The following is a 97,199-nucleotide window of genomic DNA, read 5'->3' on the forward strand; positions in this document are numbered from 1 at the left end:
GCTGTCGAAACTCGTGAACATTCCGTCCCGGCCTCGGGAGCCTCATGCCTCCCATACCAGTGTCGAAGTGCTGTCCGTTCTCATGAACGAAGCCACCAACCAGTGCCGCATCAGAGATATGCGCTTGCGCACCATCGTCACGCGGGTCAATGTCGCCTGACACCTGATGAAGGCAGAGAAGATGACCACGCAGCCCGACCACGTCGATCACGAACTCATCCAGGCCGCGGCCCACGTCGCTCGCACCCGCTGCCGGGGCGACAACCACACCATGGCAGCGGCAGCCCGTGCCCAGGACGGCCGGATCATCACCGCGGTGAACGCCTACCACTTCACGGGAGGCCCCTGCGCAGAGCTGGTCCTCATCGGCGCGGCGGCCGCCCAGGGCGCCTACGAGCTGGACACAATCGTGGCCGTTGGCGACCGGGATCGGGGAGTTGTTCCCCCGTGCGGCCGGTGCCGCCAGGTCCTTCTTGATTACTTCCCCGCCCTCAAGGTCATCGTCGGCGAGGGCGACCGCATCCGCACCGTCCCCATCACCGACTTGCTGCCCGAAAGCTACGTCTGGGCCGACCACCAGCTCGACGCCGAGTAAGCCGCGCCACTCAACTGGGCTGACACCGCCAGCCGTCACGCTGAGATCGCCGGCGAAGGGGCGGTCGAGGACGAAGACCAGGAGCAGGCTGCAAGGCAACAGACCTTCACCTCGTCGCCCACGTCCGCGCAGGAGCCCGCTTCGAACGTGGCCAGTCCGTCGAACGCCCCGAGGCGGTCGCGGCATGAGCATCCTCGAGGCCCAGGCCATCAGCACCAGGCGGCTGGACCTACCTGCTGCCGCTGCATGTAGAGCACGCCGTGGAGATGGCCGTGGTGCTGTCCGGTCCGGCCCTGCGCACCTGCAGCGGCGGCACCCCGGACACCCCGCAAGCCCTGCGCGCGCTTCCAGCGCATGACCGCGGGCTCTCCCGATCCGGCCGTCTCCTGGCTGAACTGGGTGATCCGGCCACGGCCCCGTCGCCGAGGTGGTGGGGGCCCTGTGGCAGGGCGCCGGCAGGCTGTTCCCTCAGCCGTGTTCGACGGTGATCGTCACTTCGCTGCCTGGGGAGGCCAGGATCCATGCCTTGCCAGTGGTCCTGCGCAGCACCTCCGCATCGCCGTCCGTGGTGACGCGCCACGGGCCCGGAGGCAGGGACAGTTCTGTCAGCCGGGAGCCGTGGCGTGTCGCGGTGTAGGCCAGCCGGTATACGGCATCGGCGGGGCTGTAGGAGGCGGAGCGGATCGTGCCTGCCACTGTCTCCGCGTACGGTTCGGCGGTCAGCTCCTTGTTGGTGCGGAAGGCGCCGGATTCGTCGACGGCGCAGTACCCGCCGCCGTAGCACCAGACATAGCCCGCCCAGCCGGAGCCGTAGCGGCCGAGCGAGTCCATCGCGTCGTGGTAGAAGCGCTTCATGTTCGGCAGGGAACTGTTGAGTGGACCCCATTCCCCGACCACGATCGGGACCTTGTACAGCTTGGGGTACTCGGTGACTGCCCGCTCGTAGGCCTCGATCCAGCCGGCGCCGGGATCGTAGTCGGCGCCCGCTTCCATGGCCGCGTTGTAGAAGTGCGGCGCGTACGCCACCTTGGGATCGTCGATGCGTCCGAGGCCGGTCGGTACGCCCTCGCCCACGATCGGGGTGGGTTCGACGAAGATCCAGGAGTCCTTGTCGACCGAACGGACCGATTCGGCCAGGCGGTTGTACATGGGGGTGAGCTGATCGTGCTCGATCCGGCGGGCGGCCGTCGGTAGGTCTTCCCCCTGGTGCCGCTCGCCCATGGGTTCGTTGACGAGGTCGTAGCCGAGGAGGGCCGGGTGGTGGGCGAAGCGTTCCGCGAGGACCCGCCACGCCCGGGCCTGGGCGCGTTGGAGGTCCTGGTCCTGGTAGAGGTGGGTGAAGGCGCGCTGGACGGCGGGCTCGAAGTACTCGGCGAACCAGTCGTCCGGGTGGGCGGTGAAGGGAAGGCCGTCGGTTCTGGTCGCCCACTCGGGGATGCCACGGTGGCCGAAAGCGGGTCCGAAGACGTCCTGGTGTGCGTCGATCACGACCTTCATGTCATGGCGGGCGGCCCAGTCCAGGATGCGTTCGATCTTCCGCAGGTAACTCAGGCTGTAGTGGCCGCGCCGCGGTTCCAGGTCGTCCCAGAAGACCAGCAGCCGGGCGAAGTTGAAGCCCTTGGCCCGCATGTCACGGAAGTGGTTCTCGGTGATGGCCGACAGGGCTCTTTCACCCCGGTTCGTCTTGTCCTCGACGTTCCAGCCGCGCAGGGTGAGGACACGGCCGTGCCGGTCGGTGAGTGCGGGTGTGCCGTCCGTGGCCTGCCGGGGGTGGGCGCTCGTGGGGGCGAGCAGTGCGGCGACAACTGCGCCCGCTGTCAGGGTCGTTCGCAGCACCACGGGAGACCTCCGGGCCGTCGGGTTCGAGGTGCCGCGCATCCCATCAGGAGCCGTGGCCTGTCTTCAAGGGTCGTACAAGCCGTTTCCTGCCTCCGTATTCCCTGCGGGAGGGAGACTTCGTAACGCGGACGGTGGGACAGGCGTGACGGGTGGACGGCAGCGCCTGGTCGGCCGAGCCCCGTGACGGCCGGGGGTGCGGTCGCCACTGGACCGCAGATGCTTTCCGTTCCCGCGTCAGCCGGGCGCCGGCACTGCGGACAGCCGCTGGAGGCTGCCTGCGACGCCTCCTTTGCCAGGATCGGGCAGCTGTGCCCACGGCGTGGGCAATGGGGTGTGCGCCGGCTGGTGTCTGAACGATCACTGCATGCCAGAGACGCCTTCAAGTACGGGTGCCGGAGCAGGGTCGTTGGCATTGAAGGTGCGGCGGTAGGTGGCGGGTGAGACCCCGAACGCCGTTCTCATGTGCGCACGCAGGGAGTTGGCGGTGCCGAAGCCGGCCCGGTGTGCGACCAGGTCGATCGGCAGGTCGGTGGTTTCCAGCAGTTGTTTGGCGAGTTCGAGGCGTTGTGCGGTGAGCCATTGCACCGGGGTCATGCCGACCTCGTCGCGGAATCGGCGGGTGAAGGTGCGCAGGCTCATCCGGGCGTGTTCGGCGAGCTGGGTGAGGGTCAGCGGTTCGTCGAGGTGTTCGAGGGCCCAGGCGCGGGTGGCGGTGGTGCTGGCGGTGGTGGGTTCGGGGACGGGGCGGTCGATGTACTGGGCTTGCCCCCCGTCTCGCCACGGAGGTACGACGCACATGCGGGCGGCCCGGTTGGCGGCGGCTGCGCCGTGGTCGCGGCGGATCATGTGCAGGCACAGGTCGACGCCGGCGGCGACGCCGGCGGAGGTGAGCACGTCGCCGTCGTCGACGAAGAGGACGTCCTCGTCGACCTTGACGTTGGGGTAGGCGCGGCGGAACTCGGGAGCCAGGTTCCAGTGGGTGGTGGCCGGCCGGCCGTCCAGCAGTCCGGCTGCGGCGAGTACGTAGGACCCGGTGCAGATGGACACGAGTCGGGTGCCGGGGCGGATGCGGGCGATGGCGGCGGTGACGTCGGGGGGCAGAGGGCCGCCATGGCCCAGTTCGGGCATGGCGTGGGTGGGCGGGAGGATCACGGTGTCCGCGGCGGCCAGGGCCTCGGGTCCGGCGGCGGGCTGCACGGTGAAGCCGGCGTCGCTGAGCACGGGGGTGCCGTCGGCGGTGCAGACGGTGACGTCGTAGAGCGGGTGGCCCTCGGCGTCCTCCACGCTGCCGAAGACACGGGAGGGGATGCCGAGCTCGAAGGGCGGGACGCCGGGCAGGGCGAGAACGGCGATCCGGTGCCGCCGGGGCGCCTCCTTCGTCCGGCTCCGCTCGCCCTCCATGATCGGCCCCTGCATCTCACTCATGGCCAGATCCTGTCACATAGTGGCCAAACGGCCAACACTGTGGTGGGTCGACGTGCCGGATCGTGGACTGCGTCGCGCCGGGGACCTCCCGGCGACGAGCCGATCGAGACGAAAGAGCGAGGCGGGCAGCATGCGTGCGGTGGTCGTGGAGCAGTGGGGCGGACCCGAGAACCTGGTCGAGCGCGAGGTCGAGCGCCCCGAGCCGGGACTGGGTGAGGTCCTGGTGCGGGTGCACGCGGCAGGGGTGAACCCGGTGGACTGGAAGACCCGTGCCAGCGGGGCACTGATCGAGTGGGGTGCCGTGCCGGTGGTGGGCTGGGATGTGTCCGGCACGGTCGAGGCCGTCGGGCCCGGCGTGGGGGTGTTCCAGGTCGGTGACGAGGTCTTCGGGATGCCGCTGTTCCCGCGCCAGGCGGGCGGCTACGCCGAGTACGTGGTGGCGCCGGCCCGGCATCTCGCCCCGAAGCCGGCGGGCCTGTCGCACGTGGAGGCGGCGGCGCTGCCGCTTGCCGCGCTGACTGCCTGGCAGGCCCTGGTGGACGTGGCCCACGTGCGTCCCGGTGAGCGGGTGCTGGTGCACGCGGCGGCCGGCGGGGTGGGCCACTTCGCGGTGCAGATCGCCAAGGCCCGCGGCGCGTACGTGATCGGCACGGCCAGCGCCGGCAAGCACGACCTGGTGCGAGAACTGGGCGCGGATGAGGTGGTCGACTACCGGTCGGTGCGGTTCGAGGACGTCGTGAGCGACGTCGACGTGGTGCTGGACGGGCTCGGCGGCGAGACGGCCGAGCGCTCCCTGAAGGTGCTCAGGGCCGGCGGCCGGCTGATCACCCTGCCCGGCCCGGACGACCTGCCCGCCGTCCAGGACGGGGTGCGGGCGGTGTGGGTCCTGGTCGAACCGGACCACCTGGGCCTGCGCGAGATCGCCGCTCTGGTGGAGCGGGGTGCGCTGAGGCCGGTGGTCGAGACGGTCCTGCCGCTGGGGGAGGCCGCGAAGGCGCACGAGATCGGCGAGCAGGGCCGCACTACCGGCAAGATCGTCCTGACGGTCGCCTGATCCGATCCGATCCGATCCCGCAGCCGACGGGCGGCCGCGTGGAGGACGCACCGGCGTGAGCAGATCCGGGGCGCGTGATGCCTTCCACGCCGTCGTCGGCTGACCCCGACCCGTCCCACGGGGTGTCGTGGGGGCGCGGCACACACGCGGCTGCGCTCCCACGACACCCCGCCTCCACATCCGCGACGCCGCCTCTCACGGTCGTTTGTGACAACGGATGACTGGGCATCGCATCGGCCGCGCTCTACCCTCGGTGCCCGACCTCGGCCTCTTCCCCCAAGGAGGGCGTACGAAGATGAGACGTGGAACGGACGGCACCGGATTACGGCATTCGGCGGCCGGCCTGGTTGTGCTGATCCTCGCTGTCGCAGCCATGGTGACCGGCAGCGGCCCTGCGCAGGCGGCCCCGGCCGGCCGGGCCTCGGCCGCGACGGCGGACCTGTCGCGATGGATGGGCGACATGCACGGATATCTCGACAACCAGCCGCTGAACCGGATCGCGATGCCCGGCAGCCACGACTCCGGCAGCTGGAGCATCCCGGCCGACCCCGCCCTGTGCACCAGCGGCTGGTCCTACAACGTCGCCAAGCTCGATTCGCGGCTGGCCGCCAGCATCTCGCGGGCCCAGAGCGGCAGCCTCACCGACCAGCTCAACCAGGGCGCCCGCTATCTCGACCTGCGGCTGTGCTTCGAGGGCGGGCAGTGGAGGACCTTCCACGGTGCTCCGATGGGAGGACTGTTCTTCGACGATGCCTCGGGTGAGGCGGCCTCCCTCAAGCGCTGGATCGACGAGCACCCCTCGGAGGTCGTCGTCATCAGTGTGTCGGCTGCTGTTCCGGCGGGCGCCGACGCCTCGGAGCCGGTGACCAGATTGCGGGACCTGTTCGGCTCCCGCGTCGCCCTGCGGACCGAGCTGTCCCCGGCCTCCACCTACGGTGACTTCGTGAAGGCCAGGAAGAACGTCGTGCTCGTCGACTCCTCGGCGGCGGTCGACCAGCCCTGGGCCTGGCACGCGGACAGCGTCTCCGACCGTGGCAGCTACCCGGCAGGAGACCCGTCCTGGTGGGAGATCCTCAAGGCCTTCTTCAACGGAAGTCCGCCGCAGCAGATCTACGACCAGACGCTGTCCCTCAACCAGGCGGCCCTCGCCCGCGACCCCGGGACGGACGCCGGCCGGTTCTTCGTGCTGTCGAGCATCGTCCAGCCGGATCTGCAGATACCCCAGCTGTTCCTGATCCGGTTGCTCTCGCCCTTCTTTCCGGCGTCCGTCCGGGACAACTACCTCATGTACCTCGCCAATGGTCTGAACCTCCAGCTGGTCACCAAGCTGAGGACGGACTGGCGGGCGCCTGAACTGGCCCGCAACATGAACATCGTGGCGATCGACGACCTGGGCCACCGGCCGCAGGGCGACCTCCAGCGCGCCGTCATCGACATCAACACGCTTCCTGACCGGACTGCATGAAACCGCGCCCTCGCCCGCAATCCGCCGGGACGGACTCGGATCTGCGGGGGACCCGTCCCCGAGTGCCACGAAGACCCGAAGATGCCCTCGTACGGCCCTGACCTCGTCAGTGGCTGCCTGGCCGGAACCGGCGCCGGGGTCGCTTTGACGGCATCACGCGGAAGGCCGAAGACGGGAGCCCGAGTGGCGAGACTGCGGCCGCTTTCGGACAGTAAGAACCATGAACCGTCACCGACGCCCGCGCCGTCGGGCCCCGTGGATCGCGGGCGGTGCCGCCGTGCTCATCCTCGGTGGCGTCGGCGTGTGGGCGTTGGTGACGACGGAGCATGGCCCGCCACGCCCGCCGCCGTCGGGCACGACACAGCCCACGCCGACACGTACGCCCACGCCGACACGCACGCCGACACCGACACGTACGCCGACGCCGACATCGACGCCGCCTTCGACGCCCCGGCAGTCGGCACCGTCCAGCAGCCGGCCCAAGCCGACGCCGGGCGCAACGACGGCTGCCCCGTCGCTGCCACCGAAGCCGGAGGCGACACCGAGGCAGCCCTCGGCACCCAGGCCCTCGGTGACGACGGCACCGAAGTACACGCCTGCGTCACCACCGCCGTCGCCGCAGTCTCCCTCACCACCGTCGTCACCTCCGTCACCACCTCCCTCATCATCCTCATCACCTCCGTCACGGCAGACACTGTCGTCGACACGGTGGTACACGAGTCCCGCGGCAACGGCTGCTGCTCAGCGCATGGCCGCCGCCAAAGTGGTCGGCGACCCTGCCTGCTCGCTGTCGGCCGTCGGCCAGCCAGATCCTGCGCTGCTCCCAAGGGGCCTCACCGCGGTGGGCACCGGGCAGGCCGGCAACTACTGGTGCCTGATCTGGTAGCGCCTTGGGCCAATGGCGCGGCTGTGTGGCGGTGAGGTGCTGTGCTCGGGTACGCCATGGATGATCTCCCGCGCCTTGCGGCGCTGACCGTGGCACGCCGTACAAGGGCACGACTTTGTCCGCGAGGCATCTGGTTCTCTGACGGCCGCTCAGCTACTTGCGCAGCCGTCTGCTGCCGAATGGGTGACGATAAATCAGATAATCATTATGTGGATCGGTATCGGTGTAACTCCCTTTTTTTTCAAGGAATTTGATCTGCATTCAACTGGGTGGACGGTGCGTCCGGGTCCCTCGTTCGGCCCCTCGGGGGCACGCTTCCGATATGTGCGACAGGGCGGCCATGGAGATAGTGATTGCGTTCAGTCCCGTGCCGACTGCCCCGGCCGACCCCTCTCAGACGGGAGAAGTTGCATGCGCAAGACCCGGTCCACCGCTGTCACGGCGGCCGCCGTGGCCCTGGCCGCGGGCGGCATCACCTATGCCTCGGCCTCCTCCGGGCCGACAGCCCACGCGCCGACAGCCCACCCGCCGGCCGCTGAGGCGCCGGCCGCCCAGCAATCGGATGCCCCCAGCGAGTCTTTCCGCGGCACTGGCATCGGCACCGGCACTGATGCCGGAGCCGGTGGCAGCACTGGTGCCGGTGCCGGCGGCAGCACTGGTGCCGGAGCCGGTGGCAGCACGGATACCGGCGCCGGTGGCAGCACCGATGCCGGCGCAGACGACAGCACGGATACCGGCGCCGGCGGCAGCACCGATGCCGGCGCAGACGACAGTACTGATACCGGCGCCGGCGGCAGCACTGGTACTGGCAATATTCCTGGTCCCGGCGGTGGCCCCGGTGGCGGCACAGGCACTGGTGCCGGCACCGGCACCGGCACCGTTCCTCGCACCACCATCGTTCCTGGCACCGGCACCCTTTCCGGTACCGGCACCCTTTCCGGCACCGGTGCCGGAAAGGGCAACGAAGGTGTCGTCGGCGTCGGGGGGATTTCCGGCAATGTGGGTAACGCGGGCCACAACAACGGGGGCCAGAGGGACCACGAGGAGAAGGAGGGCCGGATCCAGATCAACGAACGGACGTACAGCAGCCACCCGGGCGACTGCATCACCGTGTATCTCATGAACGATACGTCGACCATGAACATCCGCAACGACAGCCACCGAACCGTCGACGTGTTCAACGGACCCGTCTGCGACGACGGTCGTCCCGTCGAAGTGGTAGGGCCCCATCACGACGCCTTCGACGTGCCGTCCAACTTCTCCTGCATCTCCCCCACCACCATGCCCGACGTCCACGACTGCAGGTTGGCCAGCTTCTGGGTGGTCGACGAGGATCGTCATGATCGGGACAAGTGGTGAGCTGACGGAGGAGACCGAACAGGCCCGGTGCGCCCCGTCCGCTGCGGAGGGGATCCCGTTCGCCGGTGACCGGCCACCAGTGAGCCGGATCGCGACGCCTTCACGCCGCCACTGCCAGGTCATGTGGCCAGCCCGCCCTGGCTGCCGGAGCTCGTCCGCGCACCGGCGCAGCTACAGCCGTACGACTCTGCGGTCCGTGTCCGCCACGGGCACCTGCTGCGCCGGCCAGGCGTCAGCGGAAGACCGGCTCGAGACCGATGGCCAGCTTGGCCAGGCTGTCGTTGGAGTAGGTGGCAGGTGCCCCGGGCGCGGTCAGCCGGCAGCAGGCCACGTACGCCCAGCAGTGCCCGCTGGGGCCTTTGGTCGAAGATGGGCACGTGCATCTGGGCCAGACGGTGCGTGACTCCAGGCAGGGAGGCGTTCTTGAGTAGCCCCACGACGGCCGTGGACTCCTCGACCAGTCGCTGGGGCCCTCCAGCTGCCCAGCTGCCCAGCTGTTCGGCAGGGGCGGCACAGGCCTGCAGGAGAACGGTCAGGGCAGGGCCGACACGCTCTCCGATCAGGGCGAGGGCGCGGGCTCGGATTCTCCGGCGCACCTGCCCGTCCCGATCGGCGGTTCCGTCACTCCGAGCCGTAGTACAGCCGCAGGAACTCCTCCATCGCCGCGTCGACACCGGCGCGGTCACCGGTGGCGAGCAGGTCGAGCAACAGACCGCGGACGGTGGCAAGCCCCAGCCTGGCGCGGTTGCGGGCCGTGGCAGGATCCGCCCCTGCGGTCACCTCGGCGGCCGCCAGCGGCTCCAGCCAGTCCGTCACGAGCCCTTCGAGGACCGGGACGGCCTCGGGGCGGCCCCGCAGCGCTTGGCCGCAGATCTCGAAGAAGAGTCGCTCCTGACCGGCCAGTCCGGGGTCTGTCAGCTGCTGCCACAGTCGCCGTGCGACATCGGCGGGTGAGAGGCCGGGTTCCACTCGGAGTCGGGACAGCAGATCGCGCTGGCGCCGCTCCGACGTTCTGACGATCTCGACGAACAGCTGTTCCTTGGATCCGAAGTAATGGATCAGCATGCGGTGACTGACGCCGATAGCGGCGCCCAGGCGGCGCAGGCTCAGGTCCGCGATGCCGTGTGCTGCGACGTGGTCGACGGCCGCGTCCACCAGCCGAGAGCGCCGGTCCCCGTCCGTACCGTGCGCGGTCTCGTCCTCGGGACGCGAGTCATCCGGGTTCGCCATGTCGCGAGTGTACCAATCGGTACATGGGGCATGTACCGTGTGGTACATGCAGTCTGTCACCGTGTCCGTCGACGTACCGCAGACGCCCGAACAGGTCTACGACTTCCTCGATGTCATGGCTCACCACGAGCGATTCACCAGCCACTACCTGACCCACTGGCGCTACAGCGGCCCCAGCAGCGGCGTCGGATCGTGCGCCACGGTCACCGCCGCGCTGGCCGGCACGAAGACCGACGTCATCATCGAGGTCGTCGAGGCGGAGGTACCGCTGCGTATCGTCGAACGCAACGTCAGCGCGGCCGGTCGGCGCCTGGCGCACGGCACCTACACCATCGAACCGCTGCGAGCAGGTGGGAGCCGCGTCTCGTTCACGTACGCCTGGGTGCGCGCCCCTCTCGCCGACCGCCTCCTGGCACCCCTCGTCCGGGCCACGATGCGGCGCGCCAACCGCACGGTCATGCGACGGCTGGCCGTCGAGCTGGCCTGCCACGTCTCCAATATGGGCTCCTGACAGCGGTGCAGCCCGAAGGATTCCACCCGACTCAGGACCCGAGCGCCGCGGCGGAGCAGCCCATGCACCCCGACGCGGACTCCCCGAGCCGGAGCGTCGCTCACAACCGGGTTCACGCGCCTGGTCCTTGGCGCGGCAGGGTAGGTGTCCAGAGAGACCCCGGCGGACGCTGCGCGCGATCACGCGGGCCAGTGCGGTGAGGTCATCGAGCATTGTGCCGGTGTCGGGTGGGATCGCAGGTGGCTGTGAGCCAGGACTTCCTGGATCCGCGTGCTGTCACCCCGTGCCGTGCGCGGTCGTTCTCACCGTCTTCCCATCACGCAGTGGACCACTTGAGATGGACGGCGGTCTCGTGGAACCCCAGGCCGCGATAGAAGTCGGCCGCCCTGCGGGTCGGCACGGTCACCTCGACGTCCCTTGCCTCCCGGGCCCTTGCCTGCGCGGCCCGGATCAGCGCGGAACCCGTACCGCGGCCACGCGTGGGCGCATCCACGGTGAGTTCCAGCAGTTCGAGGATCGTTCCGCCGGCGAAAAGGGTGGGCATGCGCAGCGCGAGCAGGTACCCGACCACGCTCGAGTCCTGCTCGGCTACGAGGAACTCGGCTCTGCCGTCGGCGGCGGCCTCGATGATCCGGGGGAACGTGACGTCGTCGAAGACCGCTCGGTCGGGCGCGTAGCTTGTCACGAAGCCGCTGAGCAGACGGTAGATGTCATCGGAGTCCGAGTGTGTGGCGTCGCGGATGGTCATGTCATGCCGGTTCGTCCGCCGGGAGGTCGGCGATCGGTGCCGTCCTGGCTGCCGGAACGGCGGCCAGGAGCTCCGCCGCTTCGATCTCGATGCTGCTGTCGGGCCGGCCGCTGCCGCAATGCACACGTCCCAGGCCGCTGACGGACTCGTCGAACACCACCACCGCAGCCCGGTCTGCGGACACCGGGCACACCCCGCCCGGCTGCATTCCTGCCCGCGCCAGCCGCCCGGCGTCGGCGGGGGACAGGTCACCTCGGCGGATCCCGGCTGCGCGGGCGAGCGCGCTGTACCGCAGCCGTGCATGGCCGGGCAGCGCGGCCAGCAGCAGGCGGTCCTCGGAGGTGACGAACGCCAACGTCTTGACGGTCCGCTCCAGTGGAACGCCCAACGCCGTGCACACCTCCACGGGGCTGACCACGTCAGGGTGCTCCCGCAGCCGGAAGGACACGCCCAGCGCCGAGAGGACCTCCGGCGGACCAATGGGGGTGGGAGCGTTCACCGCGCCGAGATTACCGTGCACGGACGAGAGTTGGTCCCCCTTTGTGGAGCAGAATTCGGCACCACGTGCTCCGCGCTCGCTACCGAGCAGTCCGCCCTCAAGGACATCCCGGCCGCCTTCAAGAACAAGCGCGCGGGCAAGGGCGGTCGTCCACCGTGAGAAGATCCGCGCCCGCGGCATCGTGCCGGCCATTGCGCGCCGTAGTACGCCGGGCAGGCGTGGCATCGTGCCTGCTTCGCATACTGAGTGACATGGTCACCTATGACTTGATCGGCGCAACGTACACCCGGACACGAAGGCCTGATGCGCGGATCGTCACGCAGGTCCACGCGGCACTCGGTGACGTCACCGACCTGATCAACGGCGGGGCGGGCACCGGCTCTTACGAACCGCCGCAGACGGCCCTCGCGGTCGAACCCAGCCAGGTCATGATTGCCCATCGCCCGTCGGGATCCGCGCCTGCGGTGCAGGCGGTCGCAGAGCACCTCCCACTGCGTGACAACGCAGCCGACGCCGCCCCGGCGTCTCATGCTGTGAGCGGCGGCAGGCGCGTTTTGTGTCGGTCGTCGGTCGTGTTCCTAACTGGCTTCCAACGCATTGTCGGAGAGGGCGTACCCGGTGAAGTAGGCGACCGGGACGTATCCGATGCGCTGGTAGAGGGCGTTGCTGGTGGGGTTGGCCGGATTCGTGAACAGGACGACGTCCGTCGCGCCTGCGGCCAGCGCGGCCCGGGTCACCTCGACCGTCACGGCGCCTGCGTAGCCGCGGCCCCGGAGGTGGGTCGGGGTGTAGACGGGGTCCACCCGGATCATGCCGCCGACCATCGAAGTCGAGCCTGCCATGGAGACGGGAATGCCGTCCGGGGTCTCCCAGAACGTGAAGTGTTTGTCGGCGAAGCGTGAGTCGGCCCAGGAGTCGGTGTCCAGGGTGGGGACTTCTCCGACGTCGGCGGCGAACTCGTTGCACCAGCGGATGAGTTGCTCCTGGTCCTGTACGTCCAGGACGCGACCCCTGCCGTCAGGGCGCGGCTCGGGTGGGGTGAGCGTGCCGAGCCGGTAGAGACGGCCCCGCCAGTCGCGTACCGGGGATGTGCCTGTGCGCCGTCGCCATGCCTCGGCGAAAGCGGTGGCGGTGTCATGGTCCGCGGTCACGCCGGAGAAGGAGTGGCCGAGGCCGGCCAGGTGGGCGGCGAGGGTGTCGGCCTGCTCGGGGGTGAGGGGAGTGAGGGTCAGGCGGCGGGTGGGAAGGCGGTAGAAGACGGCGCGGACCTCGCCCCCTGACTCCAGTCGGCCGAAGACGGTGGCTTCGGCGCCGTATGCGTCCGCCCCGCGCCTTCGCAGTCTCTCGATCACCGTCAGCGGCGTGTTGTGCAGGGCGGGGCGCGAACGCAGGAAGTCTCCGGCCCGGGCGAGAAAGTCTTCGATGTCTTCGGTGAGGTGCCAGTCATCCGGGAGCATGCTTCATGATTTCTGATGTGCTCGACTCGGGGAAGCGCTTTCCGAGAGGCGGGCCTTCGCCACGACTGCTCCAGCGTCTGTCAGTCACGGTGAGTGCCCAGTTCAAGTGGGCTGCGGAGCGCTGGGGCAGCCGCTCGTAGCGGCGTGCGTTGCGGCCGGGCGTTCACGCCCGTGACACCGACAGCACGTCCGCATGCTGTTCAGAAGGAGTTTGGAAGGCATCGGCGGATTTCCGGCCGCGCGCCCGGCGAGCTTCAACAATCGAGGTCTCTTGAAGCCTGGCAGCTCAGCGAACAAATAATCGGTTGCCTGGTGGCGATGGCGGTGGATGCAATGTCCGGCATGGTCACCCAGGTGCGCCCGCCACAGCGAGATGAGATGCACGACCACCGCAAGGCCTTGCCACTCTGCGATCCGGGCAACCTGCAACCGAATCGCTCGGGAGACGCCCACGCATGAGCGCGCCACCGTCGCCACCTGGAGCGGAGCGGACTGACGGATCATCCGTCCAGATCGGCGCTCTCGTTCCCCTGACTCGGCCTGGCTGGGTCGAGGCAGGCCAACGCTTGCTCGCTGGACTCGAGCTGGCCGTTCGCGAAGTCAATGACGCCGGCGGGATCGTCGGAAGACCACTCGAACTGGTGGTCCGAGACACCGCGGCTGATCCACAGAGGGCCGCGGCGGCCGTAGATGAATTGGCTCGTCTGGGCGTGGCCGCCTTGGCGGGGGAGTATCACAGCGTCGTCGCTCGCGCCGCTGCCGCCAGGGCCGACGCCCTTGGCCTGCCGTTCCTCTGCTCGTCAGCGGTTCTCGACGCCCTCACCGAACAGCCGACGGAATGGGTCGCGCGCCTCGCCCCGGCCCAGTCCCACGGCTGGCGATCTACGCCGACTTCCTCCTCGGCGCGGGCCACAGTCGAATCGCCGTGGCAGCCGAGTCGAGTGTCTACTGGGCATCTGGGGCCCGCATTCTGCGGGACTACCTCGCTCCACGCGGCGGCACCGTCATCGAACTCGACATGAGCGCGCTCGCCCCCACGGCCGTGTGCGACGAACTCGTCGACAATCGCGCGACAGCCCTCCTTCTTCTGGTCGCCCACCCGGAGCCGGCAGTGTCGATCGTCAAGGCTGTCCGCCGCGACAAGCGCCTCGCCGAGATGATGATCGGCGCTCCGGCCGGGCAACCGGAGTTCGCCGAATGGGCGACGTTGCTGGGCGACGACAGCGCCGCGATCCCGTTCTTGCGCTACCGGCCCGAAAGCCTCAGCCCACTCGGTGCACGAGTCGAGACGGCCCTCCGCGAACGGCTGGCCGAAGCACCCTCCTTCGTCGCCTTCGAGGGGTACGACACGGTCGCAGTCCTCGCCGATGTGCTGCGTTCTCACGGCGCGGACCGGGCGAGCACCGCCGAATCCTGGCCGCGCGTTGCGATCTAAGGCACCCGCGGGCAGATCCGGTTCTCCCGCACGCCGGGCATCAGCGTGTGGCAATGGGCTTGGACGCCAGTCCAAGTCGTTGACCGAGACCTGGCAGAACCCGATCGCTTTCGGATCCTTCACACCAGCTGAGACCTCCCTACTGGAGATGGACCGACCCAAGAGCCGCCTGATCTGGTTCCGCAACCCCAACGTCGTCCGTCTCCTCCGGGGCCTGGCGACCGCAGGACACAGCAGCGGCTCGGAAGGGTCATCCCCTCCTCAACATCCCGATTGCGAACGGGAATTGGGCAACAGGGTCCCCCTGTTATGGTGGGCCGATGGCATCGATCAAGCAGTTCCAGGTCACCTTCGACTGCGCAGAACCTGAGCGCGTCGCTCGTTTTTGGTGCGAGGTGTTGGGGTACGTCGTACCGTCGCCACCGGAGGGGTTTGCCACTTGGGACGATTTCGATCGCTCGCTGCCGCCTGAGGATCAGGGTTCATGGTTCGCCTGCAGCGATCCCTCAGGTGTGGGCCCGCGACTGTTTTTCCAGCGCGTTCCCGAAGGCAAGGTCGTCAAGAATCGGGTGCATCTTTGCGTGCGGGCCGGCACCGGGCTCGTGGGTGAAGAGCGCCTGGCCACGCTTGAGGCCGAATGCGCACGACTGGTCGCGCTCGGCGCGGTACGCGTGCGACTACTGCCTGCCGACGACGGCAACGAGTCGTGCATCGTGATGCAGGACATCGAGGGCAACGAGTTCTGTCTCGACTGAGCATCCTCCGAGCCGGCGTGGTGGGGAGCCGTCTCCCTTGGGCCTCTCTTCGAGGTGGTCCCGTATGGGGCGGGAGCTCCCCCGTGAGAGCGAGCTCGTGAAGTCGGGCGATGCCGAGCGTGGCCTGGTGGACGCCGTCGTCGGAGCTGCGCTCCCAACGGTGTTGCGGTCTCACAGCGCGAGCTCAGGGGTGTTCGTAGAGTTGGAGGAGGCCGGCGAACGAGAAGCACAGGGCGCCGAAGAGAGTGCCCCAGTTGGCGATGCCGGCGTTGACCAGGCTTCCGGTGGTGGGACGGGTGAAAGCGACGACCGCTGAGACCATGAACAGGACGGAGCCGAGCTGGTTCACGGCGACGATCCACCAGCCGAGGTTCTGTGGGCGGACGCAGGGCCGGCCGTGGCAGATCTCGACGAAGCCCAGGTGCCCGGAGACCAGGAAGAGCAGACAGCCGACCACGTCGGGCGCCCAGATCAGCCGGTTGACCTCTTGGACGCTCAGCCCCCGCAGGAACGAGTCCAGCAGGGAGACGGCGAAGACGAGCGTGCCCGCGAAGAGGACGAATGTGCTCAGCCAGTCCACCCGCATCGGCTCGTAACTCCACCACCGCCAGCGGTGGGTGACCAGTCGGCCTTCGCCGCCGGCGACGTGGCGGGGTGAGTTGATCACCTGAAGCAGCGAGACGTAGCCGCCGGTGTTGAAGAACAAGCCGCCCACGAAGTAGATCGAGGCGCACTCGGTGGCGTCGCCGGAGCCGAACTGGGCAACGGCCGCGCCGGCGGCGAAGAGGGCCCCGCCGACGACGAAGGCGAACGCCGCGATGACATTGAGTCTGCGCAGTCGGCCGATGGCAACGGCATCCGCACGGGTGGGCCGACCGCCCGCCGCACCGGGCGGACGGACGGCGAGCGTCCCACGCCGACGAGCGACCCGTGAGTCCCACACCGCGGTGCCGCCACCGGGAGGGTGCCAAGTGAGCCTGGTGGTGAACGGTCCCGCGCCCTCGACGCGCTGCTCCGGCTGCCCCACGGGCCGAGCTTAGACCTCGGACGGGGCTGGAAGGCGTGGGAAACGCCGTCCCGCTGAGCCGCCGTGAAGCCCTGGTTGACCGCCGCGCGGACGGCGGCGCGGGCGGTCGGGTCGGGCTCGAGGTTGGCCGCCGCGGTCAGGGCGCGTTCCCGTGGGTGTTCGTAGAAGTAGCACACCCAGAACTCGGTCATCGAGTCCAGCGCCCCGAAGTAGTCCCCGTCAGAGTCCAGCTTCTCGATCTCGGGTTCGACCGGCGGACCGGATGCATATCCTCGCCAGCTCGGCGAGACAGACGTACATGTCTGCTCTGTCCACGAAGTACTGGAACAGACTTCCCTTCGAGACGCCGGCCTAGCGGCAGATGGTGTTCAGGCTGCCGCCGCTGAAGCCGCGCTCGGCGAATGCGGCCTCGACGGCGGCCAGCACGGGGCGTCGCGGCGTGCGGCCGGTAGCCGGTCCCATGTCCCCGTCGGCACCACCGACCTCCTCGTGATCTTCCGTTTTCCGATGTTGACGGCAAGCGGATCCCATCCTGCCGTGCGACCACTGGTCATATGACCACTGGTCGCACGGAAGGGCGAATCATGTGCGGCCGCAGGACGACACGACGTTCGAGGTGTCGCTGTCGTCCGGCGAGACGCTCTTCTACGACGCGGTGCTCGTCGCGAACGGGCATCACTGGGATCCGCGCATGCCCGAGCCGATGTTCCCGGGCGCAGACGGATTTGTCGCCCTCTCCAGGGACGCGACGGACGAGTACGGCCACTCGGGGATGAACCGCGAGGCTGTCTTCGCACGGCCGTAGACGTGGCAGAACGACCTCTCCGGCGAGCACGTGCGTCCGACCGCAGCCAGGGCGAGACGTCCACTGCCAGAGCACGCGATCAGACGAAGGCCGGCCGTCCGTCTCGGTGCATTCCCAGCCCCAGGCGAGAGAATCCGTTCGAGACCTGTTCGAGGCCGTGGCACCATGTGCGACATGACAACGTACCGAAGGGGCCATGCCGCGTAGACGGCCGCGACACATCCGGGCTGGTTTCCCGCGCCGCCGGACGCAAGAGGCAAGGCGGGTCATCGACGGCCTGTCTCCGCGCGCACTGTCCGAGATCGACCGTCTCGAGCGCAGCCGCAACTACCTGCAGCCAGGAGACGTCGGCGCGGCCGTGCGCTTGTGGAAGGACTACGTCCACCGTCCCGAGAAGGAGCTGTGGCGCGACTACGAGTGGAGCAACGTGCACTGGTATTGCTGTGGTGACCCTCTCGAAGCCCGCGCTCTCCTCGACACCGTGGTTCAGGCCCTGTCGCCTCGAAGCGCCCGCCAACTCAGACAGGTCATCAGCCGGTCCGACGCCGTATGGAGCCGACCGTCACCTCCGTACTTCGTGGACGAAGGTTGAAGGACAAGCGCACTGCTTGCTCCCGACTCTGCCTGTGAGTACGTCAGAACGGAGGAGTGCCGTCGCCGGAGATGTCGATGTGCGGGTGCACCCCCCCGGACCAGATCACCCGAACCTGAGCCGAACCTGCCCGTCCAGCCAAAGCCGCGCCTCCTCCGACTTCATGAGTCATCGCCCCCGGAAAACGTGCGTGCGTACGGGATCTCGGCCGTGCCAGGATGGCGTCGGGAAGCGAGGTCTCGTGGACGAGTTGAGGCGATTCCGCCTGGCGCTGGCCGCGTGGGCGGCCGGGGGAGCCGAGGCGGGTGCGGCTGCCACGGCGGCGCGCGAAATGGCCGGCGGCGGTGTGCGGACGATCGTGCTCGTCGAGGGGAACAGCGATCAGGTCGCGCTCGAAGCGCTGGCCACGCGCAACGGCCGCGACCTCGATGCAGAGGGCGTCGCGATAGTTTCTCTCGGCGGTGCGACGAACATCGGGCGTTTCCTGGACGTGTGCGGTCCTTCGGGGCTCGGCCTCCCGCTGGCCGGTCTCTACGACATCGGTGAGGAGCGGCATTTCCGGCGCCATCTTGAGCGGGTCGGGCTCGGGTCCGGTCTCACGGGTGCCGAACTGGAGATACTCGGGTTCCATGTGTGCGTCACCGACCTTGAGGACGAGCTCATCCGCGCTGTCGGGGCCGAGGGCGTGCAGCAGGTGATCGAGGCCCAGGGCGAGATGCGCCCCTTCCGTACTTTCCAGAGCCAACCGGCACAGCGGGAACGGCCAGTGGAACACCAACTGCGGCGCTTCATGGGCACGCACAGCGGCCGCAAGGCGCTCTACGCGCGGGCGCTGGTCGAGCACCTGCGCCTCGACCGCGTTCCCCGACCGCTGGAGCGCCTCCTCACGCACATCTGAAAGAGCGTTTCGATCCGGTGTGGGTGCTTCAGAGGTCGACAGTGGAGTGCCGTGTGTTGCTGCTTCGAACTGGGGCGGGGGCAGCTCTGACAAGATGATGCGATGTTCGATTTCGGCATCGCGGGTTACCAACCTCTTTGGCTGTCCGGCCGTGGTGACATAGTGCGTGAGCACGGGGACCGGCTGCGTGGTCTTGTCGGCCGGACCCTTACGAGGGTCTGGATGGTCTGGGACCTGCAGGATGACGAGTGGTTCACCGACTGCCCGGTGCTGTTCGACTTCGAGGGCGAGCAGGTCGAGATCAACCATTGCAAGCTTGACGAGCTCTCCCTCACGTGGAACACGATTGACCCCACCTGTCCCGTCCGCTGGCCCGACTTCGACCTGCAGTGGCGTCCCGAGCCTCTCTCGGAACTGCGGGCGCTGCGGGGGCTGGCTCTCAAGGGTGCCGAACTGCTCGAGTGGACCGGTAAGGATGTCGCACAAGGGAACGTCGACGTCGGCTTCGCCTTCGAGACGGGCCGGGTGGCCGTCTTCAACGCCCTCGATGAGAACGGGATGAGCTTCGACGCTGCCCGTCCGAGCGAGTGCTCCCATGTGTTCCTCTGACTCACTCGGCGCTCAAGTGTCGCGGCAGTTCCGTGTGGATGCGCGGGTAAGTCTGCGGCTCACGGGGTCGATCCACGCGATGTGGATGACGGCTTCGGAGCGACGGGGGTGGGTCCTGCCGGGAAAGTCGCTCCTCGAGGGCGGGTTTGGAATGTGGATATTCCTGTGGATTGGCGTGCGGCGGAGCAGGGCTTAGCCCCTCCGGCGCGCTGCGCCGCACTTCGGGTGGAAGGATCAAGGGGTGTCCGTTATCAGCAAGCTGCAGATCAAGCCCGGTAAGAGTGTTGTGGTACTGGGCAAGCCCGACGATGTCCACCTGGAGATCGATGCCGCGGGTGACGCGGCTTCGGCCGATGCGGTGCTCGCCTTCGTGACCAACTCCGGTGATCTTCTCGGAGCTGATGCACGGGCGGTGCTTGCCGCCGCGCAGCGCGATGCCCTCGCCTGGGTGGCCTACCCGAAGGGCGGAAGACTCGGAACAGATCTGAACCGCGACACCCTGGCCGCCGCACTTTCCGAGCGGGGCGTGCGGCCCGTACGGCAGATTGCCATCGACGACACCTGGTCGGCGCTCCGGTTCCGACCCGGCGACTGACCTTGGCAGCGCTTCACAACACGGTGGCTGCGATGCGGGCACAGCGACTGCCGAATCAAGGTGATCTGCCGCCGGCACAGGTACTCGCGGATCTCTCAGGAGGAGTGAGCACGGTAAGCACGCGATCGAGCGACATGCGCGGAGGGCCGGCAGCAGCATCGAGCCCCGTCTCCTCTGCTGACACGCGCTCTCACCCTGGAGTCCCGGCGAGCCCGGCAGCTTCTTGCCGCAGGTGAGTGGCGCCTGTCCTGAGGGCAATCCGGTCGAGCTGTGCCAGCCCGCCTGACCGCGTCTTCAGGCAGGCGGTCACGTGCTGACGGAGCGCCTTCGGCGGCCTTGACATCCGCCGCGCTCCAGCCCGGTGGATCAGCGGCGGTCTCGTGCAGCCGGCTTCAAAGGTTTCAGCGCTCGAAGGCACAACACCGCTCCGTTCCTCGGGGACGCAGGCGCGAGTACCGGTGTGCCGGAGGTCGCCGCGGCGCCAAGGTTCCACCCTCGACACCAGTACCGGCTCCGGCCCGGCCGCCGAGGCGACGACGTTCCCGACCGCCGGTGTCTGCGACGCCACGGGCTGAGCCGACTGCATTACAGCGCGCTGCCCGGACGGCTGACCTGGCGTCCTGGCTGCGCCGCGTTGTCAGTGCCCCCTGCGACTGTGGGGGACATGACGCCCACCACCGTGGAAGCCGCCCCCGACGTGCTGGTCGCGGCGCTGCGCCTGCCCGTGTGGAACACCCTTGCCGAGCGGGCCGACGGTATCCGCCGCTCCCTGCCCGCGCGCCCCGAGACGGCTGCGGAACGCCTTGCCTGGCTGCAATCGCTGAGCCCTGAGCAGGCGCGCCGCGCCGCCCTCCTTGACCGCCTGGAAGCTCTGTGCGGGCACCTGGCCGGCCGCCCGGCTCTCGGCTACGCCGCCGACGATCCGATGCCGGACGCGGCCCTCCAAGAGGCCGAGGGCTTCAACCGTCAGCTCACGGCCCTCATCGCCGCGTACCGGGCCGCTCGTCGGGTTCCGGTCAGCGCAGCCGGATAGTCTGACCACCGCCTCACGGCGTTCACGAACGCTGCCCACAGCGTGGAGGCCGAGCCAGGACGGCTGGACCGCGCGTCCAGGACGTGCCGCATCTGGGACCGCACTGCGTCTGTGTCGAGCTGTTCGAAAACCGTCCGCAGCAGCGTGGCCACCCACGGCTGGGCCGATTTCGGGATCTGGCTCGCCGATCGCATCGACCAGGCCGGCGTGGGCGTTCGGAGACGACAGGCTGGACGCCGGACAGGCCGCGGGCGATCAGCGAGCGCAGGAAGGCCAGCCGGTCGGCGCCGTCCTCGGCCGTGGGGACGTCCAGACCAAGGATCTGGCGATGGCCGTCGGCGTTGACACCGACCGTGATCATGGCATGAACGTTGCAGGCGGTCGCGACCACCGAGACGAGGGCCTGCTCGGCCCGACGGCGCCGTTCGAGGAGCCAGTGCGAGAAGTAGCTGCCGGTCCGGAGCTTGGGGACGGCGAGTTCGACGGTTCCGGCCCGGGTGTCCCACTCGCGTGGGCGGTAGCCGTTGCAGGGGTTGACTCGCTCGTCGCTGACCTGGCCGTATGCGGCGTGCTGACTTCGGATGACACCTCGGCGGACCGCCGTCGTCAGCGCGGGAAGGGTTGCTGCTGCGGCATGGCATCGGTCAGCTGGCGAGGCGCCGCATAGAGAGCCGTGTCCAGCTGCCGGGAGCCTGTGAGCACGCACCGTGTGTACGTCACGTTCTCAAGCTGCCGGACCGTCTACGCGCTGCTGCGGGAGTGATGTCCACTGGTTCCGGACCCGGCGGCGCTCCGGCCCGGTCAGGTCCGTCAAGTGTCCCTCACCAGTGGGGCAGGCTTGCCCGGCGCCGCCCAGCAGTCCGGCCCACCGCCCTGGCGCGGCCAAACCTCCGGACCACCGCCGTGCCACTCGATGAGGTCCGATTCGGCCACGTCCAACTCATCCCCGCGCACCAGCCCGGCGTGTCGCAGGAACAGTGTCAACTCGTGCAACGAATACGCGGTACCCAGGAACTGGTCATCGACGCACACGCGGCGGCCCCCGGACTCACAGGGCGCCTCCACGATCGCGGATCGCTCGACCATGAGCTCAGCTTCTCCCAGTCAAAGTCCGACCGCACTCCGGGGCGTGATCTCAGGCAGGCGGGTTTGATCAAGGGTCGCCCAGCCAAAGGGATGATCACCTGAGCGGCGTTCACGCTGATGCTCCGCCGTATCACCAAACCCATCCCCGCTCTGACCTGCGACCATGCAGATGAGCGCGGCCATCCATCCCTCCGGCCGTCACCGGTGGCGAGCAGGCGATACGCAGGCCCGCGCCCGTCGAAACGCCGTCGGCGACGCGGGGCGGAGGATCACGAGCGCGGGCATGAGCGTTCTCGGCGCGGTGTGGGGAACCCACCAGGATCAGTGCCGACCGCCCCGGACGGGTCGGTGGTGTGCTTCGCTGCGGCGTTCAGACGCGCGGCCGTCCGGGGAGGTCATGGTCGGCAAGCCAGTCGGACACCGCATCGCGCTCGCGTCGCTCCGCGCGGGCTGCGGAGGCGGCCTGTTCGGCATTGCGTCGCGCATGGTCAGCGCCTACGTTCGAGGCGATGGCGCGCAAGCCGCGGGCGGCCTGCTCGCCGATGACGCTCAGCAGGTTCCCGAGGGGTGCGATGGGCAGCATGGGCGTTCCTTCCGGCCCGTCGTTCCGGTGGCCCGGCAGGGTGCCGGCCAGCAGGACGACGCGGGCTACTGCAGGGGCACCGTGTGAGCACAAAGCACTGTGCCCAGCGGCTTGGGACAGCCTCGCTCGTCCGCGGCTACCGCTGGGTGTCGGCGAGTTCGCGGCCGCGGTAGATGCCTTCCCGCTCCTTAACAACGTACGGGTCCGCTCCTCAACAACGCGCCGGGCCATGCTGGCACACCGCTGCGCCTCAGGCTCGGAGGCCCGCCCAGTCACACGCCTACCTGGAGTCCCAGAACGTCACCCCGGTGATCTTCTGTCCGTCCTCGGACCAGTAGAAGCAACTACGTCGTCGAGAACGCACGCCGCCTGTACACGGTCCCCGGCGAAGCTGTTTCCGTCGAGCCGCTCGTCCGTATCGGCCTGTGCTTCGATGCCCGGATCCCGTAGGCAGGATGCCTTCGCGCCGGGTCTACAGTCCGGTCTTCCGCGGTGGGCCGCCGAGCCGAAGAACGTCTTGGTCAGCCGGTGGGCGCCCAATGGCAGGGAGGCCGCGAACTCTGGTTTCCGGCCACGGCGGCCGAGGGCCACTTCGAGAGAGCCGCCCTCGATGTCGGGCCGGACCGTGTTCGGGCCCGCGACTACCACGCTCGCTCTCACGTGTCCCGCGCATCCGGAACGGCCGTCGTGATGCGGCCCGTGCGCAGTGCCGTCTTTCCCTCCCGCCAAGCTGCCAGCAGCCGGGCGGCCAGCCGGGCCTCCAGGTGGCCGGTCGCGCGAATACCGAACAGCACGTCGGCGTCCAGCCGAGGTTCGCTCGCCAGCAGGCCCGCGACGACCTCGTGCCGTACGACCTGCTCATGCACCGCGTCCGCCTCGACGTGCTCGGTGTAGAACCGCACCGCCGCCGGGCCGGCGTCCATCCGGCGCAACGCCTCGGCCAGGCGGCGGGAGGCCGGGGACGAGGTCATCTCGACGGCCGCGAAATGCCCGACGAGCGCCCCGCGCAGGGCCCGGTGCAGACCGAACAGGGACATCATGTTGACGGTGGCCAGCGCCTCGGCCGGCGCGGCCTCGATGTAGTGGCCGTACGAGGGGTCCAGACCCAGGTCCGCCATGAGGTCGGCGAACAGCTCCGCGTGGATCTCGTCTGCACGGCCCGCGCCGAACTCGTCGAATTCCACGGCTACCATGGCCGCCTTGGCCCGCCCGCGCAGCCTGGGGATGACCCAGGCGTGCGGATCCGCCTCCTTGAGGTGGTACAGCGAACGCAGCGCCGCGTACTCACGGAAGTGATCGAGGGTGCCGTGGTTGCGGAGGAAGTGCGAGACACTGCCGCTGTCGTCGCCGACCGGTTCCAGCTGGAGCTCGTCCAGCGCCCGCTCGGCGGTGTCGGACGCGTCGATCGGCACGTCCGTCCGCAGCACGCCGAGGAAGCGATCCTCCAACGCGGCGCGCAGGGAGAGGAGTTCGGGGTCCCATTCGCGCTCGTCCGGTACACCCGCGAAGCCCTGGTAGTGGAGTTCGTAGAGGACGTACAGGGCGAGTTGCAGATCGTCGCCGTAGGCATCTGTGGCGAGCGGTGGCAGGCCCCGTTCCGATCCGCGCAGCATGTCGGCGACCGCGGCAGAGATCGGGCCGCGCGGATCGGGCAGCGGCGCCGGCCGCATCTCGCGGCGCGAGAGGACGTCGGTCATGATGTGTCGTCCTCCTCGTCCTTCTTGTCCGCCTCGTCCAGCTTGGTGCGGCAACGATGGCTGGTGTCGCACCAGGGCGGCATCCGGGTACGGCGACAGGTGCAGACGGCCACCGTGAAGCGTCGCGACACCGTCACCTCACCGTCCTCGCCCACCACTTCGACCGGTCCCTCCACCAGGAGAGGGCCCTTGCGCTGGACGCGGATCCGTCGGGGGCGTTCAGGCGTGTGCGGCACGGATCACCACCAGCTCCTCGGTCGTACGATCCGCCACCAGTCCGCGCTCGCGCAGCCAGGCGAGGCGGGAGCGCAGCACGCGGCCGAAGGGCAGCCGGACCCGGTCGACGACCTCCGCGCGCAGGCCGGCCGCCCGCAGACGGGCCAGCGTCTCCTCGACGCCGCTCAGGTGCGAGTGCACCATCAGCAGCGTCCCGGCCGGGCGCAGTACTGTCGGGGCCGCCGAGCAGACGCGGTCGATCAGGAGACGGCCGTCGGTGCCGGCGTCCCAGGCCCTGGCACGGCCCCGGGGCGGAGTGTCGCCCGGCGCGGGCACGTACGGCGGATTGGTGACCACGAGGTCGAAACGACGGCCCTGGACGGCGGACGCCAGGTCACCGTGGCGTACGCGCACCGTCTGCCCGTTCAGCAGGGCGTTGCACCAGGCAGTGGCGAGCGCCCGCCAGGAGATGTCGACCGCGGTGACCTGAGCGCCCATCCGGGCCGCCTCCACCGCGAGCACACCGCTGCCGGTACCGAGATCCAGGACCTCGGTACGGCTGGTGATCCGCTCCCGGCACATGGCCCGGCGGAGCAGTCCAGTGTCGGTCTGCGGGCGGTAGACGCCCGGCGGGATCCAGCAGCGGAACCGGAAAGCGCTGGTCAGGGACTCGACTGTCATCGTGGAGCCTCTCGCCGGCCGGACACCGTGCAGGTAGTCGGGGCCCGGGCCCACGCCGGGGGCGACGTCGGGGTCGACGGCGTGAGGTTCGGGGGACTTCTTGAGCGTGCAGTTGATGACGAGGGCTTTCACGGTTCTGCTCCGAACGCCGTATGCGGGATGTGTCCTGTGCACCGGAGGCGAACCGGCCGTGCCGCACGGGAACCCCTGGACGTCACACGGGTACCCCTGGACAGCGGACGTAACGATGGTGCAGCCGGGGCACGAGGTTCCCGTCAGGCCAGAGGACTCCGCGGCAGAGAGGCGAGCAGATCGGCCGGGTCTCCGTGGACGGCCTCCGCGCCGGCCAGCTCCAAAGGTCTTCGCGCCGCTTTCCCGGGTACTCGGTGTACCGGCACACACGCCGGAGGCCGGCGCTCCTGGTCCCGGCGATGAACTGACAAGGAGGGAGCCATGAGTACGGTCAAGGAAGCCGTCGACGTCGAGGTCCCGCTCCGCGTGGCGTACGGCCAGTGGACGCAGTTCGAGGAGTTCCCCAGCTTCATGGAAGGCGTTGAGGAGGTCAGGCAGCTCGACGACCGGCACAATCACTGGATCACCAGCATCGGCGGGGTGCGGCGTGAGTTCGATACGGAGATCGTCGACCAGCTGGCGGACGACCGGATCACCTGGCGGTCCGTCGCTGGAGACACCCAGCAGCGCGGATCGGTGCGGTTCGAGCGGATCGACGACATGCACACGCGCGTGGAACTCACGATGGACATCGAGCCCACTGGCCTCGCCGAGAAGGGCGCTGACGCGCTGGGCATGATCGACCGGCGGGTGAAGGGCGACCTGCGCCGTTTCAAGGACTACGTCGAGGGCGGTGGCGGCGGCAGCGTTGGCTGGCGCGGCCGCATCCGGCCCGGAGACCCCGGCTCGACCCTGTGACGAGACGCGTGGGCATGTCGCGCATGCCCACGCGCCCAACCTGCGGCTGATCCGTGGCATGCTCGGCCGTCGGCCGGGCTGCGGGGTCCTGCAGATGAACGGTCAGCCCAGCGCCCAGAACACCCGCGAGTGCGGGGCCGACGGCGACCAGCCGGGCTTTCGCAACTGGGAGAACGACGCCCACGTCGCCGATCTCGCGCGTCTGGAACGTCGAACCGTCCCGTGTCCCGCACCATGCGCCGCTCACCCCGGCGATGCAGATCTTCCGTTACGCCGAGCAGGGCTCGATCCGGATGCTGTGGATCTCCGGCACCAACCCGCTGGTCTCCCTGCCCGAACTCCACCGGGCCCGTGGCGCCCTCGGCCAGGAGCGGTTGTTCACCGTGGTCCGGGACCTGTACGTCACCGAGACCGCCCAGCAGGCGGACATCGTCCTGCCCGCGGCGACCTGGGCGGAGGAGACCGGCCCGCCCGCCGATCCGCCGTCCCTCGGCTGTCAGGTGAGCAGCACCCAGCCCGAAGTGGGCCGGGTCGGCCCCACCGCGGGAGCGCCGGTCACCGTGAGCGCCCTGCCGCGCGGTCGGCGGCCACCGGCACGGGGTAGTGCGGCACCGGTTGGTCGGTGTGCTGCGCGGTCACCGTCACAGAGCATGCACCGCTCGGGCGCTGCGCACTGCGCACCGCGGTGACGGACTGGGACGTCGGCTGAGAATCCGAGTCCGGCTGGGGCAGGTCGACGTCCGGCGCTGTAGAGGGCGCGGCCGCGCCAGGGTGGCTCCTCGACGGTGTTGGGGTGGCGGTGAGGGCGGATGCCCACGGCGACGGGGGCGCGGCCGCGATGACGGTCCAGACCGCCACGAGAGACGGACCGGCGCCGCATCGCCGCCAGCCGTGCGCCTGCCGCCATCGGAGAAGCAGCCTTGCTCTTTGCCGGTCACTTCCCTGAAATGGCTGAACCGCACGATCCCGGCGGGCCGGCGGCCCAGGTTCGGCAACGGTCGCTCACCTGAGTCGGGCTGTCATCCGGTCCCTTGGGATCATTCGGTGTGCCTGGCGTCGTGCTGGACCAGGAGGGAGAGCAGATCCCCCACGGTCAGGGCCGCCTCGGCCGGGTGACGCAGGATGGTCCCGGGCTGGATCTGGTAGACGTTGGACCGGCCTTCACGGTTGTGGGTGAGGTAACCGTCCGCCTCCAGGTCGGAAATGATCTTCTGGACCGCGCGTTCGGTGAGCCGGCAGTGTGCAGCGATGTCGCGGACGCGGGGCCGGTGATTGCTCGCGATCGCGGCGAGGACCCGGGCGTGGTTGGTGAGGAACGTCCACCCGGTGTGTGGCTCAGGCACTTCTCCCATGCATCCATGGTAGGCGTGCCTTTCACGTATCCAAAAGGCTGAAATAAAGTTCCGGTATTCCTTGACAGGCTATGGTCGGCGAGCGGAACCTGAATTCGGAGTCAGTGGGCGCCGGCGGAGGAGGCGGCCATGCGGGAGCTGAATCTTCCCCGGCAGCGGGCCAGGGGAGTGGAGACGGTGAGCAGGTCACCAGTAAGGAGCTGCTCCGCCGTGGTTGGTGCAGCGCCGCAGGATCTTCTGATCGATGTGTCGCCCCGCGGGGGGCGCGTCCGTGTGACGATTCGCGGCGAGATCGACATCAGCGTGGAAGCGGCACTCGAAGCCGCGCTGCAGGACGCCGTCAGGCGGAGCACCTACGGTGTGGATCTCGACTTGAGTGGGACAGCGTTCTGCGACTGCACCGGATTGAACTGTTTCCTGGCCGCACGCCATTGCGCCCTGGCCGCGGGTAAGACGGTGACCATCCAGGCTGCCAGCCCTCTGGTACAGCGCCTGCTGGGCGTCACGGGCACCTGGCCGCTGTTCACGCTTCAGCACCGCGCCTCGAGCGATCCGGCCTGCGCCCCCGGCCTGCCGGCCGCAGCATCTGCGGAGGATGCCCCGTTCGGTGAGCGTGACCTGCGCGCCGAGGTCGATCAGCTTCGTCGGGCCATGCAGACGCGCCCTGTCATCGATCAGGCCATCGGGATACTGATGGCCAGGTACAGCCTCAGCGCCGACGACGCGCGGCAGGTACTGGTCGCGGTCTCCCACAACACGGACACCGAACTCGCCGTGGTCGCTGAGGAACTGGTGACTGCGGTTCGGGACCGGCCGATGTCCGACGCGGTCCAGCAGGAGGTGGGCGCGGCTGTGGCCTCTCTTCGCACCGGCCATGCAGGCTCCGATGGGCAGCCAGGGCAGCAGCCCGTCCAGGAGGCCGGTGAAGGCGGCCAAGCAGATTCGCCACCAGACGAGGCATAAGCAGGGAGAGAGGCGTTCAGCTTGCGCAGCCCGTCGGGGCCCGGGTCTGTCGAACTGCCGGGGCCGAAATCGAAGAGGTTACCGGCCGACGCTCTTGCGGGTCAGACCGTGTGTGAGTGTCGGCAGGTTGTCCACGAACCCGCCGGAGGAGTCAGTGATGGACGACGGCCTCGGAGGTGAGGAGCCCGCGCTCCCTGCGTTCTGCGACCTTTGCCGGGCGTCCATCGCCCCTGGTCAGGCCGTGAGCGGGCAGGTGAAGGACTCATCGTTCGCTCATCCGGTCGACCCCCGGCAGGACGGCATCCGCATCGTGACCGCCTGCTGCGCGGATCACCTGGCCGAGCTCCAGCGGCAGTACGACGAGCGGCCTTTCGTCACAGAGGAGCTGTGGGTGGCGCAGATCGATCGGGCGATGCAGCAGCACCGCACGGGACTGAGCAATGATCAGCTGGTCAGGGAGACCGGGCTGAACCTGCTGCAACTCGAGGCCGCGGCGCGCTGGTGCCTGGGCGTCGGAGCCGGTGCTGACGGTCGGGGCGGGGGAGAAGCATGAGCAGCAGCAGGGTGCCGACCTGCTGTGTCTGTCGTGCAGGCGGTGCGCACCGAGCTGCGGCGGCCGGCCCGCGCCCGGTGAGCTGTCCGCGCCGCCGGGTGCCCTCGATCGACCAGTGCGGCGACGTTGTGACATGTGTGGCGCCTGCTGTTGCGTGATCCGGTGACCGCCTCCGTGTCCGCCCAGGAGGACCCTGAGGCGGAGTAGTGGGACGTGCGGCCGCACTGGTTTGGGGCGAGGCTGGTCACGTGCTCGCACCCGTGATCGTTCGCCCATCGACGCCGACAGACGGTCTCCGGGTGCGGGCGTGGGAGGAACCGGAGATGGATGAGGGTTGGGCCATGGCGGAGCACCGCGTGATCGTGTTCCCGCCGTCCGAACGCGGTGGCCGGCGTGTTCAGGTCGACAACGAGACTCTCGGCACGGCGTTCAGCCTGCACGATCTGGCGGCGTTCTTGCAGCGGGCTGGTCTCAAGGGCGTGGACGAGCTGGATGTTGCTGAGTCGCCGGTGATCGAGTGGCGCGGGGGCGGGCCGGAGGAGTGGCGGGGGACATCGTGGACACCATGAGGTGCGAGTGCCCGCCGTCGTGCGGGACGTCGAGGAGGTCTCCGATATCCAGCGCAGGCGTCCCGGAGGTCATGACGACGATGACGCGGGTGGAGACGTCCTCGGCGTTACTGGCGACCGCATCGTTCAGGTCGCCCGCCGCCTCATGGGCCTCAAGGTTGAGGACACGGCACTTGCGACGGCGTCAAGTCGCCACCAGGACGTGCGAAAGCAGCGGCAGCACACCGGGGTCGGCCTCGACCTCGTCCGGCAGGCGGGTGGTCAGAGCGCGCTCGACGATCAAACCGGCCCTCTGATCGGGCTTGACGACAGCCCGCGCAACTCGTCGCGGCTCACCGGTTCGGCCGGCACCGTTGCATCCGGCATCAGGTCCCCGTCCCGGGCCGGGCGCGGCCGGACAGGTTTGTGTCGCGCGCGTGAACCGACCCACTCGGACGCCCCGCTGGAACCGCCTGCCTTCTGTGGTCGTCTTGTGCGCCGACTGTCTACGAAGCAGGGATGTGGGGGGACGTTGTGACGCGGAACGTGACGAAGGCCGGACTCGTGGTGGTGGCCATGGCGACGGTGCTCGGGGCCTCGGCCTGCGGCGGGGGAGCCGGTGCGGCGGCCGGGGGGAGCGGCGGGAAGCTCCCCGCGCACGGGAAGGGAAAGCCCGTGGTGTCCTCCGGGGGCGGGGCTTCGTCCCGCTCGGCGCCGACGTCTCCCGGCACCGTGGGGAAGCTGTCCGGGATCGCGCAGACCGCGGCGTCGCCCATCACCCGGCACGTGCCGTGGAACCTGGACATTCTGGACCAGCGGTCGCGGCCGCTGAACGGGAAGTTCACCACCACCGCCACGGGCAAGGGCGTTCACGTCTACGTGATCGACACCGGGATGGACATCGCCCACAAGGAGTTCGGCGGACGCGCCCACCTCGGCGCCGACTTCGTGGGCCCGAAGGACTCCGGTGACTGCTTCAGCGAGGCGGGGACCGGCCACGGCACGTTCGTCGCGGGCATCATCGGCGGGGCGAAGTACGGGGTGGCTCCCAAGGCGGACCTCGTACGGGTCCAGGGCATCCTGTGCGAGAGCGAGGGCGGCGGCTCCCCGTCGGCGGCCGAGGCGGCCTTGGTGAAGTCGGTCAAGTGGGTCACCGCGCACGCGCAGAAGCCCGCGGTGGTGAACATGTCGCTCAACCTCGACCACCGGTCGGCGGCCCTGGAGTCCGCCGTGAAGAAGATGGTCGACGCGGGGATCCCGACGGTGGTGTCGGCCGGCAACTTCCATGACGACGCCTGCAAGCACTCCCCGGCCGGCGTCCCCGGCACGATCGTCGTGGCGGCCTCCACCTCGAACGACCGCGCGTGGAGCGACACCGACTCCTACGGATCGGGCTACGGACGGTGCGTGGACCTCTACGCCCCCGGCCAGAAGGTGACCGCCGCCCTCGCCGGCGGCGGTACGGCCACGGAGAACGACGGCGCGACGTCCTGGGCCGCGCCGCATGCGACCGGCGTGATAGCCCTGTACCTGTCGGCACACCCCCACGCCACGGCCAAAGAGGTCCACGTCTGGCTCGACCACACGGCCACTCGCGGTGTCCTGCGCGGAGTCCGCGCCGACACCCCCAACCGGCTGCTCAACACCGGCGGTCTCTGACCTGCCTCGGCCGCCCCGGTCGCACGGTCACCCGAGCGCCGCGCCTCACCGGGATGGCGGGCGCACGTCGCGCGGCCGTCGCGCCCACAGCGTATGAGGCCGCGAACGAGGAGCAGGAGATGGATGCTGATCTGCATGTTGGTCGGGTCATCGGCGCGGGTGGGCGTGCGAGCAGACTGGTGACCTGGGACAGCAGGTCGCTTCCTGCGTTGCCGCATTCGGCTTCCTTCCGTGCCGCTCGTGCCGCTGCCGCGAGTGCCGGCTGAACGGTTCGCTCAGGGCTTACAGGGCCGCGGTGCCGATACGAGTGAGCGTCACGCGTGCCGCTGTGAGCCGGATGCGGTCGCGGTACGCGTAGATGCCGACGGCGGCCGCCGTCGCGCTCGCGGCCAGCGGCAGGGGGGCGTGTCAGGCGTGGCGTCCCGATCAGCTCGCGGCAGGAGAGCTCGATCGCGGTGGTGCTGCCCTGGATGCCCTGCTCCTCTGTGCCGATCCGCCTCAGCGCAGCCCCCCCGCGGGGCCCGGTCCCGTACGGCGACGCCGTGGTGCATCGGGTCAGTGGCCTGGGCGGCGTTGAACGGCTCCACCAGACGACTCCAACTGGTCTCATTTCGCGTGTGATTGGTGAAGACCAGGGGATGTGAGATGGCACCCGCAGGGCGGCGTCGATGGGGACCACGAGCGCCGCCGTCGGCTGCGCGTGTGCCTGCGGTGTAGCGTCTGGGGCTGGTTGATCGGCCGTTCGGGGAGGGGACGTGGCGTTGGCGGGGCGGGTGCGGTCAGTCTGGGAGGAGACCCCGCGTGGAATGCGTGCCGCGTGTGCGGTGCTGTGGACGACCGGTGTGGTGCTGCTGGCCCTGGGCTGGTGGGGGGACCACGAAGGATTCTGGACGGACAGGGCGTTCGTCACCAACGTCTTCTCGTCCGTGACGGCGGCGGCCTTCGGTGTCCCGCTGGCCCTGGTGGTGCTCAACCGTGTTGGGATGGCGCAGGCCGAGGCGGTGGAAGCCCGTGCGGGGCGGCGTCTCGCCGTGCGAGTGGCAGGCGACTTCGCCGCCTCCGTTCCCCGTCTGGTCCCTGGCCCCGGGGCCGGTCTGGAAGAGGCGGCGACGGGACTGCTCGCATTGGAACGCGCCGCTCAGGAGGCGATCAGGGAGTGGGAGTCGGGACAGAACAGCGCCGGCCTCACCAGCCTTCGGCAACTGCTGGAGGAGGGCACGCTCGAGCGGGCCCTGGAAGGTTTCAGGAGCGCGGTGCAGCCGGGGAAGCAGGCCGTTTCGGCGGTGGCCGAGGTCTCGGCGCACTGGTCGTTCTTGAACACGACCGTGCGCAGTCGGCTGCTGGAGACCGGCGGGCCCTGGCTCGCTCCGCATCTGGCCGCCCAGATCAACGAGTACGTGGCCCGGCTGACGGCCGACCCCTATATGGACGGCTGGCTGCGGGACCTCGACATCGAGGTGCGGCGGTTCAAGAACGGCTCGGACGTCTCCACCGCCCTCCACGAGCTGTGGCGGCAGTTGGAGACCGGATCGGAGGTGGCCGAGGCGCTGAGCGAACTCGGCGCACTGAGCCGGGAGGCGTCCGACGCCGTTCAGAGCCCGCCGCCCTCGCCGCGGTAGGTGCCCGTCTTCCGGCATGAGACCGGTCACTTCGTCCCGTTGGTCTTGTGTGTCGCGGAGAGCCTTCGTGAGCCACGAGTTCGACCGTCTGCGTTGGAGCGACCCGAACGGCGATCTGCAAGCTCCGCAGCCGCCGAAGAGCCTCGCTGCGCGTATGGCCAGTAGCACGCCCGGCAGTTGTCCTGCGGGGTGACCATGGGGTGGCTCGGGGATGCATGTGGCATGACGCCTGAGGGCTGGGGTTTTCTGGTTTTGTTGGGCGTGCTCTTCGGAGGGCCGCTGACTGGGCTGCTCGTGGCTTGGGCAGTCATTCGCGAAGGGGCGAGGTGGTGGGTGTGGGGTCTGCGTATGGTCGGCTCCGGGGTGGGCTTGACGGTTCTCTGGTTCGGGATCGTCTGGATCGCCACCAAGCAAGGTGCCTGTGTGCACGACGGCCGGTGCGCAGGGGACGTCGAGGCGCCGTGAGGTGAGCCCCGCCGATGCTGCGCCGCTCAAGGTGTCCAGCGCGTGACGGAATGCATGAAGGCCTCGCCCGGGGGTCGGGCGAGGCTTTGTGGGACGGGGATATTTGACTCTGGCTCCGGCCGCGATTTCGTGAATCCGCAGGTCGTCCACAACCAGGATCGCTGTCGGCCCCCCACCAGGGAGGAGTCAGGTCACCCCGGTCCTCACCGGGTGTCGATGCCGAACTAATCTTCGGATCATGGCCTTGCGACCTGACGAGTTCTACGACCACGCGCTTGCCGCCGCGGATGGTGAGCGTCGGCTCCCGCTCGCGCGCATGACAGGGTGGGACATCAGCCCGTTCGAACCGGACGGATTGCGCGTCGCGCCGCTGCGCCCTCCGGTCCTGCCCGAGCCTCCGCGACACGGCGAGGACCCGTCGAACTGCGAGGCGTGCCGTGACCGAGGCGATGGGATCTGGTTCAACGACAGTTGGCGGCTCACCCGGATCACGGGAGTCGGTGTGCCGCTGGTGCTCATGCTGCATCCGCGTGAGCACTATGACATGGCTGACCTGCCTGATGAGCTGGCAGCCGAGCTGGGGGTCCTGTCCACTCACATCGTCCGCCACGTGCAGGCCCTGCCACACATCTCGCGAGCCCACGTCTACCGCATCGGAGATGGAGGCGCACACCTGCACATCTGGTTCTTCGCCCGGCCCGAGGGACAGACCCAGCTGTACGGATCGTGGATGCCCGTCTGGGACGATCTGCTGCCGGAATACCCAGCAGATGTTGCAGAGGCAGATGCGGCGATCGTGGCAGACGCATTGGTCGCCTCCATCGGGGGTCGTCGCTCGGCTGTCGGCGAAGCGCCGCACGACTGATCTGCCGACGGACGCCACGCTCAGCCTCGGCACTCACCTGCTGACGCACGGTCATGTTCGCCGTCCCTGGCCGTAGTTCCGTGAAGGTCATGGCTGAGGCCTGGGGGATCCACTCCAGCAGGAGGTATCCGCGCTGGTGACGGATCAGATCCGCGAAGGCCCGGGCGAGATCGCAGGCCCGGCTGATGTCCGGGCAGGCGAGCCGGACCTCCAGGAGCCGTCTGTCCTGCGACTGTCGGTGAGCGTCTTGCGGGGCCGCATGATCCAGAAGGTTCCGCAAGCGGCGGCCGTCCCTGCGTGCGTCGCGGCAGCTCGGCCCGTTCTTCTTCCGTAGTGCCTGATGTGCGTGGCCTGCTGCAGGGATCAACTCTCCGGCAGCACGAGCTTGCACGTCTCCCCGGGAGCGATGGTCACGGCGCGGTCGGCCAGCACCACACGGATCGGTGACTCCTCCGATTCGGGCACACAGATCTCCAGGTGCTCGCTCCTGCGTCGTACACCGACACCCCAGTGACCGCGGTAGCGAAGCGAGAACCCGTACTCGGAGAGAGCGGGGAGAGGAACCGGGTCCAGCCACAGGGCGTCCTCGCGTGTCTCCAGACCCGTCAGGCCGCGCTGGACCAGGTCGAGGGTGCCGGCCATGGCCCCGAGGTGGATGCCCTCACCCGTCGTACCGCCCTGGATGTCGGCGATGTCCGCTTCCAGGGCCTCCTGGACGTACTGCCATGCCTCGGCTCGTCTGGCCCTGGCCAGGACCAGGCCGTGGACGAGTCCGCTGAGTGTGGAGCCGTGGCTGGTGCGCTGCAGGTAGTAGTCGACGGTTCTGCGCCACACCTCGTCGTCAAGGTCGTATCCGAGGCGCAGGAACAGCTGCCGCAGCTCGGCGGGCGAGAACAGGTAGCCGAGCATGAGGACGTCGGCTTGCTTGGACGCTTTGTAGCGGTTGACCGTGTCGCCCTCGGCCTCGAGGATCCGGTCCAGTCGGCGGATAACGCCGTAGCGCGTCCGGTAGGCGTCCCAGTCGAGTTCGGCGAGGCCGTCGTAGCCCTCGAACTGGCTGATCACGCCTTGGTGGAACGGCACTCGCAACCGTCGGGAGATCTCGTCCCACACGGGCAGCTCGCCGCTGTCCAGCCGGACGCGCGCGAACAGTTCCTCGCGGCGCCACACGGGCAGGCGGCGCAGGAGGTCCAGCGTACGGGTCAGGACCCAGGCCGCGGTGACGTTGGTGTACGCGTTGTCGTCCAGCCCCGGCACGGCGGCACCCGGGTAGCTGTCGTGGTACTCGTCGGGGCCGACGACACCGCGGATCCGGTAACGCCCCAGGACGGGGTCGAAGACGGCCAGGTCCGCCCAGAAACGGGCGATCTGCAGCAGCATCTCCGCGCCCTTGGTGTGCAGGTACTCGGTGTCACCGGTGGCCTCGCAGTACTGCCACACGTTGTAGGCGATCGCGGAGCCCACGTGGTGCTGGAGCCGGGAGTGGTCGGGCAGCCAGTGACCCGAGTGGGGATTGAGGTGCCACTCCTGGGCCTCCTCGCGGCCGTTGCTGCCGCTCTGCCAGGGATACATCGCCCCGGCCCGGCCGATCGCGGCTGCCGCCCGGCAGGCCCGCCGGAGGCGCCGGTGGCGGTAGTTCAGCAGCCCCCGGGAGACCTCCGGGAAGTGCAGGTTGAGATACGGCAGGACGAAGAGCTCGTCCCAGAAGACATGACCGCGATACGCCTCGCCGTGGAGTCCTCGCGCGGGAACGCCCACGTCCAGGTCCGCGGTGTGCGGTGACAGTGTCTGCAGGACGTGGAAGAGGTGGAAACGCAGGATGCGACCGGCTTCGCCGGGCACCTGGATGTCCGCGCGTCGCCACAACCGCTCCCACAAGGCGACGTGGGAGTCCAGCAGGCCTGGGAAGTCTGGTGCCGTCGACACCCGGTCGACGGCTTCGCCCAGTGGGTCGCTGATCGCCGTGTCGCGCGAGGTGTGCAGCGCCACGGTCTTGTCCACGGTGACGGGCCGACGGGGAGAGATCGGGACCACCAGGCGGTGGACGGCCCGGTGGGGGGCCGGGAGAAGCATTGACGAGACCGGAGCCCGGTCGGCTGTGACCGTCGTTCGGGCGGCCAGAGCCACAGCAATGTCCGATGCGCTGGTCCGGCAGGTCAGCCAGACCGTGTGAGGCTCCTGCGCCCCCGTCCGCACATGGGTCACATGACGGCGGTCGAGAGCTCGGTAACGGTGCACATTGCCGTTGATCACCTCTCCGTCGAGACAGGACTCGATCTCGACCTCTCCCGACCAGTCCTCGGTGGTGAAGACCGTCCGCAGCGCGGCCAGGTGAGGGTCTCCCATGTGCACCAGGCGGGTCTGCTCGACGCCGAGCACGCCCGCCCCGCCGCCGCGGTGACGGAAGGTACGGGTGAGCGTGGCGCGGCGCAGGTCCAGGGTGTGCCGGTGGTCCAGGAGGGCGTGCGCGTCCGGGGAGAGCCACGGGCCCCACACTCCCTCGGCGCGGCGCAGACGGAACCGGAGAAGCAGCCAGTTCGGGAGGTTGACCAGATCCTCGTTGATCACCTGGCGTCCCGCCACGGCCGACTCCAGGCGGTTGTAGCAGCCGGCCGCGTAGGTTCCCGGGTAATGCGTCAGGCCCGCCCGGCACTCGGGCACCGCGCCCCGCGTGGCGAAGTAACCGTTCCCGAGCGTGCACAGCGATTCACGCAACCGCTCGGCAGCGCGGTCGTAGCCCGTCCACTCCCACGTCCAGTCCGACATCCGCCGCCCTCACCTCTCCTCCGGGGCCGCAGCGGGACCGAGCCCGCCGGCCGGGCCTCAGACCGGTTGGGGGACGACGGCGACCGGGCACTTCGAGTGGTGCAGCAGGGCGTGGGCGGTCCTGCCCAGCTGCAGACCGAAGCGGTCGTGCCCTCGCACAGCGCCTACGACGATCAGGTCGGCCTCGGCCGATGCCTCCAGCAGTACGCGGTGGGCGGGGCCTTCGACCGGCTGACGGTGGACATCGACCCGAGGGTGGTCCCGGATGGCCTCGCGCAGTGCCTCGTCGAGACCGGTCAAGGCCCGCTCCTCGCGCAGCCGGGCGGCGTCGTCCGCGATCAGCATGTGGTCCACGGGCTCGTTGGCCGGGTTGCGCCAAGCCCGTACGGCTGTCAGAGCGCAGCCGCGCACCTCGGCCTCGCGGACGGCGAACCGTACGGCGCCCGCACCGGTGCTCGGCTCCCCGACCCCCACCACGACCCGGCCGACGGCCCCACGACGGTTCCGTTCCTCGCCGCGGACGACGACGACCGGGCACGCGGCGCGCGCCGCCACCGAGAGGCTGACCGACCCCAACAGCAGCCCCGCGATCGCGCCACGCCCACGAGAACCGGTGACCACGGCGAACGCCTCGGGCGCCGCCCGCAGCAAGACGGACACGGCATCGTCGGGCAGTACCTCCCCCGACGCCTTGACCTCGGGATTGTGCAGCTGGGCCCGTTCCACGCAGGAAGCGATGATGTGCTGGGCAAGGACCTCCTCGGCAGGACGGCCGGTACGGAAGGACGGTTGGGCCACTTCGTAACGTTCCCAGAGGGAGGCGTGCACCAGACGCAGCGGCAGCCCGTGCCGGGCAGCTTCGTCCACCGACCAGTCAACGGCCAGCAGACTGGAGTCCGATCCGTCGACGCCCACGACCAGCGGGAGTTCCGTCGTCCCCATCGCCTTCTCCGTCCGGCTGCCGAAAAGACCCCCCTGTGAATACCGTCGCACTGACCGAGAGCCGCCGCGACCCACCGTCCGGTCCCGGATCGGGCGGCCTTCGGCCGGATTGCGGCATGCTGGGGCGCGGTGATGCTGGAGGCATGCGGCCGAACCAGTTCCTCCGGTACGCCCCTGAAGGACCAGGGCATGCCTGACGCTCCGCACATCGTGAGCGATGTGATGACCAGTCCCGCGGTGGCCGTCGGGCGCGATGCGCGGTTCAAGGAGATCGTGCGGGTCATGGAGCAGCGGCAGGTCAGTGCTGTGCCGGTCGTGGCAGGCCAGGGGCGTGTGGTCGGTGTCGTCTCGGAGGCCGACCTGCTGCCCAAGGAGGAGTTCCGGGACGACCGACCCACCCGGAGTGACCGGATCCGTCACCGGTCGGCCCTGGCCAAGGCCGAGGCGCTGACCGCAGAGGAGCTCATGAGCACGCCCGCTGTCACGGTCCGCCCCGACGTCACCTTGGCCCAGGCGGCTCGAATCATGGCGAAGGAGCACGTCAAGCGGCTTCCCGTGGTCGATGACGAGGGCAGGCTTTCGGGCATCGTCAGCCGGGGCGACCTGTTGAAGGTCTTCCTGCGGTCGGACGAGGACATCGAGGAGGAAGTCCGCCGCACCGTGGTGTCGTACCTGTTCCCCGCGGTGGGTCACGCCATCCACGTGTCCGTGCGGGACGGTGTCGTCACGCTACGCGGGCGCGTCCCCGACACCTCGCTGATCTGGGTCGCCGAACGCCTCGTCCGCGCTCTGGAGGGCGTGGTGGGCGTCGAGGCACGGCTCGTCGGTGAGGGAGCCGCCCAGGACAGATCAGAGACGACCGGTAGGTAGCGGCACGTACGCCGCTCGACGGCGCCGCGTGTCTACTGGTCGGCCGGAGTGATGCGACGGCCCGTGAGGCTCGTGGGGCGGATCGACACCCACATCTCGCGTTCACCGCCGGGCCATGGCGTGGTGTGAGCGCGTTGGACGAGCCTGTGCACGGCCTCCGGCTCGGTCACGACGCTCGCACGGCCGACGGCGAGCACGCTCCAGCCCTGGCTCAGAGCCTCGTCCACGTGGTCGACCTCGAAGGCGACCTCCGTTTCCACGGCCGCTGCGGCCACGGAGTCGGGCGCCGTCCGGAAGACGATGGCGTCATCGACGACGTCGTAGTTGACCGGTACGACAGCCGGGCGGCCGTCGGACGCCGACACCGCGACGCGCCCGAGGCCGTGCGCGGAGAGCAGAGTGCGGCATTCATCTGGGCTGAGGTCCCGCAGTTGAGGGTGCATGAGTGCGTAGCCCTGGCCTGGCGGGAGATCCATGCCGCCGCCGAGCAGCGCGGTGGCCGAAGTGCCCAGCGCGTCGGCCAGCCTGATGAGAGCCGACATCGTGGGGTCTGCGGGCTGTTCCTCCAGGTATGACAGATAACGGGGCGACATTCGCGCGCGGCGGGCGGCTTCCTCCAGGCTGAGTCCCCGTCTGCGGCGTTCGGTGCCCACGCGCCGGCCGATGTCGCCGGGGTTGGGTGTCCCGGTCGGAGAGGCGACCGCGGACGCGTGCTCCGCCTCGACCGTGCCCGGCCGTGCCTCATGGGTGGTCCCGGGCTGTCCGTGCTGGAGATGTCGGATGTGCGCGTCGGGCCCGGGGAAGACGAGTGTCACCTCGTCCGTGTCCGACCAGCGCACGTCGTACGGAGGGGTTCCGTCCGCGTGGTGGAGCCCCACGATCTCGCCGTCGCGTCTGGCGCCGCCAGTCCTCGGACTTTCGATGACGAGTTGGTCGCCGAGGTGAGCTCGCATGATCGTCGCCCTCCGCTCGGAATGGTGCTGTCTTCCAACCTGCCACGCGGTACACACCGCCGCATGGCCGGCGCGGTCCCTGGAGGCTTCACATGCGCCGTCCAGTCGGCTGACGAGCGCTTGTCCGGCGCGCATCCATCCCCTGGATGTCGCCTTCCGCGGTCTCCAGCAGCTGGTGAGCCAGGTCGACCATGGCCCTGCCCGCCGCCAGCTCGTCGCCGATCTCCGGCACGTTCGTGTCCGCCGGATGACGGTGCGCGGTTCCGTGGCCGGTGAGCGCCGTGGTACCGGTGTCCAGCACCACGTGCGCCTTGGTCGTTCCGTCGTCGTCTTCGAAGAGATGGAGGCGAACCTTCCACTCAGTCGTGTGCGACATTGCCTTCCTCCTCACTCCGGTCTGTCGGTCAGCGGCGGAAGCGCCCGGACCACAGCGGTTCCACCAGGTCCCATTCGGCCTCCCACTGCGCGTACCTTCTCCGATCCAGCGCCAGGCGCACGGCTGCCCGTGCCGCGTGCACCCCGAGGGCCACACCGAGTGCCGCCATACCGGCCACGAACCAGCCGTTCGCCTGCGCGCTGGCCGCGTTCATGGGCGGAGTGGTGATGGTCCCGTCCCGGTCCACCCACACCGGCACCACGGTGCCCTTGGGCGTGCCCGGTTCCACGAGGGCGGTTCCCGCGCGCACGATGCCGTTCTTCTCGGTCCAGCGGATCGGCGCCGGCCGTTTCGCCACACGGCCGTCGCCCAGCACGTCGGACGTCAGTCGGGCGGTGACCTCGTGCCGTTCCACGGCCTGGGCATGCACGGTACGCATGGACGACTCGTACGCCGTCAGCCCCGCGCTGAGCGCGGCCACCGGCAGTCCGAGGAGGAGGACGAGCATCAGCACCCGGCGGAACCAGGATTCGCACCTGTCTGACGTACGCCTCAGCGGGTTCACCTCGTGTGGCGCGTCCCCCTTGTGCGGCCGGGGCGGACCGGATGCGGACGGCGAACCGTGTGCAGTCATGATGCGGCCTCCAGCACGTCGCTGGTCCGATTCCCCCGCCTCGTCCACCATCGGACAGCGGCCGGCTTCGGCCACAGGGCCGAAAGTCCCTGCCGACCGGCGTCCGGCCCCCAAGAGCGCGGCGGCCGGCACGGGGCGTCTCAGCCGGTGGCCGTCATCTGTGAGGTACGACCGCGGTGGGACACGGCGCGTGATGCAGGAGCGCATGGTTGATCAGGCCCAGTTGCAGGCCCCGATGCACAAGTCGCGGACGGGCGCCGATGACCAGGAGATCGGCCTCCGACGCCGCTTCCAGCAGTGCCTGCCGTGCCGGTGCCTCGACCAGCCGCCGCTCGACCAGGGTGTCGCGGTACCGCGCCGCCGGCCCGCGCAGGGTGTCGTCGAGCACCTGTGCCGGCGGGCGCAGGTGCGCCTCCAGGGGCCACGACGGGGCCTGAGGTGTGCTGAAGGTACCGGCCGGTGCCCTCCAGGCGTGCACCGCCACCAGCCGACAGCGACGCACCTGGGCCTCCCGGAACGCGAACTCCAGTGCTGTGCCGCTGCTCTCCTCGTCCTCGACGCCGACGACGACGTTTCCGAACCGGGCATCCCGGTCAGCCACTTCGCCACGGACCACGACGACCGGGCAGTCGGCCCGAGCGGCCACGGCGAGGCTGACCGAGCCCAGAAGCATTTCAGCGAAATCTCCGAGCCCCCTGGACCCGAGCACCAACGCGAAGGCGTTGCGCCCCCTGTCGATCAGGGCGGAGGCCGCGTCCTCGTGCGACACCTCGCTCGACAGCCGCACCGTGGGGGCGCCCCGCCTCGCCCGTTCCGAGGCTGCGGTGATCAGATCCGACGCCTCGTGGCCCCCGGGGGCCGCGTGCAGGATGAGGAGTGGCACCCCGTGCCGAACCGCCTCGTCGGCCGCCCAGTCGACCGCCTCCAGGCTCGCCTCGGATCCGTCGACGCCGACCACCACGGGAATCGTCACCGTCGCTGTCTCCTCTCGTGCGGGATTCCCCCCTCCACAGGTCCACATGCGTCTCGGAGGGGATCGGGGTGATCCTCGAATGAGAGAACGCACCGCGATGGGCATACAGGCGATGCCTGGGCCGGCCACTGGACCGGACGTCCACCTGTCATTTCCAGCTTCTTACGAGACGGAGGCCGCCGCCATGCAACCAGCCGTCACCGTGGGCCTCGACGGTTCACCCGAGAGCCTCGCCGCTGCCCGCTGGGCCGCCGACGAGGCCGATAAGCGCAGGCTCACCCTGCGCCTGCTGCACGCGTGGCCGCTGCTCGCACCGGAACCGGCCCGCGTCCCCGCGGAAGTCGACCAGAACTACTGGGCGAAGCGTCTCGTCCACACCGCGCGAGCGGAACTCCAGGCGCGCCACCCGGGCCTGTCCATCGTCGGGAACCTGGTTGCCGACGACGCCCAGAACGCCCTGCTCCAAGCCGCGGCGGAGTCGGAGATGACGGTGCTGGGCTCGCGTGGTCTGGATCCCGTCGAGAGCTACTTCCTGGGCGACATCAGCATGCCCGTCGTGGCACGGGCGGAGCGGCCGGTGGTGCTGGTCCGCGCCGAACCCCGGGAGCAAGGACTGCCCCCGGCACCCGCGAGCCGTGTGGTCGTCGCGCTGAAACTGTACGGATCCTCCGACGCCCTGCTCGACTTCGCCTTCCACACCGCTGCGGCCAGGGGCGTTCCTCTCCTGGCTGTCCACGGCCGCAGCGTGCCGCTCCATGCACGGGTGCCCTGGGGCGTGGACCACGAGGTCACCGAGGAGATCAGCCGGGATGCGTACAGGCAGCTGCGCGAGGTGCTCCACCTTTGGCGGGAGAAGTACCCGGGGGTGGACGTGGCCGACAGCGTCCGTCTCGCAAGCCCCGCCAAGGCCGTCCTACAGGCCGCCGAGGGCGCCGCGCTGCTGGTCGTGGGCCGTCGCCGGCTTCGCCACGGTCTGGCGCCCCACCTGGGTCCCGTGGCGCAGGCCGCCGTTCATCACGGGCGCTGCCCCGTCGCCGTCGTCCCTCATGACTGAGTCCGGCCTCGGCGGGGCGTCGGCACGGCCGGCGCCTCGGGCCACCGATGCGTCCGCGCTCCGGTCCGGTGCCCGGCACGCCGGTGGGCCGCTACCGCGCGCAGAGGTTTTCGAGACCCACACCGCGATCGTGTTCTTCGCCTGCGACCGCGCCTACAAGGTGAAGAAACCGGTCGATCTGGAGTTCTTGGACTACACCACGGTGGCGGCTCGACGGGCCGCGTGCGAGCGCGAAGTCGCTCTCAACCGCCGCTTCGCCCCCGACGTGTACCTGGGCCTGGGCGAGTTCCGCAGCCCGGACGCGAAGGCGCCCGAACCCCTCGTGGTGATGCGCCGCATGCCGGCGGACCGCCGCCTCTCCCACCTGGTACGTGAAGGAGCCGCAGTCGACGACGTCCTCCGGGCGGTCGCCCGGCATCTTGCCGCCTGGCACGCGGACGCGCCCCGTGGCGGCGAAGTGAACGAGCAGGGCACGCGGGATGCCCTCTCGTCGCGTTGGGAGGCCGGCTTCGCGCAGGTCCGCGCACTGGCCGCGGAGGGTTTCGTCCTGGATCAGGTGACCGAGGTCGAGCGGCTGGTCCGCCGCTACCTCGCCGGCCGCAAGCGGCTCTTCGACTCCCGTATCGAGCAGGGGCGAGTGGTCGACGGCCACGGCGACCTCCTCGCCGAGGACATCTTCTGCCTCGACGACGGCCCTCGCGTCCTGGACTGCCTGGAGTTCGACGACCGTCTCCGCTACGTCGACGGCCTGGACGACGCCGCCTTCCTCGCCATGGACCTGGAACAGCTCGGCGCCCCGGAGGCAGCCGCGTACTTCCTCGCCCAGTACGGCGAGTACTCCGGCGATCCCGCGCCCTCTTCCCTGAGGCACCACTACGTCGCCTACCGGGCGTTCGTCCGCGCCAAGGTCTCCCTGATCCAGGCCCGGCAGGGCGCGCCCGGCGCGGAGGCGACGTCGCGGCGGCTGGCCTCGACGGCGCTGCGCCACCTGCGCACCTCTGCCGTCTCGCTCACCCTCGTCGGCGGACTGCCCGGCAGCGGGAAGTCCACCCTCTCCGGAGCGCTGGCCGACCGACTGGGGGTCACCCTGCTCAGCAGCGACCGCCTCCGCAAGGAACTGGCCGGCATCCCCGCGGAGCAGTCCGCTGCGGCCGACTACGGCGAGGGCCTGTACACGCCGGAGTGGACGGCCAAGACCTACGCCGCCCTCCTCGATCGCGCGGCCACCCTGGTGGCCTCCGGCGAGTCCGTCGTCCTGGACGCCACCTGGTCCGATGCGGGACAGCGCGAGGCGGCCCTGCGCGTGGCCGAACGCACCAGTGCCGACCTCGTGGCCCTGCACTGCCACGCGCCGGGCGACGTGTCGACCGCCCGCCTGGCCACGCGCGCCGTCGGCCCGTCCGATGCCGGCCCCGACATCGCCGCCGCCATGGCGGCCAGGGAACCACCATGGCCCGAGGCGGTCGCGGTCGACACCAGCGGCCCCTTGGAGTCCGCGGTCGCTCAGGCACTCGCGGCCGTACGCCCATGGGCCGCCGGCCAGGCCCCGGTCTTCCGTCGCCCCTACCTGGAGCCGGACTGAGGTGCACAGGCGGCCGTTCCTGCGGTCGAGGAGGCGACCGATGCGATCGTGCGCGTCGACGCCACCACGTCTGCGGCAGCGATCTGCACGTCCTGCGAGGAGATCTCCCCGAGGCGAAGCAACGGGACCCGGGCCGAGTTGGTCCGGGTGCCCTTTTCTCCGCCGGCCCCTCACTCCTTCGGGCCGGTCCTGTCCTGCGACCTGTCGACCAGGAGCCGTGCAGCGTCGGACAGCGTGGTCAGCTCGGGGTAGTCCTCCTCGTCGATACGGATTCCCGTGCGTTCGCAGAGCAGTTCCACCAGGCTGAGGAAGTCGAGCGAATCGAGTTCGAGCACGTCACGGAACTTGTCGTCCGGTTCGACCAGCGTGAAGTCCGCGTCGGGGACGATCCGGGTGATGGACTCCTTGACCACCGACATGGCTTCCGCCTCGTCCAGGGGCTTCATCTGACTCACAACTCCTCGGGTTTCTGCAGCAGTCGGTCGACCGTCGTCAGGTAGCGCGCCCCCACGGCACCGTCCGTGGCCCGGTGGTCGCCTGCCAGGGTCGCGGTCACCACCGGGCGCACACCGAGCATGCCGTCCGCGGCCCAGGGCCGCCCGACGACCGCGCCGAAGCCGACCAGGCCCACCTGGGGCGGATGGATGACACCGAACACGGCCTCCACGCCCTGTTCGCCCAGGTTGGTGACGGTCAGGGTGGCGCCGGACATCTCACTGCTGCGCAGCCGGCCCCGGCGGGCGCGCTGGACGAGGTCCTTGAGCCTGGTCATGAGCGCGTCGGGTGACAGCGTGTCGGCCCCGTGGACCACCGGCGCGAGCAGTCCGCCCTGCCGGAGTGACACAGCCACACCCAGGTTGACCGCGGCCCCGGGGACGAACTGGTCGTCCTGCCAGTAGCCGTTGAGGCTCGGCACCTCACGTGCTGCTACGGCGGCGGCCTTCAAGAGGAGCGCCGCGGGAACGAGGCGGTCTGCGGGCGGACGGCCGCGATTGAACCGGCGCAGCCAGTCCTCGGCCGCCGTGAGGTCGATCGTGGTGGACAGGTAGTAGTGCGGGATCTCCCGCTTGGAGCGGCTCATGAGGTCGGCGATGGCACGGCGCATGGCGTCCGTACGGTGCTCCGCTCCGCTGTCGGTCGGCACAGCCACGGGCCCACGCTGCTCGTCGTCCCGTCCGCGCGTAGTCGCCCGCTGCGGCTCGTGCCGTCGTGCACGCATGGCCGTGTGTACGTCAGCCGCGCGCACGGCTCCGCCGTCCCCGGTGCCCAGGACTGTTGTCAGGTCGATGCCGAGATCCCGGGCGAGCCCGCGGGCGTACGGGGTGGCCCGCACTCTTGGCCCCCGGGTGGGTGACGCGCGCTCGACGTCGGCACGGGTGACCCGTCCGCCGCGTCCGGTGCCGTGCACGGCGGCCAGGTCGATGCCCCGCTGCAGCGCGAGCTGCCGTACCAGAGGTCCCGCCCCGGTGGCTGACGTGGTCTCGGCAGACAGCTTCGCCGGCAGGTGCTCGGGGCCGGCCGATGTGTCCACGGGCTGCCTGGCAGGCTTGTTCCTGGATCGCGTGCCCGCGGGCCTCGGCTCGCGGGCCACCGTCCGCCGAGGTTTCGCGTGTTCGGGCCGCGCGGCTGGTTCCTGCTCCCCCTCCGCACGCTCAGGCGCGCCTTCTCGCATGCGGGGCGCGCCCTCGCTCTCGATCACCGCGAGCGGTGCCCCCACCGGCACCCGAGTCCCCGGCTTGACGAGCAGTCGCCCCACGGTACCGGACTCGAAGCACTCGACCTCGATGGCCGCTTTGTCGGTTTCGACGACGGCGACGACGTCGCCCTTGTGCACCCGGTCCCCGGGACCCACGAGCCACTCCTGCAAGAGGCCCTCGTCCATGTCCGCGCCGAGCGAGGGCATGGTGAACTCGCCCATGTCAGCTCAGCCTCCCGGAGTCCGCACCCGGTTCGTCCGTACCGGTCGGCACGGGCTCGCCGACCGTACGGCGTGCGGCCGCGACGATTCCGGCGGGCTGCGGCAGTGCGGCCTCCTCCAGCCGGCGGGCGTAGGGCATGGGGACCTCGGCGCTGCACACCCGTTCGACGGGTGCGTCGAGGTCGTAGAAGTGCTGTTCGGTGAGGCGCGCGGAGATCTCCGCGGCGAGACTGCCGGTGCGCCACCCCTCGTCGACGATGACGGCCCGGTGCGTGCGGGCGACCGAGTCGCCGATGGTGACGTCGTCCAGGGGGCGCAGGGTGCGCAGGTCCACCACCTCCGCGCTGATGCCGATGCCTGCCAGGTCGTCGGCGGCGGCCAGCGCCTTGGGCAGCGAGCCGCCGTAGGTGATCACCGAGACGTCCGTCCCGGGCCGGCGAACGGCGGCACGGTCGATGTCGATTGGGCCCGTCCCGGTGGACAGCTTGCCTGAGGCGTTGTACAGGCTGCCGTGCTCGAAGATGAGCACGGGGTCGGGGTCCGCAAGTGCCGGGGCGAGCATGTGGCGGGCGTCCGTGATGGTCGCCGGGGCGAGCACGCGCAGGCCCGGGATGTGCGCGTACCAGCCCTCCAGGCTGTGCGAGTGCTGGGCCGCCAGCTGCCGTCCTGCGCCCGTGGTCATCCGGATGACGATCGGGACCGGTAGCTGACCGCCCGACATGTGCAGCAAGGTCGCCGCGTTGTTGAGGATCTGGTCCAGGGCCAGCAGGCTGAAGTTGACCGTCATGATCTCGACGATCGGCCGCATGCCCGCCAGGGCCGCGCCGATGCCGGCGCCGACGAAGGCGGACTCCGACAGCGGGGCGTCGCGGATCCGCTCGGGCCCGAACTCCTCCAGCAGGCCGAGGCTGACGCCGAAACAACCGCCGTAGCGGCCCACGTCCTCACCCATCAGGAAGACCCGCTCGTCGGCGTGCAGGGCCTCGCGCAGGGCCTCGCGCATCGCCTCCCGGTAGGTCGTCTTCTGGTCGGAGGGTGGGGCGGGTCCGGCGGTACGGGAGTGGGTCGTGGTCATGGCCGGCTCACCTCCACCGGACTGCTGACGTACTTCAGCAGATCCTCGACAGCCTCTTCGGGAGCCCGCTCGGCGGCCTCGACGGCCTGATCGATCTCGGCGGTCAGACGGTCCTCCAGAGCGGCGCGGGCCTTGTCGGACAGCTCCTTCGCTTCCCGCATCATCCGGGCGAGGCCTTCCACCGGGTCGCGCTCCTTCCAGTGTTCGATCTCTGCCTTGTCCCGGTAGCGGTCGGAGTCGTACATGGAATGGGCGCGGAAGCGGTAGGTGCGCATCTCCAGGAAGTGCGGCCCGGTACCGGCACGGACCCCTTCGGCCGCCCGCAGGGCAGCGTCCTCGACGGCGAAGACGTCCATGCCGTCGACGGCCCAGGAGACCATGCCGTAGCCGGCGGCACGCAGCGCGAGGTCGGTCTGGGCCTGATGGCGGGCCAGGGCCGTGCCCATCGCGTACAGGTTGTTCTCGCAGATCAGCAGCACGGGCAGTTGCCAGAGCGCGGCGAGGTTGGCCGTCTCGTGGAACTCGCCCTCGGCGAAGGCGCCGTCGCCGAAGAAGCAGCAGGTGACCCGGTTGCGGCCGGTCATACGGTCGGCGAGGGCGAGGCCGGCCGCGAGCGGCAGCCCCCCGCCGACGATCGCGTTGCCGCCGTAGAAGCGGCGGCCGACGTCGAAGAGGTGCATGGAGCCACCCCGGCCGCGGCTGCACCCGGTGGCCTTGCCGAACATCTCCGCCATGATCGCCTCGGCCGGGACCCCACGCGCGAGCGCGTGGCCGTGTTCGCGGTACGTCGACACGACCGCGTCCTCGTCCGTGAGGGCCTCGTTGACACCGACGGCCACGGCCTCCTCGCCGATGTAGAGGTGCATGAACCCACGGATGCGGGCCGCGCTGTACAGCTCCACGCAGCGTTCCTCGAACCGGCGGACGCGCAGCATCGACTCCAGCAGGGCCAGGCGGTGCGCCGCCTGTTGGTCCGGCCGGGCCCCGGGCCGGGGCCTGCGTGGGGCGCGGGTGGTGCTCATGTGGACGCCTCCGATGTCTCCTGGACGGAGCCGACCTGTTCCAGGGTGGAGATGTCGCCCTCGGGCAGGCCGAGTTCACGCGCTCGCAGCAGGCGGCGCATGACCTTCCCACTGCGGGTGTGGGGCAGGTGCTGGTCGAAGGCGATCTCACGTGGTGCCACGGCCGGGCCGAGCCGGCGCCTGGCGAAGGCCAGCAGCTCCTGCCGGGTCTGCGTGGTCGCCTCGAAACCCGGCTGCAGCGTGACGAACGCCTTCACGAGGCTCCCGGCGACGGGATCGGGCCGACCGATCACCCCGGCCTCGGCGACCGCCGGGTGCTCCATCAGGGCGCTCTCGACCTCGAACGGCCCGATGAGGTGTCCCGCCGACTTGATCACGTCGTCGGCGCGCCCGACGAACCAGTACCAGCCGTCCGCGTCGCGCCGTACCAGGTCACCGGTGAGGTACCAGTCACCCACGAAAGCCGCCGCGGTGCGTGGCTCGTCGTGCAGATAGCCGCGGAACATGGACGGCCAGCCGATCCGGAGCGCCAGTTCGCCCTCCACACCGGGCTCCTCCAGGACGGTGACGCGGCCCCCGACCCGCTCGGCCCGGCCGTCCTCCCCGCGTCGCAGCACCGCTGCCTCCACGCCGGGGAGCGGACGCCCCATCGACCCTGGGCGGATTTCACAGGCGGCGAAGTTCGCGATCATGATGGCGCCGGTCTCGGTCTGCCACCAGTTGTCGTGTACGGGCAGCCCGAGGACGTCCCTGCCCCAGAGCACGGCCTCCGGATTGAGCGGCTCACCGACGGAGGCGATGAACCGCAGTGCGCTCAGGTCGAACGAGCCGGGCAGATCGTACGGCCCTGAGCGCGGCGTCGTCTGCATCAGCATCCGCAGGGCCGTCGGCGCCGTGTACCAGACACTGACCCGCTGGTCGGCGAGGATCCGGTACCACCGGCGGGCGTCGAACTCGCCCTCGTCGACCACGACCGTGACCCCGTGCATGAGGGGCGCGACGATCCCGTAGGACATGCCGGTGACCCAGCCCGGATCGGCGGTGCACCAGAACACGTCGTCTGCGTGGAGATCGAGCGCGTACAGCGCGGTCGTGTAATGGGCCACGGCAGCCTCGTGCACGTGCACGGCGCCTTTGGGGGTGCCCGTGGTGCCGCTGGTGAAGTGCAGCAGGGCCATGTCGTGGGGCGAGGTCGGCGGAATGGTGAAGGTGTCGGCAGCCTCGTTCATCAGCGCGCCGAGGGAGACGGTGCCGGGCAGCTCGTCCGCGCCCTCGCCGACGATCAGCACGTGCCGCAGGGCGGCAAGTTTCTCGCGTTGGCCGGCGACCTTTCTGCGGTACAGATCCGCCGTGGTGACCAGTACCTGCGTGTCGCCCAGCGTCAGGCGCATGGCGACCGGTTCCGGTCCGAAGGCGGAGAACAGCGGGCACAGGACGCTGGTGTTCTTGAGCGTGCCGAGAACCACGGTGTACAGCTCGGGGCAGCGGCCGAGCAGCGTCGCCACCCGGTCGCCGTGTCCGATGCCGAGGGCCCGGAGCACGTTGGCGAACCTTGCGGTGGACCGGGCCAGCTCCCCGTACGTCACACAGGTCAGGGAGTCGTCCCGCCCGACACACCGCAGGGCGACGGCCGCGGCGTGGTCCGAAGCCGCGTGCCGGTCCACGGCCTCGTGCGCGATGTTCAGTCCCCGTCCGCCGGGCAGCCCCTGCAGGTGGGCGCGCGCCTGAGGCCAGGCGAAACCCGCACACACCTTCTCGTAGTCGCCCAGATTCGGCTCGACGCGAGGCGCAGCGCCCTTCTGGATCGTTTCCCACCGCATGGCGGCCACCTTCCTGCCGGCCCTCTTCGACCATCTGCCGGGGCTGCTTCGCACGCACTGGGCCGAACGGCCCCCGCGTGTGGCCGTCGAGCCCTATGAGGCCCCGGAGAGCCGGAGGGTGTCGGCCCGACCGAGCGAGCGGAGACGAAAACCCGAGGCTGTGGGCCGCATGGCCCTACCTGTGTGGTGCCGGACAGGAAATCCTGCGTTCGTGGACTGCATGAGGCACCGCGGATGTCCCATCTGCCCGAGGCGGTGCTGAAGGAGAAGGGCCATGACTGCGGACCCCGACGTGAAGGCCGCGTCGCCTCCCGCGTCCAGCGGGCTGGTGATGGGCAAGGACGGCATGCTCGCGCTGGTGGACGTGTTGTCCCGGCGAGGCTTCACCGTGGTCGGCCCCACCGTGCGGGACGGTGCGATCGTGCTGACGGAGCTGGAGTCGGCCGAGCAACTGCCGTACGGGTGGGGCGTGGAACTCGAAGCAGGGACGTATCGGCTGCGGGAGCGGGCCGACGGTGCCGCCTTCGCGAACGCGGCGGGCCCCCAGTCGTGGAAGCAGTTCCTGCATCCGGCGAAGGTGCGGCAGTGGCGTGCCGACCGGGTGGGCGAGGAAACGGTGTTCACGCCCGAGGAGACCTCGCCGCCGCGGTACGCCTTCCTCGGGGTGCGTCCCTGTGACGCGCGGGCCATCGCCGTCCAGGACCGGGTGCTCACCGGTGGTGCCCACCGCGACCCCGAATACCAGGGGCGGCGTGCTGGGGCGCTGCTCATCGCGGTCGAGTGCACGGAGCCCGGCGGCACCTGCTTCTGTGTCTCGATGGGCACCGGACCTGCTGCCCCTCCCGGCTGCGACCTGGTGATCACCGAGGTGGTCGACGACGACGGGCACCGCTTCTGGGTCCGCCGCGGCAGCCAGGAGGGCGACGAGATCCTGGCCGAACTGCCCGTCCGGCCGGCCGACCCCGCCACCTGTGCGGCGGCTCGGGCAGGCGTCGCCGCCGCCGCGGACCGGATGGGACGGACCATGCCCGAGGCCGACCTGCGGGAGCTGATGGCCGGCACGCTCGACGCCCCCCGTTGGGACGACGTCGCCGGGCGCTGTCTGACGTGCGGCAACTGCACCATGGTGTGTCCCACCTGTTTCTGCACCACGACCGAGGACGTCACCGATCTCACCGGTGACCACGCGGAGCGGTGGCGGCTGTGGGACTCCTGCTTCGACCTGGACTTCTCCCACCTGCACGGAGGCCCCGTCCGTACCTCCCCGCGCAGTCGCTACCGGCAGTGGATGACCCACAAGCTCGGCACCTGGTACGACCAGTTCGGCTCTTCCGGCTGTGTGGGCTGTGGCCGCTGCATCGTGTGGTGCCCGGTCGGCATCGACATCACCGAGGAGGCCGCCGCCCTGCACGACTGGACGCGGTCCGGACCATCGGGACAAGCCCCATGACCGGGCTGCCACCGCCTCTGGACCTCCTCCCGCCCGCGCAGCGCGAGCGGTTGCTGGCCGCCGGGTTCGACGTGACGTTCCCGGCCGGCACGCGTCTGTTCGACGAGGGCGGGCATGCCGACCGTTTCTGGCTGCTGCGCAGTGGTGAGGTCGCCCTCGACATCTGCGTTCCCGGCGGACAGCCGGAAGCCCTCGTGGAGACGCTCGGGGCGGGTCAGCTGCTGGGCTGGTCGTGGATCTGCCCGCCGTACCGCTGGCACCTCGGTGCGCGGACGGTGACCGCCGTGGAGGCCACGGAGTTCCCCGCCGTCGACGTCTTCGCCCTGTGCGCTGCCGACCCGGAACTCGGATACGCCCTGATGCGCCGCTTCACCGAGGTGGTCGCCGAGCGACTGCAAGCCACCCGCATCAGACTGCTGGACCTCTACGCACCCCACGGGAGTGGTCCGCCGTGAGCACCGTGCCGCCGCCGCTGCCGTACCGGGTGGCCGAGATCCTGGTGGAGACCCACGACACCCGTTCGCTGGAACTGGTTCCCGTCGGCAGGGAACTCCCGCCCTTCTCACCCGGCCAGTTCGCGATGATCTACGCGTTCGGCGTCGGTGAGGTGCCGATCTCGGTCAGTGCCCTGCGCGGCCCCCACAGGGGACTCGTGCACACCGTCCGTGCGGTGGGCGCGGTCTCCGCAGCCCTGTACGAGCTGCGCCCGGGAGACACCGTCGGGCTGCGCGGGCCGTTCGGCACCGGCTGGGATCTGGCCGCGGCAGCCGGCCAGGACGTGCTGGTGATCGCCGGGGGCATCGGGCTCGCGCCGCTGCGACCGGTGGTCCACGCGGTCCTGGACCAGCCGACCGCCTATGGCCGGATCGGGGTCCTGGTGGGCACCCGCACCCCTGGCGACCTGATCTACCAAGAGGACATCGAGCGCTGGCGCGGCGGGGCCGAGGTGGGGGTGACCGTCGACCGCCCCGGCCCGGGCTGGCACGGCTCGGTCGGGGTCGTCACCGCCCTCCTCGACGCGTTCGCCCTCCGGCCGGACCGGACCCACGCGCTGGTGTGCGGACCCGAGGTGATGATGCGCCACACCGCACGCGCCCTGAGGGGCCGAGGCCTCGCCGCGCACCGCGTTCAGGTGTCGCTGGAACGCAACATGCGCTGCGCCACCGGCCATTGCGGTCACTGCCAGCTCGGCCCGCTGCTGCTGTGCCGGGACGGACCGGTCGTCCGCTACGACCGCGTGGAACGCCTGCTGGCCGTACGGGAGCTGTGAGATGGAAACCGACCGAGGACCCGCTGATGACTCAGGACGGACCACCGACCGAGTACCGGCCGACACCCACCCCCTGCCCACGCTCGCCGTATGGAAGTTCGCCTCCTGCGACGGCTGCCAGCTGACCCTTCTCGACTGCGAGGACGAGCTGCTCGGCCTCACCGAGCAGGTACGGATCGAGCACTTCCTGGAGATGTCCGGCGCCGAGGGCCCCGGCGGGGGGCGCGCGGAGCTGGCCGGCCGGGGCCCGTACGACCTCTCCCTGGTCGAGGGCTCGATCACCACGGCCGAGGACGCCGAACGGATCCAGCACATCCGGCGCGTCTCCCGGCGCCTGGTGACGATCGGTGCCTGCGCCACCGCGGGCGGCATCCAGGCACTGCGCAACTTCGGGGACGTCGACGAGTTCCGTGCCGCGGTCTACGCCCGCCCGGACTACATCGCCACCCTGGAGACCTCGACTCCGATCTCGGCACACGTACCGGTCGACTTCGAGCTGCGGGGCTGCCCCATCGACCGCCGTCAGCTCCTCGAGGTCATCACCGCCCACCTGGCCGGACGCAGGCCACAGATCCCGGGCCACAGCGTCTGCTTCGAGTGCAAGAGGCGTGGCACCACCTGCGTCACGGTGGCCCACGGCACCCCCTGCCTGGGCCCCGTCACCCACGCCGGGTGCGGTGCCATCTGCCCCGCCTACGGCCGAGGCTGCTACGGCTGCTTCGGGCCGACCGACCGGCCCAACCTGCGGTCCATGGTCGCGCAGCTGCGCCGCGACGGAATGAGCGAGACGGACATCCTGCGTGTCTTCCGCACCTTCAACGCCGCCTCGCCGGAGTATGCCCCCGTGGCCGATCTCGCGGCAGAGAAGCAGGACACCCCTCGGACAGGAACAGAAGACAATCCGGAAAGGCCCGCATGAGCCATCGCGGAACCCGCGTCCTGCGGCTGGACGCCCTGGCCCGGGTGGAGGGCGAAGCCGCCCTGCACCTGCGCGTGCAGCAGGAGACGGTCACCGAGGCACGGCTGCGCATCTACGAGCCACCGAGGTTCTTCGAAGCCTTCCTGATCGGGCGCGCCCACACCGAGCCGCCGGACATCACCGCCCGCATCTGCGGCATCTGCCCGGTCGCCTACCAGATGAGCGCGTGCCAGGCGATCGAGGACGCCTGCGGTGTCACCGTGGACGGGCCTCTCGCGGAGCTGCGCCGCCTGTTGTACTGCGGTGAGTGGATCGAGAGCCATGCCCTGCACATCTACCTGCTGCACGCCCCCGACTTTCTCGGCCGGGCCGATGCCGTCGAACTCGCCCGCGACCAACGAGCCGCCGTCGAGCGCGGTCTGCGGATCAAACAGACCGGCAACGCCATCCTCGAACAGCTCGGTGGGCGCCCCATCCACCCGGTCAACGTCCGCGTCGGCGGCTTCTACCGCACACCGGCGCCCGAAGAGCTGCGGCCATTGGCCGAACGGCTGCGGCAGGCCCGGGACGACGCACTGGAGACCGTCCGATGGGTGGCGGCGTTCGACTTCCCCGACGCGGTGAGCGACCACGACCTGCTCGCGCTGCGGGACCCGGGCCGCTACGCCATCGACTCCGGCACACCAACGGTCGTCGCCACCGCCGGCGGGACGCCGGCGCCCCGTGAGTTCCCCGTGTCCGACCTCGAACAGCACGTCCACGAAGAGCAGGTGCCGCACAGCACCGCTCTGACCGCCGAGCTCGACGGCCGCCGCTACCTGACCGGCCCGCTGGCCCGCTACGCGGTCAACGGCCGGTGGCTCCACCCGGTGGCGGCCGAGGCCGCCAGGGACGCCGGGCTGGGCGATCCCGCGGCCGGGGACATCTGCGACAACCCCTTCCGAAGCATCGTCGTGCGCGCCGTGGAAGTGGTGCAGGCCGTCGAGGAAGCGCTGAGCATCATCCAGGACTACGAACGACCGCCACGGCCGGCACTCGACGTCGCCCCGCGCAAGGCAGTGGGCACCGGAGCGACCGAGGCACCTCGCGGGCTGCTGTACCACCGCTACGCCCTCGCCGAGAACGGCACGCTCACCGCGGCCCGCATCATTCCGCCCACGGCCCAGAACCAGACGGCCATCGAGGAGGACGTCCGCCGGGCCGTCCAGGCACGCCTGGACCGGCACGGACCCGCCGCCGACGACGAGGAACTCACCCGCTTGTGCGAGCGGGCCATCCGCAATCACGACCCCTGCATCTCCTGCGCCGCCCACTTCCTCGACCTGACCGTGGAACGCGCATGACCGGCCGGATCGTGGTGATCGGCGTGGGCAACCCCCTCCGCGGTGACGACGGAGCGGGGCCGGCGGTGGTGGAGGCCCTGCGGGGCCGTGTTCCCGACGACACCGTGCTGGCGGTCAGCGACGGCGAACCCGGCCGGATGCTCGAACTGTGGCGCGGTGCGGACGCCGCGGTCGTGGTGGAAGCCCTGCGCCTGGATCCGGCCACGCCGGGCGAGCTGCACACCATGACAGCGACGGAGGCGGCCGGCCGGGCGAGGAGTACGGCGAGCACGCACGCCCTGGGGCTGGGGGAGTGCCTCGCCCTGGCGGAAGCCCTCGACGTGCTTCCGCGGAAGGTCGTCGTGCATGGCGTGGAGGTGGCCGACGTCGAACTCGGCACGGGGCTGAGCGAACCGGTGCGGGCGGCCCTCCCCGAACTGATCGAGCGCACCTGCGTCTCCGTACGACAGGCCCGCGAAGGCAACCGCCGGCGTCGCACGTCCGGCGGTGCGCCTCCACCGTGAGCGGCTGCGGCGGGGATGGACGAGCGATGGGCCCATGGCCCCCGGAAGGGGCCGAAGGGCCCCTCGTGCCCCGGTGAGAGAGGGTGCGACGGTGGGTGCGCTGCAAGCCCCGTGAAAGGCGGTGGGGACGATGACACTTCCTCTGGTCGCAGGCATCGACGGTTCGGACCCGAGTCTGCTTGCCCTCGACTGGGCCGTGGACGAAGCAGTCCGCCACGGTGTTCCGCTCAGGCTGGTCTACGCCTCCCTCTGGGCGCGATACGAGGGTGCGCTGCCTGCCACCGGCCTGGGGCGCCCCTCCGAACAGGTGCTGGCGGAGCACATCGTGGCTTCCGGAGCGGAGCGCGCCGAGCAGCGCAACCCCGATGTGAAGGTCACCACCGACGTCGTCCCGGACGACGCCGTAGACGCCCTCGTGCGCGAGAGCGACGGTGCGTCCGCGCTGGTGACGGGGTCGCGCGGTCGCGGTGAGCTCAAGGGGCTGCTGCTTGGTTCGGTCGGCCTGGGCGTGGCGGGTCGGGCCCGTTGCCCGGTGATCGTCGTGCGAGGCGACCAGGCGGGAATCGCCGGCACGCACGAGCGGATTCTGTTCGGGCTGGGGGACGACGCCGACACCGCCGCCGAGTCTGTGCGGTTCGCCTTCCGTGAGGCCGAGGTGCGTGGTTGCGTCCTGGACGTGGTCCGGGCCTGGCGCAGCCCCGCCCACCTGAGCCGTCACGCGGGGGAAGTGGCGAACGCTCCCGAGGAGGAGGCCTCCGCGCTGCTCGACGGGCTGCTCGCAGAAGCGGTCGCCGAGCATCCGCAGGTACGGGTGCACCGTACGACGCTCGAGGGGTCGGCCGGCAGGATCCTCGTGAACCGGTCGGCAGCTGCCGACCTTGTGGTCGTCGGGTCCCGGCCCAGGACGGGCCATGTCGGGCTCCAGCTCAGCCGCGTCAGCCACGCACTTCTGCACCAGGCCCAGTGCCCGGTCGCGATCGTGCCGCAGAGGCCGTGACGGCGAGGGCTGGCCGGCCGGTGATCAGTTGTCCGGGGTCACGGGCACGGCGTCGCCCCGATTCCCGGGCAGTGACTGCTCGGTCCAGATGGTCTTGCCGCGGCGGGTGTGGCGGGTGCCCCAGCGGTCGGTGAGCTGGATGATGAGCAGGAGTCCGCGGCCGCCCTCGTCGGTCGTCCGCGGATGGCGCAGGTGGGGGGCGGCGCTGCTGCCGTCGGTGACTTCGCAGATCAGTGTGCGGTCCCGGATGAGACGTACCTGGATCGTGCCCGGGGCGTACCGGATGGCGTTGGTGACCAGTTCGCTGACGATCAGCTCCGTCGTGAACGCCAGCTCGGACAGCCCCCAGCTGGTGAGCTGGCGGTCGGCCAGGGTGCGGGCGGTGGCCACGATCGCGGGATCGCTGGGGAAGGTCCAGGAGGCGACCTGGTCGTCGCGCAGGACGTGGGTCCTCGCGAGCAGGAGCACGACGTCCTCCGCGGCTCGTCCGGAGAACTGTGCGTAGATCACCGCGTCGCACGCCTCGCGCATGCACGCATGCTGCTGGGACAGGACACGCTGCACTCGCGCGACGCCTGCGTCCTCGTCCGGAGATCGGCGGACGAGTCCCTCGGTGTAGAGGGCGATCAGGGTCCCTTCCGACAGGCGTGTCTCCCACGTCTCGAAGGGCAGCCCGCCGCCGCCCAGCGGCGGTCCGGCGGGCGCGTCGGCCGGCACCACGTGCCCGTCGGGGTCGGCGAGGAGCGGTGCGGGATGCCCGGCGCGGGCAAGGACGAGACGCCGGCTCACCGGGTCGTAAACCGCGTAGGCACAGGTGGCGGTGGTGGGCTGACCGTCCAGCGGGTCGTTGGCGGCGGCCGGACGGCCCTCCTCGGCGAGCCGGACCATCAGGTCGTCCAGGTGCGCCAGCACTTCGTCGGGAGCCAGGTCCAGGGCGGCCAGGCTGTGGGTGGAGGCGCGCAGTCGGCCCATGGTGGACACGGCACGCATGCCATGTCCCGCCACGTCCCCGACCACCAGTGCGATCCGCGCGCCGGACAGTGGGATGACGTCGTACCACGGGACGTCGTGCCACGGGCCGCCGGCGTGCCCCGGCAGGTAGCTGAACGCCGCCTCGACGGCGTTCTGGTCGGGGAGCCTGCCCGGCAGCAGGCTGTTCTGCAGGACGAGGGCGGCGGTGCGCTCGCGTGTGTAGCGGCGGGCGTTGTCCAGGCCCAGGGCGGTGTGCGCGGCGAGTTCGCCGACGATGGTCAGGTCGTCCTCGTCGAAGGCCTCGGACGACACGGAGCGGTAGAAGCTGGCCACGCCGTGCACGACGCCACGGGCGGCCAGCGGCACGACCATCATCGAGTGCACCCGCGCTGCGCGCATGCGGTCCGCTCGGAGTGGATCGTGCGCCAGCCACGTGGCGTCGTCGACCTTCCGGATCAGACGGGGCCGCAGGTCCGCCAGGCATTGGGTGAGCGGTGTCGGGAAGCCGTAGGAGGCCTTGTCGCCGGTGGCGTAGGCGGGCTGAAGGCCGGAGGTCTCGGTCGCGCGGAACGCGGTGCGCCGGAACGTGACCTCGGCGGGCACCGGGCCGGGCTCGGGCGCCTCGCCCCGGTAGACGGAGTCGAGCAGGTCCACGCTGACGGCGTCGGCCACGCGGCCCACCGTGGTCTCGGCCAGTTCCTCCGCGGTGCGGGCTAGGTCCAGGGTCGTGCCGATGCGCATGCTGGCGTCGTTGAGGAGCTCCAGGCGCGCCCGGTACCGGTAGCGCTCCGTGACGTCGATGGCCAGGCTCGCCACACCCATGGGTTCTCCGGCGCGATTGCGCAGTCGGAAGGCCGACAGGGAGAGGACGTGTTCTCTGTGCGGATCGGCGGGTGGATACCCCGGCTGGACGAAGTCGATGGCCGGCTCCCCGGTACTCAGGATGTGCCGCAGCAGGTGCTCGACGGTGTCGGTCACCACGGTGGGCGCGACCTCGCGCACCGGTCTGCCGATGACGTCCTCGGCGCGCACGCCGTGCATGCCGGGCGAGGCGGTGTTGAACCGCACCAGACGCAGGTCGGTGTCGAGGACGTGCAGTCCGATCGGTGACTCGGTCAGCAACGCGTCCAGCACCGCCCGGTCGAAGTCGCCCGGATCCGCACCGCGCGTGGCGGTGAGGAACACCGCCCAGCTCACCGGACCCTCGGGGCCGACGTGCGGGCACATCCACCACTCGATGTCGACCGGCAGGCCGGACCGGTCCCGCAGTCGCACCCGGCAGCCGCCGTTGACGGGCGGGGCCTCGGGAGCGCCTCCCTCGCCGCCCGGCTCCGGCCGGACGAGGAGCGACGACAGCAGTTGGCCCAGCATCTCCTCGGGCCGGTGGCCGAGCAGTGCCTCTGCCGCCCCGCTCCACTCGGTGATCGCACCGTCGGCGTCCAGGAGGACCCTGGCCTGCGATGTCCCCGGTACCCCACCGCCCGGCCCCTTGCTTGAAGTGGTCATGGTGACCCTCCCGCCCTCGGAGGTCTGCGGCGTCCGCCCGGTGGGCACCGCCCCACCGCGGACCGGGCCGGGCCGGTGTCACCCCTTCAGGGTGGCAGGCGACCGGGCCGCCCGGCATCTCGAGCTTCAGGACTGGTGGGCGGCACCGTGGACGCGGTCGCCGTATGGGAGCCGGCGGGCCTGTACGGCTGGTCGGCGCCCGCTGTGGACCTGGATGCCGACGCGGACGATGCCTGGCAGCGAAAGCGCGAGAACTGACCGATGTGCTGGGCGCGGAAGCGGCCGGGGCGGTCAGGACACACGTGGTGCACGGCAACGCCACCGACGTCCTGCTGCGGGCTGCCGAGGGAGCAGAGGTCCTGGTGATGGGCAGCCCCGGGAGGGGCGGGTTCGCCCGTGCCCTGCTCGGTTCCGTCGGCTGGCACGTGTCGCAGCACGCGAACTGCCCTGTCGTGATCGTGTGCCCCGATCAGCCGTGACCTGGGCCGGGGCCAGGAACGGCCCGGGCGGGTCACTGGAAGGCCGCACGGATCTCCTGCTCCGTGGCCTCGTGGGAGACGAGCAGGAGTTCGTCCCCCGGCAGGAGCCGCACCTCGGGGCTGGGCACCGTGGGATGTCCGTCGCGGACGACGGTGGCGACCACGGTGCCGGCCGGTAGCGCGATCTCACCCAGCGTGTGCCCCGCGGCCCGGGACTCCTCGGTGATCGCTGTCTCGATGACTTCGACGCCCGCCTTGCTCAGCCGCAGCAGCGCCACCGTGTCCGTGGCACCGGTGGCCTCCTCGATGAGTGAGATCAGCGGGGTGGCCGCGGGCACGGCCACGTCCACGCCCCACCGCGCGTCGAAGAGCCAGGCGTTCTCCGCGTCGTTGACGCGTGCCGCCACCCGTCCCACGCCGAACTGCCGCTTGGCGAGCAGGCTGATGACGAGGTTGTCCTCGTCCCGGCCCGTGGCGGCCACGACGAGGTCGCAGGTCGGCGTACCCGCACGCGCCAGGAGTGCGGGCTCGCAGGCGTCGCCTGCCACCAGGTGCACGGACGGCATGCCTTCGAGTTCCGTGAAGCGGTCCTCGTCGTGCTCGATGAGGGTGACGTCGTTGCGTGCGGCGGAGAGCACCTGGGCGATCTGAGTGCCGAGGCGGCCCGCGCCCGCGATCAGGACCTTCACGTTCCCAGCTCCTTGTCGAGGAAGCCGCGCAGCCGGCCCAGCGCGGTAGCCGCCACGGCGAAGGTGACCAGGTCGCCGGGTTCGGCGAGGACACCGTTGGCCGGCAGCAGCGAGCGTCCGGCGCGGGTGATCTCCACGACGCGGATCTCCCCGTCGACGTCGAACGCGGTCAGCTGCCGTCCGGTGAGATAGGCCGGCAGTTGTGAGCGGACCAGGAGGGTCTCGCCGTTGCCGAAGGAGAGTTCCGGGGTGAGGTGGCGGTGCAGCAGCATCTGGTGGATGCGGCCGACGGCCCACCGGACGCTGGAGATCGTCGGGATGCCCAGGTCCCGGTAGATGTCGGCGCGGCTCGGGTCGAGGACACGGGCGAGGACGACGGGGACCCGGTAGGTCTCCTTGGCGGTACGGGCGCTCACGATGTTGCTGTTGTCCCCCGAGGTGACCGCGACGCACGCGTCCGCGTGTCCGATCCCGGCCGCTTCCAGGACCGAGCGGCTGAAGCCGTTGCCCACGTGGAAGGTTCCGGGGAAACCCGGTGGCAGCAGCCTGCGCGCCTTGGGCTGCCGGTCGACGAGACGTACGTCGTGGCCTTCGGTCACAAGCTGCGCCGCGAGGGTGGAACCGACCCGGCCGCAGCCCACGATCACCACTCTCATGACGTCCCTCCCTTCGGGGACCTCCGCCCATGCCGCAGCACCCACTTACGGGCTTCCTCGGCGGCCAGCAACAATGCTCCGAACCCGGCGAGAACCGCCCAGTCGGCGGGTGCCAGCGGCGCGGTGTCGAAGACCTTCTGCAGCGGCGGCGCGTAACTGATGGCGGCCATCAGGGCGATGCCGACGCAACCGGCGCCGATCAGCCAGGGGTTGGACAGCAGACCTGCCCGGAACACACTCTGCCGGTCGGTGCGTACCGCGAGGGCGTTGAAGAACTGACTGACGACGATGCCGGCCTGGACCAGGGTGATCGCCTCCCGGTAGACGGGATCGTCCCTGGTGAAGCCCGCGTACGGGATGCCGGAGGCGTGGATGTGCCAGAAGAAGACGGCACACACACCGAGGGCCTGGATGCCACCGAGGAAGAGGATCCGGCCCATGACCGCGGTCGAGAAGAGCCGCTCCCGGCGCGGTCGCGGCGGGCTGTCCATGACGTCGGCTTCCATCGGCTCGGCGCCCAGCGCGAGCGCGGGCAGTACGTCGGAGCCCAGGTCGATGGCGAGAATCTGCACGGCCGTGATCGGCACCAGCGGGAACCCGGTGAAGGTGGCCACCAGGATCGGCACCAGTTCGGCGATGTTGTGGCTGAACAGATAGATCAGGAACTTGCGGATGTTGCGGTAGACGGAACGGCCCAGCCCCACCGCGGTGGTGATGGAGGCGAAGGAGTCGTCGAGCAGCACCATCACCGCTGCCTCACGGGCGACGTCCGTGCCGGAGGCCCCCATGGCGACACCGATGTCCGCGTGTTTCAGGGCGGGCGCGTCGTTGGCGCCGTCCCCGGTGACGGCGACGACCTCACCGCGCCGCTGCAGGGCGGTGACCACGCGCATCTTGTGCTCGGGACTGACCCGGCACAACAGCAGTTCGGCGGAGCCCGCCAGCAGCGCGTCCAGGCCACTGTCGTCCAGTGCGTCCAGTTGCGCACCCGTCGCCACCGGCGGGGCCGGTCCCCGCACGATGCCGACGCGGCGGGCCACGGCCTCCGCGGTCAGGGGATGGTCGCCGGTGACCATGACGATGCGGATCCCCGCCCGTCGGCACGCGTCCACCGCGTCCCGCACCTCCGGGCGCGGCGGGTCGTACATCCCGGCGAGTCCCAGCAGGGTCAGTCCCGATTCCACGTCGCCGAGCGCCGGGCGAGCACCCGGTACCCGCCGCCGGGCGACCGCCAGCACGCGCAGGCCCTGCCCGGCCATGTCATCCGCGACCGCGACCACCTCGGCGCGGGAGGCTTGCGTGAGCGGCGTCCGTGTGCCCTCCCGGTCGATGGCGTCGCAGCGGGCGAGCAGCTCCAGCGGCGCGCCCTTGACGCACGCGAGATACGTGCCGTCTCCACAGCGGTGCACGGTGCTCATCAGCTTGCGGACGGAGTCGAAGGGATACTCAGCCACCCGTGGCGTACGGACCTCCTCGGCCGCCGGTTCCAGGCCTGCCTTCTCGGCGGCCACCAGGAGCGCGCCCTCGGTGGTGTCGCCGAGCACCCGCCACCCGTCCCGGTCCGTCGGCGGCACCAGCCGGGCGTTGCTGCACAAAGCCGCCGTCCGCAGCAGCTCCCGCACGGATCCCGCCTCGGCGACCTCACCGGCAGGCGCGTATCCCACCCCCGTCACGGCGTGCGACACGCCGTTCGCCCACAGCCGTACGACGGTCATCTCGGCCTGCGTGAGTGTCCCCGTCTTGTCGGTGCACACCACGCTGGTCGAGCCCAGCGCCTCCACCGCCAGCAGCTGCTTGACCAGGGCGTGCCGGCGGGCCATGCGGCGTACACCGATCGCCAGCGACACCGACAGCGTCGCCGGCAGACCCTCCGGAACGAGGGCGACCATCACCCCGAGCGAGAAGACGAACGTGTCGACGAACGGCTGCCCGCTGGGCACGCGCACCGCGAACAGGACGGCCCCGGTCGCCAGCGCGAGGCCCGCCACCCGGCGGGCCATCGCCGCGACCTGGCGCTGCAGTGGGGTCTGCTGCCGGGGTGCCGCCGCGGTGAGCCGGAAGATTCTCCCGAACTCGGTGGCCGTCCCGGTGGCGGACACAACCGCCTTCCCCGTGCCCGCGACCACGTCGGTGCCCATGAACACGCAGTTGCGCACCTCCAGCGGCGGCCCCGCCGGCACCGGCCCGGCGACCCGCGTGACGGCGTCACTCTCCCCGGTGAGCGCCGCGTTGTTGACGGACACGTCGTGCGCCTCGACCAGCCGGCAGTCGGCCGACACGGCGTCCCCGGCCTCCAGCAGCACGACATCGCCGGGAACCAGATCCCGAGCGGGCAGTTCCCGCGGTTCTCCGTCCCGCAGCACCCGGCAGGTGTGCGGCACCATCGCCTGCAAAGACTCCGCCGTGCGCTCCGCGGAGTACTCCTGCGCGAATCCGATGCCCGCGTTCAGGAGGACCACGCCGAGGATCGCGAGGGCCAGCTGAAGCGTGGCCGGATCCCGGGGCTGCTCCAGTGCGTAGGCGAGGAAGGTGATCGCCGAGGAGACGAGCAGCACCACCGCGAAGAGATCGGTGAACTGCGCGAGCAGTCGCCTCCACACATGCCTGCGGCCCACACCAGGCAGCTCGTTGGGGCCGTAGCGGGCCCTGCGTGCGGCGGCCTCGGCCCGCGTGAGACCGCGCGGGGATGCGTCCAGGGCGGCGAAGACGTCCGAGGCGGGAAGGGACGGGAGGGACGGGCAGAGGAGGCCCTGCTCGTCCCGGGACTGCGGGCCGGTGGCCGAGGCCACGACGTCCGTCGGTGGGCCGCCGTCGCACAGCGCCGTCCCCGCGGGCACGCGATGCGAGTTCGCTCCCCGCTTGGCCGGTTCAGGGGTCACACCGGGCTCCCACCGCCGAAGGCGGCCCCGGCGGCTCCTGGAGCACGCTCCAGGCGACAGGCCCGAGCAGGTCGGCCAGCCGCCGGAAGACGTCCAGGAACAGGTCGTCGATCGTCAGTACCCCCACCACCCGGTCCCCGTCGAGGACCGGAAGGCGGCGCACACCGGTGCGGCGGAACGTCCGGTAGGCCACCTGGAGGTCGTCGTCCGCGCCGACCGTGACCACCTCGGCCGACATCACCGTGTCGACCGGTGCCTCCCGCCCCAGGCCACCACCCAGGCCACGTATGGCGAGGTCGCGGTCGGTGACGATGCCGCGCAGCACTCCGCCCTCGACCACGAGGACGGAGCCGACGGCGGACTCGGTCATCCGCCGGGTCGCTTCGAGCAGGGATGCATGAGGCGCGACGCACACCGGCGGCGCCGTCATGACCTCGGAGACCTTCATGCGACCAGACCTGCCTCAGGTGATGTCGAGCAGGTCGGCCGTCGGTCGCCGCGGGCTCGCGGGGCCTTCGGGACCATAGCCGAGCCGGAGCACCATCTGCACGTGGGCCATGGCCGACACAGGGTCGCGGACCACCCACCGAAGTTCCGGCCATTCCAAGGGCTGGGAGGTCATCGAGGCGACCAGCCCGTCCGCGGTGGCCTGGAGCAGGACACGCTCCAGTGCCTGGCCTGCCAGCAGCCACTCGGCGGGCCCGTCGCGGGCCGTGCCCAGCAGAGCGATGTGCGGGTTCTTCTCGAAGGACGCCCAGCTGCGCCCTGGCATCGGACGGCCGACGGCGAAGTCGCGCACGGGAGCTGTGGTGCCGTGCTGGCGGGGGCCGAACGCCTCGGCGGGGATGCCGTCGGGTGCCTCCACGACGTCCGACGGTTCCGTACGGGTCCACTGCACTGTTTCACCGCGGATGCCCGGGTCCAGGGCCTGTCGGCCCTCGGCGTCCTGCACCAGCTCCAGAATCGACCGCACGTGCCAGGCGCCGGGGAACACCAGCTCGGCGCCCTCGGCACGAGCGGCGTCGCGCAGCCGCTCCGCCACGGCGGCCGGGATCTCCTCGTCGCGGAAGGGGAAACGGCTGGAATGACGGCGGGAGATCGCAGGGCAGAGCCGGGCAAGCGTCTCGTCGGGTGCCGTGGAGCCGCGCAGACCCACCTCGGCGAGCAACTCCGCATCGTCCGGGTCAGGCAGCAACCGGACGACCGGCGCCAGCCCCTTCGCGGCGGCGGCCACACGCAGGTTGAAGAGCGCCGCGCCGCAGCCGAGATACAGGCCTCGCCTGTCCGGATCGGTTCGCGGCAGGGCTCGCTCCAGATCGGCGTACAGGCGCAGTACGGCGCTGTCGCGCAGAAAGCGGAACCTCCATGGCTGCGCGTTGTGCAGCGAGGGTGCCGCCGTGGCCTCCGCCACGAGCTCGGAGACGACGTTCTCGTCCACGGGGTGCGCAGTCATGGTGGCTTCCCTTCTTCCCAGGGTGTGCCGACCTCGGCCTCACGTCGGCCTCGACGGAACGGCGATGACGGGGCAGCGGGCGTGGTGCAGCACTCCCTGGCTGACCGAGCCCAGCAGCATGCCGGTGAAACCTCCGTGGCCCCGGGTCCCCACCACCAGGCCCAGCGCGTGGGCGGAGGCGTCGGTGAGCACCTGCACGGGATGCCCGACGACCAGTTCGTGGTGCAGCTCCACCTCCGGGTAGCGGTCGTGGCGGCCGGCCACGGTCTCGGAGAGCAGCCGGCGGGCCTCCTGCTGCGGGGCGTACTCGTCGAAGATCCGGAGCCGACCCGGCTCCCAGACATAGAGGGCTCGCAGCTGGGCGCCACGCAGGGCCGCCTCCTCGAATGCCAGGTCGACCGCGGCGGCCGAGTTTTCGCTGCCGTCGACGCCGACGACGTAGTACGCGGGCTCCTGCGTGACGTGCTCCGGCTCGGGCACGACCACCACGGGGCAGGGCGCGTGGGCCATGACCGGAACGGCGACCGAGGCGGAGCCGAACACCTCCTGGGCCCGGCTCAGATGCCGCGAGCCCAGCACGACAGCCGCGGCGTCGCGGCTCTGCTCACGCAGCACCCACACGGGGTCGCCCTCCGCGAGCAGGGCGTCCACCTCGACCTGCGGGTGCCGCGCCCCGACGAAGTTCGCGGCTTCTTCGAGCACCTGCTTCCCGGCCCCGTGCAGTGCCTCGTTCCATTCCTCCCAGGACGGCGGGACCTCCCGCCCCCGGTAGCCCCTGGTCGGCACGCCCTCTGCGTGGACCGGACGCAGCGGCAACCGACGCAGGGCGGCCTCGTCCGCCGCCCAGGCCAGGGCCGTGCGCCGGCTGGGATCGGGATCGACACCCACCACGATCGGGCGGCGATCACGGGGCCGTGACATGACGGCCTCCAGGCACCAGCCCCGGGAAGTGCAGGGTCAGGAAGTAAGAACTCACCCGTCCGTCCTCGGCCCGGCGCCCGTCGTACGGCGCGTTGCCGTCCGTACCGGGCACGGCCCGGTGGTTCGTCCTTGTCGGTGCGGGAGCGGACATCTCGCTCGCCTCCTCCTCCCAGCGGTGGGCGCGGAGCAGCGCCGCCGATCTCATGGAAGACCTGGCACGGTCCGGGATCCAGGGGCCATTGGTCCTCGCCTCGTCCCTGTCGGCCCACCGCAGGCCGTTCATGGTGCGCCGGACGGCAGCGTCCAGGAGCGCGAGGCAGCGGCGAGGCGGCCCGGACGAAGCCGTGCCTCGATGTCCGCGCGCACCGCGGCCGTCAGCTCCTTCAGAGCACGGGACGTGACCGGTCGGACCGGTTCGGGGTCGTAGATCCGCCGCGCCGGGCCGGGCAGGCCGGCAAGGTCCTCACGGAACCGGTCGCGGGCGTCCTGCCAGCGGTCCGGCGGCCCCGTCCGACGGCCCTCGCGCATCACCGTGCGCAGCAGCGGCCGTGCCGAGTCAGGGGGGTCCTCCCGCCACAGGGCGATGACGTCGGGCTGCCCGGCTCGGCGGAAGACCTGCTTGCGGCCCGGGGCCGTGACCTTCGCCGAGGACAGCTTCATCACCGGGCGGCCGTCGTACTCGACGAGCTTGTACGCGGCGTCCAGGTACGGGGCGTCCGCGGCCACACCGACGCGCGTTCCCACGGCGTACACGTCGATCGGGGCACCGGCGCGCACCAGCCTGGCTACGCCGTACTCGTCGAGTCCTCCGCTGGCCACGATCCGTACGTCGGGCAGCCCCGCGGCGTTCAGAAGGGCGCGCGCCCGGCGCGAGAGCGCGTCGAGGTCTCCGCTGTCCAGCCGGATCGCGCAGCCCGGACCGCGCTCCAAGTCTCTCAGCACCCGCGCCGCGACCCGCACGCCCTCCTCGGTGTCGTAGGTGTCGACGAGGAAGGTGACCGGGCCGGGATGACTGCGGGCGAAGGCCCGGAACGCTTCTTCCTCGCCGGGGAACGCTTCGATGTACGAATGGGCCATGGTGCCCGAGGCCGGGATGCCCAGGGCGGTGGCGGCGGCGACGTTGCTGGTGCCGGCGAAGCCGACCAGGGCGCCCAGCCTGGCCGCCTGGTAACCGGCCCAGGGGCCGTGGGTGCGGCGCAGCGAGAAGTCCACCACGGGTCGTCCGGCCGCGGCCAGGACACAGCGGGCCGCCTTGGACGCCACGACCGTCTGGTGGCAGACCTGGTTCAGCAGGTACGTCTCGACGAGCTGGGCCTGCGGCAGCGGCGCGGTCACCTCCAGCAGTGGCTCACCCGAGAACACCGCACGACCCTCCGGAACGGCGCGCACCTCGCCTTCGAAGGCGAGGCCGAGCAGTGGCTCGAGGTCCCGGACAGGGCGGTGCAGCGCGTCCGCGAACTCCTCGACGTCCTCCCGCTCCACGCGGTAGCCGGCCAGGAAGTCCAGGGCGGGCTCCAGCCCTGCGGCGACCAGGAAGCCCCGGCCGGGCGGGAGGTCGCGGACGAAGAGACTGAAGGTGGCCGGGGCCCGTATGTCCTCCCGCAGGTAGGACATGGCCATGGTCACTTCGTAGAGATCGGTGGTCGTGACGTCGGACATGATGATCGCCGCCGAGTGTGGTCGTCCCTTCACCACCAGTGTGACCGCACACGCGCGGGAGGAAAGGGACTTCAGGGACCCCTGGCATGGGCTGTTCGGCCTCAGCAGTCCGGGCCCGTGCGCGCTGGACTGGAGGTGTCGGCAGGCCGGACAACAGCCGAGGAGGTACGGCGATGGTCACACTGGCACGTAAGCAGAGGTTCGCGTTCCCGGAGATGCCTGACTGGTTCGAGAACCTTCCGGCCCGGTTCGCGATGCCCACGATGGGCGACCTGTACACGGTCCGGATCGAGGACTTCACGGAGGACGACCGCTACGTCATGCGAGCGGAGCTTCCCGGTATGACCCCCGAGAACATCGACGTCTTCATCAGCGAGGGGGTGCTGACGGTCCAGGCCGAACGCACGGAGAAGGACGTCACGAAGGACCACAGCGAGATCCGGTACGGCGCGATGAGCCGCAGCGTGACGCTGCCGCCGGGCGCGGACGAGAACGACGTCAAGGCCGACTACACCGACGGCATGCTCACCGTCAGCGTCGGCCTGGGCGCCGAGAAGGCGGAGGCCAAGCACGTCGAGATCAAGCACGGCAACTGACGACGGTTGACGGCGTGTGGCGGGCTCCGGTGCGGGCCCGCCACCGTCGTGCGTTTCTCGCGCCGCCCTCCCTCACCGGGCCCCGTGGGAGGCCGCCCAGCGGCGTCGTACCGCTTCCTCGTGTTCGGTCTCCTCCAACGCCAGCTCCAGGGACGCCAGTTCGCGCCGCAGCCGGGGGATCCAGTGCCGGCGCAGGGCGCGCACCCGCTGCCGGGTCCGTCCCGCTTCGGCGGCGAGCAGTTCGGCGGCTGCCTGGTGAGCGGCGTACTCCGCGGCGGCGCGCACCGCGGCCCGGTAGGCCGTCTCGGCCTGCGCGAGCGCGGTGTTGGGCGGTGCCGGCTCCGCCGGCGAGCGGACGGGGGCCGTCCAGGCCACGGCCGCGGGATGGCGCACCCCCATCAGCGCGGCCCACTCGACGTCGACGCGCGCCCGGTCCGCGGGCAACGCCTGGGCCAGCGCCTGTTCGCCGCCGAGCAGCACCCCGCGCACCAGCCAGGTGTCGGCCTGGGCCAGCTCTTGCCGCCACACCGAGCCCGCATCCGCTGCCGCCCGTCGTTCCGCGCGCTCCCGGTCCAGCAGCAGCCGGAGTTTGCGTTCCAGCAGGTCGGCTCCGCGCAACGCGGTGGCGAGGTTGCGGCGAAGCCGTAGCCGCCCGGCCCGTCCCGGCGGTGCCCGGAGGCCGTGCGTGCTCACGTCGGCTCCTCGTCCTGGGGCGGGGCGTGGGTGTCGAGCAGGTCCGCCGGGATCATGCCGAGCTGGCTGCGCGGCAGGGTCAGCAGCACTTCCCAGGCCCGGTCCACGGACTCTTCCAGTGACCGGTTCTCGTCCGTGCCCTGGGCCAGGAACCGGTAGCGGAAGGCGTCCTCCAGGTCCAGGTGGCGCAGGTCGGTCGGGCTGAGTGCCGATCGCCCGATCAGGTCGGCGAGTTCCCGCACCTGCCGGGACCGGGCCAGCGCGGCGATCAACTGCGCGGCGACGGCCGGATGGTCCGCCCGGGTCCGTCCTGCTCCCGTCCCCTTGCGCATCAGACGCGACAGCGAGGCCAGCGGGTCGACGGGTGGATACGTGCCGGCGGCGTGCGCCTCGGCGGACAGCACGATCTGTCCCTCCGTGATGTAACCGGTGAGGTCCGGAACGGGGTGGGTGATGTCGCCCGCCGGCATGGTGAGCACCGGCAGCACGGTCACCGACCCCGGGCGGCCCCTGATCCTCCCGCAGCGCTCGTAGAGCGACGCGAGGTCGCTGTAGAGGTAGCCCGGATAAGCACGGCGGGCCGGAATCTCGCCCCTCGCAGCGGACACCTCGCGCAGCGCCTCCGCATAGGCCGTCATGTCGGTCATCACCACCAGGACGTGACGGCCCGCGGTGAACGCCAGGTGTTCGGCGACGGTCAGGGCGAGACGCGGGGTGAGCAACCGTTCGATCACCGGGTCGTCGGCCGTGTTGACGAGGAGGGCCAGTTCCCCTGCGGCGGAGCGGGCGGCCAGCCCGTCACGGACGAACGCGGCGTCGGCGTGCGTGAGTCCCATGCCGGCGAACACGACGGCGAACGCCTCCCCGCCGCACGTCGCCTGGGCCGCGATCTGCACCGCCAGCTCCAGATGCGGCAGCCCGGCCGCCGAGAACACCGGCAGCTTCTGCCCCCGCACCAGCGTGGTGAGCACGTCCACGGCGCCCACACCGGTGAGCACCGGCTCGTTCGGCGGTTCCCGGCGCACCGGGTTGATCGGCGCGCCGCCGACCGCCGCGTTCGAACCGCCCAGCACCGGCGGCCCCCCGTCGGCCGGTTCGCCCCGCCCGTTGCACACCCGCCCCAGCCATCCGGTGCCGACCGGGATCCGCAGCGGCGTGCCCGAGAAGGCGACGCGGGTGCCGGCCCGGTCCATGCCGGCCGTGTCCTCCAGAACCTGCACCACCGCGAGATCCCGGTCCACCTCCAGGACCAGCCCGTGCCGTCGTTCACCGGAGGCGAGGAGAATCGTGGCGAACTCGTCCCAGCCGACACCGCTGACGCCTTCGACGACCACGAGCGGCCCGCGCAGTTCCCGTACGCCCGTGTACTCGATGCCGGCGAGGCCGCTCATGCCGCCTCCTCGAGCCGGGCCAGCACGGTGTCGCGGGCGGCCGCCACGGGAGCGGTCTCCGCCGGACCGGCCGTTTCGCGCGCTCGCAGCAGCGGGGTGAAGTCGACCGCCTCGACGACGTCCGCCTGGGCGCCGGTGTCCACGAGTTCCAGACAGCGGTCGATCACCGTCAGCACGGCCTCCACGAGGGCGGCGGTCTTCTCGGGGGCGCTGTAGGCATCGGCCGGCGACAGGGCGCTCTGCTGGACCAGGGCCTCGCGCACCAGCCGTCCCGCGAGCACGCTGATCCGCTCCCGGGGCGGCAGAGCCGTGACACCGACCAGGTCGACGAGGTCCGCCAGCCTGTCTGCCTCGGCGAGCAGCAGTGCCACCCGTCCGCGTCGCGCGGCCCACTCGGGGTCACCGGCCCGGGCGTGGGCGGTGGCCAGCGCGGCGGCGTCCCGTGAGAAGGAGTCCGCCCAGGAGACGGCCGGATAGTGCCGTGCGTAGGCGAGATCGCGGTCCAGGCTCCACAGGCACCGTACGAAGCGTTCGGTGTCCGCGGTGACCGGCTCGGTGCGGTCACCGCCGGGCGGGGACACGGCGCCGATCACCGTGACGGAGCCGGTCGCACCACCGAGGGTGCGCACTGCGGCGGCCCGCTCGTAGAACGCGGCCAGTTGGGAGGCGAGCCCCGCCGGATAGCCCTCCTCGGCGGGAAGTTCGCCCATGCGGGAGGCGAACTCGCGCAGCGCCTCCGCCCAGCGGGAGGTCGAGTCGGCGATCAGCACGACATCCAGACCCATGTCGCGGAAGTACTCGGCGACCGTCGCACCCGTGTGCACGCTCGCCTCGCGGGCCATCATCGGCATGTTCGAGGTGTTCGCGACCGTCACGGTCCGGTCCGCCAGACGGCCCCCGGTACGGGGATCGGTCAGCTCGGTCAGTTCCTCGATGACGTCCGCCATCTCGTTGCCGCGCTCACCGCAGCCGACGTAGACGATCACGTCGGCGTCGCACCACTTGGCGATCTGCTGCAACAGCATGGTCTTGCCGGTGCCGAAGCCGCCCGGCACGGCGACCGTGCTGCCGCGGGCCAACGGGAAAAGGAGATCGACGGCCCGCTGCCCGGTGTTCAACGGCACGTTTGCCGACAGTCGTCGGGCGACCGGCCGTGGCCTGCGCACGGGCCAGGACTGCGCCATCCGGACTTCGTGCCCGCCCACCACGGCGAGCACGGCGTCGCAGGAGTGCTCGCCCGGCGCCGCGACCCGGGTCACCTCGCCCGAGCAGTCCGGAGGCGTCAGGAGCCGCAGCGGCACGCTCGCCCCGATCTCCCCGAGGACGTCCCCGGCAGCCACCGCCTCTCCCTCGGCAACCCGTGGTGTGAACGACCAACTGCGCGGTTCCGGTGCCGCGCTCGGTCCGCCTGTCATGAGCAGGTCGCCGGCACCGGCCAGGGGGCGCAGCAGACCGTCGTACACGCCCCCGAGCAGATCCGGGGCCAGGCGCACCGACAGCGGGCAGCCCTGGGGCTCCGCAGGATGCCCGGGGGCCAGCCCACCCGTGTACTCGTACGCCTGGACGGTGGCCGTGTCCGCGTGGATGGCGACCACTTCGCCCGGCAGCCGGGCGGAGCCGAGCACGACCAGGTCGTGCATGGCGACTGCAGGCGGGCAGGTGATGTCCACCAGGGGGCCGGCGACCCTGAGGATCACCGGGCGGGACGAGGCGTCTCCGGGGAGGGATGCCGGAACGGCGGTCACGGCGGCCTCCACAGCGTCTCGGCCTGCGCACCCAGCAGTTCCAGGGCACGGTCGGCGAGCGCGTCCGCCGACAGGTCGACCCGTCGGCCGGTCACCTCGGCCGTCACTCCACCCCCAGCGGCAGCCGTGACCCGCGCCTGCGCTCCCAGCAGCGCCCGCGCCGCCTCGGCGAGTCGGGCCTGCGATACGGCACCCTCCACCAGGGCTCGGCGCACGCCCGCACGGACCGCGGCCCTGAGTTCGGCGTAGACCTCGGAGCGGGCCGCGAGTTCCGCCGTCCAGGCGTCCTGCACTGCTCGTACCCGCTCCCGGGCCGCCTCGGTGGCGCCGTCGGCCTCGCCGAGGTCCCGGGCCCGCGCGATCACCTCATCAGCGGTCCGGCGTGCCGCGCGCAGGGTTTCCTGCGCGTCGGCCCGCGCTCGTTCCCGGACGGCGTCGGCCGAGGCCCGTGCCGCGCGCAGCAACTCGGCGCGCACGGGGTCCAGTGCGTCCACGGACGCGGTCATCAGGGCATCACCACGGTCAACGGCCGGGAAGGCGCGGGTGCCGTCGCCTCGGCCCCCAGCGCTTCGGCGGCCTCGGCCGTGAGGATCACGAGGCCGACCGTGCCCGAGAGCGTACGCCAGGTACGGCGGACGGCGTCAGGATCCTCCGCGACCAGCACGTCTACCCCTGCCAGGGCCAGACCGCACACGCGGGTCCGCTCGCCGATGGCGGCCACGGTGGCCATCGTCATGCCTTTCCGATCAGCAGGATCGCGACCACGAGCCCGTACACGGCGATGCCCTCGGCCAGACCGACGATCACCAGCGCCCGGCCGAAGACCTCCGGTCGTTCGCTCAGCGCGGCCAGAGCCGCCGCTCCCGTGTAGGCGACCGCGATCGCGGCCCCGATCGACGCCCCGCCCATCGCGACGGCCGCCGCGATCAGCGCGGTCCCGTTGACTCCCCCGGAGGCCGCGGCCTGAGCCGACGCCTGCGCGGGGCCCGCGAGCGCCGTGCCGAGGACGGCACATGCGCCGCCGAACAGGGCGAGGTTCGTGGCCAGCAGCCAGCGGAAGGCGTGTCTGGCCCGGCGCCGCCGCAGCAGCCGTACGGTGCCGAGCACCGCGACCAGGACCGGCAGGACGATCAGCCAGGTGAGCATGGGATCACCTTCGTAGTGCTGTCGGCAGGTTCCGCCGGGGGAACGTGCCACGGACGGAACGGGCGGCCCTCCGCCTCGAAGAGCCGGGAGAAGAGTTCGTAGAACTCCAGCCGCAATGCCTGCACACCGGCCACCAGGGCCTCCAGGCCGAAGGTGAGGGCTGTGCCCACGGCGAACACCAGCACCGCCCCCGCGACTCCGGCGGCACCGAGCCCGGCCAGGCCCGTGGTACCGCGCCACACCACGTCGGCGAGCGCTGCGTGCGTGAGGCCGAACGCCGCGAGCCGGGCGAACGACAGGGTGTTGGTGCCCGTACGCACCACGACGTCGAACAGCCGTACAGCCGTCTCGGCGCATCCGGCGCCACCCCCCGCGGTGGCCCGGAACAGGCCGAGGGTCACCAGCGCCAGCCCGATGACGGCGAGCGTGGCCCCGGCGACGGCCGCGGGCGGCCGGTGCAGGAGCAGGCCCGCTACGCCGAGCGCCAGCCCCAGGTAGAACAGCAGCCCGGCCCAGCCGGACGCCGCGTACAACGCCGTACCCCAGCCGCTTTCACGCACGCGGTTGACCGCGCCGGCGGCCTGCGTGACGGCGAGCAGTCCCGCCCCGAAGACCACGGCGGTGGCCAGCAGGCGGGCGGGACTGTCCAACGGGCTCAGCCACAGCACCGGCAGCAGCCCGGTCGGACCGAAGAACTCTCCGTAAGCGGCGCCCGCGAGCATGGCGGCGACTCCGGCGCCCGCCAGGAACGGCCACAGCCGGCTGAACCGGGCGAGCCGACGGGGCCGCCCGAGGCGAAGCGCGAGCGCGCCGCACAACAGGAGCGCCCCGTGCCCCACGTCCCCGAACATGATTCCGAACATCGCGACATAGACGAGGCCCGCCGGCCATGACGGGTCGAGGTCCGCATAGGCCGGAGTCCCGTACGTCGTGACCAGCGGCGTGAAGGAGACGGGCCTGCCAGGTCGCAGCAGTGTCGGCGGATCGGTGCCGCGAGGGGACGGCAGCGGCACCAGTGCGCCGCCCGCGGCGGCCAGTCGGTCCGCCACCCGGGGCACCTCGGCGGCAGGGCACCATCCGGCCAGCGCGGCCACCTCCCCGCGTCGTACGGCGCCTTCCGCGCGCTCCTGCAACTGAGCTTCGCCCGCCAGCAGTTCGATGCTGCGGCGTGCTTCGAGGAGGTCGAGGTCGGGCACGTCGGCGGCCAGGACGGCGGAGACGGTGTCCTCGGGTCCGGCCGCCGTCGTCGCACGTCCCCGCAGCCGCCGCAGCCGCACCGCCGCCGCTCCCGGAGGCGCTTCCTCGGCGCGGTCCAACTCCACGCATCCTTCCTCGGCGATCCGCACCAGCGCGTCCCGCAGAGTCACCTGCGGCACGATCACCGCCACACGGCGCATCCGGACCGGTGTCATCGCCTCAGGCCAGGGCATCGAACACCTCCCCGGGCCGTCCGCCGCGCGCCGCCGACTCCAGCGCTGCCCGCACCCGCCACGCGTCCACGGACAGCACCGCGACCGCGCCCACGACCACGCGCGGGCCGTAGCGGCGGTCCCGCAGCATCATCGCGCCGTCGTACTGCACCTTCCGCCACCAGCCTGCCTCGGCCCGCCACAGTCCTCCCGGATCCGCGGCGTCCGCCACGACCCAGCGTGCCGTCGAGGGGAGGCCCTCTCGGAACTCCTGGTACGAGGCGGCGGACGACGCCCGCGCCCCGAGCAGCCGGGCCGCGTCCCGCCGTACGGGCTTCGGCAGAGAGCGGTGGTACACGAACTGTTCACGCGCGATCAGCAGGACGGCGCGCCCCTCGGCCCAGCGGCGCGCGGGTGGCACGGCGACGGCGGTGCGCCGAGCGGCGGCCATCCTCATGCCGGTGATCAGCGCCCAGGGCGTGTCGCCGCCGGGATCGCCCCACGGCGAGGCGGTGAGCACCGCCCGCAGTTCCGCGGGTGTCCCGGCGTGCTCCAGGTTCCGCCAGGCCGTCTCGAGCGCCCCGAGCCGGTACGGCTGCGGAGCCTCCGTCGGGCGACCGTCCTGCGCGAGCAGCCGGGAGGCCACGTTGGCGATCTCGAACCCCGCCGCGAGCGGAACGAGTAGACGGGCACCGCCCCGGGGCAGCCACCCGGCCAGCACCCGCAGATGCCACAGCAGCGTGGCGGTCACCGCCCGCTGCGCCTCGGGCAGGCCGACCGCCGTACGCACGTAGCGGGAGTAGGGCGTCCCCGCCAGACGCCGCAGGGCGTCGTCGAGCGAGGCACAGGCCGCGATCTCCCGCGCCCCGTCGGAGCCCGGGTACCGGTTCACGAGGGCCTTGGCCCGCACCGCCCCGGCCACCCAGCCGGCGCTCACGGCGCTTCGCCCACCCTGACTGCCAGGCGTAGCGCGTCGGCCACCGCACGCTCCACCAGATCCGGCATGCGCTCCGCGGCCCGCTCCCGGACCGCCGAGGCGGCGCGGTCTCCGGCGGCCCGAATGGCCTCAGCGTCCTGCCGCGCCTCCCGGAGGAGAGGTTCCGCAGCCTGCCGGCGTATCTCGGGGGCCCGCTCCCGGGCGGTCGCCACGAGGCGTTCCGCCTCCCGCGCGGTGTCGCGCCGCACAGCCTCGGCCGCCTCGTCCGCGGCGGCCCGGATGTCTGCCGCCTCCTGCTGTACGCCCGTCAGCTGCGCGAGAGTGGGCTCCAGCTCCGCGGCGCGTTCCGCCGTACGGTCGGCGGGCACGCCGGTGGTGGACGCTCCCGGCGTCCCCACCGGACGGAACCGCTCCAGGAAGTCCCGCAGGCTCATCGGCGGCCTCCTGCCGGTCGGCTGCTCTTTCAGTCTCACCGTTCCCCTCCCACCCCGCACCGGATAGGGCCGTCACGTCGTTCCACCAGGGCCGTTCGGCTCTTGGCGACGGCGGACAGAGCGCGAGACTGGGACGGTAGGCAACTCGACGGAGTCCGGAGGCCGCCGTGAACGGACACGAGAACTTCTCCGCGGAGGCCCAGGCTCGGCAGGACCTGCCCTCCCGACCCTGGAGCCCCGGCGAGACGGACCGGCAGGACAGGCTGATTCGTTACCTGGGAGCCGCGGCTCAGGCTGCGGCCGAACGCGCACGCTTCGCAGAACAGGCCCCCGCACACGACACCGCCGGGCCGGCGCCGGCCGCCGGCTCGGCCTCGCAACGACCTTCGCCGCCCGAAGCCCGCATCCCGCTGGTGCGGGACGTGATGGACGTACCCGCCGTCTCGCTGCGCGACGACCTGCCGTACCGCGACATCGCCCGTCTGCTCGCGCGCGAGCAGGTCGGAGCCGTCCCGGTCGTGGACGCCGAGGACCACGTGATCGGTGTCGTCTCGGAGTCCGACCTGCTGGCGAAAGTGGCCTTCGAGGCCTCCGGCCACCGGCCCGGACGCGTCGGAAGGCTGCGCGAGCGGCGGATGCACAGCAAGGCCCGTGGCGAGACGGCCGCCGACCTGATGACCAGCCCCGCGATCACGGTCCTCCCGGGCGCGGCCGTAGCCGAGGCCGCCTGGCTGGCCACGCTGTCCCGGCTCAAGCGGCTCCCGGTCACCGATGGCGCGGGCCGCCTGGTCGGCGTCGTGCGCCGCAACGCGCTGCTCCAGGCCCTCATCAGGGACGACGCGGAGATACGGGCAGAGGTCGAGGCCAGGATCGAGGCCTGCTGCCCGCCGGAAGACCGCGCCGCGGTGGAAGTGGCCGTCCATGACGGCATCGTGGAGCTGACGGGACGGATGCCGTCGGCCACCACGGCCCGGCTGGTGGCGGAGGTGGAAGACATCGCCGACGTCGTCGAAGTGAAGAACCTTCTGACCGCCTGACCCGCGGTTCCCCGGTCTCGTGCCGGCCGGGTCTCGTGCCGGCCGAGGTGGGAGGCGAGGACCGCCTAGCGCACACCCGCCCCTCGGGTGAGGTCGAACTCGACGTCCACCACCCCCTCGACGGCGCGCACCAGACGCGCGGCCACGGGGACCAGGGCGGTGTCCCGGACCTGGCCCGTCAGCGTGGCGACCCCGTCGTGTACATCCACCTGAATGGCCGAGGACGTCAGCGGGAAGAGGTACGACACGATCTCGTGCCGGATCTCCTCGGCGATGTCCTGGTCGTCGCGCAGAAAGACCTTGAGCAGGTCGGCGCGGCTGACCATGCCCTCCAGCAGACCGGCTTCGTCGACGACGGGCAGCCGCTTGACCTTCTCGCGTGCCATGATCCGCGCGGCCTCGGCCAGGGTCGCGTTCGCGTGGACGGTGATCGCGGGCGAGGACATCAGGTCCCCCGCGGTGGCCGCACCGGCCTTCGCCACGTCGGCGGGTCGGCGCAGCAGCGCGTAGCCCTCCTCGGGGCTGTCCCGGAGTTCCTCCGTGGGCAGCAGGTCGGCTTCCGAGACCACGCCGACGACACGGCCCTCGCCCTCGAGCACGGGCAGGGCACTGACCCCCCAGTCCTGCATCATCCCCACGATCACCTTGAACGAGGCCCACCGGCCGACGGAGGCGACCGTGTGCGTCATGACATCGCTGACGATGTGCGGGGTGCCGTACATGGTGACCCCCTAAGGTCCTCGGCGGGTGGTCCTGCTGCTTCCAGGGTGTGTCGGCTTTCAGGATGTGTCGGTACGAAACGGTGGAAAAGGGGCTTCTCGGCCCCCGGACGGGCCGTTCGGCCTCCCGTCGGTCTGGTGCGAGAGATCACCGGCCGCGACACACGAACCAGCGGAGCGGCTCGGTCTGTTCGTCGACCGCGGGCACCATGACCAGCCACCGTCGCTCCGGTGGGTCGGTCGGCCCCGCTCAGGGACCTCTGGCCCCTGACCTCAGTCCGAGCGTGCCACCACGCTGGAATCGGACCTCACCCGGGAGGTGGACACCATGCTCCGAACCGTCACCGTAGGCCTCGACGGATCACCCGAGAGCCGGGCCGCCGCCGAGTGGGCGGCACGTGAAGCGATGCTGCGCCGCCTGCCGTTGAAGATCGTCCACGTCGGGGAACCGGTGCCCGCGCGCGTGGCTCAGCCGCCGCTTCCCGGCCCGCAGACCGACCAGCAATGGATCGAGCGGATTCCGAGTGAGGCCGCCGAGGGCATCCGGCTGAGCCATCCCGGTCTCGAGGTGATCACCGAGCAGTTGACCGGGAGCGTGGTCGACATGCTGTGCGAGGCAGCGGGCTCCGCCGAACTGCTGGTGCTCGGCTCGCGTGGCTTCGGCGCGATCGGTGGGTTCGTGGTCGGCTCGGTGAGTCTGTCCGTCGTCGCACGCGCCGAACGAACGGTGGTTCTCGTGCGGGCGGGCGAGCAGGCCGCGGACGAGCACAAGACGGACGAAGCGGACGTGCCCTCCGCCGCAGCACCCTTCCGGCCCGTGGTGCTCGGCCTCGACACCGATGATCCGGACGACACGCTGCTGGAGTTCGCCTTCGACGCCGCCGCACGCCGGGAAGCGTCCCTGCGAGTCGTGCACGGCTGGCCCGAGCCGCCCACCTCCTTCTACCGCTTCCCCGGCGACGCCGAACTCTACGACTCTCTCGAACGCCGACAGGCCGCCGCCCTCTTTGAGGTCCTGCGTCCCTGGCGGCAGAAGTTCCCGGGCGTCGAGGTGATCGAGGCGAGCCGGTGCGGCAGCGCCGCGCAGATCCTCGTCAACTCCTCGCGCGACGCGTCGCTGGCTGTCGTCGGCCGACGCATCCGCACCAGTCACCTCGGTGCTCACATCGGGCACGTCACCCATGCCGCCCTGCACCACATCAGCGCCCCCGTCGCCGTCGTGGCGCACCGCTGATCCGGCACTTCGCGGAGGAGAACCCATGAAGGCAGCAGGACGGTGAACAGGATGGACCTTCCGATCGTCGTCGGCGTCGATGGTTCCGAGCCGAGCCTGCGGGCCGTGGACTGGGCGGCGGACGAAGCCGCCCTGCGCGGCACGGCTCTCAGGCTGGTGTACGCATCGCTGTGGGAGCGCTACGAGGGCGCCTCTGTCGCGCATGACTTCGGCAAGCCGTCGCAGGAGGTGATGGCGGAAGACATCGTCGACACCGCCGAGCGGCGGGCCCACCACCGGCAGCCGGGCACCAAGGTGACCACCGACGTGCTCCCCGAGGAGCCGGAGTACGTGCTCGTGCGGGAGAGCCGAACAGCCCTTGCGGTGGTCATGGGCTGCCGTGGCCGCAGCAGCATGGCCGAGGCACTCTTGGGTTCCGTCGGCGTCATGGTCGCGGGTCACGCACACTGCCCGGTGATCGTGCTGCGCGGCAGCCACGACAACCAGGCCCGCTCGGGGGCGCGCGGTCGCATCGTCCTGGGTGTCGGTGAGCAGCAGGCGGGCTCGGCCGCTGTGCGGTTCGCTGCCGAAGAGGCCCTGCTGCGCGGCGTGCCGCTGGAGGCCGTACGGGCCTGGCACCGGCCCGCGCACGCGACCACGGGCCATCCGCTGATCGTCGGCGAACCGGCCCACCAGCACGAGCAGGAGGCGGTGGAAGCGCTGGAAGAGGCGCTGCGCCAGGTGCCCACCGACTTGCGGGTGCAACGCCGTACGGTCGAGGCCCGCGCCCGCGACGCCCTGCTGGCCGCTTCCCACGAGGCCGACCTGTTGGTTGTCGGTGCCCGGCGCCGCCACGGCCACTTCGGCCTCCAACTCGGCCGCGTCGCCCACGGAGTGCTGCATCACGCCGCATGCCCGGTCGCCGTCGTGCCGGAGCGCGACTGACGTCGACCCCCGCGTCGACCCCCGCGTCGACCCACGCTTCGCGGGGACGGCCACCGGTCAGCTGAACTCGATCCGTACCTCGGGCGGTTGCCGCAAGGTGTTGTGCACCGTGCAGTGATCGACCACCGCACGCAGCGCCTCGAGCCTGGCCCCGCTCAGCTCGTGCGGCACCAGGACCCTCAGACGTACGGAGGCGACGCGGGCAGGCCGGTCGTCGGCCATGGTGAAGTCCGCCAGCACGCGGAGGTGTTCGCGGTCGAGGTGGTGGCGTTCGAAGAAGCGTCCCGCGTAGTAGGCGACGCATGAGGCGAGTGATACGACGAGCACTTCGACGGGCGTCGGGCCGCGGTCGTCACCGCCCGCCTCGACGGGCTGATCGGTGATGAGGGTGTGCCCGCGTACCGTGACTGCGAAGGCCTGACTCTTGAGATGACTCACCTGCACCTGGTGCGGAGGCACCGAGGTGGAGGGCGGGCTGCTGGTGGTCATCACCTCTCCTTGGGTTGTTCGGGGCGGTCGTGGCGCGGCCCTGCGGAGCCGCGAGCGGTGGACGTGGCCGGCCAGGCCAGGGCACGGGTGATGTCGGCGATGGTGAGGATGCCGACGAGGTGACCCTTGTCGAGGATCAGCGCACGGCGCACGGGGCTCGCCTCCAGGCGGGGGAGCAGGTCGATCACGGGTTCCTCGGGGGCGGCCGTGACGACCTCGTCGACGGGGCGCATCACCTCGTGGACCATCGTGCTCGCACGGGCCTGGGGCGGGGTCGCGTCGACACCCCGAAGCGTCAGCACACCATCCACCGAGCCGTCCGCTGCCAGCACCGGGAAGGCGGAGTGGCGGTACCGGCCGAAGGGCCCCTCGGCAAGGATGTCGGCGAGGGTCGCCATGGCCGGCACGGTGACCGGGTCCGGCGTCATGACCCGGCTGGCCGGGACACCACGCAGTAGGCTGCGCATCTCGGCCTGACGGGCCTCGGCGGTGGCCGCGGCTATGAGGAACCAGCCGATCAGCGCGGGCCACAGACCAGACAGGTCACGCCCGTACAGCACGGCCAGGAAACCGGCCACCACCAAGAACCAGCCCAGCGCCCGGCCCGCCGACGAGGCACCTCGAGTGGCTCGCAGCCGGTCGCCGGTGCGGTGCCACAAGTACGCGCGCAGCAGCCGTCCGCCGTCCAGTGGTGCGGCGGGCAGCGCGTTGAAGACAGCCAGCAGAATGTTGATCGCGGCCAACCACGCGAATGCCTCGACCACCAGCCCGGACGTGTGGAGTGCCTTCAGCCCTGCGGTGATGCCCGCGAGCAGGCCACCGACCAGCAGGCTCGTGAGCGGACCCACGCCGGCGATGCGCAGCTCCGCGGCCGGTGTCGGCGCCTCGTCGTGCAGGCGGGCGGCGCCGCCCAGCATCCACAGCGTGATCCCGTCCACCTGGACGCCGTTGCGGCGGGCGACCACGGCATGCGCCAGTTCGTGCGCCAGCAGGGAACCGAGGAAAACGACGGCGGTCAGCAGGGCGAGTCCCCAGTACACGTTGGGGGAGTAGCCCGGGTGGGCAGCGGGAAACCGGCCGCGCGCGAGCGCGACAGTCACCAGGGCGACGATGACGAGGACACTCCAGTGCAGGCCGACCCGCACGCCGGCGATCCGGCCGAGGGACAGCGTCTCGTTCATGAACTCTCGCCTCACCCTCCGACCGGCGCCTCGTCCGTCGTTCGGGCGGGCGGCGCCGACCTCGCTGGGAGCAGGTCCGCGACACCTTCATCGTCCGGCGGTTGTCGCGTCGCGGGGAGGGGCCGATCGGCTCGCAGGAGGGACGACCGGCCCGGGCGCCGCCGCAGCTCGCCTTTGGCCGGGAAGGGCACCGTTCGGCCGACGGCGAGGGCCGGACGGCCCAAGCGCGGCCCCATGCGCGCTGCCCAAGCTGAATGTGCGGGGCACCCGGCATCGCGCCGGAACCCGGCCCGCGCCCGTCGTCGCACGCGCCGGAACCCGGGTCCCGCGGCAGACCGACGAGGGTGAGGAGCGTCATGAAAGGCTTCGTCTTCCACGGCCCCGGGCAGGCTGCCTGGCAGGACGTCCCGGACCCGGCCGTCAAGGAACCCACCGACGCGATCGTGAAGGTCGGTGTCGGGACGATCTGCGGGACGGACCTGCACATCCTCAAGGGCGATGTGCCCGAGGTGCGTCCCGGAACGGTCCTCGGGCACGAAGCCGTCGGTGAGATCGTCGAGGTCGGCAGCGACGTACGCACCGTCCGGCCCGGAGACCGGGTGCTGATGTCCTGCATCACCTCCTGCGGCCGGTGCCGGTTCTGCCGTGACGGCAGCTACGGCCAGTGCCGGGGCGGCGGGGGCTGGATCCTCGGCCATCTGATCGACGGTACCCAGGCCGAGTACGTCCGCGTGCCCTTCGCCGACCTGTCCGTCCACCCGCTGCCCGGCGCCCTCCGCAGCGAGGACGCCGTGCTGCTCGCGGACATCTTCCCGACCTCCTACGAGGTGGGCGTCCTCAACGGGCACGTACGCCCCGGCGACACCGTCGCCATCGTCGGAGCAGGCCCCATCGGGCTGGCCGCGATCGCCACCGCCCGGCTCTTCTCACCCGAGCGGATCATCGCCGTGGACCTGGCCCCGGCCCGGCTGGAGGCGGCCCACCGGCTGGGCGCGGACGCGGTGGCGGACGTCCACGAGGCTCCCGCCCAGCTGGTCGCCGACCTGACCGACGGGCTCGGCGCGGACGTGGTCATCGAGGCGGTCGGCGTACCGGAGAGCTTCGAGCTGTGCACCCGCATGGTCCGCCCCGGCGGGCACGTGGCCAACGTGGGTGTGCACGGCAGGCCGGCCACGCTGCACCTCGAAGACCTGTGGATCAAGAATGTGACGATCACGACCGGGTTGGTGGACACCTACTCCACCCCCACGCTGCTTCGGATGGCCGCCGCCGGCCGGCTGCCGACCCGGCAGCTGGTCACCCACACCTTCCCGCTGGAGCAGATGGAGGAGGCGTACGAGGTCTTCTCCATGGCCGGCGAGACCGGCGCGCTCAAGGTGGTCCTCGGCGGGGAGCAGCACGCAGAAATAGCCGTGCCCGCGGCCTGAGGAGAAGCGAGAAGAGGGTGAGGGACCATGGCCGAACGGACGAAGGCGGGCGTGGCGGCGGACGCTCCCGCGGTGGCTGCGACGGAGGCGCCGCTGGGCGACCTGGGCCGTCGGCTCGCCGCCCGGCGGGTGCAACTCGGCCTGACACGGCGACAGGTGGCGGCGCGGGCCGGGATGGCGGTCACCTACCTCAGGTACCTGGAGGAACATCCTGGCGCCGCGCCGGGCAGCAGTGCGCTGATGAAGCTGGCCGGGGCACTGGAGACGACCGTCGCCGAACTCACCGGCGGCGTCGTGGACCTGCCACCGGGAACCGGACGGGCCGGGCACGCACCGCGGTTCACCTGGCTGCGTCCCGGCGAGTGCCGCAGCCTGCTGGCGATGCACGGGGTGGGGCGGCTCGCGGTGCCCACGGCCTCCGGGCCGGTGATCGTGCCCGTCAACTACAGCGTCGTCGACGGTTCGATCGTCTTCCGGACCGCGCGCGGCGCGACGCCCTCCCTGGCCGACGGCTGTCAGGTGGCCTTCGAGGTCGATCGCATCGACGACGCGTTCAGCCAGGGCTGGAGCGTCCTGGTCCGCGGACCCGCCCGCGCGGTCACGGAGCAGGAGGAGCAGCGCCGGCTCACGGAACGTGCCTACAGCAGGCCCTGGGCCGGGGGTTCCCGCAGCCTGTGGGTGCGCATCGATACCTTCACCGTAACCGGGCGCCGGATCACCGTGTGAGGTGTCGTGCTCGCGCACGGAGGTGGAATCAACCGTCCTCCGGAGCCTCGCCACGCGCGGCGAGGAGAATTCCCGTGATCAGGTCGGGATGGATGCGTACCGCATGGTCCATGCCCGGCTCGGCCGCCCAGGGCTCCAACAGTGCCCGAATGCGTACCAGTTCGCCGGGGTCTGTCACCAGCCGGGCATAGCCCGTGACCACCACACTCCAGCCGAGACGTGTGTCCGGGTCGATGGCGTCGGCCTCGTAGGCGACGACGACGCCGTTGTCGTCGGCCGGTCGGGCCTGGGAGGTGAGGGCCGATCCCTCATGGGTGCGGATGACGATGTCGCCGCCGTCCAGGACGTGGTTGACCGGACGGGCCGTGGGCAGGGCCTGCCGGGTGAAGACGATCCTGCCCATGGACACGGTGCCGAGCAGCCGCAGTGCCTCGTCGCGATCGAGGTCGATGCGCCGGTGCGCCGGGCGGTCGTTACGGTTCATGGCTGGCTTCTTCGCGGGTGTGTCGCACTCCTGCCTGCCGGACCTGGCACCCCCGCTGGTTCCGGTGGAGCGGGACGCGGGCGGAGCGACACCGCGGGGGATCGGTGCCGCTCCTGTGTTCACTGTCTCTCATGGCTCGCTCCCTCTCCAGGGTCGATCGGGCCAATGGAAGGGCCGGTCGACCTGGATGCCGTCGTCACCTGGTGTCGCTCTCGTCCGTGCTCTGCAGGGCAGCCCGGCCTGCCTCCAGACGGGCGACCGGGACCCGGAAGGGCGAGCAGGAGACGTAGTCCAGTCCGGCTGTGTGGAAGAACTGGATGGACTCGGGGTCGCCGCCGTGTTCTCCGCAGACGCCGGTCTGCAGGTCCGGGCGGGCGGCACGGCCCTCCTCGACGGCGATCCGGACCAGCCGGCCCACACCCTCACGGTCGAGCGTCTCGAACGGCGAGGCGGTGAACACGCCCTTGTCGAGGTAGGCCGAGAAGAACGCGGCTTCCACGTCGTCGCGGGAGAAGCCCCAGGTGGTCTGGGTGAGGTCGTTGGTGCCGAACGAGAAGAACTCGGCCTCCTCGGCGATCCGGCCGGCCGTGAGCGCGGCCCGGGGCAGCTCGATCATCGTGCCGACGGGGCAGTGGACAGGCATGCCGGACTCCTCGGCGACCTCGGCCAGCACCCGCCTCACGTCCTCGCGGGTGAGCCGGAGTTCCTCTGCAGCGCCGACGAGCGGCACCATGATCTCCGCCCGTGGGGATCCGCCGCCGCGGGTGCGCTCGAGGACCGCCTCGGCGATCGCCCGCACCTGCATCGTCACCAGTCCCGGTACCACGAGCCCGAGCCGCACGCCGCGCAGGCCGAGCATCGGGTTCTCCTCGTGCATCCGGTTCACGGCATCGAGCAACTCCACCTCGTGCGCGTCCGGTTGTCTGCCGCCGGCCTTGGTGACGGCGATGCGCACGGCGAGGTCGGTGCGGTCGGGCAGGAACTCGTGCAGCGGCGGATCCAGGAGCCGGATGGTGACCGGCAGGCCGTCCATGGCCTCCAGGATGGCCACGAAGTCCCGCCGCTGGAGCGGGAGAAGAGCCGCCAGGGCATGGTCGCGCTCGGCGTCCGTGCGGGCCAGGATCATCCGTTCGACCAACTGTCGCCGCTCGCCGAGAAACATGTGCTCGGTGCGGCACAGTCCGATGCCCTGCGCACCGAACCGCCGGGCGCGGGCCGCGTCTTCGGCGGTGTCGGCGTTGGCCCGCACCTCCAGCCGACGCACCGAGTCGGCGTGGTCCAGGGCGCGGGCGACGGCGGCCACAGTGGTGTCCAGGTGCTCGCCGGTCTCCAGATAGCGCATCGTCGCGGAGGCGACCAGCGGAATCGCACCCGCGTACACGTCCCCGGTCGAGCCGTCGACCGAGATGACAGTGCCCTCCTCGACGACCGTGCCGGCCTGGGCGGTGAAGCGGCGCGCCTCGGCGTTGACGGTGATGTCCTGCGCACCACACACACAGACCTTGCCCATCCCACGGGCGACCACCGCCGCATGGCTGGTCTTGCCGCCCCGTCCGGTCAGTACCGCCTGCGCGGCGACCATGCCGGGCAGGTCGTCGGGGGTGGTCTCCTGGCGGACGAGCACAACCTGTTCTCCGGCTGCGGCCCTGCGTACGGCCTCCGCGGAGTCGAACACGGCCGCGCCCACCGCGGCACCCGGCGAGGCCGGTACACCATGAGCGAGCGCGTCGCCCGTCGCGGCGGTGTCGAAGCGGGGGAACATCAGCCTCGCCAGCCCTTCGCCGCTGACCCGGGCCAGGGCCTCGTCGGCGGTGATCAACCCCTCCTCGGCCAGCTCGGCGGCGATGGCGAACGCGGCCTCTGCGGTCCGCTTGCCCACCCGGGTCTGCAGCATCCACAGGGTGCCGCGCTCGATGGTGAACTCGATGTCGCACAGGTCCCGGTAGTGGCGCTCCAAGGTCTGGGCGTGATCACGCAGCTTCCGGTACGAGCGCGGGTCCAGCCGTTCCAGTTCGGCAAGCGGTACGGCGTCCCGTACGCCCGACACGACGTCCTCACCCTGCGCGTTCGGCAGGTAGTCGCCGTACAGGCCGGGGCGACCGGTCGCCGGATCGCGGGTGAAGGCGACGCCGCTGCCGGAGTCGGGGCCGAGGTTGCCGAACACCATGCGCTGCACGGTGACCGCGGTCCCCAGGTCGTCCGGGATGTGCTCGCGCCGCCGGTACAGGCGGGCGCGCTCGGCGTTCCAGGACCGGAACACGGCGAGGATCGCCTGCTGGAGCTGCTGGGCGGGGGACTGCGGGAAGTCGTGGCCCGTCTCGTCCCGGATCAGGCTCTTGTACGTCTCCACCAGCCAGGCGAGGTCGCTCGCGTCGAGATGGAGGTCGTCGGGGGCTTCGCGGGCCTCCTTCAGCAGGGTCATGGCCTCGTCGAACAGGGCCGGATCGACTCCCATCACCGTGCTGCCGTACATCTGGACGAGCCGGCGATAGGAGTCCCAGGCGAAGCGCTCATTGGCGGACACCTTGGCCAGGCCGAGTACGGAGGCGTCGTTCAGGCCGATGTCGAGGACCGTCTCCATCATGCCGGGCATGGAGAAACGGGCCCCGGAGCGGACGGACACCAGCAGCGGGTCGTCCGCCTGCCCGAGCAGCCGCCCGGTGGCCGTCTCCAGTGCCGAAAGATGCCGGGAGACCTCCGCCGACATGCCCTCCGGCTCCTCGCCGGCGGCCAGGAAGGCGCGGCAGGCCTCGGTGGTGACGATGAACCCCGGTGGCACCGGCAGACCCAGACGGGTCATCTCGGCCAGGTTCGCGCCCTTGCCGCCGAGCAGGCCGGCCAGGTCGCGGCCGCCGTCCTGGAAGTCGTAGACGTAGCGGACCATGACGCCTCTCCTCGGCTGTGCGGTCTCGTACGTCTCCAGCGTCGGGCGGGACAGGGCCGCCGGGGGAGGTGCTCTGGGTCCCCAGGGGGTGGGCCGATCGGCCCCCAAGCAACTGACGTGCGGCCGCGGTGCGCGGGGTCCGGGCCGACGGAGCGCCTTGCGTACCGGCTTCCACCGGGTACGGATACGGTGGAAGCAAAACAATCCGACGGCTCCCGCTGAGGGACCTGGCGGAGCGTGGTGGCAAGCCCGGAGGAGCCTCCTGTGTCACTGCCGCAGCTGAAGCTCGATGAACTGCTGGAGGAGTTGCAGGCCCGGATCGACGTGGCCCGCGGCACCCGGGACCGGGTGCACAGTCTCCTGGAGGCGGTGCTCGCCGTCGGCCGGGAGCTGGACCTGGAACAGGCCCTGCACTCCATCGTGGAAGCGGCCGCCGTGCTGGTGGACGCCGAATACGCCGCGCTCGGCGTCATCGGACCGGACGGCAAGACCCTGTCGGGCTTCCATACGGTGGGCGTCACCGAGGAGCAGATCTCCGAGATCGGGCCCTATCCGGAGGGCCATGGCATCCTCGGCGAGCTGATCCGGCACCCGGAGCCGCTCCGGCTCGCGAAGATCTCCGAGCACCCGGCCTCGTACGGCTTCCCCGCTAACCACCCGCCGATGAGCAGCTTCCTCGGTGTCCCGATCCGGGTCCGCGACCAGGTGTTCGGCAATCTGTACCTGACCGAGAAGCGGGGTGGCGCGCAGTTCGACGCGGAGGACGAAGCGGTGCTGTCGACGCTGGCCGTGGCGGCCGGCGTGGCCATCGACAACGCGCGCCTGTACGAGGACTCGCGGCTGCGGGAGCGCTGGCTGCGGGCGAACGCGGAGATCACGTACAGCCTGATGCCGGGCAGCGGACGCTCCGAGGCCCTGAACCTGATCGCCGAGCGTGCCCGGGAGATCACGGGCTCGGCCCTCGCGGCGGTCGCGATGCCGGTGGAGGAGGACGGCGGATCGCTCACCGTGGAGATCGCCGTCGGCATGGACGCGGAAGAGCATCGGGGGCTGGTGCTGCCCCTGCAGGAAACCCTGATCGGACTGGCGTACTCCACCGCCGCACCGGTCGTCAGCGAGGATGTCGCCCACGACCCACGGATCTCCCCCGAACCCCCGCGTTTCACCGGACTCGGCCCGGGGGTCGCCGTCCCCATCGGCACGGGGGAGGGCGGCGCCCGGGGCGTGGTCCTGCTGGCGCGTGAGGCGGGGCGCCCGGTGTTCTCGGAGAACGAGACCGAGACGCTGCGGGGGTTCGCCGCCCAGGCCGCGATCGCGATGGAGCTGGCCGAACGGCGGCAGGACGCCGAGCAGATCGCGGTGCTGCAGGATCGCGACCGGATCGCCCGGGACCTGCACGACCTGGCCATCCAGCGCCTGTTCGCCACCGGTATGACGTTGCAGAGCGCGGGCCGCTTCATCGAGCATCCGGAAGCCTGCGAGCGGGTCCTGCGGGCCGTCGACGACCTCGACGAGACCATCAAGATCATCCGGTCGACGATCTTCGGGCTGCGGGCGCACGAGGGCGGCGCCGGGAGCGGACTGCGGGCCAGGATCGTCCGCGCGGCGGGGGAGGCGGCTCCACTGCTCGGCTTTGCCCCGAGCGTGCGCATGGAAGGCCTGTTGGACACGGATGTGCCGGGGGAGGTCGCCGATCATGTCGTGGCCGTGCTCTCGGAGGCCCTCACCAACATGGCCCGGCACGCCCAAGCCGACCGGGCCCAGGTGGTCCTGAGAGCCGACGGTCACGAGGTGTCCCTGACGGTCGCGGACAACGGCGTGGGCATCCCGCCCGGCGGCCGCCGCAGCGGGCTGCGCAACATGGCCGAGCGGGCGGAGCAGCTGGGCGGTCGGTTCGAGGTGAGCAGCCCCGTCGGCGGTGGCGCGCTGCTGACCTGGCGGGTGCCGTTGCCGACGCCGTAGGGGCACGGCGGCGGGAGCGCTTTCGCCGTGCCCGCTTCGGTCTCGTGTACAGGCCACTCGGCCCCTGCCCAGGAGGAGACCTCGGCCGCAGGCTGAAGGTGTCCTAGGACGGCATCCCGAGCCCCTGGAGGATGCCATGGACGGCACTGCGACCGTCGTGAACGACGTGATGACCCCCAAGGTCGTCGCCCTGCGCACGGGAGCGGCCTTCAAGGACATCGTGAAGACGATGTGGGAGTGGCGGGTCAGCGCCCTCCCGGTGCTGGATGACGCCGGACACGTCGTCGGTGTCGTGTCCGAGGCCGACATGCTGCCCAAGGAGGAGTACCACCGAGGCGACCTCGACCGGTACGGGCAGGTGCAGCATCCCGCCGACCTGTACAAGGCGGGGGCGGTGACCGCCGGCGACCTGATGACCGCCCCGGCCGTCACCGTGACCCCCGACGCCCCCCTCGCCCACGCGGCGCGCGTCATGGTGCGCAACAAGGTCAAACGGCTGCCGGTCGTCGATCACGACGGAGCCCTCAAGGGCATCGTCAGCCGTGCCGACCTGCTGAAAGTGTTCCTGCGAGCCGACAAGGACATCGCCGAGGAGGTCCGGCGCGAGGTCGTCCTACGGCTGTTCGGTACCCAGGCCGAAGCGGTCCGGATCGAGGTGCACGACGGTGTCGTGACGCTCGAGGGCCGGGTGCACGACACCGAGCTGGTCCCGCTCGCCGCCTTGCTGGCACGGGCCGTGGAAGGCGTGGTGGACGTGCGGTGCACACTGACCGGTCCGCCCAGCCAGCCGAACCTCTATCCCGACCTGCCCGATCCACAGCGGGCGGCCCCCGCGTGAATGGCGCGTCGCCGGACGGCGACTCCACTACGCATCGGCCGCCGCGAGTCGGCAGTCCACGCCCACCACGCCCTCGACGCCCCGCACGAGACGGACGGCCAGAGGAATCCGGCTGGCGTCCGGCACTCGTCCGGTCAGCGTGGCGATGCCCTCGGTGACGACGATGTGCACGGGCTCCACCGGAGCCGGGAAGAGGACGTCGACCACCTCGCGCCGAATCTCGTCCGCAAGATCTTTGTCCGGGCGCAGGAACACCTTGAGGAGGTCGCCGCGGCTGACGACGCCTTCGAGCAGGCCCTCGGAGTTCACCACGGGCAGCCGCTTGACGTTGCGCAGGGCCATGATGCGGGCTGCTTCGGCGAGTGTGGCGTCGGCGTGGACGGTGACGGCCGGGGTGCTCATCATCTCCTGCGCCGTCACTGCCCCGGCCCTGGCCAGATCGGACAGCCGACGCCGCTGGGTGGAGCGGTCCGGATCGCTGTCCCGGAACTCCTCCTTGGGCAGCAGATCGGCCTCGGACACGACCCCGATCACCCGGCCGTCGCCCTCCAGCACCGGTAGGGCACTGACCTTCCACTGGTCCATGCGCTCGACGATCTCCTTGAACAGAGCCTCGCGACCCACCGCGACGACGGCATGCGTCATCACGTCGCTCACTCGATGCGGGCTGCTGTGCATGCTGTCCTCCTCGCAGGGCTGGGCGGTCACGTCAGGCCACCGCTGCCGTAGGGGGCGTAGAGGTCGAGCAGCCGGACCCGGGAGGCGTGCAGACGCTGCGCGACCACTCGCCCGACCCAGACGGCGATCGCCCGGCCGAACTCGGCGTCCTCGGCGCACATCTCCCGGACCGCCTCGGCGTCGAACTCCCAGGCCCGCACCGGGCTCGTCGCCTCCGCGCCCAGATGCCAGACGTACGGCGGATAGTGCCAGGACCAGCCGACCAGTTCGCCGTGCCCGAGCGACTCGATGACGGCGGGACGGCGGCCGGGCACGTGCAGGTCGAGGGCGACGGTCCCGGTACGGATGATCCAGAACCGGTCCGCGTGCCTGCCCTCCTCGAACAGGTGGGTCCCGGCCTCGAAGGAGACCTCGCGGGCGAGGCGCATCAGCCGTTCGCGGTGCTCGGGCTCCAGAGCCGTGATCATGGTGGTGGCGGAGGTCATCGCACCGGCTCCCTTCATGGCGTCTGCTACCAGGGTGGGCGCGTCCGTGCCCCGCCGCCACGGGCCGCTCGGATCCGTCGAGGGCCCTTCGGCCCATGGGACCCGATGTCCGTCGACCCGCACGCTGGAGCACCCGCCGTGGAGGGAGAGAGACACCATTGAGCGTCTCCACGCGCATCGCGATCATCGCCGTCGGCGACCCGCCCCGCGACGAAGGTGTCGGCGGGGCCGTGCTGTCCCGCCTGCGCGAGCGGGCGTTGGAGGGGCCCTTCCCACCCGGCACCGTCCTTGCGGAACGCGACCTTGATCCAGGGCGGCTGATCAGGCTGTGGGACCGCACGGAGCTGACCGTGATCGTGATCCTGGAGGCGGCGCACACCCGACCGAGTCACCCGGGCCGGATCCACCGCCTCGAACTGGACGCCCGCCGACCGCCCCGGCCAGGAGAGCTCGGCCCGCGCGGACTCGGCGAAGCCGTCGAGGTGGCGTGGGAGCCGCACCAGCTGCCCGGCCGCCTCGTGGCGTACGCCGTGGAGACCGCCGACACCTCACTGGGACCGGGACCGTCCCCGTCCGTCGCCGCCGCGGTCGACATCCTCGTCACGCGGGCCGAGGACGAGGTGATCGTCCAGCACCGGATCGCCGCTGCTCGGGGATCCACCGACCCGGCCGCGGCATGACTGGACGGGAAGGGCCATCCACTTCTCGCGGATCCGGATTGCGCGGTGCGCGGCTTCCGCCGCTTCCCCGCGTCTCCAACGGGCCCTTCCCGTCACTACCAGCACACCACGGGAACCACCGGTCCACCAGGGCCGTTCGGCCCTGAACCAGCGACATACGCGAGGAGCCGAGACCATGACCACCGCGACTCCCGGGCCCGCAGCCCGGCCACATCGGCCGGGTCCTGTGGTCGTGCAACGGGGCCCGGCGTCGCCGGGCCCGCCTGATGGGCATGGCTCGCGGCGGTCTGCCTGTCGCCTCGGCCTCAATGGCCCTCTCGAACGCGGGGCGGGCCGGGATGAGCGGCCCGCCCCGGATCAGGAATGATCCTTTTCGCCTGTCGCCGTCTTCGAGTAGGCGTCGTGCCACGCGGCCTTCGCGCCGGAGTCGCCGATCCGGTAGACGTCCACCACCGCCCCCGCTGCAACGGCGAGCGAGAGCACGCCCACGACGATGCGTACGGGGAGGGCGGACCAGCGCGTGCCGCCGCTCTGCCCAGGCTCCGCAGGAGCGCGCCGCCCCGCCCACCAGACCACCGCTGCCAGCGCGAACAGGCCCAAGGCCCATGGCAGCAGCCCGTCGCCCAGCTCGGTGTGCCGGCGTACCAGCGCGTCGTCGTCCACGTGCCGTTCGAGCCACTCGCCGGCGTGGGTGGTCAGCGGCACACTGACCAGAGCGATCAGAGCCAGGAGCGGCAGCAGCGGACCCAACCGCCGGGCGGCGCGCGGCCACAGCGCGGCTGTGACCAGGGTCAACGCGGTCAGGGGTATCAACACGACGACCACATGGACCAGCAGGACGTGGGTGGGCAGACCGTTGACCAGATTCATAAAGGCGCTCCTGAGGGGTGAGGGCCGTCAGCCTGGCACAGCAACTTCTCAGTTACCTCTCAGACAGCCAAGGGGCCGTGCAGCGCCCGGCCCTTCAAGGCCGGCGCAGCCGGCGGTCGGCCACGCTGCACCAGGCCGCCGAGGTCGGCGGCGGGGCTGCCGGCGTAGCCGAACAGCAGCGGGGAGCACCGGGGCGAGGTGAACAGGTCGTGCACGTCGAGGTCGGTGAGCGGGGCGAGCCGGGCCGCGTGGTCGGCGAGCAGTTCGGCCGCGGCACGTCGTGGTTCTCGGCCAGGGCGTCGGCGTCGAAGGCAGTGACGCCCGCCGTATGCGGACTTCCTGGACGCCGGTCACCACGGACTCTCCCTCCGGACGGCCCCGCCCTCAGCGTCCGGCGGCGAGTCCCGGCCGCAGGGGCTGACCGGGCACGATGCGGGCCGCGTGGCCCTCCCGTGCCGAGTGCTCCGGCGACACGTCCCCGAGGGATCTCACTGGGCCAGTGAGAAGTAGCTCTCCTCCTCCTGCGTGAAGTGCAGGCGGAGGACCGTGTGCAGTCCGTACAGGCAGGAGCGCAGGTCGTCGAGCTGGCCGGGGGCCAGGCCACCCCCGGCGCGGGCCAGTTGCAGGTGGGTGGCGATGCGGCGGGAGAGGCGTTCGATCTCGGAGTGGGCCCGGCTCATGGTGACCGTGGCCTCCGGGCCGCCGAGGGCGGGGGCGAGGGCGGGGTAGAGCTCGTGCTCCTCGGCGTACTCGTGGGGCAGCAGCCGTTCGGTGAGCAGCCGGTGCGCCTCCTCGACGGCCGCCAGAGCCTGCGGCCCGGGACCGTCGGAGAGGTGATCGGCGGCACCGCGCACCGCTTCGAGCACGTTCTGGAGGTCGTCGTGTTCCGACGCGAAGCGGTGGATGAGTGCCTCGGCAGCGGGCGTCAGCGCCGGTCGCGTGGCCTGGCCGACGTGCAGTGCCCGCAGGGCGTTGAGGATGACAGCGACGTCGATGGCCTCCTGGAGCAGGGCACCGGCGGCGGGCGGCAGCAGGCCGAACGCGGCCGCGGCCATCGCGGCCAGGGACATCGCCATCCCACCCAGAGCACTCTGCACGGCGATCCGCCGCGCCCGTACGGCGATGAAGACAGCGTCCGCGAGCCGGTCCACACGATCGGTGGTCAGCACGATGTCGGCGGCCTCCGAGGAGGCGGTCGAGCCGCGTGCACCCATCGCCACGCCGATGTCCGCGGCGGCCAGGGCGGGAGCGTCGTTCACGCCGTCCCCCACCATGACGGTGATCGCGCGTTCCCGTTCGGCCCGTACGACGGCGACCTTCCCGGCCGGGTCGAGCCCGGCGCGGACGTCGTCCAGACCGAGGACGGCGCCCACCTCGCGGGCCGGCTCCGCGCGGTCGCCCGTCAGCATCAGCAGCCGCTCGATGCCCGCGGCCCGCAGGTGGCGCAGGGTGCGCGGGGCGTCGTGGCGCAGGGGATCCTTCAGGAGCACCGCGCCCGCCGGACACCCGTCGACGGCCAGCCAGGCCACGGCAGCACCGTCGAGAAGCGCCCGGTTGTCCACCGCCCTCGCCCAGGCCGGCCGGGCACCGGACGCGTCGATGCGGCCGACGGACACCCGGTGCCCGTCCACGATGCCCGCAGCACCCCGGCCGGGCTTCTCGGCGACGTCGGACGGGACCGACAGGACCAGCTTCCGCTCGTGCGCGGTGTCGACGATCGCCTCGGCCAGAACGTGGGGCGAGTACTGGTCCAGTGACGCGGCCAGCCTCAGCACCTCTGCCGGCTGCCACCCCGGCGCGGCCACCACGTCGAGGACGCGAGGGCGGCCGCGGGTGAGGGTGCCGGTCTTGTCGAGCAGCAGGGTGCGGGCCCGGCCCAGGTTCTCCAGGGCTCCACCGTCACGCATGACGACTCCCAGGCGTGAGGCGCGGGAGATCCCGGAGACGATGGCCACCGGCGCGGCCAGCAGCAGCGGACAGGGGGTGGCGACCACCAGCACCGCGACCGCTCGCACCGCCGAACCACTGAGCAGCCAGGCCAGCCCCGCCACCGCCAGGGTGAGCGGAAGGAACCAGGCCGCGTAGCGGTCGGCCAGCCGCACCACGGGTGCGGATTCGGCCCCGGCCTGCCTGGCCAGTCGCACGATGCCGGCGTAGGTGCTGTCCCGCGCGGTCGCCGTGGCTCGCAACTCGAAGGCGCTTCCGGCGTTGACCACCCCGCTGCGGACGCTGTCGCCCGCCGCCCGTTCGACGGTGAGGGACTCACCGGTGAGTACGGACTCGTCGAGGTTGGCCAGGGCGCCCTCGACCCGCCCGTCCACCGGGACGACCTCGCCCGGCCCCACGACAAGCAGGTCACCCACGGCGACCGCGGCCAGCGGAACCGTGGCGACTCCGTCGGCCGTCCGGCGACGCGCCGACCGGGGCGCACGCTCCAGCAGCGCCCGCAGATCGTGCGAGGCCCGCCGCTGGGCTGCCGCCTCCAGCGTGCGACCGGTCGCGAGCATCAGCGCGATGAGCGCACCGGCCAGGTACTCATGGACGGCAAGCGTGCCACCGAGAGCGAGAACCGCGATCAGGTCGACCCCCGCACGGCCGTGGCGGAGTGCGGCGACCACCCAGCCCACCGCCGGTGGGACCGCGCACAGAGTGCCCAGCGCCCACAGCAGGTCGGCGAGACCCTGGTCACCGGCGAACCAGGCGGCGCCCCCTGCGGCAAGGGCCGCCGCCGTGACGGCCAGGAGAGCGGGCTCCAGCCTCGTGGGGGCGACCGCCCCGGTCAGGGAGCGCACGCGTGTGGTCAAAGCGGAGCGGTTCATGGCCACCTCTGTCCGTCCGGCGTCGTTGCCCGCGGTCCGGTCCCCGTCCATCACACCTCGGCGGACTGGGCCCGTGGCAGGGGACGAACGGCTCTTCCCCAGGGCCGTACGGACACCGTTCGCGCCCATGCGTCGCCCTCCGGGCGATGAGGGCCCATCGGCCCCTCGCATTGGCCTCACCGGCTCATGACGTGCTCCGCGGCCTGGGCGAGTGTGAGCACCAGACACTTCGAAAGCCGCAGGCACCGGGCCTGTGCTCCCGGCGCACTCGAGGAGGTGAGTCACCGTGATGATCTGGTTCGACCACGGTGTCAGCGGATGGGGCTGGTTCGCCATGTCTGTCGGCATGGTCTTCTTCTGGGCCCTGATCATCACCCTCGGCGTCCTCCTGTACCGCGCCTCGGCGACGCCGAAAGGGAGCGGGGACCGTGCCGACACCCAACCGCTCGGGCGCACTCCCGAGCAGCTCCTTGCCGAACGCTTCGCCCGAGGCGAGATCGACGAGGACGAGTACCACCGTCGTCTGACCGTCCTGGGGAGAACCACCAGTGACGTTCCTCGGCTCGGCCGGCGCTGATCGGGAGGAGGCAACCGTGGATGAGAGGCTTTCCGTCGGCGCCCTGATGGGCGAGGCGCCGTACTCGATCAGCGAGGACGAGACCCTCCTGATGGCCTGGGAGGTGGTCGAGCGGTCCGGGCAGCGGCATCTGCCGGTGGTTCGCCAGGACGGCTGCTGCGCCGGTGTGCTGGACCGCGCCGAGCTCGCCGTCGCCTGCGCGGACCCCGCGGTGACACTGTCCCGCAGAAAGGTGCGCGACCTCGTGCACGGGCGCCGCACGGTCACGGTCCATCCGGAGGAATCGACGCTTCACGCGGCGGCCGTGATGGCGGAGGAGGACATGGACGCGCTGCCGGTCACCGACGCGCACGGTCGGCTGACCGGACTGCTCACGGCCCGGGACTACGTGGCTTCGGCCGCAGGTCTGCACAGCCGCACGAAGCCGGTCAGCCAGGGCCCCGCACGGGCCACCCTGCCCGGGCTGCCGCCTCGCCGCGCAGCGAGGGAGCACGGGATCGTCATTCCGTAGGGGGACGAGCGGCCCGGTCCCTGGACTCCGCGAGGCCGTGGCACACAGCAGTCGGGCTCAGGTGTGAGCCGTGCATCCAGAGAGGAAGGCTGACGTCATGGTCTGGGCATCATGGACCACCCCCGGGGTCTTCACCGGCCGGGGCGGCGCATGTACCGACGAGGCGGGGGTCGTGAACGGCGACCTGACCGTCCACACCACCTGGGACGGCAACGAAGCCGACGTGACCGTCCAGTACACCGGCACCTCCGAATGGTTCACCCTGACGGGAAGCCCTGTGCCCTGCCATTCGGAGCAGCAGAGCCGGAATCTGCACCAGGCCGTGGTCGCGGCCGTAAGAGCAGGTGGCGGAGTCACCATTGAACAAGGGCGCGTCAGGGAGACAACCTGAGACGGCGACGGACCTGGCGTGGGCCTTCGTCGGGAGACCTGGGCCAGCCTGTGGGCGGCAGGGGACTGAACCGAGCCGGGACGACAGGATGTTCCGGACAACATCCTTGCATTACACGCGGGTTGAGGCCTGCCGTCTGCCTGCGGGCGCCCTGTACGCCGCGCTGGGTGTCCAGGCGGAGGGCTCCGGGACCATGAACAACGTGACCTTCGGCAAC

General features: G+C 71.1%; 98 protein-coding genes and 4 pseudogenes. 46 read left to right on the top strand and 56 right to left on the bottom strand.

Going from position 1 to position 97,199, the window contains the following annotated elements:
- Positions 1–181: 181 nt before the first annotated feature.
- Positions 182–595, top strand: coding sequence for a cytidine deaminase family protein (locus tag ACWC5O_RS34900; RefSeq protein WP_450590095.1), 414 nt, complete (start codon positions 182–184; stop codon positions 593–595).
- Between the two features lie 468 nt (positions 596–1,063).
- On the opposite strand, the gene ACWC5O_RS34905 is transcribed toward ACWC5O_RS34900, so the two are convergent.
- Both ACWC5O_RS34905 and ACWC5O_RS34910 read right to left on the bottom strand, forming a co-directional pair.
- Entirely contained in the window at positions 1,064–2,431 is a 1,368-nt protein-coding gene (locus ACWC5O_RS34905) for a glycoside hydrolase family 5 protein (protein WP_450590205.1), read from the bottom strand.
- Positions 2,432–2,791: 360 nt separating this feature from the next.
- Positions 2,792–3,850 carry a GlxA family transcriptional regulator gene (locus ACWC5O_RS34910; protein ID WP_450590206.1) on the bottom strand — a complete coding sequence of 353 codons (1,059 nt, stop codon included), beginning with the start codon at positions 3,848–3,850 and terminating at the stop codon, positions 2,792–2,794.
- A 139-nt stretch (positions 3,851–3,989) separates the two neighbouring features.
- Here ACWC5O_RS34910 and ACWC5O_RS34915 point away from each other — a divergent pair, with 139 nt between their 5' ends.
- From ACWC5O_RS34915 to ACWC5O_RS34930, 4 genes are all read left to right on the top strand, one after another.
- Complete coding sequence (locus ACWC5O_RS34915) at positions 3,990–4,913, top strand: NADP-dependent oxidoreductase (RefSeq protein WP_450590096.1); 924 nt, start codon at positions 3,990–3,992, stop codon at positions 4,911–4,913.
- A 295-nt stretch (positions 4,914–5,208) separates the two neighbouring features.
- Entirely contained in the window at positions 5,209–6,378 is a 1,170-nt protein-coding gene (locus ACWC5O_RS34920; protein ID WP_450590097.1) for a hypothetical protein, read from the top strand.
- Positions 6,379–6,681: 303 nt separating this feature from the next.
- Entirely contained in the window at positions 6,682–7,299 is a 618-nt protein-coding gene (locus ACWC5O_RS34925) for a hypothetical protein (protein ID WP_450590098.1), read from the top strand.
- A 376-nt stretch (positions 7,300–7,675) separates the two neighbouring features.
- Positions 7,676–8,623: a hypothetical protein gene (locus tag ACWC5O_RS34930; protein ID WP_450590099.1), complete on the top strand. Its 948-nt coding sequence runs from the start codon at positions 7,676–7,678 to the stop codon at positions 8,621–8,623.
- Positions 8,624–9,244: 621 nt separating this feature from the next.
- Here the strand turns inward: ACWC5O_RS34930 and ACWC5O_RS34935 are convergent.
- On the bottom strand, positions 9,245–9,853 hold the full coding sequence (locus ACWC5O_RS34935) for a TetR/AcrR family transcriptional regulator (RefSeq protein ID WP_450590100.1): 609 nt from the start codon (positions 9,851–9,853) through the stop codon (positions 9,245–9,247).
- 46 nt (positions 9,854–9,899) lie between these two features.
- Between ACWC5O_RS34935 and ACWC5O_RS34940 the strand changes: the two genes are divergently transcribed.
- Positions 9,900–10,364, top strand: a complete 465-nt coding sequence (locus ACWC5O_RS34940) for an SRPBCC family protein (RefSeq protein WP_450590101.1) — start codon at positions 9,900–9,902, stop codon at positions 10,362–10,364.
- 316 nt (positions 10,365–10,680) lie between these two features.
- Here ACWC5O_RS34940 and ACWC5O_RS34945 read toward each other — a convergent pair whose 3' ends face one another.
- The 3 genes from ACWC5O_RS34945 to ACWC5O_RS34955 form a co-directional block, all read right to left on the bottom strand.
- A complete protein-coding gene (locus ACWC5O_RS34945; protein WP_450590102.1) occupies positions 10,681–11,112 on the bottom strand; it encodes a GNAT family N-acetyltransferase in 432 nt (143 codons plus the stop codon).
- 1 nt (position 11,113) lies between these two features.
- On the bottom strand, positions 11,114–11,611 hold the full coding sequence (locus ACWC5O_RS34950) for an aminoacyl-tRNA deacylase (RefSeq protein ID WP_450590103.1): 498 nt from the start codon (positions 11,609–11,611) through the stop codon (positions 11,114–11,116).
- A gap of 578 nt (positions 11,612–12,189) precedes the next feature.
- Positions 12,190–13,068: a GNAT family N-acetyltransferase gene (locus tag ACWC5O_RS34955; RefSeq protein ID WP_450590104.1), complete on the bottom strand. Its 879-nt coding sequence runs from the start codon at positions 13,066–13,068 to the stop codon at positions 12,190–12,192.
- A 455-nt stretch (positions 13,069–13,523) separates the two neighbouring features.
- Here ACWC5O_RS34955 and ACWC5O_RS34960 point away from each other — a divergent pair.
- A pseudogene (locus ACWC5O_RS34960) lies at positions 13,524–14,635 on the top strand (ABC transporter substrate-binding protein).
- Positions 14,636–14,823: 188 nt separating this feature from the next.
- Positions 14,824–15,258, top strand: a complete 435-nt coding sequence (locus tag ACWC5O_RS34965) for a VOC family protein (RefSeq protein WP_450590105.1) — start codon at positions 14,824–14,826, stop codon at positions 15,256–15,258.
- A 184-nt stretch (positions 15,259–15,442) separates the two neighbouring features.
- Here ACWC5O_RS34965 and ACWC5O_RS34970 read toward each other — a convergent pair whose 3' ends face one another.
- The gene (locus ACWC5O_RS34970; protein ID WP_450590106.1) at positions 15,443–16,285 is read right to left on the bottom strand and encodes a hypothetical protein; all 843 of its coding nucleotides are present in this window, start codon (positions 16,283–16,285) and stop codon (positions 15,443–15,445) included.
- Between the two features lie 586 nt (positions 16,286–16,871).
- Between ACWC5O_RS34970 and ACWC5O_RS34975 the strand changes: the two genes are divergently transcribed.
- Complete coding sequence (locus ACWC5O_RS34975) at positions 16,872–17,090, top strand: hypothetical protein (RefSeq protein WP_450590107.1); 219 nt, start codon at positions 16,872–16,874, stop codon at positions 17,088–17,090.
- On the opposite strand, the pseudogene ACWC5O_RS34980 reads toward ACWC5O_RS34975, so the two are convergent.
- A pseudogene (locus tag ACWC5O_RS34980) lies at positions 17,021–17,160 on the bottom strand (transposase); the annotation flags it as partial. The gene ACWC5O_RS34975 and the pseudogene ACWC5O_RS34980 overlap by 70 nt on opposite strands.
- Before the next feature lie 126 nt (positions 17,161–17,286).
- Here ACWC5O_RS34980 and ACWC5O_RS34985 point away from each other — a divergent pair.
- The 5 genes from ACWC5O_RS34985 (at position 17,287) to ACWC5O_RS35005 (ending at position 20,817) form a co-directional block, all read left to right on the top strand.
- Positions 17,287–17,682 (top strand): hypothetical protein, encoded by a 396-nt coding sequence (locus ACWC5O_RS34985; RefSeq protein WP_450781148.1) that lies wholly within the window; start codon positions 17,287–17,289, stop codon positions 17,680–17,682.
- Between the two features lie 241 nt (positions 17,683–17,923).
- Entirely contained in the window at positions 17,924–18,580 is a 657-nt protein-coding gene (locus ACWC5O_RS34990) for a TOPRIM nucleotidyl transferase/hydrolase domain-containing protein (protein ID WP_450590108.1), read from the top strand.
- Positions 18,581–18,682: 102 nt separating this feature from the next.
- A complete protein-coding gene (locus tag ACWC5O_RS34995) occupies positions 18,683–19,189 on the top strand; it encodes a hypothetical protein (RefSeq protein WP_450590109.1) in 507 nt (168 codons plus the stop codon).
- 241 nt (positions 19,190–19,430) lie between these two features.
- Complete coding sequence (locus tag ACWC5O_RS35000) at positions 19,431–19,784, top strand: hypothetical protein (protein WP_450590110.1); 354 nt, start codon at positions 19,431–19,433, stop codon at positions 19,782–19,784.
- A 664-nt stretch (positions 19,785–20,448) separates the two neighbouring features.
- Complete coding sequence (locus ACWC5O_RS35005) at positions 20,449–20,817, top strand: hypothetical protein (RefSeq protein ID WP_450590111.1); 369 nt, start codon at positions 20,449–20,451, stop codon at positions 20,815–20,817.
- On the opposite strand, the pseudogene ACWC5O_RS35010 reads toward ACWC5O_RS35005, so the two are convergent.
- The 7 genes and pseudogenes from ACWC5O_RS35010 to ACWC5O_RS35040 all read right to left on the bottom strand — a co-directional run.
- Positions 20,751–21,385: pseudogene (locus tag ACWC5O_RS35010) on the bottom strand (transposase); the annotation flags it as partial. The gene ACWC5O_RS35005 and the pseudogene ACWC5O_RS35010 sit on opposite strands and share 67 nt — an antisense overlap.
- A gap of 38 nt (positions 21,386–21,423) precedes the next feature.
- Complete coding sequence (locus ACWC5O_RS35015) at positions 21,424–21,537, bottom strand: DUF5133 domain-containing protein (RefSeq protein ID WP_450590112.1); 114 nt, start codon at positions 21,535–21,537, stop codon at positions 21,424–21,426.
- 736 nt (positions 21,538–22,273) lie between these two features.
- Positions 22,274–22,486 carry a hypothetical protein gene (locus ACWC5O_RS35020; RefSeq protein ID WP_450590113.1) on the bottom strand — a complete coding sequence of 71 codons (213 nt, stop codon included), beginning with the start codon at positions 22,484–22,486 and terminating at the stop codon, positions 22,274–22,276.
- A gap of 300 nt (positions 22,487–22,786) precedes the next feature.
- Positions 22,787–23,146 carry a Ppx/GppA phosphatase family protein gene (locus ACWC5O_RS35025; protein WP_450590114.1) on the bottom strand — a complete coding sequence of 120 codons (360 nt, stop codon included), beginning with the start codon at positions 23,144–23,146 and terminating at the stop codon, positions 22,787–22,789.
- On the bottom strand, positions 23,143–24,183 hold the full coding sequence (locus ACWC5O_RS35030; protein ID WP_450590115.1) for an iron-containing redox enzyme family protein: 1,041 nt from the start codon (positions 24,181–24,183) through the stop codon (positions 23,143–23,145). Before ACWC5O_RS35030 ends, ACWC5O_RS35025 begins: the two co-directional genes overlap by 4 nt.
- On the bottom strand, positions 24,180–24,419 hold the full coding sequence (locus tag ACWC5O_RS35035) for a CDGSH iron-sulfur domain-containing protein (RefSeq protein ID WP_450590116.1): 240 nt from the start codon (positions 24,417–24,419) through the stop codon (positions 24,180–24,182). Before ACWC5O_RS35035 ends, ACWC5O_RS35030 begins: the two co-directional genes overlap by 4 nt.
- The gene (locus ACWC5O_RS35040; RefSeq protein WP_450590207.1) at positions 24,403–25,080 is read right to left on the bottom strand and encodes a HemK2/MTQ2 family protein methyltransferase; all 678 of its coding nucleotides are present in this window, start codon (positions 25,078–25,080) and stop codon (positions 24,403–24,405) included. Before ACWC5O_RS35040 ends, ACWC5O_RS35035 begins: the two co-directional genes overlap by 17 nt.
- Before the next feature lie 453 nt (positions 25,081–25,533).
- On the opposite strand from ACWC5O_RS35040, the gene ACWC5O_RS35045 reads away from it, so the two are divergent.
- Together ACWC5O_RS35045 and ACWC5O_RS35050 are read left to right on the top strand one after the other, a co-directional pair.
- Entirely contained in the window at positions 25,534–26,010 is a 477-nt protein-coding gene (locus ACWC5O_RS35045) for an SRPBCC family protein (RefSeq protein ID WP_450590117.1), read from the top strand.
- Positions 26,011–26,047: 37 nt separating this feature from the next.
- Positions 26,048–26,477 (top strand): annotated as a pseudogene (locus tag ACWC5O_RS35050) (molybdopterin-dependent oxidoreductase); the annotation flags it as partial.
- A gap of 570 nt (positions 26,478–27,047) precedes the next feature.
- Here the strand turns inward: ACWC5O_RS35050 and ACWC5O_RS35055 are convergent.
- Positions 27,048–27,362 (bottom strand): helix-turn-helix transcriptional regulator, encoded by a 315-nt coding sequence (locus tag ACWC5O_RS35055; RefSeq protein ID WP_450590118.1) that lies wholly within the window; start codon positions 27,360–27,362, stop codon positions 27,048–27,050.
- 210 nt (positions 27,363–27,572) lie between these two features.
- Here ACWC5O_RS35055 and ACWC5O_RS35060 point away from each other — a divergent pair, with 210 nt between their 5' ends.
- From ACWC5O_RS35060 to ACWC5O_RS35070, 3 genes are all read left to right on the top strand, one after another.
- A complete protein-coding gene (locus tag ACWC5O_RS35060; protein WP_450590119.1) occupies positions 27,573–28,325 on the top strand; it encodes an ANTAR domain-containing protein in 753 nt (250 codons plus the stop codon).
- A gap of 157 nt (positions 28,326–28,482) precedes the next feature.
- The gene (locus ACWC5O_RS35065) at positions 28,483–28,878 is read left to right on the top strand and encodes a hypothetical protein (RefSeq protein WP_450590120.1); all 396 of its coding nucleotides are present in this window, start codon (positions 28,483–28,485) and stop codon (positions 28,876–28,878) included.
- A gap of 248 nt (positions 28,879–29,126) precedes the next feature.
- Positions 29,127–29,447, top strand: coding sequence for a hypothetical protein (locus ACWC5O_RS35070; RefSeq protein WP_450781150.1), 321 nt, complete (start codon positions 29,127–29,129; stop codon positions 29,445–29,447).
- 184 nt (positions 29,448–29,631) lie between these two features.
- Here the strand turns inward: ACWC5O_RS35070 and ACWC5O_RS35075 are convergent, their stop codons facing one another.
- A complete protein-coding gene (locus ACWC5O_RS35075; protein ID WP_450590122.1) occupies positions 29,632–29,877 on the bottom strand; it encodes an nSTAND1 domain-containing NTPase in 246 nt (81 codons plus the stop codon).
- 83 nt (positions 29,878–29,960) lie between these two features.
- Between ACWC5O_RS35075 and ACWC5O_RS35080 the strand changes: the two genes are divergently transcribed.
- The 3 genes from ACWC5O_RS35080 to ACWC5O_RS35090 all read left to right on the top strand — a co-directional run bounded on the left by ACWC5O_RS35080 (position 29,961) and on the right by ACWC5O_RS35090 (position 34,034).
- Complete coding sequence (locus ACWC5O_RS35080) at positions 29,961–31,085, top strand: S8 family peptidase (RefSeq protein WP_450590123.1); 1,125 nt, start codon at positions 29,961–29,963, stop codon at positions 31,083–31,085.
- A gap of 806 nt (positions 31,086–31,891) precedes the next feature.
- Positions 31,892–32,704 carry a hypothetical protein gene (locus ACWC5O_RS35085; RefSeq protein ID WP_450590124.1) on the top strand — a complete coding sequence of 271 codons (813 nt, stop codon included), beginning with the start codon at positions 31,892–31,894 and terminating at the stop codon, positions 32,702–32,704.
- A gap of 703 nt (positions 32,705–33,407) precedes the next feature.
- A complete protein-coding gene (locus tag ACWC5O_RS35090) occupies positions 33,408–34,034 on the top strand; it encodes a hypothetical protein (RefSeq protein WP_450590125.1) in 627 nt (208 codons plus the stop codon).
- Between the two features lie 363 nt (positions 34,035–34,397).
- Here the strand turns inward: ACWC5O_RS35090 and ACWC5O_RS35095 are convergent, their stop codons facing one another.
- Together ACWC5O_RS35095 and ACWC5O_RS35100 are read right to left on the bottom strand one after the other, a co-directional pair.
- Complete coding sequence (locus tag ACWC5O_RS35095) at positions 34,398–36,800, bottom strand: glycoside hydrolase family 65 protein (protein WP_450590126.1); 2,403 nt, start codon at positions 36,798–36,800, stop codon at positions 34,398–34,400.
- Positions 36,801–36,857: 57 nt separating this feature from the next.
- Positions 36,858–37,742 (bottom strand): universal stress protein, encoded by an 885-nt coding sequence (locus ACWC5O_RS35100; protein WP_450590127.1) that lies wholly within the window; start codon positions 37,740–37,742, stop codon positions 36,858–36,860.
- A 189-nt stretch (positions 37,743–37,931) separates the two neighbouring features.
- On the opposite strand from ACWC5O_RS35100, the gene ACWC5O_RS35105 reads away from it, so the two are divergent.
- Positions 37,932–38,612: a CBS domain-containing protein gene (locus tag ACWC5O_RS35105; protein WP_450590128.1), complete on the top strand. Its 681-nt coding sequence runs from the start codon at positions 37,932–37,934 to the stop codon at positions 38,610–38,612.
- A gap of 32 nt (positions 38,613–38,644) precedes the next feature.
- Here ACWC5O_RS35105 and ACWC5O_RS35110 read toward each other — a convergent pair whose 3' ends face one another.
- From ACWC5O_RS35110 to ACWC5O_RS35125, 4 genes are all read right to left on the bottom strand, one after another.
- The gene (locus ACWC5O_RS35110) at positions 38,645–39,565 is read right to left on the bottom strand and encodes a DUF1918 domain-containing protein (protein WP_450590129.1); all 921 of its coding nucleotides are present in this window, start codon (positions 39,563–39,565) and stop codon (positions 38,645–38,647) included.
- Positions 39,566–39,653: 88 nt separating this feature from the next.
- On the bottom strand, positions 39,654–39,941 hold the full coding sequence (locus ACWC5O_RS35115; RefSeq protein WP_450590130.1) for a DUF1876 domain-containing protein: 288 nt from the start codon (positions 39,939–39,941) through the stop codon (positions 39,654–39,656).
- A 28-nt stretch (positions 39,942–39,969) separates the two neighbouring features.
- Complete coding sequence (locus ACWC5O_RS35120) at positions 39,970–40,575, bottom strand: Rv1733c family protein (protein WP_450590131.1); 606 nt, start codon at positions 40,573–40,575, stop codon at positions 39,970–39,972.
- Positions 40,576–40,729: 154 nt separating this feature from the next.
- On the bottom strand, positions 40,730–41,548 hold the full coding sequence (locus tag ACWC5O_RS35125) for a universal stress protein (protein ID WP_450590132.1): 819 nt from the start codon (positions 41,546–41,548) through the stop codon (positions 40,730–40,732).
- Positions 41,549–41,732: 184 nt separating this feature from the next.
- On the opposite strand from ACWC5O_RS35125, the gene ACWC5O_RS35130 reads away from it, so the two are divergent.
- On the top strand, positions 41,733–42,602 hold the full coding sequence (locus ACWC5O_RS35130) for a universal stress protein (RefSeq protein ID WP_450590133.1): 870 nt from the start codon (positions 41,733–41,735) through the stop codon (positions 42,600–42,602).
- The gene (locus tag ACWC5O_RS35135) at positions 42,595–44,184 is read left to right on the top strand and encodes a bifunctional aminoglycoside phosphotransferase/ATP-binding protein (protein ID WP_450590134.1); all 1,590 of its coding nucleotides are present in this window, start codon (positions 42,595–42,597) and stop codon (positions 44,182–44,184) included. Before ACWC5O_RS35130 ends, ACWC5O_RS35135 begins: the two co-directional genes overlap by 8 nt.
- Positions 44,185–44,354: 170 nt before the next feature.
- Here ACWC5O_RS35135 and ACWC5O_RS35140 read toward each other — a convergent pair whose 3' ends face one another.
- From ACWC5O_RS35140 to acsA, 5 genes are read right to left on the bottom strand one after another with little or no spacing between them, the layout of a single operon-like run.
- Positions 44,355–44,630 (bottom strand): acyl carrier protein, encoded by a 276-nt coding sequence (locus tag ACWC5O_RS35140; RefSeq protein WP_450590135.1) that lies wholly within the window; start codon positions 44,628–44,630, stop codon positions 44,355–44,357.
- Between the two features lie 5 nt (positions 44,631–44,635).
- Positions 44,636–46,102: a 2-oxo acid dehydrogenase subunit E2 gene (locus ACWC5O_RS35145; protein ID WP_450590136.1), complete on the bottom strand. Its 1,467-nt coding sequence runs from the start codon at positions 46,100–46,102 to the stop codon at positions 44,636–44,638.
- A 1-nt stretch (position 46,103) separates the two neighbouring features.
- A complete protein-coding gene (locus ACWC5O_RS35150) occupies positions 46,104–47,177 on the bottom strand; it encodes an alpha-ketoacid dehydrogenase subunit beta (protein ID WP_450590137.1) in 1,074 nt (357 codons plus the stop codon).
- Positions 47,174–48,199: a pyruvate dehydrogenase (acetyl-transferring) E1 component subunit alpha gene (gene pdhA, locus ACWC5O_RS35155; RefSeq protein ID WP_450590138.1), complete on the bottom strand. Its 1,026-nt coding sequence runs from the start codon at positions 48,197–48,199 to the stop codon at positions 47,174–47,176. Before pdhA ends, ACWC5O_RS35150 begins: the two co-directional genes overlap by 4 nt.
- A complete protein-coding gene (gene acsA / locus ACWC5O_RS35160; protein WP_450590139.1) occupies positions 48,196–50,019 on the bottom strand; it encodes an acetate--CoA ligase in 1,824 nt (607 codons plus the stop codon). Before acsA ends, pdhA begins: the two co-directional genes overlap by 4 nt.
- 274 nt (positions 50,020–50,293) lie before the next feature.
- Here acsA and ACWC5O_RS35165 point away from each other — a divergent pair, with 274 nt between their 5' ends.
- The 7 genes from ACWC5O_RS35165 (at position 50,294) to ACWC5O_RS35195 (ending at position 56,501) form a co-directional block, all read left to right on the top strand.
- The gene (locus ACWC5O_RS35165; protein ID WP_450590140.1) at positions 50,294–51,469 is read left to right on the top strand and encodes a 4Fe-4S dicluster domain-containing protein; all 1,176 of its coding nucleotides are present in this window, start codon (positions 50,294–50,296) and stop codon (positions 51,467–51,469) included.
- Positions 51,466–51,924: a Crp/Fnr family transcriptional regulator gene (locus ACWC5O_RS35170; RefSeq protein WP_450590141.1), complete on the top strand. Its 459-nt coding sequence runs from the start codon at positions 51,466–51,468 to the stop codon at positions 51,922–51,924. The genes ACWC5O_RS35165 and ACWC5O_RS35170 overlap by 4 nt, the downstream gene beginning before the upstream one ends.
- Positions 51,921–52,739, top strand: a complete 819-nt coding sequence (locus ACWC5O_RS35175) for an FAD/NAD(P)-binding protein (protein ID WP_450590142.1) — start codon at positions 51,921–51,923, stop codon at positions 52,737–52,739. Before ACWC5O_RS35170 ends, ACWC5O_RS35175 begins: the two co-directional genes overlap by 4 nt.
- A 1-nt stretch (position 52,740) precedes the next feature.
- Complete coding sequence (locus ACWC5O_RS35180) at positions 52,741–53,658, top strand: NADH-quinone oxidoreductase subunit B family protein (RefSeq protein WP_450590143.1); 918 nt, start codon at positions 52,741–52,743, stop codon at positions 53,656–53,658.
- Complete coding sequence (locus ACWC5O_RS35185; RefSeq protein WP_450590144.1) at positions 53,655–55,001, top strand: Ni/Fe hydrogenase subunit alpha; 1,347 nt, start codon at positions 53,655–53,657, stop codon at positions 54,999–55,001. Before ACWC5O_RS35180 ends, ACWC5O_RS35185 begins: the two co-directional genes overlap by 4 nt.
- Complete coding sequence (locus ACWC5O_RS35190) at positions 54,998–55,504, top strand: hydrogenase maturation protease (RefSeq protein ID WP_450590145.1); 507 nt, start codon at positions 54,998–55,000, stop codon at positions 55,502–55,504. The genes ACWC5O_RS35185 and ACWC5O_RS35190 overlap by 4 nt, the downstream gene beginning before the upstream one ends.
- A gap of 130 nt (positions 55,505–55,634) precedes the next feature.
- Positions 55,635–56,501: a universal stress protein gene (locus ACWC5O_RS35195; RefSeq protein ID WP_450590146.1), complete on the top strand. Its 867-nt coding sequence runs from the start codon at positions 55,635–55,637 to the stop codon at positions 56,499–56,501.
- Between the two features lie 24 nt (positions 56,502–56,525).
- On the opposite strand, the gene ACWC5O_RS35200 is transcribed toward ACWC5O_RS35195, so the two are convergent.
- Positions 56,526–58,979 (bottom strand): SpoIIE family protein phosphatase, encoded by a 2,454-nt coding sequence (locus ACWC5O_RS35200; protein WP_450590147.1) that lies wholly within the window; start codon positions 58,977–58,979, stop codon positions 56,526–56,528.
- Positions 58,980–59,114: 135 nt separating this feature from the next.
- Between ACWC5O_RS35200 and ACWC5O_RS35205 the strand changes: the two genes are divergently transcribed.
- Positions 59,115–59,237: a hypothetical protein gene (locus tag ACWC5O_RS35205; protein ID WP_450590148.1), complete on the top strand. Its 123-nt coding sequence runs from the start codon at positions 59,115–59,117 to the stop codon at positions 59,235–59,237.
- A gap of 47 nt (positions 59,238–59,284) precedes the next feature.
- Complete coding sequence (locus tag ACWC5O_RS35210) at positions 59,285–59,458, top strand: universal stress protein (protein ID WP_450590149.1); 174 nt, start codon at positions 59,285–59,287, stop codon at positions 59,456–59,458.
- Between the two features lie 32 nt (positions 59,459–59,490).
- Here the strand turns inward: ACWC5O_RS35210 and ACWC5O_RS35215 are convergent, their stop codons facing one another.
- The 8 genes from ACWC5O_RS35215 to ACWC5O_RS35250 form a co-directional block, all read right to left on the bottom strand.
- Positions 59,491–60,147: a potassium channel family protein gene (locus ACWC5O_RS35215; protein ID WP_450590150.1), complete on the bottom strand. Its 657-nt coding sequence runs from the start codon at positions 60,145–60,147 to the stop codon at positions 59,491–59,493.
- Positions 60,144–60,803 (bottom strand): potassium channel family protein, encoded by a 660-nt coding sequence (locus ACWC5O_RS35220; protein WP_450590151.1) that lies wholly within the window; start codon positions 60,801–60,803, stop codon positions 60,144–60,146. Before ACWC5O_RS35220 ends, ACWC5O_RS35215 begins: the two co-directional genes overlap by 4 nt.
- Positions 60,800–63,640: a cation-translocating P-type ATPase gene (locus tag ACWC5O_RS35225; protein WP_450781152.1), complete on the bottom strand. Its 2,841-nt coding sequence runs from the start codon at positions 63,638–63,640 to the stop codon at positions 60,800–60,802. The genes ACWC5O_RS35220 and ACWC5O_RS35225 overlap by 4 nt, the downstream gene beginning before the upstream one ends.
- 31 nt (positions 63,641–63,671) lie before the next feature.
- Positions 63,672–64,130 (bottom strand): CBS domain-containing protein, encoded by a 459-nt coding sequence (locus ACWC5O_RS35230; RefSeq protein WP_450590153.1) that lies wholly within the window; start codon positions 64,128–64,130, stop codon positions 63,672–63,674.
- A 15-nt stretch (positions 64,131–64,145) separates the two neighbouring features.
- Positions 64,146–65,135, bottom strand: coding sequence for an Acg family FMN-binding oxidoreductase (locus ACWC5O_RS35235; protein WP_450590154.1), 990 nt, complete (start codon positions 65,133–65,135; stop codon positions 64,146–64,148).
- Between the two features lie 39 nt (positions 65,136–65,174).
- The gene (locus tag ACWC5O_RS35240) at positions 65,175–66,056 is read right to left on the bottom strand and encodes a universal stress protein (RefSeq protein WP_450590155.1); all 882 of its coding nucleotides are present in this window, start codon (positions 66,054–66,056) and stop codon (positions 65,175–65,177) included.
- On the bottom strand, positions 66,040–66,261 hold the full coding sequence (locus tag ACWC5O_RS35245; RefSeq protein WP_450590156.1) for a hypothetical protein: 222 nt from the start codon (positions 66,259–66,261) through the stop codon (positions 66,040–66,042). Before ACWC5O_RS35245 ends, ACWC5O_RS35240 begins: the two co-directional genes overlap by 17 nt.
- 74 nt (positions 66,262–66,335) lie before the next feature.
- Positions 66,336–67,715 (bottom strand): nicotinate phosphoribosyltransferase, encoded by a 1,380-nt coding sequence (locus ACWC5O_RS35250; protein WP_450590157.1) that lies wholly within the window; start codon positions 67,713–67,715, stop codon positions 66,336–66,338.
- 173 nt (positions 67,716–67,888) lie between these two features.
- Here ACWC5O_RS35250 and ACWC5O_RS35255 point away from each other — a divergent pair, with 173 nt between their 5' ends.
- A complete protein-coding gene (locus ACWC5O_RS35255; RefSeq protein ID WP_450590158.1) occupies positions 67,889–68,311 on the top strand; it encodes an Hsp20/alpha crystallin family protein in 423 nt (140 codons plus the stop codon).
- Between the two features lie 72 nt (positions 68,312–68,383).
- On the opposite strand, the gene ACWC5O_RS35260 is transcribed toward ACWC5O_RS35255, so the two are convergent.
- The 9 genes from ACWC5O_RS35260 to ACWC5O_RS35300 are packed head-to-tail and all read right to left on the bottom strand — an operon-like array spanning position 68,384 to position 76,066.
- Positions 68,384–69,004 (bottom strand): V-type ATP synthase subunit D, encoded by a 621-nt coding sequence (locus ACWC5O_RS35260; protein WP_450590159.1) that lies wholly within the window; start codon positions 69,002–69,004, stop codon positions 68,384–68,386.
- Positions 69,001–70,395: a V-type ATP synthase subunit B gene (locus tag ACWC5O_RS35265; RefSeq protein WP_450590160.1), complete on the bottom strand. Its 1,395-nt coding sequence runs from the start codon at positions 70,393–70,395 to the stop codon at positions 69,001–69,003. Before ACWC5O_RS35265 ends, ACWC5O_RS35260 begins: the two co-directional genes overlap by 4 nt.
- Positions 70,392–72,140 carry a V-type ATP synthase subunit A gene (locus tag ACWC5O_RS35270; protein ID WP_450590161.1) on the bottom strand — a complete coding sequence of 583 codons (1,749 nt, stop codon included), beginning with the start codon at positions 72,138–72,140 and terminating at the stop codon, positions 70,392–70,394. Before ACWC5O_RS35270 ends, ACWC5O_RS35265 begins: the two co-directional genes overlap by 4 nt.
- A complete protein-coding gene (locus ACWC5O_RS35275; protein ID WP_450590162.1) occupies positions 72,137–72,646 on the bottom strand; it encodes a hypothetical protein in 510 nt (169 codons plus the stop codon). Before ACWC5O_RS35275 ends, ACWC5O_RS35270 begins: the two co-directional genes overlap by 4 nt.
- A complete protein-coding gene (locus tag ACWC5O_RS35280) occupies positions 72,646–72,876 on the bottom strand; it encodes a V-type ATP synthase subunit F (protein ID WP_450590163.1) in 231 nt (76 codons plus the stop codon). Before ACWC5O_RS35280 ends, ACWC5O_RS35275 begins: the two co-directional genes overlap by 1 nt.
- A complete protein-coding gene (locus ACWC5O_RS35285; protein ID WP_450590164.1) occupies positions 72,873–73,286 on the bottom strand; it encodes an ATP synthase subunit C in 414 nt (137 codons plus the stop codon). The genes ACWC5O_RS35280 and ACWC5O_RS35285 overlap by 4 nt, the downstream gene beginning before the upstream one ends.
- Positions 73,271–74,716 carry a V-type ATPase 116kDa subunit family protein gene (locus ACWC5O_RS35290; protein ID WP_450590165.1) on the bottom strand — a complete coding sequence of 482 codons (1,446 nt, stop codon included), beginning with the start codon at positions 74,714–74,716 and terminating at the stop codon, positions 73,271–73,273. Before ACWC5O_RS35290 ends, ACWC5O_RS35285 begins: the two co-directional genes overlap by 16 nt.
- On the bottom strand, positions 74,703–75,632 hold the full coding sequence (locus ACWC5O_RS35295) for a hypothetical protein (RefSeq protein WP_450590166.1): 930 nt from the start codon (positions 75,630–75,632) through the stop codon (positions 74,703–74,705). Before ACWC5O_RS35295 ends, ACWC5O_RS35290 begins: the two co-directional genes overlap by 14 nt.
- Entirely contained in the window at positions 75,629–76,066 is a 438-nt protein-coding gene (locus tag ACWC5O_RS35300; RefSeq protein ID WP_450590167.1) for a hypothetical protein, read from the bottom strand. Before ACWC5O_RS35300 ends, ACWC5O_RS35295 begins: the two co-directional genes overlap by 4 nt.
- Positions 76,067–76,233: 167 nt before the next feature.
- On the opposite strand from ACWC5O_RS35300, the gene ACWC5O_RS35305 reads away from it, so the two are divergent.
- The gene (locus tag ACWC5O_RS35305) at positions 76,234–77,103 is read left to right on the top strand and encodes a CBS domain-containing protein (RefSeq protein ID WP_450590168.1); all 870 of its coding nucleotides are present in this window, start codon (positions 76,234–76,236) and stop codon (positions 77,101–77,103) included.
- Between the two features lie 65 nt (positions 77,104–77,168).
- Here ACWC5O_RS35305 and ACWC5O_RS35310 read toward each other — a convergent pair whose 3' ends face one another.
- On the bottom strand, positions 77,169–77,825 hold the full coding sequence (locus tag ACWC5O_RS35310) for a CBS domain-containing protein (RefSeq protein ID WP_450590169.1): 657 nt from the start codon (positions 77,823–77,825) through the stop codon (positions 77,169–77,171).
- 325 nt (positions 77,826–78,150) lie between these two features.
- Between ACWC5O_RS35310 and ACWC5O_RS35315 the strand changes: the two genes are divergently transcribed.
- Both ACWC5O_RS35315 and ACWC5O_RS35320 read left to right on the top strand, forming a co-directional pair.
- Positions 78,151–79,056 (top strand): universal stress protein, encoded by a 906-nt coding sequence (locus ACWC5O_RS35315; RefSeq protein ID WP_450590170.1) that lies wholly within the window; start codon positions 78,151–78,153, stop codon positions 79,054–79,056.
- A 51-nt stretch (positions 79,057–79,107) separates the two neighbouring features.
- Entirely contained in the window at positions 79,108–79,980 is an 873-nt protein-coding gene (locus tag ACWC5O_RS35320; protein ID WP_450590171.1) for a universal stress protein, read from the top strand.
- A gap of 57 nt (positions 79,981–80,037) precedes the next feature.
- Here ACWC5O_RS35320 and ACWC5O_RS35325 read toward each other — a convergent pair whose 3' ends face one another.
- Positions 80,038–80,469: an OsmC family protein gene (locus ACWC5O_RS35325; RefSeq protein WP_450590172.1), complete on the bottom strand. Its 432-nt coding sequence runs from the start codon at positions 80,467–80,469 to the stop codon at positions 80,038–80,040.
- Positions 80,469–81,650 (bottom strand): site-2 protease family protein, encoded by a 1,182-nt coding sequence (locus tag ACWC5O_RS35330; RefSeq protein WP_450590173.1) that lies wholly within the window; start codon positions 81,648–81,650, stop codon positions 80,469–80,471. The genes ACWC5O_RS35325 and ACWC5O_RS35330 overlap by 1 nt, the downstream gene beginning before the upstream one ends.
- A gap of 356 nt (positions 81,651–82,006) precedes the next feature.
- On the opposite strand from ACWC5O_RS35330, the gene ACWC5O_RS35335 reads away from it, so the two are divergent.
- Complete coding sequence (locus ACWC5O_RS35335) at positions 82,007–83,077, top strand: zinc-dependent alcohol dehydrogenase family protein (protein WP_450590174.1); 1,071 nt, start codon at positions 82,007–82,009, stop codon at positions 83,075–83,077.
- A 27-nt stretch (positions 83,078–83,104) separates the two neighbouring features.
- Positions 83,105–83,803 (top strand): helix-turn-helix domain-containing protein, encoded by a 699-nt coding sequence (locus ACWC5O_RS35340; RefSeq protein WP_450590175.1) that lies wholly within the window; start codon positions 83,105–83,107, stop codon positions 83,801–83,803.
- 28 nt (positions 83,804–83,831) lie between these two features.
- On the opposite strand, the gene ACWC5O_RS35345 is transcribed toward ACWC5O_RS35340, so the two are convergent.
- Positions 83,832–84,287: a pyridoxamine 5'-phosphate oxidase family protein gene (locus ACWC5O_RS35345; RefSeq protein WP_450590176.1), complete on the bottom strand. Its 456-nt coding sequence runs from the start codon at positions 84,285–84,287 to the stop codon at positions 83,832–83,834.
- A gap of 196 nt (positions 84,288–84,483) precedes the next feature.
- Positions 84,484–87,171: a pyruvate, phosphate dikinase gene (gene ppdK, locus ACWC5O_RS35350; RefSeq protein WP_450590177.1), complete on the bottom strand. Its 2,688-nt coding sequence runs from the start codon at positions 87,169–87,171 to the stop codon at positions 84,484–84,486.
- A 240-nt stretch (positions 87,172–87,411) separates the two neighbouring features.
- Between ppdK and ACWC5O_RS35355 the strand changes: the two genes are divergently transcribed.
- The gene (locus ACWC5O_RS35355) at positions 87,412–89,133 is read left to right on the top strand and encodes a GAF domain-containing protein (protein WP_450590208.1); all 1,722 of its coding nucleotides are present in this window, start codon (positions 87,412–87,414) and stop codon (positions 89,131–89,133) included.
- Positions 89,134–89,269: 136 nt separating this feature from the next.
- The gene (locus ACWC5O_RS35360; RefSeq protein WP_450590178.1) at positions 89,270–89,971 is read left to right on the top strand and encodes a CBS domain-containing protein; all 702 of its coding nucleotides are present in this window, start codon (positions 89,270–89,272) and stop codon (positions 89,969–89,971) included.
- Between the two features lie 27 nt (positions 89,972–89,998).
- Here the strand turns inward: ACWC5O_RS35360 and ACWC5O_RS35365 are convergent, their stop codons facing one another.
- Positions 89,999–90,649, bottom strand: a complete 651-nt coding sequence (locus ACWC5O_RS35365; protein WP_450590179.1) for a CBS domain-containing protein — start codon at positions 90,647–90,649, stop codon at positions 89,999–90,001.
- A 26-nt stretch (positions 90,650–90,675) separates the two neighbouring features.
- The gene (locus tag ACWC5O_RS35370; RefSeq protein WP_450590180.1) at positions 90,676–91,134 is read right to left on the bottom strand and encodes a Crp/Fnr family transcriptional regulator; all 459 of its coding nucleotides are present in this window, start codon (positions 91,132–91,134) and stop codon (positions 90,676–90,678) included.
- Positions 91,135–91,292: 158 nt separating this feature from the next.
- On the opposite strand from ACWC5O_RS35370, the gene ACWC5O_RS35375 reads away from it, so the two are divergent.
- Positions 91,293–91,814, top strand: coding sequence for a hydrogenase maturation protease (locus ACWC5O_RS35375; RefSeq protein ID WP_450590181.1), 522 nt, complete (start codon positions 91,293–91,295; stop codon positions 91,812–91,814).
- Between the two features lie 357 nt (positions 91,815–92,171).
- On the opposite strand, the gene ACWC5O_RS35380 is transcribed toward ACWC5O_RS35375, so the two are convergent.
- From ACWC5O_RS35380 to ACWC5O_RS35390, 3 genes are all read right to left on the bottom strand, one after another.
- Entirely contained in the window at positions 92,172–92,684 is a 513-nt protein-coding gene (locus tag ACWC5O_RS35380; RefSeq protein ID WP_450590182.1) for a DUF2231 domain-containing protein, read from the bottom strand.
- A gap of 59 nt (positions 92,685–92,743) precedes the next feature.
- Positions 92,744–92,899, bottom strand: a complete 156-nt coding sequence (locus ACWC5O_RS35385) for a hypothetical protein (protein ID WP_450590183.1) — start codon at positions 92,897–92,899, stop codon at positions 92,744–92,746.
- Between the two features lie 273 nt (positions 92,900–93,172).
- Positions 93,173–95,503 carry a heavy metal translocating P-type ATPase gene (locus ACWC5O_RS35390; protein ID WP_450590184.1) on the bottom strand — a complete coding sequence of 777 codons (2,331 nt, stop codon included), beginning with the start codon at positions 95,501–95,503 and terminating at the stop codon, positions 93,173–93,175.
- 289 nt (positions 95,504–95,792) lie between these two features.
- Here ACWC5O_RS35390 and ACWC5O_RS35395 point away from each other — a divergent pair, with 289 nt between their 5' ends.
- From ACWC5O_RS35395 to ACWC5O_RS35405, 3 genes are all read left to right on the top strand, one after another.
- Entirely contained in the window at positions 95,793–96,080 is a 288-nt protein-coding gene (locus ACWC5O_RS35395; RefSeq protein ID WP_450590185.1) for an SHOCT domain-containing protein, read from the top strand.
- Between the two features lie 16 nt (positions 96,081–96,096).
- The gene (locus ACWC5O_RS35400; protein ID WP_450590186.1) at positions 96,097–96,591 is read left to right on the top strand and encodes a CBS domain-containing protein; all 495 of its coding nucleotides are present in this window, start codon (positions 96,097–96,099) and stop codon (positions 96,589–96,591) included.
- Positions 96,592–96,688: 97 nt separating this feature from the next.
- Complete coding sequence (locus ACWC5O_RS35405) at positions 96,689–96,982, top strand: hypothetical protein (protein ID WP_450590187.1); 294 nt, start codon at positions 96,689–96,691, stop codon at positions 96,980–96,982.
- Positions 96,983–97,199 lie beyond the last annotated feature (217 nt).

The sequence above is a fragment of the Streptomyces sp. NPDC001450 genome (genome assembly GCF_053597295.1).

Excerpts from the sequence above, each read along its gene's own strand:
- ACWC5O_RS35240 (WP_450590155.1), bottom strand. The coding sequence starts at position 66,056 with ATGTCACGGCCCCGTGATCGCCGCCCGATCGTGGTGGGTGTCGATCCC.
- ACWC5O_RS35245 (WP_450590156.1), bottom strand. The coding sequence starts at position 66,261 with ATGAGATCGGCGGCGCTGCTCCGCGCCCACCGCTGGGAGGAGGAGGCG.
- ACWC5O_RS35065 (WP_450590120.1), top strand. The coding sequence starts at position 28,483 with ATGGACGACGGCCTCGGAGGTGAGGAGCCCGCGCTCCCTGCGTTCTGC.
- ACWC5O_RS35370 (WP_450590180.1), bottom strand. The coding sequence starts at position 91,134 with ATGACCTCCGCCACCACCATGATCACGGCTCTGGAGCCCGAGCACCGC.
- ACWC5O_RS35085 (WP_450590124.1), top strand. The coding sequence starts at position 31,892 with ATGCGTGCCGCGTGTGCGGTGCTGTGGACGACCGGTGTGGTGCTGCTG.
- ACWC5O_RS34930 (WP_450590099.1), top strand. The coding sequence starts at position 7,676 with ATGCGCAAGACCCGGTCCACCGCTGTCACGGCGGCCGCCGTGGCCCTG.
- ACWC5O_RS35055 (WP_450590118.1), bottom strand. The coding sequence starts at position 27,362 with ATGGGAGAAGTGCCTGAGCCACACACCGGGTGGACGTTCCTCACCAAC.
- ACWC5O_RS35150 (WP_450590137.1), bottom strand. The coding sequence starts at position 47,177 with ATGACCACGACCCACTCCCGTACCGCCGGACCCGCCCCACCCTCCGAC.
- ACWC5O_RS35255 (WP_450590158.1), top strand. The coding sequence starts at position 67,889 with ATGGTCACACTGGCACGTAAGCAGAGGTTCGCGTTCCCGGAGATGCCT.
- ACWC5O_RS35395 (WP_450590185.1), top strand. The coding sequence starts at position 95,793 with ATGATCTGGTTCGACCACGGTGTCAGCGGATGGGGCTGGTTCGCCATG.
- ACWC5O_RS35250 (WP_450590157.1), bottom strand. The coding sequence starts at position 67,715 with ATGTCCGACGTCACGACCACCGATCTCTACGAAGTGACCATGGCCATG.
- ACWC5O_RS35280 (WP_450590163.1), bottom strand. The coding sequence starts at position 72,876 with ATGACGATGGCCACCGTGGCCGCCATCGGCGAGCGGACCCGCGTGTGC.
- ACWC5O_RS35335 (WP_450590174.1), top strand. The coding sequence starts at position 82,007 with ATGAAAGGCTTCGTCTTCCACGGCCCCGGGCAGGCTGCCTGGCAGGAC.
- ACWC5O_RS35275 (WP_450590162.1), bottom strand. The coding sequence starts at position 72,646 with ATGACCGCGTCCGTGGACGCACTGGACCCCGTGCGCGCCGAGTTGCTG.
- ACWC5O_RS35045 (WP_450590117.1), top strand. The coding sequence starts at position 25,534 with ATGAGTACGGTCAAGGAAGCCGTCGACGTCGAGGTCCCGCTCCGCGTG.
- ACWC5O_RS35040 (WP_450590207.1), bottom strand. The coding sequence starts at position 25,080 with ATGACAGTCGAGTCCCTGACCAGCGCTTTCCGGTTCCGCTGCTGGATC.
- ACWC5O_RS35195 (WP_450590146.1), top strand. The coding sequence starts at position 55,635 with ATGACACTTCCTCTGGTCGCAGGCATCGACGGTTCGGACCCGAGTCTG.
- ACWC5O_RS35235 (WP_450590154.1), bottom strand. The coding sequence starts at position 65,135 with ATGACTGCGCACCCCGTGGACGAGAACGTCGTCTCCGAGCTCGTGGCG.
- ACWC5O_RS35005 (WP_450590111.1), top strand. The coding sequence starts at position 20,449 with ATGACGCCCACCACCGTGGAAGCCGCCCCCGACGTGCTGGTCGCGGCG.
- ACWC5O_RS34920 (WP_450590097.1), top strand. The coding sequence starts at position 5,209 with ATGAGACGTGGAACGGACGGCACCGGATTACGGCATTCGGCGGCCGGC.
- ACWC5O_RS34940 (WP_450590101.1), top strand. The coding sequence starts at position 9,900 with ATGCAGTCTGTCACCGTGTCCGTCGACGTACCGCAGACGCCCGAACAG.
- ACWC5O_RS35390 (WP_450590184.1), bottom strand. The coding sequence starts at position 95,503 with ATGAACCGCTCCGCTTTGACCACACGCGTGCGCTCCCTGACCGGGGCG.
- ACWC5O_RS34910 (WP_450590206.1), bottom strand. The coding sequence starts at position 3,850 with ATGCAGGGGCCGATCATGGAGGGCGAGCGGAGCCGGACGAAGGAGGCG.
- ACWC5O_RS35110 (WP_450590129.1), bottom strand. The coding sequence starts at position 39,565 with ATGCGAGCTCACCTCGGCGACCAACTCGTCATCGAAAGTCCGAGGACT.
- ACWC5O_RS35230 (WP_450590153.1), bottom strand. The coding sequence starts at position 64,130 with ATGAAGGTCTCCGAGGTCATGACGGCGCCGCCGGTGTGCGTCGCGCCT.
- ACWC5O_RS34915 (WP_450590096.1), top strand. The coding sequence starts at position 3,990 with ATGCGTGCGGTGGTCGTGGAGCAGTGGGGCGGACCCGAGAACCTGGTC.
- ACWC5O_RS35180 (WP_450590143.1), top strand. The coding sequence starts at position 52,741 with ATGGAAACCGACCGAGGACCCGCTGATGACTCAGGACGGACCACCGAC.
- ACWC5O_RS34900 (WP_450590095.1), top strand. The coding sequence starts at position 182 with ATGACCACGCAGCCCGACCACGTCGATCACGAACTCATCCAGGCCGCG.
- ACWC5O_RS35190 (WP_450590145.1), top strand. The coding sequence starts at position 54,998 with ATGACCGGCCGGATCGTGGTGATCGGCGTGGGCAACCCCCTCCGCGGT.
- ACWC5O_RS35115 (WP_450590130.1), bottom strand. The coding sequence starts at position 39,941 with ATGTCGCACACGACTGAGTGGAAGGTTCGCCTCCATCTCTTCGAAGAC.
- ACWC5O_RS35220 (WP_450590151.1), bottom strand. The coding sequence starts at position 60,803 with ATGAGAGTGGTGATCGTGGGCTGCGGCCGGGTCGGTTCCACCCTCGCG.
- ACWC5O_RS35405 (WP_450590187.1), top strand. The coding sequence starts at position 96,689 with ATGGTCTGGGCATCATGGACCACCCCCGGGGTCTTCACCGGCCGGGGC.
- ACWC5O_RS35130 (WP_450590133.1), top strand. The coding sequence starts at position 41,733 with ATGCAACCAGCCGTCACCGTGGGCCTCGACGGTTCACCCGAGAGCCTC.
- ACWC5O_RS34955 (WP_450590104.1), bottom strand. The coding sequence starts at position 13,068 with ATGCTCCCGGATGACTGGCACCTCACCGAAGACATCGAAGACTTTCTC.
- ACWC5O_RS35140 (WP_450590135.1), bottom strand. The coding sequence starts at position 44,630 with ATGAAGCCCCTGGACGAGGCGGAAGCCATGTCGGTGGTCAAGGAGTCC.
- ACWC5O_RS35310 (WP_450590169.1), bottom strand. The coding sequence starts at position 77,825 with ATGTACGGCACCCCGCACATCGTCAGCGATGTCATGACGCACACGGTC.
- ACWC5O_RS35315 (WP_450590170.1), top strand. The coding sequence starts at position 78,151 with ATGCTCCGAACCGTCACCGTAGGCCTCGACGGATCACCCGAGAGCCGG.
- acsA (WP_450590139.1), bottom strand. The coding sequence starts at position 50,019 with ATGCGGTGGGAAACGATCCAGAAGGGCGCTGCGCCTCGCGTCGAGCCG.
- ACWC5O_RS35030 (WP_450590115.1), bottom strand. The coding sequence starts at position 24,183 with ATGACCGACGTCCTCTCGCGCCGCGAGATGCGGCCGGCGCCGCTGCCC.
- ACWC5O_RS35320 (WP_450590171.1), top strand. The coding sequence starts at position 79,108 with ATGGACCTTCCGATCGTCGTCGGCGTCGATGGTTCCGAGCCGAGCCTG.
- ACWC5O_RS35340 (WP_450590175.1), top strand. The coding sequence starts at position 83,105 with ATGGCCGAACGGACGAAGGCGGGCGTGGCGGCGGACGCTCCCGCGGTG.
- ACWC5O_RS35345 (WP_450590176.1), bottom strand. The coding sequence starts at position 84,287 with ATGAACCGTAACGACCGCCCGGCGCACCGGCGCATCGACCTCGATCGC.
- ACWC5O_RS35265 (WP_450590160.1), bottom strand. The coding sequence starts at position 70,395 with ATGAGCGGCCTCGCCGGCATCGAGTACACGGGCGTACGGGAACTGCGC.
- ACWC5O_RS35325 (WP_450590172.1), bottom strand. The coding sequence starts at position 80,469 with ATGACCACCAGCAGCCCGCCCTCCACCTCGGTGCCTCCGCACCAGGTG.
- ACWC5O_RS35095 (WP_450590126.1), bottom strand. The coding sequence starts at position 36,800 with ATGTCGGACTGGACGTGGGAGTGGACGGGCTACGACCGCGCTGCCGAG.
- ACWC5O_RS35300 (WP_450590167.1), bottom strand. The coding sequence starts at position 76,066 with ATGAGCCTGCGGGACTTCCTGGAGCGGTTCCGTCCGGTGGGGACGCCG.
- ACWC5O_RS35290 (WP_450590165.1), bottom strand. The coding sequence starts at position 74,716 with ATGCCCTGGCCTGAGGCGATGACACCGGTCCGGATGCGCCGTGTGGCG.
- ACWC5O_RS35120 (WP_450590131.1), bottom strand. The coding sequence starts at position 40,575 with ATGACTGCACACGGTTCGCCGTCCGCATCCGGTCCGCCCCGGCCGCAC.
- ACWC5O_RS34965 (WP_450590105.1), top strand. The coding sequence starts at position 14,824 with ATGGCATCGATCAAGCAGTTCCAGGTCACCTTCGACTGCGCAGAACCT.
- ACWC5O_RS34935 (WP_450590100.1), bottom strand. The coding sequence starts at position 9,853 with ATGGCGAACCCGGATGACTCGCGTCCCGAGGACGAGACCGCGCACGGT.
- ACWC5O_RS34995 (WP_450590109.1), top strand. The coding sequence starts at position 18,683 with ATGTTCGATTTCGGCATCGCGGGTTACCAACCTCTTTGGCTGTCCGGC.
- ACWC5O_RS35105 (WP_450590128.1), top strand. The coding sequence starts at position 37,932 with ATGCCTGACGCTCCGCACATCGTGAGCGATGTGATGACCAGTCCCGCG.
- ACWC5O_RS35380 (WP_450590182.1), bottom strand. The coding sequence starts at position 92,684 with ATGAATCTGGTCAACGGTCTGCCCACCCACGTCCTGCTGGTCCATGTG.
- ACWC5O_RS35200 (WP_450590147.1), bottom strand. The coding sequence starts at position 58,979 with ATGACCACTTCAAGCAAGGGGCCGGGCGGTGGGGTACCGGGGACATCG.
- ACWC5O_RS35170 (WP_450590141.1), top strand. The coding sequence starts at position 51,466 with ATGACCGGGCTGCCACCGCCTCTGGACCTCCTCCCGCCCGCGCAGCGC.
- ACWC5O_RS35365 (WP_450590179.1), bottom strand. The coding sequence starts at position 90,649 with ATGCACAGCAGCCCGCATCGAGTGAGCGACGTGATGACGCATGCCGTC.
- ACWC5O_RS35145 (WP_450590136.1), bottom strand. The coding sequence starts at position 46,102 with ATGGGCGAGTTCACCATGCCCTCGCTCGGCGCGGACATGGACGAGGGC.
- ACWC5O_RS35330 (WP_450590173.1), bottom strand. The coding sequence starts at position 81,650 with ATGAACGAGACGCTGTCCCTCGGCCGGATCGCCGGCGTGCGGGTCGGC.
- ACWC5O_RS35360 (WP_450590178.1), top strand. The coding sequence starts at position 89,270 with ATGGACGGCACTGCGACCGTCGTGAACGACGTGATGACCCCCAAGGTC.
- pdhA (WP_450590138.1), bottom strand. The coding sequence starts at position 48,199 with ATGAGCACCACCCGCGCCCCACGCAGGCCCCGGCCCGGGGCCCGGCCG.
- ACWC5O_RS35135 (WP_450590134.1), top strand. The coding sequence starts at position 42,595 with ATGACTGAGTCCGGCCTCGGCGGGGCGTCGGCACGGCCGGCGCCTCGG.
- ppdK (WP_450590177.1), bottom strand. The coding sequence starts at position 87,171 with ATGGTCCGCTACGTCTACGACTTCCAGGACGGCGGCCGCGACCTGGCC.
- ACWC5O_RS35165 (WP_450590140.1), top strand. The coding sequence starts at position 50,294 with ATGACTGCGGACCCCGACGTGAAGGCCGCGTCGCCTCCCGCGTCCAGC.
- ACWC5O_RS35185 (WP_450590144.1), top strand. The coding sequence starts at position 53,655 with ATGAGCCATCGCGGAACCCGCGTCCTGCGGCTGGACGCCCTGGCCCGG.
- ACWC5O_RS34945 (WP_450590102.1), bottom strand. The coding sequence starts at position 11,112 with ATGACCATCCGCGACGCCACACACTCGGACTCCGATGACATCTACCGT.
- ACWC5O_RS35090 (WP_450590125.1), top strand. The coding sequence starts at position 33,408 with ATGGCCTTGCGACCTGACGAGTTCTACGACCACGCGCTTGCCGCCGCG.
- ACWC5O_RS35100 (WP_450590127.1), bottom strand. The coding sequence starts at position 37,742 with ATGGGGACGACGGAACTCCCGCTGGTCGTGGGCGTCGACGGATCGGAC.
- ACWC5O_RS34985 (WP_450781148.1), top strand. The coding sequence starts at position 17,287 with ATGCCGCGTAGACGGCCGCGACACATCCGGGCTGGTTTCCCGCGCCGC.
- ACWC5O_RS35285 (WP_450590164.1), bottom strand. The coding sequence starts at position 73,286 with ATGCTCACCTGGCTGATCGTCCTGCCGGTCCTGGTCGCGGTGCTCGGC.
- ACWC5O_RS35020 (WP_450590113.1), bottom strand. The coding sequence starts at position 22,486 with ATGCTGCCCATCGCACCCCTCGGGAACCTGCTGAGCGTCATCGGCGAG.